This is a genomic window from Pseudoalteromonas sp. SWYJZ19 (assembly GCF_015864375.1).
Taxonomy (GTDB): Bacteria; Pseudomonadota; Gammaproteobacteria; order Enterobacterales; family Alteromonadaceae; genus Pseudoalteromonas; species Pseudoalteromonas arctica.
On record NZ_JADYXI010000019.1, the window covers coordinates 1 to 97,147 of the forward strand.

The following is a 97,147-nucleotide window of genomic DNA, read 5'->3' on the forward strand; positions in this document are numbered from 1 at the left end:
ACCTAAGTAGGTTGGCTGTTAGAACTCAATCTGTACGAGTGCCCACACAGATGATTGCTTTATATTGTTAAAGAACGTTGCGATTATAAAGTTAAACTTTATCTCGCTAGGGCTGCGCATATTACGCTTTCCTATTTTTTTGTCAACACTTAAATTTAAACTTTCTAAAAATATTCTATCTAAGTTTTACTTAACACCCTGAGTTGTTCGTGCCTCGCTATGCGTTGGCGTTTCCCGTCTCAGTGGGGTCGCATTATAGGGAGATCCGAAAACAGATCAACCCTTTTTTGAAGAAAACTTGAAATAATGTGCTGTTCGCTGAGTATTTGAGCTAAACGCTCAAAAACACAACTAAACTACCATTATTAATAGGTTCATAGAGCTATTTGAGATGAAAGTTGTGGCAACTACTAACGGGTACAGACACATTTCGATCATCGATGCGGAAAAAACAACCAATAGAGCAAGAGTCGTATTCCTATAATCATTTAAATTAATCAAAAGCTGAGAATTAAATTGATCAGCCTATGTTTAATAATAGTTTTACATATTTTAGGAGGAAGTTTACTTAGGCCGTAATGGTTAACTTTACTCTGAGGTTCTTAGTACCGGTATATTTATAAGAGTACGCACGTTATATCTTTTAATCAGCTCTATAAGTAGAAACTTCGTTAGGGATTGCTCTAATTGTAGCTCAATTCGCGGCGGTATTATTAATAGCTGTAAATCACAATATATAGTGGAAATGATCTTTAACTAGAATCTGATAGGCTATTTTGAATGAATGGTAAATAAAGAGTAATTAGATAGAGCTATTAAAGCAGCTGTCAAAACAACTTATCAATTCAGAATATATGAGTCATTGCCCATAATAGAAGGTAATAACTGGTTCATATAGTTTGACAAATTTTAGGCAAGAAAAAGCCGAGCATAGGCTCGGCTTTTAGGTTTCTTTAAGACTTACTCTGCAGACTGTGCGTCTTCTTGAACTGCTTCGCTAGTCGCTGGGCGACCAACTAGTTCAATATAAGCCATTGGTGCATTATCACCAGTACGGAAGCCACACTTAAGAATACGAGTGTAACCACCTGGACGATCCGCGTTACGTGGACCGATTTCACTGAATAATTTACCAACAACTTCATTATCACGCGTGCGAGCAAACGCTAAACGGCGATTTGCTACACTGTCAGTCTTAGCCAGTGTGATTAAAGGTTCAATTACACGACGTAACTCTTTCGCTTTAGGCAAAGTAGTTTTGATGATTTCATGTTTCACCAAAGAACCTGCCATATTGCTAAACATCGCTTTACGATGGCTACTGTTACGGTTTAATTGACGACCACTCTTACGATGGCGCATGACCCTATCCTTCTAACTAAACTAATATAGTGATTTAGATTATTCAGCTAAACTTGCAGGTGGCCAATTTTCTAGGCGCATGCCCAGAGAAAGTCCACGTGAAGCTAGCACGTCTTTAATTTCAGTTAGAGACTTCTTACCTAAATTAGGTGTTTTAAGAAGCTCAACTTCAGTGCGCTGAACTAAATCACCGATATATTGAATTTGCTCGGCTTTCAAACAATTTGCTGAGCGTACTGTTAATTCAAGGTCATCAACTGGACGAAGTAGAATAGGATCGAATTCTGGCTTCTCTTCTTTCTCTTCTGGCTCAGTTACATCACGTAAATCTACGAATGCATCTAATTGCTCAGCTAAGATAGTAGACGCACGGCGGATCGCTTCTTCTGGATCTAAAGTGCCGTTTGTTTCCATATCAATGATTAACTTGTCTAAATCTGTACGTTGCTCAACTCGAGCTGATTCAACCGAGTACGCAATACGTTCAACTGGGCTAAATGATGCATCAAGCAACAATCTACCAATTGGACGCTCATCGTCATCAGAGGATAAACGACTAGATGCCGGCACATAACCACGACCACGTTCAACACGAATACGCATGCTGATCTCGCTGTTATTTGTAGTTAAATTACAAATAACGTGATCTGGATTAGCAATTGTTACATCGCCATCGTGCTGAATATCAGCCGCAGTAACAGGGCCTACACCAGATTTAGTCAGGGTCAGAAAAACTTCATCTTTGCCTTCTAACGTTACTGCTAAACCTTTAAGGTTTAATAGTATTTCAATGATGTCTTCTTGAACGCCTTCTTTCGCGCTGTACTCATGTAATACACCGTCGATTTCAACTTCAGTTACTGCACATCCAGGCATAGATGAAAGTAATATACGGCGTAAAGCATTACCCAGAGTATGGCCAAAGCCACGCTCTAATGGTTCTAAAACTATTTTAGAACGCGTTGGGTTGATAGCGTCGATGTCGACTAACCTTGGTTTTAGAAATTCTGTAACAGAACCCTGCATTTTATCCTCTCTTAACTCTTAACTTTACTTAGAGTAAAGTTCGACGATTAGTTGTTCATTAATGTCCGCAGACAGGTCTGAACGCTCAGGTAGACGCTTAAAGCTGCCTTCCAATTTCTTACCGTCAACTTCAACCCAAGTCGGCTTTTCACGTTGCTCAGCCAACTCTAGAGCAGCGATGATACGTGCTTGTGTCTTAGACTTCTCACGGATTACAACAGTATCTTCTGGAGTAATTACGTATGAAGGAATGTTCACAACACGACCATTAACTAAAATCGCTTTATGGCTTACTAACTGACGTGCTTCTGCACGTGTGCTAGCAAAACCCATGCGATATACAACATTGTCTAAACGTTGCTCTAAAAGCTGTAACAAGTTTTCACCTGTATTACCCTTAAGGCGAGCAGCTTCTTTGTAGTAGTTACGGAATTGCTTTTCTAATACACCGTATATACGACGTACTTTTTGCTTTTCACGTAATTGTAAACCGTAATCAGATAAACGACCTTTACGGGCGCCGTGCTGACCAGGTGCAGTCTCAAGTTTACACTTAGAGTCGATAGCTCTTACGCCGCTCTTAAGGAACAGGTCAGTACCTTCACGACGACTCAGCTTGAGCTTAGGGCCCAAATATCTTGCCATGTTATTTCTCCTAACCTATTGTTAAACGCGACGTTTCTTCGGTGGACGACAACCATTATGTGGTATAGGCGTCACGTCAGTAATGTTGGTAATACGGTAACCAGCAGCATTCAAAGCACGTACAGCAGATTCACGACCTGGACCTGGACCTTTGATGAAAACTTCTAGATTTTTTAAACCGTATTCTTGAGCAGCAGTACCTGCACGCTCTGCAGCAACCTGAGCAGCAAATGGTGTAGATTTACGTGAACCACGGAAACCTGAACCACCGGCAGTAGCCCATGATAGTGCATTACCTTGACGGTCGGTAATCGTTACAATAGTGTTGTTGAAAGACGCATGAACATGAGCCATACCATCAGCAACTTGTTTTTTAACCTTTTTACGACGAATTGGTGTCTTAGCCATAATACTATCCCCTTATCGCTTAATAGGCTTACGAGGACCCTTGCGGGTGCGCGCGTTAGTCTTAGTTCTTTGACCACGTAGTGGTAAAGAGCGACGGTGACGTAGGCCACGATAACAACCAAGGTCCATAAGGCGCTTGATATTTAAAGTAACTTCACGACGAAGATCACCTTCAACAGTGTACTTGCCAACTGCATCACGCAGTACGTCAAGAATTTCGTCTGAAAGTTCACCGATTTTTGTGGTTTCGGCGATACCAGTCGCTACTAAGATAGCCTTAGAGCGAGTCTTACCTATGCCATAAATAGCTGTTAAACCAATAACTGCATGTTTATGATCAGGGACGTTAATGCCAGCAATACGGGCCACTAACACATCTCCTATATTCGAATTTGGTAATCATCTGTTTGAAAAGCCCGTAAGGATACTCAAACGAAGACCAAATTACTACTAAAAACACAGGCCGAGAAAACTCAGCCTGCACGCTGTTTACTTAACCTTGCCTTTGCTTATGCTTAGGCTCACTGCAAATTACGCGTACTACACCAGCACGTTTAATAACTTTACAGTTACGGCATATTTTCTTAACGGAAGCACGTACTTTCATTGCTCAACTCCGTAAACTGACCTTATCGACCGTAGCCTTTAAGGTTCGCTTTTTTCAGCACAGAATCATACTGATGAGACATCAGGTGAGTCTGTACTTGTGCCATAAAGTCCATGATCACTACAACGATAATCAAAACTGATGTACCGCCGAAGTAGAATGGCGTTTGCCACGCCATCGTCATGAATTCAGGCACCAGACAGATAAAGGTTATATACAAAGCACCTGCCAATGTCAGGCGTGTCATCACTTTATCAATGTATTTAGATGTCTGCTCACCTGGACGAATACCTGGGATAAATGCGCCAGATTTCTTAAGGTTATCTGCTGTTTCACGTGGGTTAAAAACCAACGCTGTGTAGAAAAAGCAGAAGAAGATAATAGCCGCAGCTAAAACAAGTGAGTACAACGGTTGACCTGGGGTCAACGTAGTAGCAACAGCTTGTAATACATCAGCGACTGGACCTTCACCTTGGCCGAACCAGCTAGCAATTGTACCAGGGAACAGAATTATACTGCTAGCGAAGATTGGTGGAATAACACCCGCCATATTTACTTTTAGTGGTAAATGCGTGCTTTGAGCAGCAAATACTTGACGACCTTGTTGGCGTTTAGCGTAGTTAACAACAATACGACGTTGTCCACGTTCGAAAAACACTACAAGATAAGTAACAGCGAATACGATTACCGCAACCATCAACAGTACAAAAACATTCAAATCACCTTGGCGCGCCATTTCGACTGTCGAACCAATAGCAGACGGCAAGTTAGCTACAATACCAACAAATATTAGAACAGAGATACCGTTACCGATACCGCGCTCTGTTATTTGTTCACCCAACCACATAAGGAACATAGTACCAGTTACTAAACTCACCACTGCGGTGAAATAGAAACCCATACCAGGGTTAACAACTAACCCCTCCATCATGCCCGGTAAGCTAGAAGCAATACCGATTGATTGAATAGTAGCTAGCACAAGCGTGCCATAGCGTGTGTACTGGCTAATTTTTTTACGCCCTTGCTCACCTTCTTTCTTAAGCTCTATAAACGGAGGATACATATGCGTTAATAGTTGCGTAATAATCGAAGCCGAGATATACGGCATAATACCCAGTGCTAACACTGAAGCTCGCTCAAGTGCACCACCACTGAACATGTTGAACATCTCAACAATGGTGCCCTTTTGTTGCTCGAAGAAATCGGCAAGTACAGCGGCGTCAATCCCAGGGATCGGCACAAATGAACCTAGACGGTAAATTATGATAGCACCCAATACGAAGAGTAATCGGCGCTTCAATTCCGAAAGTCCACCTTGTGCACTTTTTGTATCTTGACCTGGTTTAGCCATTAGTACTTCCTTAGTCTTCTACCTTGCCTCCGGCAGCTTCAATAGCTTCGCGAGCACCTTTAGAGGCTTTAAGGCCTTTAACGGTAACAGCGCGTGAAACTTCGCCAGATTTAACAACTTTAACGAAAAGAACGTTCTTTTTAACTAGACCAGCTGCTTGTAACGCGCTTAGGTCTACCACATCGCCTTCTACTTTAGCGATTTCAAAAAGGTTTATTTCTGCAGATACTAAAGATTTGCGAGAAGTAAAACCAAATTTAGGTAGACGACGTTGCATAGGCATTTGACCGCCTTCAAAACCAACGCGTACTTTGCCGCCAGAACGTGATTTTTGACCTTTGTGACCACGACCACCAGTCTTACCTAGACCAGAACCGATACCACGACCAACACGTTTTGGAGCAGTTTTTGAACCTGCAGCAGGTGAAAGTGTATTCAAATGCATCGAATTAACCCTCTACCTTAACCATGTAAGAAACCTTGTTTATCATACCACGTACACATGCTGTGTCTTCTAACTCAACAGTGTGGTTGATACGACGTAAACCAAGACCGCGTAATGTAGCTTTATGTTTCGGTAAACGACCGATAGAGCTTTTTACTTGTGTTACTTTTACAGTTTGATTTGCCATGGTTACCCCAGTATTTCGTCTACGCGAAGGCCACGTTTTGCAGCGATTGACTGTGGAGAATTCATATTCTCAAGAGCCGAAATCGTTGCACGTACCACGTTGATTGGGTTAGTAGAACCGTAACATTTAGAAAGTACGTTCTGCACACCAGTCACTTCAAGTACTGCACGCATAGCACCACCTGCAATGATACCAGTACCTTCAGATGCTGGTTTCATGAACACTAGTGAGCCAGCATGACGTCCCTTAACAGGATGCTGTAATGTGTTGCCATTTAGGTCTACGTTGATCATGTTACGACGTGCTTTTTCCATTGCTTTTTGAATAGCAGCTGGAACTTCACGTGCTTTACCATAACCGAAACCTACTTTACCTGCGCCATCACCAACTACAGTTAGTGCAGTAAAGCTAAAGATACGACCACCTTTAACTACTTTAGACACACGGTTCACCGCGATTAGCTTTTCAGCTAGATCAGGCTGTTGTTGCTTTGCTTCTACGTTAGCCATAGTCTACTCCTAGAATTGCAAACCGGCTTCACGCGCAGCATCAGCTAGCGCCTTCACACGGCCGTGATATTTAAAGCCACTGCGATCAAAAGCAATCTTTTCGATGCCTTTGTCAGCCGCACGTTCAGCAACCGCTTTGCCAACTGCTTGCGCAGCTTCAACGTTACCGGTGCCTTTAACTGTTTCGCTAATAGCCTTTTCAACAGTAGAAGCAGCAGCCAGTACATTACCCTCAGCATTTACAACTTGAGCGTAGATGTGACGTGGCGTGCGGTGGATAACAAGACGCGTTGTGCCTTGTTCAATATAATTTCTACGAGTGCGTTTAGCACGACGTAGACGAGCTGTTTTTTTATCCATCGTCTTACCTTACTTCTTCTTAGCCTCTTTACGGCGTACATTCTCATCTGAATAACGAACACCCTTGCCTTTATAAGGCTCAGGTTTACGGTATGCACGAATGTTAGCAGCTGTTTGACCAACTAACTGCTTATCTACGCCCTTAACTAGAACTTCTGTTTGGCTTGGAGTTTCAATCGTAATTCCTTCAGGAACTGCGAAATTAACTGGGTGTGAGAAGCCAAGAGTTAAATCTAATGTTTTACCCTTAGCTGCAGCACGGTAACCCACGCCTACTAACTGAAGTTTCTTCTCGTAACCTTCATGCGTACCAACAACCATGTTGTTGATTAGAGCGCGAGCAGTACCTGCTTGAGCCCATGCATTAGCTACGCCATCACGAGGTAAAGTAGTAATAACGTTGTCATTAACTTGTACTTCAACAGCGTTGTTGATAGTACGAGTAAGTTCACCGTTTTTGCCTTTAACTGTGATTTCCTGGCCTTTTAATGTAACTTCTACACCGGCAGGAACAGTAATTGGTGCCTTTGCTATGCGAGACATAGTTCCCCTCCGATTAAGCTACAAAACCAATGATTTCACCACCAACACCAGCACTACGTGCTGTGCGGTCTGTCATTAGGCCTTTAGAAGTTGATACGATAGCGATACCAAGACCACCCATTACCTTAGGTAATTGGTCACGTTTCTTATAGATACGTAGACCAGGGCGACTTACACGCTGGATATTTTCAATTACAGCTTTGCCTTCGAAGTACTTCAATTCGATAGAAAGCTCAGGTTTAGTTTCACCGTTAACGGCGAAATCTACGATATAACCTTCGTCTTTTAGTACTTTAGCTAATGCTACTTTCAGCTTTGAAGTTGGCATCGTTACAGATACTTTCTTCGCTGATTGACCGTTACGAATTCGTGTGAACAAATCCGCGATAGGATCTTGCAAGCTCATAGTCTTACTCCCATGATTCTATTACCAGCTAGCCTTTTTAAGGCCAGGAATTTCACCGCGCATAGCTGCTTCGCGAACTTTAATACGGCTCATGCCGAATTTGCGAAGGAAACCATGTGGGCGGCCCGTAATGTTACAACGATTACGTTGACGTGCAGGGCTAGAATCACGAGGTAAAGCTTGTAGCTTAAGTACCGCGTCCCAACGATCATCTTCAGATGTATTAACATCACTGATGATAGCTTTTAGTGCCGCGCGCTTTTCAGCGAACTGAGCAACTAGTTTTGTGCGCTTTGCTTCGCGCGCTTTCATAGAATTCTTTGCCATAACCCTACCCTTATTTCTTAAATGGGAAGTTAAACGCTTCTAACAACGCACGGCCTTCCTCATCAGATTTCGCAGAAGTAGTGATAGTAATATCCATACCGCGTACACGGTCTACTTTATCGTAATCGATTTCTGGGAAGATGATTTGTTCACGTACGCCCATGCTGTAGTTGCCACGTCCATCAAAAGACTTAGCACTTACGCCACGGAAGTCACGAATACGTGGGATAGCGATTGATACCAAACGCTCAAAAAAGTCCCACATACGCTCACCGCGTAGGGTTACTTTACAACCAATCGGGTAACCTTCACGCACTTTGAAGCCAGCAACAGATTTGCGTGCTTTAGTGATTAGAGGTTTCTGACCAGAGATTGCTGCTAGATCCGCTACTGCGTTATCTAAAATCTTCTTGTCAGCTAGGGCTTCGCCCACGCCCATATTCAATGTGATCTTTTCGATCTGAGGGACTTGCATGACAGAGCTGAAACCAAACTTCTCTTGAAGTTCAGCAACTACTTTGTCTTTATATACTTCATGCAGTTTCGCCATCATTCTACTCCAACTATTAGATAGTTTTACCAGTAGATTTAAAGATACGTAATTTCTTACCATCTTCAATCTTGAAACCTACACGATCAGCTTTACTCGTTTCCGAGTTGAAGATCGCAACGTTTGATGCATCCATAGATGCTTCTTTCTCAACAATGCCGCCAGCTTGGTTCAATTGTGGAACCGGCTTTTGGTGTTTCTTGATCAAGTTTATGCCTTCGACAAAGATTCGACCAGATTCAGTAACAACTGAAAGCACTTTTCCGCGCTTACCTTTGTCTTTACCTGCTAGTACGATTACTTCGTCATCACGACGTATTTTTGCTGCCATGATTGGCTCCTTACAGTACTTCTGGGGCTAGTGAAACGATTTTCATGAACTTATCATTACGAAGTTCGCGAGTCACAGGGCCGAAAATACGTGTACCAATTGGCTGCAAGTTATCATTTAAGATAACAGCCGCGTTGCTGTCAAAACGGATCAGAGAACCATCTGGACGGCGAACACCTTTTCTGGTACGCACAACTACCGCGTTTTTAACATCACCTTTCTTCACTTTACCGCGAGGAATAGCTTCTTTTACAGAAACTTTAATGATGTCGCCAATCGCTGCGTAGCGACGGTGTGAACCACCAAGGACTTTTATACACTGCACTTTGCGAGCGCCGCTGTTATCAGCAACTTCCAGCTGAGTTTGCATTTGGATCATGTTAATGACCTCCGGTGTAGTAATTACAACGTGTCTAAAATTCGTTTAAAAATCAGACATTTCGATTAAATCCCAATCAAAAAACAAACGAGTTGTCTCTTAAGGGCGGGCAATTGTACCAGCATTGAGGGGGTAGCGATAGGTTATTTTTTAATTAATTTGGAGTGTATGGTTATTAAAGTTGAGTAATTACGGCTATGTAGCTATTTTACAGATGGTTACAAAACAAACAAGGCACTATATAAGTGCCTTGTTTACGTTAGCTGTAGTTGATTAACCAAATAAACCTTTTAATTTATCTTTAATCTTATCTTTTGCTTTGTCTTTGGCTTTTTCTTTAGCCTCATCGACTTTCTGCTTAGCTTCATCTTTGAGCGCATTGCCTATATCAAGCTTTATACCAACATCATGGAAAGGCCCTTTTATACGTAATGGTATTTTAAAGCCACTACTGTCATCAGTAGTTCCCTGTCCTTCGATTGATCCAACTATGCCCGTAACCAAACGGTAGTTAACCATTGTTTGCGGTAAATCGACGTCCCCTTCACCAGATATTCTAATAAGTGGGCTAATAAGTGATAAATCAGTATTTTTGCCAACACCATTAGTAAAGTTGAAGCTTCCCGTTAGTGCAGAGAAATCTGTTTGCTCTGATTCTTCAAACCCAGTATCCAGCCCTTCAGACGCAGCACCAAAGTTTCCTGAAATGAGTTCCTTACCTTTACGAACCATCTCAGCTATATTCGCACCTTTTACGGCTCCATCAGCAAACTCAAATCCAAGTTTTCCGTTAAGCGCACCAATAAACGACTTTTGACTTTGGCCAGTTGTGTTTAGGTTCCAATTTAAAGACCCCTTACCCATTAGCTTGTCAAAACCTGCCGCATCAGTTAATAAAGGCTGTGCATCTATACCAGCTAAGTCAAAGTTAGTTGATATTTTATAAGGTACTTGTTGTGCGTTTACATTGATAACGCCTTTACCTGACCCTTCATAAGCAGAAAAGCTATCTAGGCTTAGTTTTGCAATGCTATTTTTTAAAGCAACAGTAAATTGATTTGCGCCCAACTTAATATCGTTAGCTTTTAATCCACTTGAACGAATAACTACATTCGCATCTAGTGAATTTAACGCACTTAGATCAATTTTAGTGTCATCCCATACTATTGGCTCCGCAGGCTTATCATTTTGCTCTACTGGCTCTTCTTGTTTTGCTACTGCTTCAGGCAGGTACGGGTTTAAATCAAGCATACCTAAATCAATATCAGCATTTACAGCTAAACGCTTACCTAGGTTAAGCTCGCTCTTACCTTTTATTTCCAATGCGTCTAACGTCGCAACTAAATCTTCTAAATTAAATTTCTCACCTGCTAGGTGCATTTTACCGTTTACACTAAATGCGTTAAAAGCATTGTCTTTAGCGTTTAACTCTACACCTTGCCATTTTGCAATACTTTTAACAGACTCACCGCTTAGTGATAACTGACCTTTAATATCTTGTCCTTGCCCAGCGATGCTCCCTTCGAACGTTAGATCAACTAAACGAGAATCTAAGGTTTGTTTAACATTAAAAGTAGCACCTTCAATTGCTTTAGCAGGAGTATCTAATTTTATATCAAGCTCAAAACGCTCCTGCATATAAGTAATACCCCCTTTTACTTCTAATGTTTTACGAAGTGATGGAAGTAAAATAGCGAGTTCTAAATCACTAATTTGTTGCTTAGCACCTGTTAGACCATCTAAATAAGTAAATGTGCCGCCATAAATAGCGACCTCGCCTAACTCAATATCAAAGTTATCTGGAAGCTTTATCGCTTCACCTGATTGGCTTTGCTCTTTAGGTTGCTCTGCAACTGCATCAAACAACTGCCAATTAGCTTTACCATTTTTGTCAGTTTCTAATAGGATATTTGGTTCATTTATAACAAACTTATCTAATTTAAACTCACCACCAAATAATGAAAACCAAGGTATGTGTACAGCAAGCTGTTTCATACTCGCCATATCGGCGCGCGAACCTGATTCCATATTTGCAAAATGCACGTCGTTAAGTTCTAACTTTAATGCAGGGAATACGCTAAGTGTTTTATCACCTTTAATAGTAAGAGTGCGCCCAGTTGTTTGTTCTACCTGCTGCGACACTTTATTAAAAATAGTATCAGTAGGAATTAAAAACGGTGCGGCAACAATTAGTGCTATACATAGTAAAAGTATTACACCTACAATTTTAAGTAAGGTTTTCATGATCGTCCTTTCAAACGTGCAAATAATGTTCTTATCATAGCGAGTGTTAGCCTTAAAATCATTGTAGTTGATGTAAAAAAGCCACTAAAACCATTTTACCTGTTCTATATGAATCTTTCCTGAAACATTTTGATACCTTTAGGTTACAAATAAATACTGACCCGGTGATACCCAGAGGTTACAAAATATCAAATACTATTACAGGATAAATATTATGAAACAACAGGATATTAAAACTGAAGAAAAGTTTATGAGTCAAAATATATGGCTTAGTATAAGCACAGGCATGGTTTGTTTACTTCTCAGTGTTTACTCACTAATAAAGCACGATAACGAAGGGTTATTATTTGTTGGATTGGGCGTTTCTTTTTATATGGTTATAGTGATTATTTACCTCATTAAAGGAGGCTTTCCGTTAAAAATGTATTTTCAATACGCTTGTAAAGATGAGTTTCTAAACACCATTGATACTAATGCCTTTAAACATACAAGTTTTGCATTTGTATTTTGCCTTCTGGGTGTTTTTTATAAAGGCGATGAAATAGCTCGCGAGGTCTCGCATGCAACTATGGCGGTATTCTACCTAGGTATCGTGCTCTTGGTATATGGCGCTTCATTGCTTTGGCAAAGTCGTGATTAGGAGTGGATATGCAAAATAACATAGCAAAGTATCGAAAAGAGGCTGGGCTTTCACAGCAAGAACTTGCTGATGCTATTAACGTGTCGCGCAAAACAATAAGTACCGTAGAAACAAACCGGTTTACGCCTTCGGTAATAATTGCTCTAAAAATAGCCAAGCATTTTAATACCTCAGTTGAAAGCGTCTTTGTACTGGATGAAAATGATTGATACATATTAAAGCGTTAGTCTCATTTTATTAGCAAAAATACCGATTTAGTCACTTCAATTACAACGTATGAAGGACAGCGCTGTTGTTATTAGCGTAATTGCGCTAAAATAGACCAGCAAAAAAATATATATCTAATCCGGAGATTCTACAAGGCATGAAAAAACTGCTAATTTCACCGTCAAAAATGACGCTAGGCGAACAAGAAAACCAAATCTATCAGAACATTCTGAAGCAATCTTCAGAGTTAAGCCTTAACCTTATGGCCGTGAAAGTAGAAAACCACCCTGATGATTTTTTACCTTGGTGTTACGAATTGCTAAATGCTAGCAGAGATCGTATGAACTACGATTTACTAGAGCCACAGCAGTTACCTGTACTTAAAAAGCTACACGATCAGCTTATTTCAGCTATCAGCTTTTTACAGGTTAAAACTTTACGTATTGCTCCGTGGCCTGTTGTAAGTGTATTTGTAGAACAACACAAAGACGTTATTGCACTTGATGAACAACTTCGTTTAGTAGACTACATTAAAAGCATTCGTGAACAGTCTCTTAAAGATATGATCACTGAAGACTTACTTGCGTTTAGCGGTAAGCACATGGCATCACTTGATCCAAGCACATACAACTTTGACGTTGAATGGTTTGCATCTACAAAGAGTGCAAAGAGCTTCCATCAAATGCTTGGTGATTTACCAGGTGCTTTTGACGACGCACTAGTAAATATTCCACTTGAAGGTGATATTACTCAATATGAGTATCAACAATTTGTTGCTGCTTATTCAAAAATATTCACCGACAACAACGAAAAACCAACACTTGCGCCTGCAACTCGTTTGCTTGCAATGCGTCGCCCTGATTTATTTACTCCGATTACAAATAATCGATTAGATGCTTTATGTGGTGCCCTTGGTGTTTCTAAACTTAAAAATAGTGATTTTGAGCGTTACTGGCAAGATATCGTAAAAGGTATTCAAGCTATGTCATGGTACAAAATGGCTAAACCGAGTAATGAGTTAGAAGAACAATTAGTTGCTATTAAAGCGCTAATCCCATGTTTCTTTCACTATGCTGATGCTAAAACACCAGATAACTCTAACTACATTAAACTGCTAAGCAAGCCTAAGCGCACTACAACTACAACAGGTAAAACTCAGCGTAGAGGTAAAGAGTCTGCAGAAATTTTAGTAGACCGTGCTCTTGCTGCTGACGATATTCCTGAACATATTCGCAGTAAACGCGATTCAATTGTTAGTGAAGTTCAAAAAGGTCGCAGTGTAAACGAAACAATTAGCCTTATGCGCACTATTTTTGGCTAAAAAACCTTTCCTAGCTGTACTTTAATAGTACAGCTAGGTTAGTTTATGCACCAGCAGCGTGCGACAGAAAATCAAAAAACTTCCTTCCAAAAACATAATTTCATCATAAGCAATTGTTTTAATAGCATTAGTTTTACTTAAAAATAATTAAAACGAGACTGGCACATACAGTGCTATTACCTTCCCAGTTAAATAATAAAAATGCATCCAGTTAAAAGGTCAAAGCAATACATAATAAAACCTTGGTATGCAAAAGTCATATAGCGGGAGTGAAACATGCTAAAACTACAAAAAACAATACTCTTCGGTGCACTGGCGTTTGCAGGCATAACATCAACAACGACATTTGCAGAGGTAACTGCAAATGCAGCAGCAACCTCCAACCACTTATGGCGTGTCAAGAGCAAACAGGAGGCGACGCTACTATTTCGGGTGGAATTGATTACGCTAACGAGTCCGGCTTTTATGCCGGTACATGGGCATCAAATGCATCGTGGGCAGATGAAATGACCTACGAGCTCGACTTATATGCAGGCTTTAGTGGCGCAATCAATGAAAGCGTTAGCTATGATGTTGGTTATATTTACTATGCCTACCCTGATGCTGCTTCAGAAGCTGACGCAGATTTCTCTGAGGTTTACGGGAGTATCAGTGTAGAAGGTTTCACTTTTGGTGCTTCGGTATTAGCAACTTCAGCTGCTAGTGGTGATGGTTCCGACTTTGGTGATTCACTTTATTTAACAACAGACTATGGATTCGCTATTGGTAGTAATGGAACTGAAATAGCGCTGCATTTGGGGCATTACTCAGGCGGCTTTATTGGTGATGACAACATCATCGATTACGGCGTTTCAATCTCTAAGGATGGCTTTACTTTTGGCTTATCTGATAATGATATCGATGACTCAGATTTAAAAGCTTACGTTGTCGACTCTGCAGACTTTAGCCTATAAAAAAATGTGTTACTTGCTGCAACACTAAGGGCCGCAAGGCCCTTTCTCATATTTAAACCACCTAGAAAATAGTTATTTACAAAAAAAACAATAAGGTAACATTAAAGTTCGAAATCACGATTAAGGATTATTATGAATTTATCAAAAAAAATTACAGTTATTTTAGCGTTTTTTTAATCACAATGAGTACATTTACCTATGCAACAATGACATGCCGTTGCACCTCAGGTAGCATGACGGTTGTTCATGGTGAGGGTGGTACAGTTAGCTATTCGTGCTCTGGTGGTGGTCAAGTTTCTTGTATGATACGGTTGGAATAAGCATCATTTAGAAAGGCGTATGCCTTTCTCTTCTAAGGATAGTAAAATGAAATACATATTTTTAATTGCACTTGTTTTTGTCGCCATTCTTGGTATTGGTATTTTAAACACTGGGCAGCCTTCAGATCCTCCGCTAACCCACATACAACCAACTGATGAAGCCATTCTTAGTAATGAAAAAGCTAAGCCTCCAATTGAGCCAAACACCCTATTAAGTAAAGCCTCTGAACCATCTGTCAAACAGCACAAAGTTGTAGAGCAAAAAGTGGCAGCGATATCTAAATTGCCTATTTCAAGCCCTAACGCTTTCTCTGAAGAATTTGTTTCAACTGAGGGTGGAAAAGAATTTGTTTCAACAAAAGCATTGGACGACGTATTTAAAAATGATACTTCAATATTACTGCAGCGTATGTCTAATATTGAATACTCTGAAATAGCACAAATACGTAAAGATAAGCTAAACGATTTTATTCTAAATGAATTAAAAGACGTCACTATTTTACAGCAAGATCTAGAGTGTGCAGGGAAGGTTTGCGCACTAGAACTTACTTATACACAAAGTAGTAATCAAGCATCTATTGAGGCTCTTTCAAGTTTTTCTAAAAACTATTCTTTTCAGCAATTTACTGAAACCGAAAGTGGTGATAAAAAATTAAAAGCATTATATATTGAAACTGAAGACCCTAGCCTATTAACTCTTTTAAATAACTAATTCACGCTGACAAGTATAATACTTAAAGCTATTTTCAGTCCTATATTAGAGTCTAGTTTTCCTGCTATAAAGCAGTAAAACTAGACCCCATAAGTATATTAAGTCACGAATAACCGGCATCAATCACTGCCCACTTTTAAAAATACCAAAGAATAGCTCACGTCCACTATTTTATGGTATCAAGCTGGGTTCATTTGTTTTATAACAATCTCTGCAGCTTTAAGGCTAAATAATATTTAAGTATGCGCCGTTTGCCATGCTGAGTGAATTCTCATTACAGGGCAAGCGATTAGCTTTTTACAGGCTAAAGCTTTACGTATTGCTCCTTGGCCTGTTGTAAGTGTATTTGTAGAACAACACAAAGACGTTATTGCACTTGATGAACAACTTCGTTTAGTCGACTACATTAAAAGCATTCGTGAGCAATCTCTTAAAGATATGATCCCTGAAGACTTACTTGCGTTTAGCGGTAAGCACATAGCATCACTTGATCCAAGCACATACAACTTTGACGTTGAATGGTTTGCATCTACAAAGAGTGCGAAGAGCTTCCATCAAATGCTTGGAGATTTACCAGGTGCTTTTGACGACGCACTAGCAAATATTCCACTTGAAGGTGATATTACTCAATATGAGTATCAACAATTTGTTGCTGCTTATTCAAAAATATTCACCGACAACAACGAAAAACCAACACTTGCGCCTGCAACACGACTGCTTGCAATGCGTCGCCCTGATTTATTTACTCCGATTACAAATAATCGATTAGATGCATTATGTGGTGCCCTTGGTGTTTCTAAACTTAAAAATAGTGATTTTGAGCGTTACTGGCAAGATATCGTAAAAGGTATTCAAGCTATGTCATGGTATAAAATGGCTAAACCTAGTAACGAGTTAGAAGAACAATTGGTTGCTATTAAAGCATTAATTCCATGTTTCTTTCACTACGCTGATGCTAAAACACCAGATAATTCTAACTACATTAAACTGCTAACCAAGCCTAAACGTACTACAACTACAACAGGTAAAACTCAGCGTAGAGGTAAAGAGTCTGCAGAAATTTTAGTAGACCGTGCTCTTGCTGCTGACGATATTCCTGAACACATTCGCAGTAAACGTGATTCAATTGTGAGTGAAGTACAAAAAGGTCGCAGCGTAAACGAAACAATTAGCCTTATGCGCACTATATTCGGCTAAAACCTTCTAATTTAGCCGTACTTTTATGGTGCGGCTAGGTTAATTTATGCACCAGCAATGTGCGCAACATCTTCCTTCATGTTATATCCCCATCCTATTCATAAAATTCAAGCTCATGTTTTTAATAAATAAAAAATAATTTTTAATAAAAAATAATGAAGCTGGCACATACAGTGCAATTATCCCGTTAGTTAAACAATAAAAAGCCGTCAGCCTAAAGGTTCCGATTACATAATAAAAACCTTGGCGAGCAAAAATCATATAACGGGAAATGGACATGCTAAAACTAAAAAAAACCATCGCTATAAGTGCTATAGCATTAATGGGCGCAACATCTTTAACATCTACAGCTGTGCATGCTGAAGTAACTGCTAATGCAGCGGCAACATCAAACTACTTATGGCGCGGTCAAGAGCAAACTGGGGGCGATGCAGCTATTTCAGGCGGTATTGATTATGCCAATGAATCGGGCTTTTATGCAGGTACTTGGGCTTCAAATGCATCGTGGGCAGATGAAATGACCTATGAGCTTGACTTATATGCAGGCTTTGGTGGCGATATTAACGAAAGTGTTAGCTACGATGTTGGTTATATTTATTACGCTTACCCAGACGCAGCTTCTGAAGCAGACGCAGATTTCTCTGAAATTTACGGTAGCATCAGTGTTGAAGGCTTTACCTTTGGTGCTTCTGTATTAGCAACATCAGCTGCAAGTGGTGATGGTACAGACTTTGGTGATTCACTTTACCTGACAGCTGACTACGGTTTTGCTGTTGGCAGTAACGGCACTGAAATGGCACTTCACTTAGGCCATTACTCTGGTGATTTTATTGGCGATGATAATATCTTAGATTACGGTGTATCAATTTCGAAAGACGGTTTTACTTTTGGTTTGTCTGATACAGATATGGATGATTCAGATATTAAAGCTTACGTTGCTTATTCTGTAGACTTTAATTTATAAGAAAGAATGTGTTACTTGCTGCAACACGAAGGGCCTTTTGGCCCTTTTCTCGTTTTATAGCTGTTTTGCCTTAAATGGTACCTTATTACATTGTACTTCTACTGTTTTAGGGTACCAAGCTGGGCCGATTTGATTCACAACCACCTCAGCTAAACCATTAGTAAACGATTTATACGTATGAGCGCTTTGCCATTCACCTTGTGGGCAATGTGTTGTTAAATCTAACGGCTCTGATCCCTCGTACAACGCAAGTGCAAAATTATGATGCCACTGTGAGCTTTTTAGCGTTTTATTGCTTACTTTGCTTTGTGCTCCGTTATCAAAGTAAATATTTGTACATCCCGTTAAAATAATCAGTGTGCAACCGGCTGCAAGTAGCTTGATACTCATAATGTTTCCCCTATTACTTGCTCTTGGCACCACACTTTAATGGTATGGGGCGAGTATATTCCAAGCGTAATTAAACTCAGCGCTCCATCACTAAACGTTTGTTGTGACTGCATTTGAATAACCGGTGTATTTGAACATATTTGTTTTACGTCTACGCGTTGCTCGCCTACCAATCCCCAAAAGTAAAATGAGCGACTATCTTCGTAATTAGCTTGGCTCGTTATTTTTGCTGTTGCCTGTGGCTGAACGGTTACCGCAGAACAAGCACTCAGGCTTAATGCTATCGCCCCTATAATTAATGGTTTCATACTCTTTCTTATAAACTAAATACCAGTAAGGTAACTTTATAAGAGAACATAAAATATTAGCGTAAAAAGCTGTGGGGAATATGTAGAAACGCTATGAAGTTTTATACAGTTTATTACACATAAAGGCCGCATAAATGCGGCCTTTAAATTAGTCAGTTTAAGTGGTTAGTAGATAGACCTTAAAATTTAGCTAGGTTATTTTTACTGTCCTTGTCGACTAGCTTAATGTAAGGATCAACCCCCGCAAATAGTGGCTTTTCTTTTACTTTAAGCTCAATAGTATTAGTACCTGATACTATTTGGTGCTTTTGAGAGTAAATAACAAAATCTTCAGCTAGTAGGTTTTCAGGGTCATCGCTAAACAATGCAATATCAATTAGCTCATCGAGCGGCTGTTCAGTTTCTTCACCTTGGCCATCCGCACGCTGTTTAACGGCTTCTACGCTAAGTGTTACAGTATAAAATCCTTCGCTATCAACGCTATCTGTAACTGACACATCTTTCATCTCAAGCTCATATAAGGTGATATATTTAAACTGATCGTCAATAAAACTTTGCTCTGCTTGTGTTGCGTCTTGTTTTAAATAGCTAAGTAAATCAAGTGTTGTTGGGTATGGTGTTGATTGGTACTGAAACTCATTTAAAAATGCTTTGAGTGCATCATTTAACCGTTTTTCACCTAAACGATCATAAATCGCCATCATTACCACAGATCCTTTATTGTAATGAAGATATTGTTGAGACTGCGTTTTATATAGTGGCATTTCTTCAAAGGCTTCCCCTGTACGCCCTATTAAGTACCTATCAAGCTCATATTTTAAAAACTTACGTAGCTTCTCTGCGCCAAAGCGTTTTTCAAGCACCATAAGCGCACTGTATTGTGAAAGCGTTTCTGACATAACTGCGCTCCCCTCAACATTTGCTCCCGACACTTGATGCCCCCACCACTGGTGCGCTACTTCATGTGCGGTAACATAGTAAGGGTAGTCAACTTTACTCTCATCTCTTAAGTCTGTAATAAACCCCATGCTTTCTGAGTAAGGGACTGTATTGGCAAAACTTTGTGCAAACGAGCGATACTTAGGAAATTCAATTATACGTAGCTGCTTATGCTGATACGGCCCAAATGCTTGTGTAAAGTAATCTATCGAGTCTTGTACCGACTCAATCATGCGGTCAACATTCCATGCATGATTTTTGTGGTAATACACCTCAATATTTACCCCATTATGCTCAACCTTTTTACTTTCAAGTTCAGCCGAAAGCACCGCATAAAAGTTTAAAATAGGCGCATCCATTTCATAAACAAAAGTACGGCGCCCGTCTTTTACACTTTCACTTTGTAAATACCCTGGGGTAATAGCAAATTGCGACTCGTCGGTTGTTACCGTTGCCTTAAAGTTAATAAACCCATTAGCTGCACCAAAATCACTTTGAGTATAGTACTGACTGTCTTCTAGCTTATGGGCACGTTCAAGTTCTGGTAAATCATGCTTACGGCGTTCAAATTTATCAGCTACCTGTAAACCACGGCTATAACCAAAGCTAGGAAGGAGTTCCAAGTTATTAATAAAAGTGCCATTGGCAACTAATTGTGTATCAGAGCCTTTATCAGTAAAGGCTGTATGATCACGAGTAACCGACAGTTGCCCTTCTCTTATTTCGTTTGGCATAAGCGGCTGCTCAAACTCAAACCATGCTGAATAAAGCGCTGGTAATTTTTCAACTATCTTACCGCCTGCCATAGCTACATCCCAACTTTTAGCGTGTTGAGGTGAGCTTATTAACACTCGCGTAATTGGCTCGTTAGAGGTATTAGTAAATTTAATTTTTGCCACAGCACTTAAAGCACGCTTTTTTGGATAAATATCAACAGTTAAGTCAACATCGGTCACCATAGGTACTGCTAAGTCTTTGTATTGTGCAAACTGCTGTTCATAACTTATTTGCTTGTCTTGAAACTCATCGCTCGTAGTAAACTCATTCAAAACTCGCGTGTTGTTATAAATATTGTAGCCTGCACCAACAAACACTAGTGCACTAATAACCGCAATCGCTTGCCCTTTTAACGACATATTATAACGAAGCATAGACAGGCGTGTGCGCAGCGTTTGTGAAGGACCACGGTGCCATAACGCAAACCCAACAATCGCTAAAACAAGACTTAACGCGCCCCAATATAATGTGTACCAATGCGCAGCTTGTAAGAAATGTCCATAACCATTTATATCAGAATACGGTACGCTACTGCTTTGCGAAAAATGATACATATGATGCTCAAACCCATAAGAACCCATTACTTTTTGCGCTATGTAATACAAAATAAACAAACCCATTCCTACATATTTATTCGGGCTAATAATCTGTAAAAAGAAGGCGAGTACTGTCAGCATAATCAACGGTAAAATCGATAAATAAACAATCCTAAATAAATACTGTCCTAGCTCTAAATTAAATTGACCTTTAAATAACTGAACTGTAATTGTGAGTATCATTCCCACGAGGAACAACCCAGAAACAGCGGCGATTAAAGCCAGTATTTTTGACACCCAAAAAACACTGTTATGTACAGGAAAGCTGTCAATAATATCGCCCATGCCACTTTGTCGCTCTCGCCACACAAGCTCAGCACTATAAAAAGCGATAATAACAAACAAAAATAAACCAGAAATACCGCTAATAATATTGACCATATTCTGAGTTAAAGGCCAGTTAGTAGTGCCATAAGCACCAATAGGCGCAAACAGAGGGATCATAAGCGTTACAATGCTTACACCCGCTAAAATCATAAAAGGAGCACTAAATATAACTTGTTTAAGTTCGAATATACTGCGCATTATTAGCTGAGATTTAGTACTAATCCCCGCTGATTTATAATTTTTAGCACTATTGATAAGTGCAGCTTGTTTATTTTGTACAAAAGCAGAGACTTTAAATTGCTTCTTCTGTTTTTTAGTTACTATGCGGTTGCTTAGCTTTCCAAGGCCAAAAAACATTGCAACACTGATTGCCACCCACAATATACGGTTAACTAAAAGGTCACCTGTGAGCGTTAGCACTTCTGTGTTTTTATCATTTACAGTCCAATAACGTGTTAAATCAATTAACGAACCTGAACCAAATGGGTCGGCGTAAACAACAATATTTCTAAATGCTAAATCATCAAAGTAAACGCCGGCAATTTGATAGGCTATAAAAATCACAACAGCTGCTACATACACCGACATCATGGTTTTAAAATAGACCGCTACACTATTAAAAATAGCCGAAAGCACAAGTAAACTTGGCACTGCTAAATAAAGATAAGGCGCAGCGTAGTACATTAGCTTATTAGGACCAATCAATTCGCCATCGAGCCAGCCAACTAATAAACCAAATTGCGACCCTAAAAACACACCCAATGGCACGCTTAAAAACACAATAAGTACAACTAAGTAAGAACCAAAAAAACGCCCTGCTTGATAAGGCACAGGATTAACAGGCTTACTAAATACCAGCTCATCCATTTTGCTTTCACTGTTGCGAATAGCAGAGCTGGCAACAAAGTTAACCACTAAAAACATAGCGAGTGTACAAAATGTAACGGTTAAAAGCATAATCGAGAACGGCGAGTTCATATGAACATTCGCCCCACCTAGCGGAAACTTACTACTGGAGCTTATAAAAAACGCCATAAAAAAGAAGATTAATGAGGTCACATAAAACGAAGGTTGGCGCATAAAATAGCGCAGCTCAAACGCAAGCATATTAAAAAACATAACGCCTCCTTATGCTACTTCGCTGTTACGATGATTAAGCAGTGTAGAAAAATACACATCTTCTAAATTTGCATTACTTGCTTCAAACCCTTGTGGAGCCTGCTCTGCTATTACATGTAAAATTGTTTTCCCTGCAAATAAGCGCTTAGAAATAACCGGTAATTGCGGCTCAAGTTCTTGCGCTTCTTCTTGGCTCATGGCTTTGCGCCAAATTTGTCCTTGGAGCTTATCGGTAAGCGCTATTGGGTTACCTTCCAGTAAAATCTTACCGCCAGCCAACACCGCCATATTTGGGCAAAGCTCTGCAACATCTTCAACAATATGGGTCGATAATATAACTACTTTTTGCTCGCCTAAGCTTACTAATAAGTTATGGAAACGATTACGCTCTTCAGGATCTAGCCCCGCTGTTGGCTCATCAACGATTAGTAAATCAGGGTCGCCTAGTAAGGCTTGTGCAATACCAAAACGCTGGCGCATACCGCCCGAAAAGCCACTTACCGCTTTTGAGCGATGTTGATATAAATTAGTGTGCGCAAGTAACCCTTCAACCGACTCTTTACGCTCCGCTTTATTATGAATACCCTTTAAAACAGCCATATGGTCCAGTAAGTCGTAAGCACTAACACGCGGGTACACACCAAAATCTTGTGGTAAGTAACCTAAGCGTTGGCGCAGTGCCTGTGGGTCTTTAAATACATCAATGCCATCAAAAGTAATTGAACCTGAATCAGCCGACTGTAGTGTTGCAATGGTACGCATAAGCGATGATTTACCTGCGCCATTTGGCCCAAGCAATCCAAACATCCCTTTACCGATAGATAAATCAACACCTTGTAGTGCATGTACGCCGTTATCGTAGGTTTTAGATAACCCAGTTATTGATAGCATTTTTACTTCCTTGAATATGAGTAATTATTTTTATGATGTTTTATACCACAAGAAAAACAGGAACATAAGTTACTTACTGGTTAAATTTGTAACAACAAATAAACATAATTTAAACTCATAACACTTGCCTAGGCTTTATTCACTCGGTATAAAAACCACATATACTTTTTATAAGAAGCGAAAAGCCATGCAAGATCACCAAAGTCAGCCATTAAACGACTTTATAGAATACCCACACGACGAAATGCTAAATCGCGCTAACGAGTTTTTAATCACTAGCCAACGTCGCCATAGCATTCGCAGCTTTAGCGATCGCCCAGTACCAAAAAATATTATTGAAGCATGTATAAAAGCAGCAGGTACAGCACCCAGTGGAGCGAATCATCAGCCTTGGCATTTTGTTGCTATAAATAGTAGCGATGTAAAAAAGCAAATAAGAGAAGCCGCCGAAAAGCTAGAACGTTCTTTTTATGAAGGGCGAGCAGGTGAAGAATGGTTAGATGCGCTAAAACCGTTAGGTACCGACGCCAATAAACCTTATTTAGAGCATGCACCTTGGCTTATAGCTGTATTTAGTCAAAAAAAGGGCGGCGTAAGCACTGATGATAAAAATACGAATTATTATGTGCATGAGTCTGTTGGCTTAGCTACCGGCTTTTTAATTCAAGCTTTGCACCGTTCAGGTTTGGCAACCCTTACTCATACTCCAAAACCAATGAGCTTTTTAACCGACATATGTGGCCGAGATAGGGATAACGAGCGCCCGTATATGTTACTTATTGCAGGCTACCCAAGTGAAGATGCCACAATACCGGCTCATGCACTGGATAAAAAATCTATCGATGAAATAGCTACGTTTATTTGAGATGATCTTTAACCGCAAACTTATCGCTTGGGTTAAACCTTGCGATAATATGCTGTTATGTATTTGTAGTTTCGTCTAAGCATAGTGGCTGTTTTCGTACGAAATCTATTTAAGTACAAATGCTGCAAAAAATTAATAGCACAAAAACAATACAATAGAGCTGAGGTTATTCTAACCTGCTTTCGCTGCGCTACTCACGCCACTAAAAATCGTTAGTCTTTACAAAATAAGTTATATAGCGTGCCAAGTAATTGCACTGCGTTATCGTCAATTATACGATAATAAATAGTTTGGCTTTCACGGCGAGTGGCAACAACATTCGCTTTTCGTAGTGCAGCTAAATGCTGAGAAAGTGCCGATTGTGCTAAAGGTACGGCTTCATTTAGTTGCGATACACTCATTTCTTTATCTTGCAAAGAGCATAAAATCATTAAGCGATTTTTATTCGCTAAAATTTTTAATAACTGCTCTGCCTGCGCCACATTCCCAGCCATTGCAATAAAGTCGATATTCATAGCATGCTCTTATTATAAAAAGTGATAGGAGTATAAATATATGCATTGTTAATGTCTAACATTAGAATTTACTAATATAGAAAAAACGAATATAGTAAATAAAACACTAAATAAAATTGAATAGCTCATTTTTTAATTGCGGGACTCATAATTGCCGTATTTGTATAGCTGCAATATTTTGATCCTAGATGAATATGGCTTACTGTTTTTATTACACTAAACTCAATTCAATCTGCTATTAGTTGTTTGTATTTGATGATCACACAATTACGCAAACGTAACCTTAAGGAATAAAAAAGCATGCTTACATCAATCCCTGATTTACTTAAAATTATCACACCTAACCAGCGCCGTATTGACGCAGCACAAGCAAAGCTCGAGCTTGAACAAAATAAAGGCTTACTTATTGATGTGCGCGAACCAGCAGAACACGCAACAAATGCAGCTGTTGGAGCAATAAATATTCCGCGCGGGTTACTCGAAATGAAGTTGATGGAAATAGAAAAAGATGCAACACGCCCAATTTACTTACACTGTGCCAGTGGTGCACGTGCAACCCTTGGTGCAGAAGCGCTAACACGTGTTGGTTATGAAAACGTTAGTGTTATTACCTGTGATGCAAGCCAAATATGTAGCGTGTTTTAAGCATCTACTTAAGTGCTTGCAGTTATGCACCTAACAAAGGTAGGTGTTTAACGCTGTGATAAGTCAGTGCTAATTTAATACACGCTTTAAGTGGGTACTCTGGTAATAGCTTTTCACTATTTAACACTATTGCTCTATTTCCTTCAAAAGTGAGATTATGAGAATATAATTCTCTAAATGTAATTACGAGCTTTGATTGGCAATGAAAAAACAAATAACATGATGATCCTTTAAAGCCAATGCGAATGGGGCTGCCATTTATTGTGCTATAGCTTGGCTCTCCCCACTTTATTGACTCCTCCACAGCTCCCAAGTTTTGCTCTTGTGCTACGGTATAAATTAGCTCCCGTAATTTTATAAGCGTACTTTTAGTTATCTGAGGATAATTATTAAATATATTTTCAATATCCGTAGTCACAAAAACATCCTTATAAGCAAGATATTGGCTGTATTTAAAAATAAGTTACTTTTGCTGCCTTTCATCAAGTAAAACAAGTAGCATCTGCTCAATATTTTTAACACTATAAGTAAGTGCTCTCAGTAGCTCTTTCTCACTTTGTTCTGTCGCCTGCTGCGAAGTTTTACCTTGATTAGCCAATACATCTTTTTGCTCAAGTATCGCTTCTCTAAACTCACTCGCATTAACTACACCAAGCAAAGACACTAAAGCCCCATTTCCTGACTGCCCTGCCGTTTCAAAGCTTAAACGATATAACCCAAACAGTCGCATTAACGGCCCTTGGCTTAATCCAACATCAGTTATTTTTTCAAGCGGAATAGATTTTTCTTCTTTAAATAATATGCCACGTTTAACTACCAATTTTTGTGGTAATAAGTCAGCCGACATAGCTGCGAGTATTCGCCCGCCCACCAGCCATACGATAAGTAAAATGATAGGTATAAGCGGTATAGTAACAAGAGCCAACATTGCAAATAGCGAGGTAGTAACCATCCAATATTGTTTTACCTTGTAATCGAATGAAGCACTTTTTAAAATATGTTTTGTCATTGTTTTAATCCTTTATCTATATAACTACAAATACACTCTGTAAACTTCAATAATCTCTACTCAATCTTACAAACTAATAACGACTTTTATAGCAAGGGCAATAAACACAACACCCAGTATTTTATCAAGCCATGGGTTTTGCTTAGTAAAACCAAAGCGATTTTTTGAAACCTCAGTAAGTACTGCAACTAGCAAATACCAACCTGTATCAATTATAAACACGGTTAAGCACATAATAATGCCAATGCTTAAAGTGAGATTTTGCGGGTCTATAAACTGCGAAAACAACGCTAAAAAGAAAATGGCTAATTTAGGGTTTAAAAATGCAATGGCGAATCCATCTTGCAGCGCTTTAACTGCACTTATCTCACTTTTTTGTACTTGCAGTTCGTCATTATTGGGTTTTGCTAATAGTATTTTTAAACCTAAATAGGCTAGATACCCAGCGCCCAAATATACAAGCACTTGGTATACCGTTGGAAATTGAGCCATCAATGTCCCCAAACCAAGTAACGAAGCTGACGCATAAAGCCCAACACCCACGCCATGGCTAAGTGCAGCAAGCATACCGTTTTTCATTCCGCCACTCATTGTATGCTTTAGTACAACTGCAAGGCTTGGGCCTGGCGACATTGCACCCATCATGCATACAAGTACTAAACTAAACCATGCTGCTAATGTCATTTTTGTCCTTATAGTTCATCGTTTTCTATTAATAATATATAGGCCGTTATTTGGCCTTGAAAAGCAGTCGCGGTATTTATACTTATTACTTTCCAACCTTCTTGATTTAAGTGGTATATGCGCTCATTCAAAGCATCTACATCAATGCCGTTACTAAAAAACCACGCCTTTTAAATTCTACTATTTTTTGCATTGTTTGTTATCCATTTTATAAGCGGTAGTCAAAGTCGTAATAGTGAATGCCCTGCTCAATGCGTATTTTCATACTGCCAGTTAACCCTTTTAGCTCATAGGTGCCTGAATCAGGAATAACATTTAAAATAAGACTGTCTTGTCCTTTATCCATAGTGCCAAAGTGTTGCAGTACAAAACTGCCCTGCTTACCTTCAAGCTCACCTATCACTTGCTCTATTGCCACGTAACCCGCACTGCCTTGGGTTGGTGTCATTGCGCTAAGCATCTCGCCTTGGCTTGTAGCATTTAAGTCACCTTTAAATGTTTTATCAATCGACATACGTCCCAAGTTAATACCTTGCTGCCCTTTGGCGTAACCTTCAATTGGCGCTAAAGACACTATAAATTCACCACTTATTATTTTTGTTGTCATAACAATTCCTTATTGATGATATTTAATACTATTGATTTTTAATCCGATGATGCCATATCTATACCTTAACCTTTAAAAAGAATCCACTATGTCAAAAAACACCTCTGCATCCGAAAAAGCTGCTTTTAGCAGCTTATTACCTGTTTTTGCTTTTATAAAACCTTACAAATGGATGGTAGTAGCTGCGCTAGCCGCGCTATTGATCACTGCGGGTGTTAACTTATCACTAGGTCAGGGGGTTAAGTTTGTTATTGATCATGGGTTTATTGCAGGCTCCAAAGATCAATTGCAACAAGCTGTGCTGGTACTCATTGGTTTAATCAGCTTATTAGCGATAGGTACTTTTAGCCGTTTTTATTTAATGTCGTGGATTGGCGAGCGGGTAAGTAACGATATTAGAAAAGCAGTGTTTAATCGCATTGTAACGCTACACCCTAGCTACTTTGAAGAAAACCGCAGTGGCGAACTTATGTCGCGTTTAACCACCGACACCACATTACTGCAATCAATTATCGGCTCATCATTTTCTATGGCGCTGCGCAGTGTACTTATGTTGATTGGTGGCTTAGCTATGCTGCTATTTACTAATTTAAAACTTACTTTAGTGGTTGTAGCCTGTGTACCGCTGGTACTTGTTCCTATGATGATATTTGGTCGCAAGGTACGCAAACTAGCAAGCTCTAGCCAAGATGCCATTGCCGACATAAGTACCTATGCCGGAGAAATCATACAAAATATTAAAGTAGTGCAAAGTTATAGCCATGAAGAACAAGAACAACATGCCTTTGCGCTTGAGACCGAAAAAGCCTTTAACGTTGCTAAAAAACGTATTAAGCAACGTTCATTTTTAATAGCCGTGGTGATTTTTTTAACCTTTAGTGCTATTAGCGCTATGTTATGGGTAGGTGGTAACGACGTACTTGCAGGCACCATGAGCGGCGGCGAGTTAGGTGCATTTGTATTTTACGCTATTATGGTGGCAATGTCGGTGGCAACCGTTGCTGAAGTATATGGCGAACTACAACGTGCAGCTGGTGCTGCGGCAAGGTTACTTGAGTTACTTGCTGTTAAAAGTGAGATAGAAAACCCGCTAGATCCACAAGACGATAGCTTACTGCAAAACATTAACAGCCCTGCTATTACACTTGAAAATATAAGCTTTAACTATCCTTCTCGTCCAGACGTGAGTGCGCTTAATAAAATAAGCCTAAATATAAATCAAGGCCAAACCGTGGCAATTGTTGGCCCTTCTGGCGCAGGTAAAACAACGTTATTTGAATTACTACAACGCTTTTACGATCCGGCTAGCGGAGCTATTAAGTTTAAAGATGTAAACATTAAAGATTTATCGCTTAATACTCTGCGTAATAAAATGGGCATGGTAGCGCAAAACCCTATTTTATTTAGCTCCGACGTAATGCATAACATCCGCTACGGCAACCCAAGTGCAACCGATGAGCAAGTATATGCCGCAGCAAAGTATGCGCATGCCGATGAATTTATCAAACAGTTACCGCAAGGTTATAACAGCTTTTTAGGTGAGCAGGGTGTGAGGTTATCGGGTGGGCAAAAGCAGCGTATTGTGCTTGCACGTGCCATATTAAAAGACCCTGAAATACTTCTTCTGGATGAAGCCACCAGCGCGCTGGATGCGCAAAGCGAACACCATGTACAAGCTGCACTTGAGCATTTAATGCAAAACAGAACAACGTTAATTATTGCCCATAGGCTGGCAACGGTAAAACATGCAGATGTAATTGTAGTAATGGAAAATGGGGAAATCATAGCAACGGGTACTCACCAAGAGTTGTTAGCAAGTAACCCGTTGTATCAAAAACTGTGTGAATTACAGTTTAATAAGGATTAGGGTCTGTTGACCTTTCAAGGTTAAATTTGCAAGGTTCAAGAACCCTAACCTTCGGTATTTGGCACTATCTGAATTTCTACGCGACGGTTTTGAGCGCGGCCATTTGCACTATCATTAGTTGCAATTGGGCGTGTTTCGCCATAGCCCATAGTGCTAATACGTGTAGCCATAATTTGTTGGTTCACTAAGTAGTCTTTCACACTTTGTGCGCGTTCACGCGATAGATTCATGTTGAAGCTATCTTTACCCGTACTGTCGGTATGACCTTCTACACTTAAGTAGGTTTTTTCGTACTTGTTCATTACTTTAGCAATTGCATCTAACGTATCGTTAAAGCCTGATGAAATATAAGACTGAGCAGTCGCAAATGTAATATTTGATGGCATTACTAAACGTAAGTTATCACCTTCACGCACTACTTCAACACCTGAACCCGCTAACTCATCACGAAAAGCCGCTTCTTGTTTATCCATGTAGTCGCCAACAGCAGCTCCCGCAAGTGCCCCTATAGCTGCACCAATAAAAAAGCGTTTATCTTTATGGTTACTCGTAGCTTTACCTAATACGCCACCTGCGGCAGCGCCAATTGCTGCGCCTTTACCTGCATTATTCATTTCACAACCAGAAAGTAATACGGCTAGTACGGTTACGCTTAAAAGTGATTTAGTTAAAGTCATGGTGATACCCTATTCATTAAGAATTTAGCAAGAGTATGCAAATACATGTATGAACAAACTATGAAGAGGGTGTTAAAACCAACGCATCTTGCTTGATTGTTAAACAGACACCAAACTAATGTGTCATTTTAATAAAAATGTCATACTACACAGTGACAATTTAACGAATTTTATAAAGGATAATGGCGCAATGTTAATTGCTATTTTTAGACAGTTTTTTTTACTAGGGTGTATGAGCTTTGGTGGCCCCGCTGCGCATTTAGGTTACTTTAAACGCCACTTTGTAGACTCGTTAAATTGGTTAACTAACACCCGTTATGCACAACTTATTAGTTTAAGCCAAGCACTGCCTGGGCCTGGCTCTAGCCAAGTAAGTTTTGCTATTGGTGTTGAGCGTGCTGGAGTACTGGGTGGTATAGCTGCCTTTGTAGGTTTTACGCTGCCTTCGTTTTTAATAATGGTGCTGCTTGCGGTTAGTGCTCATCAGTTTGACGCTGTTTACTTTGCTATTATTGCAGGCTTAAAGTTATTTGCTGTTGCTATAGTCGCTGATGCCACGCTCAGCATGGCTAAAAGCTTTTGTACAAGTGCTGCGCTTAAGTTACTTGCGGTAATGAGTACACTTGCTTTGGTGTTATTTCCAATGATGGGAACTCAAATCGCTATTTTAATAACCGCTGCAACTGTAGGTGCTATATGGCCTTTATTAAAACTGGGTACAGCCACAGAAGATGCTAGCAGCAAAAAAAGTAATATTAATTGGATTGCACTTGGGTTATTTGCGCTTTTACTGTGTGTTAGCTTTATTCCACTAGGACGTGAGTTTGCTTTGTTTGCCCCTTTTTACCAAGCAGGTGCAATGGTGTTTGGTGGCGGACACGTAGTACTGCCGGTACTTCAAGCAGGCGTACCAGCATTGAGTGACGATCAGTTTTTGAGTGCTTACGCAAGTGCACAAGCAGTGCCTGGGCCCATGTTTACTATCGCGACTTACTTAGGCGCACAACTTACTACAGAATTTCCTTTAGTAGGTGCTCTTATAGCTACACTACTTATATTTATGCCTGGTTTTTTACTTATACTGGCGTTTCAAAAGAGTTGGATTAACTTGGCAAGTAAGCCACGCTTTGCAAGCTCAATAGCGGCACTTAATGCTGCTGTAGTGGGTTTTTTAGCGGCTGCACTGTATTCGCCAATTTGGACATCAGCGGTGCATAACCTTTGGCAAGTTGCATTAGTAATAGTTGCGTTTGCATGGCTGCGATTTAAAAAGCCACCTATTTGGTGGCTCTTAGCTTTATTTATTGCTGTGGGTCTTTTACAACACTATTTGCCATTACTCTAAACGTTGGCTTATCTGTTTGTTGCTCACTCGGTGGGCTTAATTGCCCACTAACACTTTGATACGCCCTAAGCCCAAACACCGGCAACACGGCAAGTAAATGATCCATTATTTCGGCTTGTAAATGCTCGTACGAAATCCAGCGTTTGTCTTCACTAAAGCAATAAAACTCAATAGGTAAACCATGGTTTAGTGGTTGTAGCTCTCGTACCATTAACGTAAGCGACGTATTAATTTTACTGTGCTGTTTTAAATAGCCTTCAGCATAGCGACGAAATAGCCCTAAGTTAGAAACCTGAGCAGGTAACGTCGTTACTCGAATATAGTCATGCAGCGGAATAGCCGCATCAATTTGCTTTCTAAACTCATCACCCACTAAACAAATACTGTGCATATCAATATTGAGTGAACGTTTAATACGCCTACCGCCCGACTCTTGCATGCCGCGCCAGTTTTTAAATGAACCCGCTACCAGCATATAAGTTGGAATAGTTGTTATGGTGTTATCCCAGTTACGTACCTTTACAGTATTTAAGCCCAAATCAATTACTTCTCCATCGGCGCCGTAGTTTTCTACTTGGATCCAATCACCATAGGTTACTAGGCGATTTGCTGCTATTTGAATACTGGCTACAAAGCCTAAAATAGTGTCTTTAAATACTAACAACGTAACAGCGGCAATGGCACCAAAGCCAGAGAGAATATAAGTAGGTGATTTTTCGAGAAAAATGCTCACAATTAAAATTGCACACACAATAAAGGTTATTAGCTTAACAACCTGAATTAAGCCCTGAATAGGGACTTCGCGTGCAAACTCTAACTGGTTATAAATAGTACCCGCAATGCTCACAATACTACTAAAAATAAAACCAGCATAAATAATAAGCAAAGCTTGTCCTATCGTTTTTAGTATTTCAGCGGCCAACTCATTAACAGGGTAAACACTGTCAAACGTAGCTAAAAACAATACACAACACAACATTCCGGCAATACGTTTATTTAGCTTATTAAGCATAGGAGAAAGCGCACCAATTCGCTCAGGCGAAAGCTTCGTCACTATTTTTTGAATGCCAGGTAACATTAACCTACGAGTAAATAAGTAAACAATTAATAAAGAGAATATCCCTATTGAGACTGCGGTAATTGAGCTAAGAAAATCCGCGTCGGGTACTTTTTCAAACCAAGGAGCAATTAATTCCTGAAGATGGGTGTTGGTCATAGTGTTTCAATTTCCTTACTGATTTGTGGTTCAGGTAAATCTTGTTGAGCATAAATGTCGGCAAGCTGCTGATCTTTAGCAACCCATAGCTCATTCACATAATGTTGAAAATTAGCTTTAAATACGTCATCGCTTTGATAGCTGCCCTGCATATTGTCATTAATGGGCGTTACGTCTATTGAAACATAAATAGAATCTAGCTCACCTTTTAACAAGTTACGACAAACGTGATCTGTCTTACCGCTATATACTAAACTTGTATTAAGCATGGCATCAAATTGATCGGCTAATACTTCAAGCGCAAAAGCAATGCCGCCCGCTTTGGGCTTTAATAAATGTTTAAAAGGACTTTGTTGCAGATTATGTTTGGCTGGCGTATAGCGTGTACCTTCAACAAAATTAATGATGGTAGTAGGATGATGACGAAAATTACGACAACTACGCTTCGTGCGCTCTACATCCAACCCTTTCAACTTTGGATTTTTAGCTAATTGCGCTTTGCTTACCCGTTTCATAAACGGCATACCCATAGCCCACGCACCAGTGCCAATAAAAGGCATGTATTTTAACCCGTCTTTTAAAAAGAACTTAGGGGCAGGCAATGCATGTAATGAGCTAAGTACAGTTATATCTAACCAACTCGCGTGGTTACAAATAAGTAAATACCAACTTTTTGAGTTTAAGTCGCCACTTATATCAACCACAATGTTAGGGCAACCTAACCAAAGCCCTAAACGGTTGCCGTTACACCAACCTCGGTAAGCGCTGTGTAATATAGAGTTAACCACAGGCAAAGGCAGTAATAACTTAATAAGGCCCAGTACAAATACTAGCGAGCCAAAAAGTATCATGTTAGAAAACAATACGCAGCCTACAATTAAGCCGTTAAGCCAATTTGGTAACCACTTTTTTAGCATAACTGTAAGCTCATATTTTTACCTTTTACTTATGGTTTTTTTTTCGAGCGATTGTAGTGTTTGCTCTTTGTTTTCCCATAAGCGGTTTAACTCGCTTTGAAAGCGAACTCTAAATTCAGAATCACCTGTGTAGTCACCAATAAGCTCTTCGCTTACCGGCCTTACTTCCACGTGTACGTTGATATTTTTTACCTTACCACCAGCAAAATCCATAAAAGTAGGAATACCATCTGGGTAATGAATGGTGACGTTAACCACTTTAGTAATTTGCTCGCCCATTGCTTGCATTACAAAAGCAATACCGCCCGCTTTTGGTTTTAATAAATGTGGAAACGGGCTATTTTGGCGCGCGTGCTTTTGCGTAGTAAAACGAGTGCCTTCTACAAAGTTAACCACACTTACTGGCATCTCTTTAAATTTTTCGCAGGCTTTGCGCGTGGTTTCTAAATCTTTGCCACGCAGCTTTGGATTCTTTTTTAATTGGCTTTTACTCGTGCGAGTCATAAACGGAAAATCAAGCGCCCACCAACACAAACCTAAAATAGGCACGTAAATAAGCTCTTTTTTCAAAAAGAAGTTTAAAAATGGAATTTTACGATTAAACACGCGCTGTAATACTAAAATATCGACCCAGCTTTGGTGATTTGCAATTACTAGGTACCAATCTTTTAGTTTAAGGTCTTCAAGGCCAGTTACATTAAGTTTAGTGGGTGTAAATAACTTTTGATTTAGGCTATTAAAGGTAACCCAAATTGTTGCAAATTGCTTTGCAGCCCAACTCATAAGCTTTTGTAGCGGCTTAATAGGAATAAGCTTTATAAGCCCACAAACAAAAATAGGCACAAACCAAAAAAGTGTGTTTATTGTGTAAAAAATAATACTAAATACACTGCGAATAACTGACATTACTTCCATTCCTTTAAACATGGCGCAGCAACCTTGTTACTGCACTTTTTATACTTAGTGATGTAATTATACCAATTCCAATAAATAGCTGATCTATTTTACTTGCTAAAACAACCCATTTCTTTGTTGTAAATTTCGCAAAGGGAACAACCATTTACATCAATTTACGCCTAGAACTGAATTATTTTTTCGGCGTAAAATTTAGATCACATACTTAATGGAATTGGTATTAACCTAAATTATTAATCTTCAAAATAGGTATAGCCTTCAAGGCCTGCATTAAGCTCAGCCAAATAACCTTCTTTACACTGCGCTGATACATCAAGTTTATTAACTTGGTACGCAAAGTTGTCAGCTAAAATGGCGCTATCATAGTCAACAAACTTTAATACATCCTTAACGCTATCACCTTTTATGGCATTGGTTAACACATAGCCATCGTCGTTAAGCTCTACATGCACCGAATCGGTATCGCCAAATAGGTTATGTAAATCACCTAAAATTTCTTGATACGCGCCCACCATAAACATAGCAATATGATATTGCTCGCCATGTTTATATTCAGGGATGGGTAAGCTCGTTTCAATGCCTGCACCTTCAACGTATTCACGAATTTGCCCATCAGAGTCACAAGTAATATCTTGAATAATCGCACGCTGAGTTAATGGTTGAGTTAAGTTTTCGATTGGCATAACCGGAAACAACTGCTGAATACCCCATACATCAGGCAATGACTGAAACAATGAAAAGTTAACAAACAGTTTATCGGCAAGCTTTTCGTTTAAATCGTCGAGTACTTCACGGTGCGCGCGCGCATTATTACTAAGTGATGCACGTACGCGGTGTAAAATAGTAAAGTAAAGCTGCTCTATTTTTGCCCACTCTAGCATGCTTACTAAGCCATGCACGTACTGATCGTGCGCTTCGCTAAATAAGTGCATAGCGTCGTGATAAATCTCAAGTGCCATACGCGGGTTTAAACGCTGCAAACACTGCCACATTTCATCAAGCACTAATGCGCTATTTTCAAGCGGTGGCTCTGGATTTAAATGATTTGGCGCTTTTTCTACGTCTATTACATCAGTAATTAATACCGCATGATGAGCCGTTAAAGCACGCCCAGATTCGGTGATAATAGCCGGATGAGTAAGGTTATGTTGGTCACACACTTCTGCAAATGCATTCACTACATTACGTGCATACTCTTCTACTGTGTAGTTCATTGAACACGCGCTACGCGAGCCAGAGCCCTCGTAATCAACGCCTAAGCCGCCGCCCACATCTACTGTATTTAGCGGTACGTTTAATTGTGTAAGCTCAGCAAAGTGGCGTGCGCATTCACGCAAAGCACGGTGAATATCACGAATGTTGGCAATTTGAGAACCAATATGAAAGTGCACCATTTGCATTAAGTGCAGCTTATTATGCTTTTTAAGCACTTCAACAGCACTTAGTACTTGGCCTGCTGTTAAACCAAACTTGCCTTTTTCGCCGCCCGTGTTTTGCCACTTGCCTTTGCCTACTGAATTTAGGCGAATACGAATACCAATAGCTGGCTCAATGCCTAGGTTGTCTATTTCATCTAATAATGTGGTCAGTTCTGAAAGTTTTTCTACCACAATTTTTACGCTGTGGCCCATGGCTTGACCAATACATGCTAAGCGTAAAAACTCGCTGTCTTTATAGCCGTTACACACTATTGTGATTGGCTCTTTTGCTACGCCCAAAATGGCCATAAGCTCTGGTTTTGAACCTGCTTCTAGGCCAACAAGCCCGCTTGGATGGGCTAATAGCTTACTTACTACTGAGCGTTGCTGATTTACTTTAATAGGGTAAACACAGGTATATTTACCGTTATATTCACGATTTGCTCGCGCTTGCGTAAACGCGTTAGTAAGTGTGTCTACACGATTTTTTAAAATATCGGTAAAGCGCACTAAAACCGGCAACGTTAAACCTTGCTGTTTAAACTGCTCTGTTAATTGCGTTAAAGAAATGGCCGGTTTTGTTTGGTCGCCATCTGGGTAAGCCACCAGTTCGCCTTGTGCGTTAATATCAAAATAACCATCACTCCAATGAGCAACGTTATAAGTGGCGCGTGCTGTTTCTAAACCCCAGGTCATGGCAACTCTTCTTTAGTCAATTAGGTATAAAGGCGCATTTTAATACGTCACTATCCACTAGGCTAACAAAAATTGAACTTTCACTCACTCCTAACTAACTTTATTCGTTAAATCAGTTAAAATGTCATTGAGCAAAACGCCAAGCACTGGCAGAATTGCCCCTTTTTCATACTCAACCTAAAAAGTGTAATAGTAACTATGGCAAATTTAGATCAAAGTAAGTGGTTTACTGAAATTAGCGACCGTGATGGCAGCGCATTTTCATTACGTATTAATAAAAAGTTAGATGAAAAACAGTCTCCTTTTCAAAAGGTAGAAATGTTTGAAACCACAGACTTTGGTAATTTAATGATCATCGACGGGTGTACCATGGTAACAACCCGCGAAAACTTCTTTTATCATGAGATGATCAGCCACCCTGCACTTTTAGCGCATCCAAACCCTAAAAACGTCGTTATTATTGGCGGCGGCGACTGCGGTACTTTACGCGAAGTATTAAAACACCCAGGCGTAGAAACTGTAACGCAAATAGATATCGACGAAGTAGTAACGCAAATGTCGTTAAAATACTTCCCAGAGCTTTGTGAATCTAATAACGACGCCCGTGCAACGGTTATGTTTGACGACGGTATTAAATACATGCGCGAAGCCGCTGGCGAATCTATTGATGTGGTTATTGTTGATGGCACAGATCCGGTAGGTCCAGGTGAAGGTTTATTTAATCATGCGTTTTACACAAGCTGTTTAGATGCACTGCGCCCAGGTGGTATTTTAGTGCAGCAAAGTGAATCGCCACTTATGCATATGCCATTACTAGTTGAAATGCGCGAAGCAATGTTGAGCGTAGGCTTTAACGATTTACAAACACTGCCATTCCCACAACCAATTTACCCAAGTGGTTTATGGTCGGTAACACTTGCACGTAAATCAGAGGCATTTAACGGTTTCAGAGAAGACGGCGCAGCACAAATAGCTGAGCAAAGTGAATACTACAATAGCGGTATTCATCATGGTGCACTCGCTACACCTAACTACATGAAACGCGCATTCGATAAAAAATAATACCAATCTGCTTATATATGGGGTCTATTTAACGTTAAGAAAATTACGCTAGAACTAGGCAAAAATTTTTGTATCTAGTTGTTCTAAATAAAAAATTTTTAACGACGTTATAGTGCAATTTAATTCGTTAGATTGATCAAAGATTTATGCAGGTTGGTATAATCTATACCAATTTTATTAAACTAAAAAGGGAGCATGTAAATGCTCCCTTTTTTATACTTTTAAAAACGCCACTGCGCATTTAGCATTACTTGCTGCTGTGAGATCCGTTCATTAAATCCAATTGGCTCTCTATTTTTTGCAACACTTTTAAGTGCAGAACCTTCAACCCCTATTTGTAGTTTATTAGTGAGCTGGTAGCGCCATGTTGCTGTTAAGCCTTCCCCATTGCTGGCATTAGGGTCAAACGCAGTTGTGTCGTTGTCAGTAACTTTAAAATAATCATAACGTACTGAAACTCGATGTTTGCCTTCTTTATGGCTCAGCATTAAATAATGGCTATAAAAAGCATTATCAATTAATGCGTTACTGCCCATTTCAGTTTTACCATTAAGTACCTGTGCTATTAAACGTGTTTTACTATTAAACTTATAAAGCCAAGCGGCGCTTGTAAAGCGAGTATCCCAAGCATACTGCCCTGTACTAATATTAAGTGTGGTTGGGTCGCCATTATTGTTGTAATAATAAATTCGAAATTGTGATTTTTTTAAGTAATCCCAATGTACGCCAGCGTAATAGCCAAAACGACCGTCTACTTCTTCAAACGGTAAAACCTGATTAGCCTGCCAACGTAATTCGTATGCATTTAATGCCGCTATAGGCGCAAATTTAATACTTTCGTTAAATGTAGTTTGTCTATCGTGTAATGCAAAACCACGCCACGCAAGTAAAGTCCCTGCAGGGTCGTTGCCTTTAAATGTCGCACCTACAAAGCTAAAGCTATGCCTGCTGTTAAAACGTTTTGCTGGGCGCTTAATAGTTACTTCAGCACCAACAGTACGCACTTCCTCACCTATCCAGCTATTAATAGCTGAGTTTGTATAGTTATAAGGAGAAGTCCAGCCTATGTCAGGGTTTTCAAGCGACATAAGTGGATAAAATCCCCCTACGCGCACATGCCATTTATAGTTACTGTTAGATAGCGGCTGATACTTTATATAAGCCTGCGTAAAACCTAAGCCAACGTCAGGATCCTGATTCGCATTTAGCACTCCATGAGCCGACCAACTAGATGCCAAATCAATATTAAAGTCTAAAATACCTTGGGATAAAATAAGTTCATCGCTTTTAGTATCATGCCGATAAAGCCCAATACCGCCTTCTTGAAAGCTAAGCGTATCGTCGCCTTGCACTATTCTGACCTGTATTAAGCCTTTTACTTGTGCGTACAATACATTACTAAAACATAATGCACCGGCTACAAACGCCAGCTTCATTAAGCGATTAATAGTCATCAAATTCATCCGTAGCAAAATCAATTTGCTCCGCAATTTCCTGCTTTACTTTATAATTGATAGGGTTAGTAGCCACAGTAACAATTTGAGATTCAACCTTACTAATATCACTAAACCCAGAATGCCAAACACTTAACGTGTATTCGCCTGTATTAGCGCTTAAATCAACATTCCCGTTTTCATCAGTAATAGCAAAAATAGTGCTGTCTACCACCACAATATAACCTAGCATCCAGTCGTGAATGTTACAGCCAAGCTCAACCACACCCGTTTGGTCAAAAGTAATGGGGGCTTTAGGATGCTCTTTATATAGCTTCAATTCGAACGTTTTGGCTTTAGAAAATGAATAAACATGGTGCATGATAGAGTCCGCATTCGGAAACTCTACTTTTGCATTTTTTGGTACAACTAAAATACGTGGCTTAAATTCTCGATTTTGCTGGCTCATAGCATAAGGTGCTTCAGGAGGAATAACACTAGAAGAGTCTCCTGCAGTTAGCCATACAACAGCGTTGGGTAACGGGTCATTATTAGCATTTTTAATTGTAATGTTTGCTGCAAAAACTCCAGTACTAACACTTAGTAAAAATACACAAAGTAATCTTTTTATCATTTTCCTGACCGCTATTATCAATTTGTTTACATTATAGACCGATTAAGCCACCAAATTCTTTCTATTTTTTAAAACATTGAATACGTATGTAAGCAGTCGTATTAATCACCAACAGTCATTATCCTTAAACGTCACCACCGACTCATCCAAGGACACACCATGAGAATACCAGCACTTGTGCTTTTAGCCTTTGCTAGTAATAGCTACGGACAAACCGTAGAGCTAAAATCGCCAGACACACAAATAACAGTAAGCATCTCTGACGAAAACAACACGCCAAACTACGCAATAAAATTTAAAAACAAAGCGGTTATAAACAAATCTTTACTGGGGTTTGAATTTAAAACACAAGCAGCCTTTAGCAATGGCTTTAAAATAAAAAGCATTGAGCAAAATAGCGTTAATACACAATGGCAACAACCCTGGGGCGAACGCCAAAACGTTGTTGACGAATATAACGAATTAGCCGTTACCTTTACAAAAAATGAGCCAAATAAAGGCACCTATACCATTCGATTTAAAGCATTTGATAGTGGTGTAGGTTTTCGATACGAAGTACCACAACAAGCCGGGTTCGAACATACAGAAATAACCAAAGAGTTGACTGAATTTGCAATAAACAATAGCCATGATGCAACAGCATGGTGGATACCTGCTCGTGGCTGGAACCGCTACGAATATGTTTACAACACTACTCCACTTAACGAAGCTCCACTAGCTCACACACCATTTACGTTTAAAACAAGTGACGGTACTCATATTAGTATTCATGAAGCCGCACTTGTTGATTACGCAGGCATGGTGCTTAATCAACGCCGCTCTGGTACCTTCACTGCCGATTTAACACCGTGGTCAGATGGTGTTGCAGTTAAAAAACAAGGTGCTTTTAAAACACCATGGCGCACCATTCAAATAGCCGACAGCGCTGTTGGCCTAGTTAATTCAGATATAATACTAAACCTAAACGAGCCTAATAAACTCGGTGACGTGTCGTGGGTTAAGCCTGGCAAATACGTGGGTATTTGGTGGGGTATGCATATAAACACGCAAACATGGGGTAGCGGTAAAAAACACGGCGCCACTACGCAAACCACAAAATACTATATGGATTTTGCAGCGCAGTATGGTTTTGATGGCGTACTCGTTGAAGGCTGGAATATTGGTTGGGATGGCGATTGGTATTTTAATGGCGATGTATTTAACTTTACCAAACCGTACGACGACTTTGATATAGCAGCACTGACTCAATACGGCAAAGAAAAAGGCGTACAGCTCATTGGCCACCATGAAACATCAGGCAATGTAAGCAACTACCGTGACCAAATGGAAGATGCTTTTGCCCTTTACGAAAAATCAAACGTAAGCCAAGTAAAAACAGGTTATGTAGCCGATGGCGGAAATATAAAACGTATAGACAAAAACGGTATTGCTCGCCACGAATGGCATGACGGCCAGTTTATGGTTAACGAATACCTTTATAACGTAAAACTTGCGGCTAAACATAAAATTAGCATTAATACTCACGAGCCAATTAAAGATACAGGCCTGCGCCGTACTTATCCAAACTGGATTGCGCGCGAAGGCGCACGCGGACAAGAGTATAATGCATGGGGTTCACCACCTAACCCACCAGAGCATGTACCAATGCTTGCTTTTACCCGCATGCTTGCAGGACCAATGGACTTTACACCCGGTATTTTTAATATGAGCTTTAATGGTTTAGGAGGCGATACAAACCGCCCACAAACCACACTCGCTAAACAACTCGCTCTTTATGTTGTTTTATACAGCCCTATTCAAATGGCTGCTGATTTGCCTAAAAATTACTTAGCGAAGCCCGACGCATTTCAATTCATTCAAGACGTACCAACAGATTGGCAGCAAAGTATTGCTATTGATGGTGAAGTAGGCGACTTTATTGTATTTGCCCGTAAAGAACGTAAAAGTACTAAATACTCAGGAAATGATTGGTACCTAGGTGCTGTTACTGACGAAAAGGCTCGTACTATTGAGGTAAAACTCGACTTTTTAGAGCAAGGCAAAAAGTTTGAAGCACAAATTTATAAAGATGGTAAAAGCGCAGAGTGGAAAAACAATCCGTACGATCTAGCTATCGAAAAACGTATTGTAACTACAAACGATAAACTAACGCTTAAGCTGGCCACCAGTGGCGGCACCGCTATTCGTTTTAAAGCACTTTAAGATTTCATTAAATAATTCGTCTGTGCTTTTATTGTACAGGCGAAACTACTTTTATTTTTAGAGAACTTATATTTTAGCATTATTCTTTTTCATCCTTATTTTGCTAACTTGAATAACGCAATTCAATATATTTTGCTAGCAATAATACTCGCTTTTCCCTTTAAGGTATTCTTGATAAACTTGCCCCCAACTCCTTAATATACTTTAAAAAACACTAACCTTACTAAGTATGCTTTATTGCTATAAGATAAACTTGAAATATACCTGGTGTATTGACTCAACTTTGGTATTATGATTACAGTAATAAATACAAATATTTAGGTCGTTTTTCCAAAAATGCTTTCTGAGAATCCAAATAAAATAGCTGGTACTTACATCGACCTTTTTTCTGGGTGCGGTGGCTTTTCGCTAGGCCTGGGCAATGCGGGCTGGGAAGGTGTTTTTGCTGTTGAAAAAGATTCTATGGCATTTGAAACATTCAAACATAATTTGATCGACGGTAAATATGGCCATTTCAATTGGCCTGAATGGCTCCCTAAAAAAGAAACAACTATTCAAATATTACTAAAAGACCACAAAGAACAGTTAGCTGAGTTGAAAGGCAAAGTCGATTTAATTGCAGGAGGCCCACCTTGTCAGGGGTTTTCTTTAGCTGGACGACGTAACGCTAAAGATCCCCGCAACAAGCTTTCTAATGAATACGCTAAAATGGTTAAAATTATTAGCCCTAAATATCTCGTTTTAGAAAATGTTAGAGGCTTTAACGCGATCTTTAGAGATTCAGAAGGTAACAAAGCTAAAAAACCCTACTCGATGGTATTGAAGGGAAGACTTGAAAGGTTAGGGTATAAGATTTTTACTAATTACGTTCACAGTGAAGACTATGGTGTGCCACAAAAACGCACTCGATTTATCATGGTCGGTATTCGTAAAGATATATATCAAAAAACAATCTCTCCTTTTGAATTACTTGAATCCATTAGGCCTGATTTTTTAAAGAACAAAAAACTCCCTTTAACACCTATTGGTGTAAAAATGGCGATTAGTGATTTAGAAATAACTAAGTCTCAACTAGTTCACCATTCAGGCTCTGAAAAAAGTGGTTTTAAAAAAATTGATTATATACCACCTACCAAACTCAATGCTTATCAAAAAGCGATGCGAAAAGGGCTAAGTGGTTCTAAACCAAACGGTTTGAGAATTGCTCGTCACAAGGCAACTACCGTTGAAAAATTCAAATATATTCAAGAAATATGTCGACCTGGATTAGGGTTAACCTCCGAACAAAAAGAGTTGATAGGTACAAAAAAACAAGTGATAAGTGTATTAGATCCTGACCAACCTTCAAGAACATTAACGACATTACCTGATGATTTATTGCATTATTCAGAGCCCAGAATATTGACTGTGCGTGAAAATGCTCGTATACAGTCATTTCCTGATGACTTTAATTTCCAGGGAAAGTATACAACGGGCGGTATGAGAAGAACGCAAGAATGCCCAAGGTATACTCAAGTAGGTAACGCTGTGCCGCCATTTTTGGGGGAAGTTCTGGGGCAAATGCTTCATAAAATAAATGATATGACTGAGTAATTAAATGGATTTGAAAGCAGAGATAAAATTAGAACAACAGCTCATAACCAGTATATCCAATGGAGATATTGGAGAGACTAAACTTGAAACTGACGATAAAGTTCTTGCTAGAGTAACTGATGGTATTTATCGACAACCCGGCTCGGCTTTGAGGGAATTAATTTCCAATGCGTACGATGCGGATGCAGATAATGTATATGTAGAAACAGATGCACCAAGATTTGACACTATGACCATAAGAGATGATGGTAATGGCATGTCGATTAGTACTCTAGTTAATATGTTAAGGCATATTGGTGGAAGTGCAAAGCGAACGGATAAAGGCAAGGATCTAAAAGTTACAGATGACACTGATAATTCATTAAGCTTAAATAAAAAACGAAAATTAATTGGAAAGATTGGTATAGGCCTTTTCAGTGTGGCTCAATTAACTAGAGATTTTGAAATAGTTACGAAACAAGCTGGAAGCGATTTCTATTTAAAAGCGAAAGTTCAATTATTTAACTTTTCTGATGAAGGAGTAAAATCTAGCGATAATGAAAATAGCGAACGCGGTAAAAGCTTTCAAACTGGTAATGTAAAAATATGGAAAGAATCAACAAATAACATAGATGCACATGGCACTGATATTTTACTGTTTAATATAAAGCAAAGTGCAAAAGAACAGCTAAAAAGTGGCGATGTTTGGGGACAAACAGAAAACGAATCAGATGTCGAAAATATATCAGAAGAAAATGACTTTCTAGATTCATCAAAAGCTATATTGCCTGACTTCCATATAGGATACCTTACTAATAATAAAGGTATTCAAGAGTATAATAGTGACTTTGCGAGATTACCCTCCCTCCCTTGGAGTCCTGAAGATAAACCTGAGGATAAATTTTTAAAACTTTACGATGCCATTTTAGATAAAACTAAAAATGCAGTCAGCCCAAAGTTAAACTTTATATTGGATAATTATCTCCAAATGATATGGACCTTAGGACTTTCGATCCCTTTGGATTATATTGAAAAACACCCTTTTAGTTTAAATACAGGTGATTTGTCTGATGTTTATACTTTGAGCAATAAAAAAAAGGGACAAGCAGAAAAACTACCTGAAAGCTTGGAGCCATTTGGAGAAACATTAGGCTTTAGTTCACAGAAGATACAACATAATTTTAATGTCTGTGTTGATGGCATTAAGTTATTCAGGCCTTTGAAATATACAAATCTTCCTCAATCAAAGGCACTTATAAAAAAACCAATTCTATTTTTAGGAAAATATCACCCTAATTTATCTGGAGTAGACATCAGGGACAGTGGTGGAGAGTTAAGTTTTGAGGCGTATTTCTTATGGGCTCCCAAAGTAAGCCCTAAGGATCATAATGGTAGTTTAATTAGAATACATGATGCATCAGGTATTTTATTTGATGAAACATTTATGAAATATCAAGTGGCTGAATATACTATTAAAAGTCAATTAACGGCTGAAATATTTGTCACTAAGGGATTAGATTCAGCTCTCAATATTGATCGTGAATCATTCAATACTGGTCACCCCCATTACCAAATTGTAATGCGCTGGGTCCATAGTGCAATTAGGCAGATTGTAAATAGATATAAAATCATTAGAAAAGAAGCTAGAAATCAATCAATCACTGAAGAAAGTGATAATTTTTCACAAAAAATAAGTGAAATTGTTTCTTCTTCGATTAAGTCCAACTTTAGAGATCCTTTAGAGCTAGCAAAATTAGTAGTACGAGATGAAAGTGTTGATAATACAACTGAACAAGATAGTACGCATGCTGAAAATTACATCATATCTAAGAAAAACTTTGATGAAATTATTCCTACCAGAACACAACAAACACCTAAAAATCTAAAGCTGATAAAGAAGTCGGAAGCAATTCTTCAAGTACTTGATGGCTATGGAGTGCTTGATAATATGACTGTTAATTCACAAGAAGAATTATTACTAGATATTGTTCGAATTCTAAGTTTGGAGGATTGATCTTATGGCTGATATCTTTTCTTCAGATGACGATTTATTTGACTTAGCCGAAGTCACAGGCAAAGTAGATGATGTTAATGAAAATTCGTTTAAGCCTTGGCACAAGCCAAGAAAGCAATTTATTAGAGAAAATCAATGGTTTAATCCATTAAAGCGTATCGCAAAAAGTACTAAATATAATACTATTAATACTCTTAATTATTTTGGCCTCCCAGGGGGAGATCTGTTAGATGTAACTTATATCAGTCAAAAATTACTAGCGCATAATGAACTAAGCAACAAGAATTTTCTTATTCATGGCTTTATCAATGATGAATCTGAATTTAAAAAGGCACAATCAGGATTATCTAAGTTACTCGATAGAGAAAATGTATGCAAGAATTCAAAAATTGAAAATTTTGACTTTGAAGCTTTAAGTACTGAAAATTCAGAGGCATGGAAAAGAGTAAACAATGTAGGACATTATCACTTCATTAATTTAGATTTCTGTAATTGCATTTTGAATGTGAGAACATTGCCCGCTATATATAGGTTATTAGACTATCAGACCAAAAGAGTCATTGGTGCTCCGTGGATGCTATGTATTACAACTCGTTTGAATAAAACAGGTGTAACACCTTCCTTACTGGAAAAATTTGATACCGTCTTGCAAGAAATCAAATCTAATGGAGATATAGTTGAGGCAATTGATAATGCTTTTAGTCGCTCATTATTAGCAGTTGAAAAACTGACTGAATTGGAAGATGCTCAAAAAGAATTATTGAATGAATTGCTTCAAGTGTGTTTGATTTTTTGGTTAGTAAATGAAGCAATTAAGAAAGGTTGCACTATTGAATTGAAAAGCAGTTATAAATACTCGGTTGACTTGCATGATCGAGAGCATGATATGCACTCATTTGTTTTCGCACTTGAAAAGAAAGATAGAGTAGAGGCGGATACGTTAGGTTTAGTTTCTCAAAGTAGTGAGGAAGTGCTTACAGAAGAAAAAATAGCACAATTAAAAAATAAGGCTTTTGAAAAGTTAGGGCGTAGTCTTGATTTAGATGCACATTTAGAAAGAGATAGTGAATTGTTAAATCAATTTGCGGACAACATGATGGATCTTCTGGGTAAATGTGGTTATGACGTTTCTACGTATAAACAGGTTATGACAGAGCAGTTTGGATATGAATTTTAGTTAAGATGACGCTAATTATAAATTTATAGGCACCGATAAGTTTGGGATATAGTAAAGATGGATAGAAAGCCGATATTGATGGTGTCTTCTACGGTCTATGGGCACGAAGAAGAGTTAGAAGTAATTTATACTCTATTAACTCACTTTAAATATGAAGTATGGATGTCTCATAAAGGCACTATTCCTGTTTTCTCAAATAGCTCGGCATACCAAAACTGCTTGGAAGCCGTTAAAAAATGTGACTTATTTCTAGGAATCATTACACCTGAATATGGAAGTGGAATTGAACCAGGTGAGTTATCCATTACGCATAGAGAAATGAAAGAGGCGATTAAATTAGATAAACCTAGATGGTTTCTTGCCCATGACAAAGTAGTGTTTGCACGAGCATTTTTGAATGACTTAGGTTACAAGACATTTGAACAACGCAAAGGTTTAGCCTTAAAACCTAAATCAAAAACAATTAGTGATCTTCGAGTTATACAAATGTATGAAGACGCGACAATTCAATCAGCAGGTGAAGAAGAAAGGCAAGGGAATTGGGTTCAAAAATACAACTCGGCGGCTGATATGAATTTATTTGTGCATTCACAGTTTTCAAAGTATGAAGATATGTTACTGCGACTTGATGAATATTTTAAAAACATTGGACAAGTTAAGAAAAAATTAAACGATCAAGAGGGTTCTTGATATGTCATCTGTAAATTATATTGAATTACTTTCATTAGATGCCTCGCAAGACATCGAAATATTAAATGATTGTGTGCCTGATAATATAGGTGCAGTCATTTCTGCTTTTTTAAACTCTGTTGGTGGGTTTATTGTTGTTAAATTATCATCTATATCAGAATCTATTGAAGAGGATAAGGATCAATTAGAAGCTTCATTACAACGTTCTATTTCTCCGAATGCAATTTTTTCAGTTGAAACTAATGTTATCCAGAACGAACAATTAATCATCATAGAAGTTCCTGCAGGGAAAGATATTCCTTACTCCTTCAACAATGAAATTTATGTTAGAGAGTCAGGGCGTGCTGTTAAAGCTTCGATGGAAGTCCTTAAAGATATGATTTTATCGGCCCAGATTGAACCTTTACGCTGGGAAAGAAGGCTTTCTGAATTTGATTCAGAAGAGGAATTATCAGTAAGTGAATTGAATAAATTACTTTCGGCTAAAAAAACCCCAATTGAAGTAAAAAACAATTCAGAAGATGAGTTATATAAACTACAGCTAATGTCACTGGCTAAACATAATCGTTTAACGAATGCTGGTGATATTCTTTTTACAAAAAATCCTGCTAGAAGACATCCTCAAACTAGAGTTAGAGCTGTTGCTTACGATAAAAAATCAGATGATAGTTATAATGACTTTAAACATTTTGAAGGGCCACTAATTGAAGTTTTAGAAAGTGTTTTACAATTTGTACAGGTTAATACTCCAACCAAAATTTATTTCTCTGAACAAGATCACCAAAGGAAAGAAAAATCATTATTTCCTATGAAAGCAATTAAAGAAGGTTTAGTTAATGCTTTAGCCCATAGGGATTATTCAAATCCATCTGGTGGTGTTTTAGTAGAAATAATGAAAGGCAAAGTAAAAATTTGGAATTCTGGATCTTTCCCTGAAGGGATTGATGTAGATAAAATTCAGAAGGGCCATATATCTATTCTGAGAAACCCCGATATCGCTCATGTTTTTTATATTAGAAATTATATGGAAAAGTTAGGAAGGGGAAGCTCTGTTATACAGAATGAATGCGAAAAATATAATCTACTAAAGCCAGAATGGACATCTGATCCTGACCTTGGAGTTACTCTAACTATTTCAGTCCCTGTTGATTATGAAGACTCAGAAAAAGAATCAAATATTGAAAATACCGAGCTTATAGTCGAGAACATTCTTGATGACCTTAGTATTATTGCTAGAGATAATGTTATTGAACTGCTTAGTGTTTTGAAAGGTAAAATGTCTCGTGCGGAAATTCAGCAAGCATTACGTTGGAAAGATACAGACACCCTAAGGAAATATTTACGAATAGCTATCAAAAAGCATTGCGTGTTAAGAACGTTACCCGATAAGCCTTCCAGTAGGTATCAAAAGTACTACTTATCTGAAAAAGGTACTAAAATAGCAAACAGTAAATAGGTACCAAATAATAAGCCCAAATCACCAGGTGTTTTAGAGTATCCAACTGGTGTTCTAGGTATCCACCTGGTGTTTTAAGGTATCCACCTGGTGTTTTAAGGTATCCACCTGGTATTTTAGGGTGTCCACCTGGTGTTTTAGGATATCCACCTGGTGTTTTTAGGGTATCCACCTGGTGTTTTAGGGTATCCACCTGGTGTTTTAGGGTATCCACCTGGTGTTTTAGGGTATCCACCTGGTGTTTTAGGGTATCCACCTGGTGTTTTAGGGTATCCACCTGGTGTTTTAGGGTATCCACCTGGTGTTTTAGGGTATCCACCTGGTGTTTTAGGGTATCCACCTGGTGTTTTAGGATATCCACCTGGTATTTTAGGGTATCCACCTGGTGTTTTAGGGTATCCACCTGGTGTTTTAGGATATCCACCTGGTATTTTAGGGTATCCACCTGGTATTTTAGGGTATCCACCTGGTCTTTTAGGGTATCCACCTGGTCTTTTAGGGTATCCACCTGGTCTTTTAGGGTATCCACCTGGTGTTTTAGGGTATCCAACTGGTGTTTTAAATTTTCCATTAATCGCGCAAGAAAGTGGTACTAATATAATTAAATAAGTCCTCAAGAGTTTTACTTTGCTAAATCGGCTATTTTTATTGGCAAATATACTTGTGCACTTAAACCGCCTTCGGGGCGGTTTTCTAATTTCACTTTACCGTCGTGCATATCAACAATGCGCTTAATAATAGCAAGGCCTAAGCCGCTACCTTCACTGCCACGCGCTGCATCGCCTTGTTTAAATGGCTCAAACACAGACTCTAATTCATTTTCAGGAATGCCGGGGCCACTGTCGTTTACAGCAATAACCACGTATTTTTTGTTTGAATTAAAATAGCTAAATACTTCAATATCGCCCTCAGAATAACGCAGCGCATTACCAATCATGTTGGTAATTACACGCTTAATAGCCACAGAACTTAACGGTATATTGCCTATATTTGGATTACTTTTAAACGTAATAGTACGTTGATGCTGAAGCTCAGAATTAACAACTTCGGCAACTAAAGCATTTATATCTTCGCAGCTTAGCTCATCTGTTTTATGGTGGCGTAAATACTCAATAAACTGATCGATAATCCCGTTCATGTCTTCTATATCGTAAATAATACCTTCACGAAGATAGTCGTCTTCATCAACCATCATTTCGGTAGCTAAACGTATGCGAGTAAGCGGCGTACGTAAATCATGAGACACACCGGCCATTAGTAAACGGCGGTCGTTTTCAAGTGCGGCAATTCCGCGCGACATTTGGTTAAACGCGCGCGTTACTTCTATAACTTCTGTAGAGCCCTCTTCTTCTAACTTGGTAGAAAAGTCGCCTTTGCCTACTTTTACTGCGGCTTGTTGCAAAGCTTTTAAAGGCCTATTAAGGTGTCTTGCAAACAGCCATCCACCCAGCACACTTAAAAACCCAATACTTGATAAGTAAAAAGTCAAAAACTCTAAGTTATTCTCTTTAAAACCTTTAAGCGGTACTTTTACCCAATAACCTGGCGCTTGCGGTGCTTCAACCCAATAGATTAACGGATCTGTTTGACTAATACGTACACGAGAATAACCACCAAGTTGCTCAGTCATGCTACGCGATAGCATGGAGTACTCGCGGCTTTGCCCAAGCCCTTGACGCATTGCTTCGCGCTGCGTCATTACTTCAATGCCAGTGATTTCAAAAAACTTTGCAGATACTTCGTCGTTTATTTCAACGCCGTCTTCCCAATCAATAAATACCGTTTTAATTTGTTTAGCGAGCATCAAGTTAACTTGCTCAATGGTTGGTTTTACAACGTAAAAACTAACCGTAACATACGACACTATTTGATTGATCAGCAGCAAAGCTGCCACTAAAAATACAGTTTGCCCAAACGCACTACGCGGAAAAAAACCCATATAAATTACTTTTCACCGTCGGGAACAAACACATAACCCAAACCCCAAACGGTTTGAATATAACGCGGGTTGGCTGCATCTACTTCAATCATGCGGCGAAGTCGCGACACTTGCACGTCAATACTTCGTTCAAGCGCACTGTAATCACGACCACGCGCTAAGTTCATTAGCTTATCGCGGCTAAGTGGCTCACGCGGATGCGAAACCAGCGCTTTAAGTACTGCAAACTCACCACTGGTAAGTGATATTGTTTTATCCCCTTCACTCATTTCTCGCGTTGCTAAATTAAGCGTAAATTTACCAAAAGCGATTAAGTTTTCTTCAGCAGCGGGAGCACCAGGCACTTCTTTTGCGCGGCGACGTAAAATTGCTTTAATACGCGCAAGCAATTCTCGAGGATTAAAAGGTTTCGGAATGTAGTCATCAGCGCCAAGCTCAAGACCAATAATACGGTCTACTTCGTCGCCTTTAGCGGTAAGCATTACAATAGGGATTTCGTTTTCTTTTTGACGTAAACGGCGGCAAATAGATAAGCCATCCTCGCCTGGGAGCATTAAATCAAGAACCATTAAGTGAAAGTTTTCACGCTCTAGGAGTCTATCCATTTGCTCCGAATTACCTGCGGTTCTAACAATAAAACCTTGCTCTACTAAGTAACGTTCAAGCAAACTGCGTAAGCGCATATCGTCATCTACAACTAATACTTTTGTGGTTTCGTGTCCCATTATCTCTTTCTTATTTTTATATCCAATTACTAGTTAATATAAATGAAAAACCTAATAATCAAAAATTAATTACCTGCTTAGATTGTTACTGAACATTTCAAAGCTTATTTGCGCATACTTTATTAAATTTTACACTCGACAAGTTTTGGCAAATTTAATAACGTGCACACCATTAGAATTAATAAAGTATTCACCATGAAAACAAATTTAGTTACCCGCGAAGGTTACTTGCAATTACAACAAGAACACGACCACTTGTGGAATGTTAAGCGCCCTGAAGTCACCAAAATAGTGAGCTGGGCAGCCAGCCTCGGAGACCGTTCTGAAAACGCTGACTATCAGTATAATAAGCGCTTATTACGCCAAATCGACCGCCGGGTACGGTACTTGCGAAAGCGTATTCCTGATTTAAAAATCATCGACTACTCTCCCGTGCAAGATGGGAAAGTATTTTTTGGCGCATGGGTAGAAATAGAAAACGATGAAGGTGATATAAAAAGATTTAAAATTGTAGGCCCAGATGAAATTTATGAGCGCAAAGACTATATATCAATAGATTCGCCGATGGCGCGCGCGCTGATTAAAAAACAAGTAGATGACGATTTTGAAGTACTTACCCCTCAAGGTAAAAAGCAGTGGTATATAAATACTATTGAATATCAAAAATAATTCCTATATCAGTACCTACAAATAAAAACATTGATTCAGATCACATTAACTTTTCATTGTGTAATCTATTTGAGTAGGATATAAGATAGTTAAGCAGGTTATTTTTAACTTGAAATTTTTAAGGTCGTGGTTATGTCAAACGTAGTACAGCGCATATTAAGTAATGCCGTATTGTTTGCACTTTTAATGAGTGTGAGCTTGACGCTGCACGCCCATACCACGCAGGTAAACCTTGATAACGCTAAAATATCTAACCACTTTATTGCTTGCGATACTCCTGACCAAGCGAATCTCGACTTTGACGTCGACTCTCACGCTAATACGATTACCCTTGGGGCGCTTCAACCACTCCCTAATGCCGTACACTCTTTTTACAAGAGCACTAATTTAAACAGACCTTTTAGCACTGCGTACCAACGTGGACCACCTAGCTATTTAATTTAATTCATTATTTTACAATTTAATTAAATTTTATAACTAATAAGGTGACTATTATGTCTAACTTTAAAGAATTACGTACTCAAAATGTATCTCACGGCGTTATTGCAAGCACATTTGCAGATGATCAACCATTAATTGATTTAGCATCTCCTGCATTAAAAATGGTAAACAACTTTACGCAAACAACACCTATTCGTGCTCAGCACGAAACAACAATAACTGAAGCACTTAAACAAGTAAGCGCAAAACAATCAGACTTTGTTTTAGTAACAGATGAAAATCAAAAATTGATTGGTCTTGTTTCTAGTGCTGATTTGCAAAGCTCTAAAATAACTATTATTGCCGAGCGCTTAAATACGCCAAGAGGCGAAGTAAGCTTGCGCGATATTATGACACCTATTAGTAAAATAATGGGTGTGAGCATGCAAAGCTTGAGCTACGCATGCATTGGCGATGCGCTACAAACAATGGAGCATCAGGGTACAATGTTCTTATTAGTAACAACGGCAAGCAACGAAATTTGCGGTTTAATTTCAGCACGTCAAATAGCTAAAACATTGCATATCCCTGTAAATATTTCGCCTATTGCTCACTCTTTCAGTGAAGTATTAGAAAACATAGAGCACCCTCACTAGGGCGCTCTTTTAGCTGAATTAATTTACTCCCTGCCCAACCATCTTAAAGCAAGTAAAATAGCTTGCTTTAAGAGCTTTTCATTACTACCTCCTGTGATATTATTCAAGCAATTAACTACGCCAGAAACACACTTCTGGTCTTATTTTATTGTATAAAAAGGTTTTTGCATGAGCGATATCTCTGCACGTTTAGCCATAGAACTAAACGCACAGCAGCAACAGGTTGTTGCTGCAACAAAGTTACTTGATGAAGGCGCAACTGTTCCTTTTATTGCCCGCTATCGAAAAGAAGTTACAGGTGGCCTAGACGACACTCAATTACGCCTTTTAGAACAGCGCTTATCTTACTTACGAGAGCTTGAAGAACGCCGTAGTTTTATTTTATCGACTATCGAATCTCAGAAAAAGTTAACTGCTGAACTAAGTGCCGATATTGCCAATGCACAAAGTAAAACTGAACTCGAAGATTTATACCTACCTTATAAAGCTAAACGCCGCACTAAAGGCCAAATAGCAATTGAAGCAGGTTTAGAGCCACTGGCAGATGCACTATTTAAAGATGCGAATCTTGACCCAGAGCAACAAGCAGCTCAATTTGTAGATGCCGAAAAAGGCTTTGCAGATGTAAAGGCGGTACTTGAAGGCGCTAAATTTATTTTAATGGAGCGCTTTGCAGAAGACGCTAAATTACTCGCTAAATTTAGAAGTCATATTAGCCAAAATGGTGCTATTGAAAGTACAGTGATTAAAGGCCAAGAACAAACAGGTGCAAAATATCGCGATTACTTTGAGCATCAAGAGCTTCTTAAAAAAGTCCCTTCTCACCGTGCACTTGCAATGCTTAGAGCCCGAAATGAAGGCGTACTTCAGTTAAATGTTAACCCTGAGCCAAGCTCTGAAAACTCAGCGCAACTGTGTGCTCAAATGATTGCCGATCATTATCGTTTAGATATTAAATATAAAGCGGCAAGCCCTTGGTTATTAAATGTTGTGCAATGGGCGTGGAAAATTAAATTAGGCCTGCACCTAGAGAATGAATTTTTTGCAGCAATGCGCGAAAAAGCAGAAACTGGCGCCATTGATGTATTTGCTAAAAACTTAAAAGATTTATTAATGGCAGCACCTGCTGGCCCTCGTACTACACTTGGCCTCGATCCTGGTTTACGTACAGGCTGTAAAATTGCCGTTGTTGATAGCACAGGCAAATTGCTAGCTACACAAACTATTTTCCCTCATGCACCACAAAACCACTGGGATAAATCGTTGCGTACATTAGAGCAACTTTGTCGCCAGCATAAAGTAGAGCTTATTGCGATTGGTAACGGTACAGCATCTCGCGAATCTGATAAGTTAGTTGCTGAACTTATGAAAGCCAATACCGAGCTAAAACTTAATAAAATAATGGTGAGCGAAGCGGGCGCATCAGTTTACTCAGCGTCTGAATTTGCCGCGAATGAATTTCCTGATTTAGATGTTTCTATTCGTGGTGCTGTATCTATTGCACGCCGCCTTCAAGATCCACTTGCTGAACTAGTTAAAATTGAGCCGAAATCAATTGGTGTAGGCCAATATCAACACGATGTATCGCAAAGCCAGTTAGGCCAAAGTCTTATTTCAGTCGTTGAAGACTGTGTAAACTCAGTTGGCGTCGATTTGAACATGGCATCAGTACCGCTACTTACCCGCGTGTCTGGTTTAAACAAAACATTAGCGCAAAATATCGTTAATTACCGCGATACTAATGGCGTATTTACCAAGCGTAGTGAGCTTAAAAAGGTTGAGCGTTTAGGACCAAAAGCATTTGAACAAGCGGCTGGTTTTTTACGTATCAACAATGGTAGCGATCCACTAGATAACTCATCAGTTCACCCTGAGGCTTACCCTATTGTTAAACGTATTTGTGAGCGTAACAGCGTAGATGTAAGCAGCTTAATTGGTAACAGTGACTTTTTAACTAAACTTGCTGCTAACGATTATATTGACGATAAATTTGGCTTACCAACCGTTACCGACATTATTACTGAGCTTGATAAGCCGGGTCGCGATCCGCGTCCTGAATTTAAAACTGCTGAGTTTAAAGCAGGTGTTGAAAAAATTAGCGACTTAAAACCAGGTATGATTTTAGAAGGCGTGGTGTCTAACGTTGCTAACTTTGGTGCATTTGTTGATGTAGGTGTTCACCAAGATGGCTTAGTGCATATTTCAGCAATCACTAATAAATTTATATCAGATCCGCGTGAAGTAGTAAAAGCGGGCGATATTGTAAAAGTGAAAGTAGTTGAAGTAGACGCTGCACGTAAACGCATAAGCTTTACTATGCGTTTAGATGACGATATTGATACAAGTAATAAGTCAGCAGCCCCTGCGACGCAAAAAGCACAAACACGTACTAATAACTCACAATCTCGCGCTTCAAAGCCTAAACGTGACAACGGTAATGCGTTAATGGGTAATGCATTTGCCGATGCGTTCGCTAACGCTAAAACGAAAAAATAAACTTTAATCAAAACTAAAAAAACCGCGTAAGCGGTTTTTTTGTGTTCATTTTACGGAGTTATTAGCCATACGCCGAAAAGCCACTTTCGCTTTGTGGTGAACTCGTCATTTGATAAAAATTAGCAATGCGCCCAGCTCGAGCATCCACATCGGCATCGCGAGATTGCTCTGTATTGGTATCGCTTTGTGATTCTGCAGTGCTGGTTTCGTTGGCTGAAAGCTTATTACTTTGCTCATCTTCTTCGCTTTGCTCTTCTTCTGGCATCGCAAGTTCAGCTTGGGCAGCAGCCATTTTTTGTGTTGCATCAGCTGCTATTGATCTATCAGCTCCCGATGGCTCTGCTGGCGCTAATGCGGCAGCACGTACGGTTTGCATTTTATCGATAGTGGCTTGCGGATCATTGGGGACTTCAGATACATCAATTTGTACCTCACCACTTACAGCATAGTTGGTGCCATCTGGACCACGTTCATAACCATAGCTCGGCGATCCTGCATGTTGCCCGCCAACAGCAGCATGAGCTTGTTCGTGCACACGCACTTCCGTATCGCGGGCTTTAAGTTCTTTAATTTGCTGTTGTTCTTGTTCGAGCTGTTGCTCTTCTTGCTCAGTTTCTTGTTGAGACGCTTCTTGGTCGGACTCTTGGTCGGCACTCTCTGAATTTTCTGAACTGCCTTCACGCTGCTCAACTGCTTTATCGTCAGCTAGTTTACCGCTGGCATCATAAGTCGATACATCACTATTATTGCCTGGAAGTTTAGCTTTTTCAGCATCGCTTTGCGCTTTGGTTTCAGTATTGCTCGCATTGCTTGAAGCAGGAGCAGGAATAACTTCTCGTAGCTGGTTGTCACGCCGTGCGGTTTCCGTATAAACATTTGCTGTGTTTATATTGATAGACGGAAATGGCGTGACAATATTCATTATTACTAAACTTTAATATCGATTAACGTGCCAAGTACATCATCAGCCGTTTGAATTGATTGCGTGTTTGCCTTAGCGTTAAATTCTTCAACTTTTAAGTTAACAAGCGCTTCATCAACACGAGCTGGTTGTGCTACAGGTGCAGTAATGGCTTCTTCTTGGCGTGCTGCGCTAAGCTGACGTTGCTGCGCTAATTGCGCGTCATCTTGCTGTTCTATACTGGCACGGTTAATCTCTGCGCTGGCTTTTTCAATACCTTGGCTGGCACGATTAAACCCTTCAACACCGTTATTAAATACAGATCCGATTGGCATATTAAAGCCTCCACCAAATAAACATTGTTTAATTATCGCTCAGGTTATGCACAAAATAAAGCTTTAAACCGAGCAATTCTTACCTCAATTTTAAAACATTGATTTAACGACAGATAAAAACTCACTTTTATGAGAAATAAATGGCGCATGTGACGCTTTATCAAGTATTACGTACTCAAACTCAGCATTTAGTGCTGCCATTTCTGTAATTGCTTTATATGGCACCAAGGCATCTAAACGACCAAATACAGCTTTAATAGAGACCGGACAACTTGCAAATAAATCACGTAAATCGTCGTTTTTTAAAATATCTAAACCAGCACTCAGGGCGTCGCTTTGTGGTGCGCTGTACTGATTTAGTAATTGTTTAAGCAGCTTTATATCATCACGTGCCGACTCGCTACCCATTGCTTGAATAGCTAAAAAGCGATCTATGGTTTTTTCTCTGTGATTAACTAATTGCTCTTTAAACTGCGCCAATACATTCGCTTTTATTCCGGGCCAATTATCTGCCTCCGCAAAAAAAGGAGTCGATGCTATTAAAATAACTTTAGATACTTTTTCAGGCCAATGCTTAGCAATATAAAGTGCAAATAAACCACCTAACGACCATCCCATTAAAATAGACTGAGGCTTTAGCTGCTCACTTAAAATTACTGCTGCATCATGCAAAGTATAAGGGCTTGGGCAAACAAGGCTATTACCAAATCCCGGTAGGTCAAGGCTACGTACATTTCCTGAATATAAAGACTCAAGTTCTGGCTGTACTAACTGCCATACACCCTGATTCATTCCCCAACCATGTAATAACACTAACTCATTTTGCATATTTGCCTAACCTTTACCAAACTTAGGCTTATCATAACGTTTAAATAGGTGGTTGTAATGCACGGAGTGAATCAATGAAACAAGCCGTTTTAAATTGGTTATTTCCCTCTTATTGCGTGCAATGTCAAAGCCCGATTACGGCCAATTTAGGGTTATGTGATTATTGCCTTGAAGATTTACCGTTATTTGACTTTAGTAAGCATAATAATTTACTGCATCGGCCCGATATTGTTGAGATGTTTCCTAATTGCGAGTTTGATAAATTATTTGCCTGTGCTTTTTATCAACCGCCCTTTGATCATTGGCTTAAAAGGCTAAAATTTAATAATCAAATTCATTATAAAAAGGCACTGCAGCAAGTTATACAAAAACAATTAACGCAGTTTTTTGAGCAAAGCCCTACTTTGCCAGATACCTTTATTATTTTACCTCTTCATAAAAGCCGGTTCGTAACACGCGGTTTTAATCAGGTAAGCCAAGTATGGCAGCCTCTTTTGTCTCAATTCGCACCTTTAAATAGTAGTCTTATACGCAATAAAAAAACCCAAGCGCAATCTGCACTTTCAAAAGCCAAACGAGTCAAAAATTTAAAAAATGCCTTTATTTGTACAGAGGATATGAGCGGAAAAACCGTCGCTATTATTGATGATGTTATGACGACAGGGGCAACATTGAACGCAGCTACTAGTGCACTAAAACAAGCAGGCGCTAAACAAGTGTGGGCTTTTACAACTTGCTTAACGCCTATTTAATTATTAAAAAGTATTATACCAATCCGCAATAATACTTAATCATTTTACGGGGCTAAACGTGTCGCTACCTGAGTTAAAAAATTCTCATTTACGACTGCATGGATGCAGAAGGTAGAGCAATGCAGGAGCAATTGCCGAGAACAACTAAATAGCGAATTTTTTGCCTAGCTATCAACACGTTTTTCCATCCTCAAAATAGATCACTTAATTTAAGCGAATTAGTATTATTCGCCATTTGCACGAAACGTATGGCCAAAAAATAAAGCGTTGCTTAGTAGTCGACTAGTCCCATACCAGTAACCTCTAAATACAGGGTCATCGGTCATGCCTATTACTGTACCTCGTCCGTATGAGTGAGCAATTAAGCCTGCGCCGCCAGCAACTTGCTCAACATTAACGGCATCGGTAAAGCCTGCCAATAATGGATTTTTAGTGTAGGTAAGTACATTTACGAACGGAGCATCGGAAGCTTCTAGCAACCAAGTACTGTTTTTGAATACGGGCAATGTATTACGCTTAAGTGAAAATGTAAGCGGATGAGTTAAATCTACATTAGTATTAAAAATAGCACCTGCAATGCGTTGACGTCCTGCTAAATGATCTTTATCGCCATAACTTAAATCTGTCGTTTTAAATGCACTTGCTACATCTTGTCGTGATAGATAGCTTGCTTTGAGTAATTGCTGATCAGCTAAAAATTTAGCGCCGCCTTTGTGACCCCAAATAACGCCGCCTTTTCTTACCCAGCTTTTAATAGCCACTTTGTCGGCATCAGATAAGCTATTGTAATTGCCATGAGCAAGCACAATATGACTGTAGTCACTTAACTCGAGTGAACTAAAGCGATTCATTTCAACAATTGTTGGTGCAACACCTACAAAGCGATCTAGGTAATACCACACTTCGCCGACTTCGTACTGGCTTGCGCCTTGCCCGCCAATAAGCAGTGCTTTTGGAGCACTAACAACCGCCATTGATCGCGACCCTAAATCGGCTCCTTTGCTTGTTAAACCTGATGTAATAGGTTTGATTGCAATACCAAACTCATTTTGTGCTTTATTTAGCAAGGTAATCCAATCTGTATTTGTTTGTAGTCCAGCCGGTATAATAATACTTCCAGGTTTAAAATTAATTTCTCCTGATGTTGATTTAGCCGTTAATGCTTTTAGCGCTACACGTGCTTTTATACCTTGCTGTAATAAGCTATTTAACATTTTAGGTGCTAAATAATCATCCCACGAAAAACCAAATGCGTAACCTTCGGTGAGTGAAGAAAATGATGGGGTTGCTACTTTTTCCCATGCTTTATCAGCAACCTTTAATCCCCAACTACTTTTAACTTTAGAAAATGGCAAATTAAACGCATGCGCTAATGTCCAGCCAGATACATCGTAAAAAGTATTATCGGCAAAGTTTTTTTGCTCACTAAAAATCGCTTTTACCAAACGATATTGTGGTTGTGCTAATGGTACAAAATAGCTATGTGTACTGAAATTCTTACCATCTGCTTTTAATGATTTAGTAAGTGGGTAAGCGTTAATTTGATGCTGCTTTAACAATTCTAAAAAGTGCATAATACGGGTGTTGTCGCTTGCACCTTCAACAACATAACCTTCAAAGCTTTCATCGCTGGCTAAATCAGTAGCTTGATTGTAAAACTTAGCCTGGTAATCAAGTAATGCTTGGCGGTTATCAACTGCTGCCTTAAAGGTAGATAAACTCGTTAACAGTTGATTTTTAATAGTGAAAGGAAAGCTCAAAGGTCCATTTATGGTGTCTTGAATATGTCCGCGAGAACTTGCTTGTTCAAATAAAATGCCTATGCCACCATTTACATCAGGATAAGTTGAACCTTTACCGTAATAAAAGTCGTCAAAACTTTCTTCGGTAAAATAAAGGGCGTTGTTTTCATCTAAGGTTTTTGCATGATAGTTGGCAATTGTCTTTGTTAAGGTAACATTTTCATCAGGTGTTATAGGGTGCTTACGACTTGGAATACCTGGTTGAAAAAAGTAACTGCTGTTTGGACCCATCTCATGAAAGTCAGTTAAAATATTTGGTTTCCACTGATGAAATTTAGCAATACGTGCACGCGATTCAGGATGCTGTAGCAGTAGCCAATCGCGATTTAAATCAAACCAATAGTGGTTAGTACGGCTGCTAGGCCAGTTTTCAACATGCTCACGGGTTTTAGGGTCACTTGATAAATTCATGCCTCGGTTACTGTTGGCCCAATTAGCAAAACGAGCAAGCCCGTCAGGATTAAGTGAAGGGTCGAGTAAAATAACCGTGTTATTTAATAGCTCATCTATTTCAGTACCTTGTGCAGCAGCTAAATAATAAGCCACCAGCAATGATGAGTTACTACCTGATGACTCATTACCATGAACGCTATAACCCATCCATACAACGGCAGGATCGTCTTGTGCTTTACTACTGTTATTACTTAAGTGTGCTAAGTGAGCTTGGCGTGTCTGCTCTATGCTTGATAACTTATCAGCAGCAGTAATTGTTAGCATTACTAACGGGCGTTGTTCATGCGTGCGGCCAATCACCTCAAAATTTATACGGTCGCTTTTATCAGCAAGTATTTCCATATAACGTACGAGCTGATCGTGTCTCACGTGCCACTCTCCTACTTCATAACCGAGTACTTGCTCAGGAGTAGGAATTGAAGGGTCAAATTTTACATCTTGTTCAAAATAATACGAAAGTGGCTTAGCTACACTTGAAAAGCTAAGCAACACCACCATTAATGTTAATACCAAACGCATATAAATCACTCAAAAAATGTTCGTTGTTTGCACGCTACCATTGCTTAAAATAGATGCCAACTTTTTACGCTCAACACTAGCCGCAACACGATGAGCGGAGTATGATACGCAGTATCCGAGTAATTTAGTCAAGTATAGATGGTTTTATGATTTCTATTTCCGAAACAGCGCAAGCGCATTTTGCTAAACTATTAGCAGATCAATCACAACAAACCAATATTCGTGTGTTTGTTGTAAACCCTGGTTCATCACAAGCGGAATGTGGTGTGTCTTATTGTCCAGAAGACGCTGTAGAAGCGAGCGATATTCGCCTAAACTTTAACGGTTTTGATGCCGTTGTAGATGCTGAAAGTGCTCCATTTTTAGAAGAAGCTGAAATCGATTTTGTTACCGACAAAATGGGTACTCAGTTAACGCTAAAAGCACCAAATGCAAAGGCGCGTAAAATAGGTAACGATGCATCGTTAAACGAACGTGTACAGCACATGCTAGAAACCGAAGTAAATCCACAACTTGCTAACCACGGTGGCCAAGTAAGCCTTGTTGAAATTACAGCTGCAGGTATTGCTATACTTCAGTTTGGTGGTGGTTGTAACGGTTGTTCTATGATCGATGTAACGCTAAAAGAAGGCATTGAAAAAGAAATGATAGCTAAGTTTGAAGAAATCACCGGTGTTGCTGATATAACAGAGCACGAAGCGGGCGATCACTCTTACTATTAGGCCTTCTAAATGCTAAAGCAGCTTATTTATCGCTTAGGGAGCAACCCTAAGCTGAGCTTAAAGCGCTTTTTTCGCGGCTTAGCACTGTTTGTGCTAGCCGTGATATTCATATCTATTGGGTATTACACTCACTACAGCTTACAAATAATTGGCGTTATAATTTTACTCCCCGCATTATTTTTTGCCGGTTGGGGCTACTGCGGTATTTTTGCTAATCGTTTTTCACAAGTTTTAAAAGATATGGGCCCTAAACACCACGACCCCGATCTCTGGAAATAAACCATTTATTTATACCAACCTCCATATATATTTGGGCAATTTATCGAATTAAATCACTCTATAACGTTGTTAAAAATTTTTTATTTAGAACAACTAGATACAAAAATTTTTGCCTAGTTCTAGCGCAATTTCCTTATCGTTAAATAGACCCCATATATAAGCAGATTAGTATTAGTTTAATCCAGTAGCTGATTATTTATTTTTAAGTGGTGATATTTAATTATTAATGTAACCCCGCGCATTAACATAAAACAGCTCATAGCCAGCCATAACCCGTTATTTTGCAAGTCTATAAACACCCAAAACACACCAAAAAAGCCAACTCCAGCTGAAAGTATCATACTGTTACGCATGTTCTTTGCTCGCGTAAGCCCTACAAAAACACCATCAAACAAAAAGCAACTCATGGCCAAAATAGGCAACACTATTAGCCATGGTAAATAGTGTGTTGCCTCTTGAATAACCTCTGGCACATTGGTTAAAAGCTTGATTATACCGCTGCCGAATAATGCAAAAAAAGCGCTATATAAGACGCCAAAAAGCATGCCCCAAAATACACTTATTTTAACCCAAAGCTCTATATTTTTAACGCTTCCTTGGCCTTTAGCTTGCCCTACTTTTGCCTCAGACGCGTAAGCAACGCCATCAAGAGCAAAACTCACCAACATTAGAAAGTTAAGTAAAACAGCATTAGCAGCTAATGTGGTTTCGCCTATACGCGCTGCGTAAAACGTCATAAAACTAAAGCATAATTGCAGTATTAAAGAGCGAATAAATATATCTCTATTCAAACTCAATAATTCAGCCATTTTGCTAATACTCAACCAATTCGGTACATTTAGATCAATGTCTTGTTTTTTAGCTAGTTTAACCACTAAAAACAGTGCAAATACTAAAGCCGTATAATCAGCAATAAGTGAAGCCCACGCAGCGCCTGCAACTGCCCAATCTAAATAAACAACAAAATAAATATCGAGTACTATATTAACGATATTAGTGACGAGTAATAAATAAAATGGGCCTCGACCATAATGCACACCAAGCATCCAACCCAGTAACACTAAATTACACAATGCTGCTGGAGCACTAAAAATACGAATGCTAAAATACTGATACGCTTGGATAAGTACATCGCTATTGGCGGCGGAGAGGTAAGCAATAGCGTGCTTTATTAATGGGGATAACACAATTAATAGCACAGCCACTGCGCTTGCAAGCAATAAGCTTCGTTTAAGTAGAGCGGCAAGTTGGGTTAAATCGTTTTTTCCATATGCTTGTGCCACGAGCCCCGTGGTGCTCATTCTTAAAAAACCAGCCAGCCAAAATAAAATAGATATAACTGCAGAGCCAAGGGCAATACCCGCTAAGTAATGAGCGCTTCCTAAGTGCCCAATTACAGCGGTATCAACAATTCCTAACAACGGCACTGTGATATTTGATAGTATCATCGGACCCGCTAACAACAGCAAGCTTTTATGGTGTGCCTTATTATGTATAAGAAATTGTTTCATTTAGTATTATTTATCCTCATTAGTGTATCTGTGCGGGCTCAAGCAGCCGTTATTTTACAGTATCATCATGTTAGTGAAACCCTACCCGCTGTAACGAGCGTTAGCGCCAATACATTCACTAAACATTTGAGCTATTTAAAAGAGCACAACTTTAACGTTATTCCTCTTAATGAGTTAATAAGCGCACTTCAGCAAGGTGAAACCTTACCTGATAAAACTGTCGCCATCACCTTTGATGATGGTTATAACAATAACTATGAACAAGCCGCGCCTATTTTAGAAAAGTTTGGCTACCCGTACACTATCTTTGTAAATCCTAAATTAATAGACGAGAGCATGAGCTACGTAATGGGGTGGGATAAGCTCAAAGAATTATCTAAAAAAGGGGCATTAATAGCCAATCATAGCGGACAACATGATTACTTACACCTTAAGCTTGAAAACGAAACCGATGCACAATGGCAATCACGTATTAAGCAAGATATTATTAGCTCTCAAAAGCGTATAAAAGAAGAAATAGGCCACGACTATAAATACTTAGCATACCCGTATGGTGAGTTTAATAACGAGCTGCAAGCACTTGTGACAGAGCTTGGTTTTGTGGGTATTGGTCAGCACTCCGGCGCTGTAAATAAAGACTCTAATTTTAGCCGCTTACCGCGTTTTCCTGCATCAGGCTTTTACAGCAAACTAGAAACTCTTATTACTAAGCTTAACTCACGCGCATTTAATATCACCAATTTAACTTATCAAGATAGCGTTACACAACAAAATCCACCCACGCTCACAATTGAATTTAAAATGGGTGACTTTCATAAAAGCCAATTTGCCTGTTACGTATCAAGCGTAGGCCAAGCAGATTTAAAATGGGTAAATAAAAATACAGTCGAAATAACCTCACCAAAGGTGCTTAATAAAGGGCGATCTCGTTTTAATTGTACGGCCCCTTCTATTTCTAGCCCTGGTGATTATTTTTGGTTTTCGCAGCCTTGGGTAATTGAAGCGCCTAAACCTTAACTGCCTGATGTAATAGTCGCTGGGTTATTTTATCCAGCGCAACTATCTCGTCCGTTGCATTTAACTCAGCGGCAGCCTTAGGCATACCCCATACCACCGATGAGTACTCATCTTGAGCCAAGGTATACGCACCGTTTTGTTTTAGTGCAAGTAATCCTTTTGCGCCATCACTCCCCATCCCTGTTAGTATGGCTGCAACTACGTTTTTAGCTCCTGTCTCAACTAATGAGTTAAACAGCACATCTACCGCAGGTTTATGTCTGTTAACCGGCTCGCCATCATCAAGCTGGCAATACAAGCTAACACCTCGCTTTTTAATACTTAAATGAAAACCACCTGGTGCTATATAAGCCCAGCCAGTGCTAAGCTTATCGCCATGTTCAGCCTCTTTCACATTTATCGTGCATGTACGATTCATTCGCTCAGCAAATGAGGCGCTAAACACAGGAGGAATATGCTGAGTAATTACAATGGGCGGGCAATTTTGTGGCATTTTAATAAGTACTTCTTTGATAGCCTCAGTACCACCCGTTGAAGCACCTATCGCAATTACTTTATTAAGTAAAAATTGAGAATGGGTATTAATAGGCTCATTTGTGACGACCGTTTTTTTATAGCTTCTTACTCTTGCTCCAGCAGCTATTCGCACCTTTTGTTGAACAAGTGATGCATATTGGCTCAATTGCTCTCTTACGTTATTAGTAGGCTTAGCTATAAAATCAACAGCCCCTAATTCGAGTGCCTCGAGTGTAATAGGAGAGCCTTTTTGGGTCAGTGTTGAAATCATCACTACTGGCATTGGTCTTAATCGCATTAAGTTTTTTAAAAAACTAATGCCATCCATTTTTGGCATTTCTACGTCGAGCGTTAATACATCAGGATTTAACTTTTTTATCATTTCGCGAGCTTCGTAGGGATCCTCAGCGCTCCCCACTACCGTAATATCTTTAGCTTGCTGTAATATTTCAGTGAGTAAACGCCTAATTAAGGGGGAGTCGTCAATTATTAATACTTTAATCATGCATACTCCTAAAACAGCTCTATATCAGTTACTACTTCTTGCTTTTTAAGGTTTTGTAAGTAACGGACTTCGCGTTTTTCAATCGTATTATTATGTAGGTTTTTAAGTTTTTTCATATGAACTTTACCGGTGTTCGGATGAAAAAATATTTTTCGTGGCCATGGTCCACCCATATCGTGGGCAACTAGATTTAATGCCTCTTCTTTAATATACGCCGCTGCAAAACTAATATTACCCAGCCCTATATCAGTCATCGCACTAATAATTTTACCCCCACCAAAAAGTTTTACTTTTAGGTTACGGCGAGATGCACCATTTTTTAAAACTTCGTTTATAAGATACTCCATAGCCCAATTGCCATACCGACAACTTAAACTATGCGCATTCTTAAGTTCTACTCCCTTTTGAATTGGTAACATAAAGTGATTCATGCCCCCAATCCCTAGTACTTCATCGTAAACACAAGCCGCAATACACGAACCCAGAACTGTAGAGATCAGCTCATTATTTTTAGAAACATAAAACTCACCCGGAAGCACTTTAGCAACAACGCTACCTCGGCCCGAGTCCCAATATCGTTTAATATGTTCAAAGTTAGGTAATACCGGCCTAAACTCTGCGTGCATTTTGTCCCTTTTGGTACATAGTTTTCCCTAAATTTTTAAATTGCGTATGCTCTTTTCCCATACTTTCTGAGTGACCTAAAAACAAATAACCTTGTTCATTTAATATATTGGCGTAACGCTTAAAAAGCTGATCTTTTGTTTCTTTATCAAAGTAAATAACAACATTACGACATAAAATAAGATCAAATGATCCTTTCATTGGCCAATCTTGCAATAAGTTTAAACGCTTGAATGAAATAGACTCTTTTAGCCTATCTTTAACTTTATAGTTTTCACCGTCTTTACTTTTTAAAAACCAACGCTTAAGTTGCACGTCATCTAAGCCGTTAACATTCGCTGCGGTGTAAATACCCTTTTGTGCTTTTGCCAATACATTAGAATCTAAATCGGTTGCTAGTATTTTTACATCCCAATTGCTCGGAAATGCATTATTTAAAGTCATCGCCAAACTGTAGGGCTCTTCTCCTGTTGAGCAACCTGCAGACCAGATTCTTACTCGCTTACTATTTTTATTTGCCTTTAAGAGAGCAGGTACAAGCTCAGATTCTATAAATTCAAAGTGGTGTATTTCACGAAAAAAAGACGTTAAGTTAGTTGTTATTGCATTAATAAAGGCATCAAACTCCTGATCTTTATGGCTATTTAAATACTCTAAATAGGCTTTAAAGTCAGTTAGTTTTCGCTCTCTAATACGTCTTGCTAAGCGTGAATAAACCATCTCTCGCTTATGCTCACCTAATACAATTCCACATGCGCTATAAACTAAACTGGCAATTTCTTTAAAGTCGCGGTCGGTACACAAAAACTCTTTCATTGTTCGCTCTCAATTTAGCCTGCCAAATAATACCTCGCTGTGATTATGTATTCAGCGAGGTATATAAGAAGATTGGTTGTTAAAATTCTTCCCATTCATCAGCAGAGTCTACAAAGTTATCGCCTTTGGGTTTATTACTTACAAAACTGCTTTGCGACTTATGAGATAATTTAGGTGTGCGCATAGTCGGCGAAATCATCGCCATCTCTTGCTGACCTATTGAGAAAAAGTTGAGTAGTTGGCGCATCTCATTAGCTTGCTCAGCCATAGACTCGCCAGCGGCAGAGGCTTGCTCTACTAAGGCGGCATTTTGTTGCGTCATTTCGTCCATCTGTGAGATGGCGGTATTAACTTGTTCAATACCCGCACTTTGTTCCTCAGATGCCTCTGTAATATCAGAAATCATTTGCGTCACTCTTTGTACCGATACAACAATCTCTTTAAGTGTAGCGCCCGACTCATTAACTAATTGAGAGCCATCAGCTACTTTGCCTACACTATCTCTTATTAACTCTTTAATTTCTTTCGCTGCGCCTGCAGAGCGCTGTGCTAAATTACGAACTTCACCTGCAACAACCGCAAAGCCTCGACCTTGTTCACCAGCCCTTGCAGCCTCTACTGCAGCATTAAGCGCTAATAAGTTAGTTTGAAATGCTATTTCGTCAATGACACCAATAATATCTGCAATTTTCTTGCTCGACTCATTAATTGCCGACATGCTCGTAACTGCTCTATTTACAACCTCACCACCTTGAATCGCCTTTTCGCATGTTTCTTCTGCTAAATCGTTTGCCACTTTTGCGTTATCAGCATTTTGGCGAACGGTGCTAGTCATCTCTTCCATGCTCGACGCTGTTTCTTCAAGTGACGAGGCTTGCTCTTCTGTACGTTGGCTTAAATCAGCATTACCTTGAGAGATTTCCTCTGCACCACTGGCTACAAGCGTTGCCGATGAATTAATGCGATTAATCACTTCCGTTAACTTATCTGCCGTAGCATTAGCATCGCGTTTGAGTTTATCAAATGAGCCTTTATATTCTTTTTCAACTCGTTTTGATAAATCACCATTTGCCATCGCATCGAGCATACTGCCCGTGTCAGCAACTGCATCATCAACTATTTTAACTAAGCTATTTAGCCCTTGAGCCAAACGTAAAAAGAATCCTTCCTTGCCTTCTTCCGCGACTCTTGTATCTAATTCGCCATTACCTGCAGCGCTAATAAGTTCGGCTATTTCTTTTTCAAGCGCAACCTCATTGGTCCTATCTTCCCACTCAACAATGGTGCCTAAATGCTTTCCATCTTGGCTAATCCAAGGTGAAGCAATCAAGGTGAAAGTGACACCCGCTAAAAGTAATTCGGCTTTATGAGGCTTATCGAGATTTTTTAATAAATCGCGCTGATGATTAGGGTGCTTATGAAAATCATCAACACAGGTGCCAATTAAATTATCAACAGAAAAGCTTGGTAATACAGTTTGTAATTCTTTTTCGCGGACTTTTAGCATTTGCTGAACACGATCGTTCACAAATACTATATTAAGGTCTTCATCAGCAATCATTACGTTCGCTTGGCAAACTTTAAGCGCATTTGCTAAATCGGCTGCTTTGCGAGATGCTTTTTCAAGCTCTTTTTGTTCAGTAATATCAGATGCGTATTTAATCACTTTAAACGGCTTGCCGTTCATATCATAAATTGGGTTATAAGATGCTTGAATCCAAACCTCCTGACCCTGCTTCCCTATTCTTAAATATTCCCCTGAATCAAATTCACCACGACCTAGTTTGGCCCAAAATTCTTTATATTCGATACTATTTGCATGTTCGGGTTCAATAAAAAGCCTATGGTGCTGACCTTTAATCTCGCTAAGTTGATAACCAAGTGCATTTAAAAAGTTATCATTGGCATCAATAATAGTGCCATCTAAATTAAACTCGATAACCGCTTGAGATTTACTTATAGCACTAATTTGCCCTGAGGCTTCTGCTGCTATTAACTTTTGCTCGGTCACGTCGGTGGCAAATTTAACTACTTTTAATACTTGCCCTTGCTCATCAACAATTGGGTTATAAGTTGCTTGGATCCATACCTCAGCTCCACCTTTTGCATTACGCTTAAACTCATCTGAGATAAACTCGCCATTACGCAGGCGTTGCCAAAAGTTCTTATAATCGTTGCCCTGAGCTTCATCTGGGTCAACAAACATAGAGTGATGCTGGCCTTGAACCTCTTCAAGGCGATAGCCCATCGCGTTTAGAAAATTCATATTTGCAGTAATTATTTTTCCGTTAGGTTCAAACTCAATCACCGCTAATGATTTATTCAATGCGTCTACAATTAAATCATTACTTGATTTTGACTGCTTTGGATTACTAAACCATCCCATGCTCATCACCACCTTTAAGTTTATTATTCATTTAGTTTCTATTTGCTAAATATTCATTGTTTTTTGCAGGTCAATTAGCGCTACCATTTTTTCACCAACATTCACCAACCCAGCTACATATTCACAATTATTCGACTCAGATAAACTAGGAACAGCTTTCGCATCTTGCTCCGCAATACTGTAAACATCAGAAACGGCATCAACAGCAACACCTATAATTTTACTACCTAGTTCAAATTCTATTTTGACAACGATAACCACCGTTAATGGCCCATAGTCGACACTTGGTAATCCAAAGCGCAACCGTAAATCAATAATTGGCACTATTGTTCCACGTAAATTAATAACGCCTTTTACAAATTCAGGCGCATTGGGCAGTACTGTAATTTCTTCCCAACTGCGAATTTCTTGTACTGTTAAAATATCAACGCCGTATTCTTCATCAGCCATAATAAAAGTTAAAAACTGTTTTACACCTTGCTGTTGCTGAAGATTTAATTGATTACTTAACTGGCTTTGCTCTGAGCTCATAACGCCTCCAAAGTGGCTTGCGTTTCAATCGTTAATTCTTGGCTACCTGGTTTTTTTAAACCTGAGAGCTTTATTAAGCCGCTAATGTCCACAATCAGCGATACACGCCCATCGCCTAAAATAGTGGCTCCCGATACGCCATCAACTTTATGATAGTTAGCCTCTAAACTTTTAATAACAACCTGTTGTTGAGACAGTAAATCATCAACTAATAAACCCACCTTTTGGTTATCTGTTTCTACAACAACAAGCAGCGTTTTATCGAGTGATTCAATGGCATTTTTATGATTAAAAATATCGTAGAGCCTTAAAATAGGAATGTATTCGTCCCGAAGCCTCAATACATCAAGGTTTTTACCCACTCGACTCACTTTAGCAATATCAATTTGCAGAGATTCCACAATAGAAATGAGCGGGATAATATAAGTATGCTGAGCCACCTTAACTAATTGCCCATCTAAAATAGCGAGAGTAAGTGGTAATCTAATAGTAAACGTAGAACCAACACCGGGCGCTGAGGTTACCTCTACTGAGCCATTTAATGATTGAATATTTCGCTTAACTACATCCATCCCAACTCCACGACCAGATAAGTCACTTACCTCATCCACTGTCGAAAAGCCGGGCATAAAAATAAGCTCATTTATTTCATCGTCACTGAGATGGTTATCAGCTGAGATTAATTCGTTAGCGATGGCTTTTTCTTTTATTTTTTTTGTATTTAACCCCTGCCCATCATCCATTATTTCAATAACAATGTTTCCACCCTGATGAAACGCATTTAAGGTTACTGTGCCAACGGGATCTTTACCTGCCGCCAGTCTTTGCTCAACAGTCTCTAATCCATGATCAAGTGAGTTCCTCACTAAATGCACCATAGGATCGGATATTTTTTCCATTACTGTTTTATCAAGCTCGGTTTGCTCTCCAATCAACTTTAGCTCAACTTGCTTATTTAGTTTTTGCGCTATATCTCGCACTAATCGAGGAAAACGACTAAATACAAAGTTTATTGGCAGCATACGAATGCGCATCACATTTTCTTGTAAATCACGCGTATTATGGGCAAGTTGCGCTAGACCTTCTTGTAGTAAAGTGATTGTGGCTGGTGTGATTTCTTGTTCGCTAAGCTGATTGAGCATCGCTTGTGTAATAACAAGTTCACCTACCATATTTATTAACGAATCAACTTTATCAATACCAACTCGAATGGAGGTAGATTCTGGTGTACTTGCAGGTTTTTTATCTTTATTAGCAGCGGGTTGCTTTGGCTTACTAGGTAGCTCAGCTACTTTTATTAAATCGGATGTTTCAAGCTCAACAGCTTTAGATATCTCACCTTGATTAGGTTGTATTTGCTCATCATTGCCAAATAAGCCTCCGCATAATTCAATTTTTATGTCGGCATCGTCTTCTACCCATTCAAATACTTCTTTTATGGCTTTTTCATCATGGCTAGTATCTAAAAAAAAGCGCCAATGTAAAAAGCATTCATCACTACTTAAATCGGTGATTTCTGGAACTTCATCGTAAAATACTGTGGTTTCTAACTCACCTAGCTCTTCAAGCTCACTGATCATATACAGTGGCTCGTTTCCTGTTTTAAATAAATGATGATGGGGTTTAAAGTCTATTTGATAGGTGTTACTACTTGTTTGCTCTTCACAGCTTTGAGGTTTATTCTCTTGTGTTTCGTTTTTCATTCCAAGTACATGTTCAAATTGTACTTTTAACAAATCTGCCTCAGTTAAATCTGGCTCTTGCTCACCTTGAAGTGCAGCAAGTAAAGCGCGCAAGCAATCCACAGCTTTGAGTAATAAATTGACATGCTCGGTACTAAGCTCTCGTTCACCTTGGCGAATTTGATCCAGTAGTGTTTCAAGTACATGAGTAAAGTCAGCAACGGAGCTAAAGCCAAAAGTGCCACTGCCTCCTTTTATTGAGTGAGCAGCTCTAAAAATAGTGTTGATAGTTTCTAAATCTTCCTCACCTGGCACTAAGTTTAATAGCTCAGCCTCCATGGTATCTAGGCCTTCAAAACTCTCTTCAAAGAAAACTTCAAAAAATTGACTTAAATCTATACTCACACTGCGCTCCTTAGCGAATAACTTTTTTAATTACCGCTAGTAGCTGATCGGGATTAAATGGTTTTACAATCCAACCTGTTGCACCAGCAGCTTTACCCTCTATCTTTTTTTCTAAGCCCGACTCTGTAGTAAGCATCAGTAGTGGTGTAAATTTATAACTCGGTAAAGTACGCAGCTCTCGTATTAATGTAATTCCATCCATTATTGGCATGTTTACATCTGAGATCACGGCATCAAAGTCTTGTTGCTTGGCAATAGCGAGAGCTTCACTGCCATCCTTAGCTTCGGTTACATCAAACCCGGCAGTTTTTAATGTAAAGCTCACCATTTGACGCATCGATGCTGAATCATCAACCGCTAAAATTCTTTTCATATATACCCCTAACTTTTACTTTCGGTTGTTAAGTATTGGCTTAAGCCAAGTTTATTAATTGTATGCGTTAAGGCCTCGCTACTGCCTACCCATATTATTTTGTGCTGTATAGTAAGTAGGTGTTTTTGTAAGGCGCATAAAAGTTGAATTGAGGCAGTATCAGCAGAAATCACATCGTTAATATCAAGACAGATATCATCGTTGCTATTGAGTTCGTGTAGTAAGTCTTGATGTAGTGTTTCAACTTGCGTAATAGCAAGTTCGCTCGGAAGTTTTAGCATTTAGTAAGTGCATTCCCTGTCAATTCAATTCATAACAAAAGCTTAGCCCTAGTTATTAAAATTGCCATAAAATGCTTAATTAAATTTAACCTGTCGTTAAAATACAAAAAAAGGAGCCTAAAGCTCCTTTAAAATTGGTAAAAAGTAAAAAACTAGTTTTTATAGTAATCAGCTATTTTTTTAAACTCTTGCGTTAAAGTCGTCGCATTAATTAATGGCACACTACCTTGTTTAAATTCTGGTTTAAAAATAGCTCTAACGGCTCCATTTTGATCAACCATAGCGACCGAGGCACTATGATCAACAGCATATTCTGATTCACTACTATCGCTAATGGCGTAAATTAAACCAAGCTCTCGAACAACAGGAAAAAGGTGTTTATGTTCCCCTGATACAGCTAAAAAGTCTGGGTTAAAGTAATCTATATATTGCTTTCGTTTAGCTGGTGTATCGCGTTTTGGATCAACCGATAAAAACCAAATTTGCAGCGGATAATCTGCTTGTAAGTTTTTATAAACAGCATTTAACTTAGCAAGTGTTAATGGACAAATATCTGGACAGCTTGTATAGCCTAAAAATACTAAATTCCACTGTCCTACAAATTGTTGCTTAGTCACTAATTCACCGCGCTGATCGTTTAGCGTAAAATCAGACAGTGGCTTTGCATTTTCGTAAACTAATGCATCGACATCTGGCGGACTATTTTCGTTTGAACATGCCGATAAAAACAAAACTAAAACAACGATTAATCCAAGCCATAACTGCTTCATAAAGGGAGCCATTTATCTATAAATAAGATTACGAAGAGTACCATTAAATGAATAATCGAAAAACGAAATAAGTCCATTGCAGTCTCATCATTTCCAGCAATTTTTAATTTGACGGCTTTATATATAAACACTGCATTTAATACACATGCACCTATCAAATAGATTAATCCAGACATACCAATTAAATAAGGCAATACGCAAACTACAGCGAGTAAAACAGAGTAAGCAACGACGCACGTTTTACAAAAGTCGATTCCATGGGTTACTGGTAACATAGGGATTTTAGCGCGTTCGTAATCACTTTTTCGTGCTATAGCCAGCGCCCAAAAGTGTGGCGGAGTCCAGGTAAATATTATCATTACAAGTAACCAAGGGGCTGCTGCCATTTGGTTTGTTTCTGACACCCAACCTAATAATGGAGGCATTGCGCCAGCCAACCCACCTATAACAATATTTTGCGGTGTAGCACGCTTTAAAAATGATGTATAAACAAATGCATAACCTACCAATGCAAATAACGTTAATATAGCGGTTAAGGTATTAGCCCACACCATTAGCATAATAAAACCAGCAACCCCAATAACAGCTGCAAAACTAAGCGCATGTGTTTTACTTAAACGCCCTTTAGCCACAGGGCGATGACGAGTCCGTGCCATTTTTGAGTCTATCTCGCTATCAACTACATGATTAATAACCGCTGCAGCAGCAGAAAGTAGCCCTATACCTAACAAGCTAATAAACTGTACGACCATACCGCGCCCTACATCGGGAGCCAGCGCTAAACCAACCCAAGCTGTTAGCACCAACATAGCTACCACTTTAAATTTACTAATTGCTAAGTAGTCTTGCAGCAAACTATGAGTACGCGAAATTAGCGATTGAGTATTAACGGGTAGCAGTATTTTTTTATCTATTATAAGTGCCATCATATTTCCCCTTTATGTGCGTGATTTTAGGTAATAACACAACCTAACTATGCTTAATAACAGTATGGCTGCCATCAAGTTATGCGCCAGTGCAACTCCCAACGGGATATGCCAATGTACTAAAATAAGCCCTAAGCTAATTTGGCAAAGCAAAACAAGTAATACACTCACAACGCAATTTTTAATTTTTTTAGAGTGCGCTTGGCTGTATATTTTCCACATAATTAACGCCAGAACAATGCAAGTAACGAGTGCCCAAATGCGATGTAATAAATGAATAGACATACGCGCTTGCTGCGATAACACACCAAACTCATAATTACTGTGCTCAAGTGGTAATTGAAATACGCTACTCAATGAAAACGGTTGTGCGTAATTACACAATGGCAAACCACTACAATGTGGAGCGGCGTAATTTGCAGCCAGCCAACCACCAAGTGCAATTTGGATAATTAATACACTGAGCGCTACTAAACTTAAACCGAAATAGCGTTTTGCGCCGCTATCGCCACCCATAATAGGTTTTGCGGTTAGCCGTAAATATAAAAGCGTTATAAGTGACAAAATACTAAAGCCACCTAATAAGTGGCCCATTACAATAAGCGGCTGAAGGTTCATGGTTACTGTCCACATACCAAGAGCAGCCTGAAACACCACTAGTAGAAGTAAAGCCAAAGGCAATTTAACTGGCGTAGTTGGATATTGGCGTTTTAAAAAAGCCAACACAAATAAACCTAAAATAAGTAAGCCTAAAGCACCTGCAAAGTAGCGATGAATCATTTCTTTCCACGCTTTTGCGGTTTCGAACATCATATCGGGGTAGCTTTGAGTTGCTAAGGCTATGTCAGCCTCATGCTTAGGTACCGTTAAAAAACCATAACAACCAGGCCAATCGGGGCACCCTAAACCTGCATCACTTAAGCGGGTGTACGCACCTAAAGCAACTACAATCAAAGCGAGTAATCCTGTTATTAATACTAAGTTTTTATAATTTTTATACATCAGATACTCCAACTTAAGCTCAACTTAGTTAGCTAGAACGAGAATAGTTAAGTAATTTTTTTAGATCTTTTAATAACCCTTTTTGTACTAAACGGTTTTCTTGTGGCTCGACCTTAAAGGGATATTCAAGTACCACTAACCCCATATGATCAATCAAATACAAACTTGCAGGATTTAAACTCTGTTGCTCGGTAATAATTTTCCATGGTAGGTTTTTATTGTAGGGACTTCCCATTACAGCCATATCAACCTTGCCTTGGTTTTTACCAAGTGCCACATATAAATTATTAAGTGCATTGAGTTGTTCGCTGCATGGGGTGTTACATTCGTTTGAATAATTAAGTGCGATAGTCCATTGCTTGGGATTATTTTGCGGCCAATTTTTAAGTTTTATTTCTTGCCTTAAAAACTCGCCATTATTAGTAATTGCAGTAGGCAACCAATCAAACTTTAATGCGCCATATGCCAAAATTAATGGGATAGCGCAGCAGCCCACAAACAACACAAGGGGGTTATTTTTCATTATGTGTCCTTTTTTTACTCGCAAAAATAGCCACAACAGCACATGCAATAGCAATTAAAAACCATTGCACAGCGTAGGCATTATGCTTTTGAGGGCTCATAACAACTGCCTCATAATGAGGTGTTGCAATCTCATCACCAGTACCTTGTCTGTAAGCCATAAAATTAATTAATGATTGCTGGCTTTGAGTGTTCAGCATATTCAAGTCGATAGATTGGATTCTTGTAGGCAAGTCGTTATTTATAGTTTTATCTTCAAGCGTAAAGCTACTTAGGTTATTTTCTTTTATTTGCGCTTTAAGAATAAAAACACCTGTAGGCAGAGTAACCTTTGGCAGTGTATCTCTAGATATAGGAGCTTTTACCCATCCTAAATTAACTAAAATCACTTTTTCTTCGCTGGCTGGCTTTAGTAAAGCAAGTAGGTCGTACCCTACTTGTCCGTTATAAACTTGATTATCTAAAAGCCAATATTGGTTTTGTACAAACCGCCCTTTTAACTCAACCAATACACCTGTTTTGTTCCAGCTATCAGGCAGGTTATGTAATTGAGACCAACTCATCACACCACGAGTATGTTGCTTAGCAATAGCGGTTAGTTGCTGCTGTTTTTGCTCACCCCGCTCCAACTGCCAAAATCCTAGTCGCACACACACAAGTACAACAACCACAACCATACAAAGTGTGATTAGTGAACTAAGCTTTTGTTTGTACCATAAAACTAACTGCATAAAGGGTCAACTCAGTGATTATTAAAATTATTATCGTACTGTTGTTAATATTTATACTTTTTAACTTATTTAGAGCATTGTTTATTATGGTGTCAGGGAAAACTGGGGGACGACCTATGTCTCACTTTTTAGGTCGTCGCGTATTGTTTTCGGTCGTTGTTTTAGTTGTTGTTATTGCAGCGCTTAAACTTGGTTTTATTAAAGCAAATAATTCGCCAATAAACGCTACAGCACATATACAAATACAAACAAACACAGCCACACCACATCAACAAAGTGCCAATACCAAGCAGCTGCTTGAAAAGCAAAATGCTTATCTTTAGTAAAGTGCCCTTTTAATATCCGTAAAAATATTACAAATAAAAGTACGGTTCCTAACGTTACATGCATGCCATGAAAACCAGTCAATAAAAAGAACGTATTACCGTAAATGCCCGCATCTAGCGTTAGGTTAAGGTCATTATATGCATGCATGTACTCCTCAACTTGCAGCCCTAAAAAGCAAACGCCCAATAAAATAGTAGCGCCTAAAAAAACTTTAAGTGGAGTGCGTTTATTGTTTTCCATCGCTACGTGGGCAAAATGTAAAGTAACTGAGGAAGTAAGCAGTATTAAGGTATTTATAAGCGGTAAGCCTTGCCAGCCCATAGCTTGAGTAGTTTCACCAGCAGGTGTTGAAACTAGCGGCCAAACAGCTTCGAAAGTTGGCCATAAAACCTCGTTAGTCATTGCATTATTGCCTGCGCCTCCAAGCCAAGGTACCGACAATACGCGTGCATAAAAAAGCGCACCAAAAAAGGCCATAAAAAACATAACTTCAGAAAAAATAAACCAGCTCATACCTTGTCTAAAAGAGCGATCCATTTGTGCTGAGTACAAACCTTGGTCCGATTCATTAATTACATTTTTAAACCAGCTAAACAACATATACACAAGTACAGCAATACCGGCATAAAGCAGATAAACCCCGCTACCACCTTCTTTACCTACACTCATAACAGTCAAGCCTGCCCCTACTGCAATAAAAAACAATGCAACAGCACCTACAATAGGCCATGGGCTTTGCTCAGGTACGTAATAATGCTCATATTCTTGATTCATTTTATTTACTCCTAGTTTCACACTAGTTTAAAAAGCTAGTTGTTACTTGCCACCAGCTGTTCACTAATATCAAATACGGTATAAGATAAAGTTAATTCTTCAATATCGCTCGGCAGTGCGGTATCAACATAAAAAAGTAATTTAAATTCAAGTTCTTCCCCTGCTTTTAGAGGTTGCTGATCAAAGCAAAAACAGGCTATTTTGTGTAAATACTTTGCCGCTTTACCTGGCGAGACTGATGGTACAGCCTGCATTACTTTATCTAGGTTGCTGTTATTTTTAGCACTAAACATTACTTCACGCATTGCACCGGGTTTTACCACTACACTGTATTCTTTTGATTTAACTTCAAACGGTGCACCACTTTGTGCGTGAGTAGTAAAGCTAACGCCGACTTCTCGGTTTTGTACTATTTGTGTACTTTGCTCTGCTTGCTCAAGCGAAGGTTTTCCATTAAGCCCTGTTACATCACAAAACACGTCATACAAAGGTACTAAAGCAAAGGCAAAGGCAAACATGCCTATGCAAATAAGTACCAAACGTTTGAGTAGCGGTGCGTGTGTCATTACTTAATTACCGGCGGCGTAGAAAAAGTATGATATGGCGCTGGAGAGTCAACTTCCCACTCAAGCCCTTCTGCCCCTTCCCATACTTTTGCAGGCACTTTATCACCGCCACGCGCGCATTTAATTACCACAGCTACAAACAACAATTGCGATAAACCAAAGGCAAATCCACCAATACTTATGATTGCGTTAAAGTCGGCAAATTGAAGTGCATAATCGGGAATTCGACGCGGCATACCGGCAAGCCCTACAAAATGCATAGGAAAAAACAATACGTTCACACTCACCAGCGATAGCCAAAAATGCCATTTAGCTAGCGTGATATTAAACATATTGCCCGTCCACTTGGGCAGCCAGTAATAGGCCCCCGCCATTATCGAAAATACAGCCCCTGTTACTAATACATAATGAAAATGCGCCACTACAAAATAAGTATCGTGGTACTGAAAGTCAGCAGGTGTAATTGCCAGCATCAAACCCGAAAAGCCACCTAAGGTAAACAGCACAATAAACGCAATACTAAAAAGCATTGGCACTTCAAAAGTTATTGAGCCTTTCCACATTGTGGCAACCCAATTAAATACTTTTACTCCTGTAGGTACCGATATAAGCATGGTCGCATACATAAAAAACAACTCGCCAGCGACCGGCATCCCAGTGGTAAACATATGATGAGCCCATACAATAAAGCTCAATAGTGCTATGGAGGATGTGGCGTATACCATTGAGGCATAGCCAAAAAGTTTTTTACGAGAAAAGGTAGGTACTATTGTAGATATAATGCCAAAGGCAGGAAGAATCATTATGTATACTTCGGGATGACCAAAAAACCAAAAAATGTGTTGGAACATCACCGGGTCGCCACCGCCTGCGGCATCAAAAAAGCTGGTCGCAAAATACTTATCGGTAAGTACCATAGTGACAGCCCCTGCAAGCACTGGCATTACCGCTATTAATAAAAAGGCAGTAATTAACCACGTCCATACAAATAAGGGCAACTTCATCCATGTCATGCCTGGGGCACGTAAGTTCACTATGGTTACAATCACATTGATTGCGCCCATTATTGAACTAATCCCCATAATATGTACGGCAAATACAAACAATGCAGTATTATCATTACTGTATGTTGTAGACAGTGGTGCATAAAAAGTCCAACCAAATGCAGGACCCCCACCAGGCATAAATAACGATGCCAATAGGATTAAAAACGCAAACGGTAAAATCCAAAAGCTCCAGTTATTCATTCTTGGCAATGCCATATCTGGCGCGCCAATCATGAGTGGTATCATCCAGTTAGCAAGGCCAGTAAAGGCCGGCATAACCGCACCAAACACCATAATTAAACCATGCACGGTGGTCATTTGATTAAAAAAGTGAGGATCGACCAACTGTAAACCTGGTTGAAATAATTCAGCTCTGATCACCATGGCCATTCCACCACCAATTAAGAACATGGTCAGCGAAAAAATTAAATATAAACTACCTATATCTTTATGATTAGTTGTGTAAAGCCAGCGTTTAAAACCCTTAGCTGGGTGATGAGCATGATGAGCTTCATTGGCGTTAGGTTGTTCTACTATGCTACTCATTAGTTCGCCTCCACTTTGGCATCAAGTGCTGCCTGTATTTGACTCGGTTGAATAACATCACCCGTATCATTACCCCACGCATTACGTTTATAAGTAATAACCGCTGCTAATTGCTTTATAGATAACTGTTTGGCAAATGCTTGCATTGCCGTACCAGGTCGTCCATGGATAACTACATCAATGTGATCTTTTATATCGCCAAGCACTATAGGACTGCCTTTAAGTGCAGGAAATACACCCGGTAACCCCATGCCAGTAGGCTGATGACATGCAGCACAATTGGCCATATATACTTGTTCGCCTAAAGTCATTAATTCTTCTTTTGGGAGGGTTTTATCAAGTAATGCGGCATCTGCTAATGCTGCTTTTTGTTTAGCCTGCTTTGCATCTGCAAGCCATGTTTTAAAATCAGCCTCAGATTTAGCGACCACCACAACGGGCATAAAGCCATGATCTTTACCACACAACTCAGCACATTGGCCTCGGTAAGTACCTTCTTCGTTTATGTTCGTCCATGTTTCGTTTATAAAGCCGGGATTCGCATCTTTTTTAACTGCAAAATCAGGTACCCACCAAGAGTGAATAACATCGTCAGAAGTCATTAAAAATCGTACTTTTTGATTTATTGGCAGTACGAGAGGCTTATCAACCTCAAGTAAGTAGTTAGGATTTTTATCTGCAAGATTCGCGATTTCATCTTGCGGGGTAGATAAAATAGAGTAAAACTCTACATCTTCACCCATATATTCATAATGCCATTTCCATTGCGAGCCTGTAATTTTAATAGTGAGATCAGCTTTGCTGGCATCTTCCATTGCAATTAGGGTTTTAGTGGCTGGTACTGCCATAGCAATTAAAATAACAAACGGGATTGCAGTCCAAAGTATTTCTACTTTAGTGCTTTCGTGAAATTGGGCAGGTACAGCCCCTTTAGATTTACGGTGATGAATAAGTGCCCAAAACATAATTGCGAACACTATCACCCCAATCACACAACATATTATAAATATGGTCATGTGCAGCTGATATACATTATTGCTTATATCGGTTACGCCTTTGCGCATATTGTATTGGCTGTTAGCCAAAACTGGGTGCGAAAAAACACATAATATAAGCCACAAGGTAGAGGTCAGTTTACCCATGTGACGGCTCCTTTGATGCTATTGCGAATGCAAAGCGAAGAGGCATACGGCTTAAACGCCAATTCGTTATTTTTATTTTTTTAGTCAATCTCATTTAATATTGATTGGTTTTGCTGCGCCAACAACGGGTTTGTGTATATTGTGTGTTCTCAAAACTAAAAAGCTGTGAGTTATTATTAGCTCAGCACATTAATAATTAGCTAAAAAATGAACAACAAGCAAGTTTTAGTATAAAAAACAATCAGGTGATATTGAGTAATTAATAAAAAATCAGTAACCAACTAGGTAACAGGAAGTTCAAAAGATGAGCAAAACAAAGGGGTTTAACGCATTCGGAGGGGGAAAATATAAGTGCAAAAAAGTTTACAGCTTAAATTGTCAGTGAGCTATTTATGCCCTATTTTTAGTGCGAATTTAAAACAGAAAATGCGTACTAATTAGTACGCATTTATAAAACTGCTTGTTTAAAAGCTATTTTTAAAGTCACATCCAATCAGCGTTTCTTATAACGCCAACGGCTAAGCCTTCAATATTAAAAGACTCATTCTCAAGATCTACTTCAATAGATTCAAAATCGTCGTTTTCAGCATGAAGTAATACTTTACGACCCGCTTTCTCAAGACGTTTTACAGTTACGTCTTCGTCTAGGCGGGCAACAACAACTTGCCCGTTTTCAGCGGTTTGAGTACGATGTACAGCAAGTAAATCACCATCCATAATACCAATATCTTTCATGCTCATACCGTTAACGCGTAGTAAAAAATCTGCAGCCGGTTTAAACATTAATGGATCGATTTTGCAGTGACTTTCAACGTGCTCTTGCGCCAAAATAGGTGAACCAGCAGCAACACGCCCTATAAGCGGTAAACCTAATTGTTCTGGCTCTTCTTCTTCAATTAACTGAATACCACGGCTTGCACCTGGTTTCATTTTAATTGCGCCTTTTTTAGCAAGTGCTTTTAAATGTTCTTCAGCAGCATTGGCACTTTTAAAACCTAATGTTTGCGCTATTTCAGCACGTGTAGGAGGCATACCAGTGTCTTTAATAAAAACTTTAATTAGTTCGAGTATTTGAGCTTGGCGGTTCGTTAATGGTCGCATACAACTGGTTTTCCATACAGTACATTTAACTGTGAGTATATACAGTTAAATAAAAATCGCAAATTTAAATTAAGCCTTAAAATAGCCAAAGTAATTTCACTTGTGTACATTTTAGGGATATAACTAACGCTAGGTTTATAAATGATTAAAAAAGCAAAGGAGTCATTATGAGTATTTGGTACCAGCCCATCACTTTAGAGCTGTGCAAGCAGTTAGAACAAGGCATTGATGGCCAAGGAACATTAATGAAAACCATGGGAATAGAAGTCACTGAAATTGGTGATGATTACTTAGTAGCCACTATGCCGGCAATTCCTGAGCATCATAACCCAATGGGAATGGTTCACGGCGGTGCTAACGTTGTACTTGCCGAAACAGTTGCCAGCTATGCAGCTAACTTTGTTGTCGATTTTACAAAATTTTACTGCGTGGGGCAGGAAATTAGCGCAAGTCATTTAAAAGCATCTCGCAACGGCACTTTAACAGCAACGGCAAGAGCGTTTCATATTGGCAAACGTAGTTCAGTGTGGGAAATAAAAATTACAAATAGCCGCAATGAGCTGTGCTGCGTATCAAAAATGACCGCAGCAGTCGTAGAGCGAAGATAGTTACTTTTCGATTGGGTAAATTGTAATTTCCATACCCGCACCAATCGCAGATATACGTAGTAATGTATCTGCATCTAAGGCTTGATTAAAGCACTTAGGGGAAGTGCCTGATTCAAAACCAATATCAAACGTTCTACGTGAACAGCTTAACCATTGCTTTAGCGCGTTACGCGAACACGATTCAATAAGCTCACATATATGGTTTATTGCTTTGTCAGGCGTGTTTACTATACCTGTTGCTTCAATACGCGCTAATTGACGGTATTCGTCTTTGTCATAATGTAAAATCGTCGCGACTTTTTTCAAGTCTGCCACTAGCAAACTAATATCTTGCTTTGATTCAAGCTCAAGATCTACATTTAAAAATTGAATTTCCGACATCGTTTCGTATTTATCCTCTAATAATTTCATTGCAAACTTTAACGCAGTTTTACCGTTATACCAAATCAACTATGCTCTATTAACCACTTTATATAGATATTTCGCAGCTTTTAAGTATTTTTTAGCGTTTAAAGCTAGCTGGATATCAAACACTCAGCTCAATTAAACAAATAAGTCATGTTAGCAATTTAAGTGTAATCTTTTTTATTTTTAAATGATTACAGTAAGCTATAGTTTAAACTGCGACAAAATGTCGCAGTAACTAATCCCATTAATGTAATAAACTAGCCTCTAAAAATAATAAGACTAAAACATGAATAAAAAAATATTTAAGTATGCTCGCAAGTTACATAAATGGCTCGGTTATTTGCTCACATTACAAATTTTAGCTTGGCTATTAGGCGGTTTAGTCATGAGCGCTATTCCTCTTGATAAAGTTCATGGGGAGCATCTTGCAACACGTACTCTTAATAACCCATTTACGCAGGCTGATTATATTGCCTCCCTTAACGATATTGCACCTCAGGTGGTTAATCCAACACAAATAATTTTTGAGAACTTTTTAACCACACCTATAATTACAGTAATAAATAAAGATGAACAGCAAAGCTTTAACGGTATAACAGGCCGGCCCTTTGAGCCGCCAACTAAAATACAAATTACCGCAAATGCTAAAGCACACTTACTTATTGATGCTCAAGTGACAAGCGCTGTACTGCTAAAGCAAGGTATGCGAGAAGTTGGATATAAAACCAATGTTTGGCAGGTACAATTTGACGACACATTTAACACAACACTGTATTTGTCAGAAAATAACGGCAAAGTTATCACCGTTCGCAGCACACTATGGCGAATTTTCGACTTTTTTTGGATGTTACATATTATGGATTACGATGAGCGAGAGGATTTTAATAATCCGCTGCTTATTAGTTTTGCAGCAACCAGCGTACTTTTTTGCCTAAGTGGAATATTACTACTTATGCAAAACATACGACTAAAACGATTTATCCGAATTAAAAGTAAGAATAAATCAAAGTAGTCATATTGGTTTTTAAGAACTAGCGCACTCTCACCAAAGAGTAAATAAGCCCTAGGAAATACCCAAGGGCAGATTTTATTCCAAGTGTTTAAATCGACTCAAATGTCGCTTTAACATTTCGTTTTCGAAAATCAACTCATCACGCTCATCCAGCAATTGTAAAACTAAAGCTATTGCCGACCAATCTAACGAAAAGTCATGTTGAATACGGGCCGCTTTTTTAACTAAGGTCACTGCAGATACCGTAAATTGCCACTGCGTAACGTGCTCCCCCTCAATTGGAACCGCAATATTGTGCTCAACTAGCTCATATAAAATTGCTTCGCTAATATCACTACTCAAACATAGCTCTTTGCTAGTAAGTAAATCATCTTTTTGTGTCACGATAATTTGCATTATGGCTTGCTCCAGTTATTACGGGGATCAAAGTGAGCTTTTTCCGCTAATTCTTCCCAAAGTTTTTTACTGGTATCATCAACAGATGTTGGATTAACAATTTTAAGCACAGCAAATAAATCACCTTTGGCTTTTTTACTCATTAATCCCTTACCTTTAATACGCAAGCGTTGACCAGACTGACTATTAGATGGAATAGTTAATTGGATTTTGCCTGCCAACGTAGGTAAATTTATTTTTGTACCAAGAGCCGCTTCCCATGGTGCAAGAGGGACGACTATATTTAGGTTATGACCTTCAACATCAAATAATGGGTGGGGCACTAAACTAATTTGTAAGTACAAATCGCCATTTTGCCCGTTCGCTGACCCTAATCCGCCTTGCCCTTTTAGTCGAATTCGTTCGCCATTTACTGAGCCTGCGGGAATTTTCACTTTAAGTGATTTTTTAATTTCAGAGACACGACCACTACTATCTCGCTGCGGTAACATAAACTCAACAGGCTTAACGGTATCAACTAAAGTCTCTTCAAGAAAAATCGGGAACTCTATTTCCACATCTTGTCCTTTTTGCGCGCGAGCGGCGTTACTTCTGCTCTGCCCGGAACGATTGAATCCACCGGCGCCGCCAAACATTGAATTAACAAAATCAGAAAACTCTTGATCGGTTTGAGGATCGCTTTGCTGATAATTACTTTGCGATGAGGCATTGTTACCACCATAATTACCTTGCTGTTGACGAGCACGATTTTGTTGATGACGACGTAACTCGTCGTATTTAGTGCGTTCTTCTTTGTTATGAATGACTTCGTAAGCTTCTGCTATTTCTTTAAACTTATCTTCTGCTTGAGGCTCTTTGCTTACATCTGGGTGATATTTTCTGGCTAACTTTTTATAAGCTACTTTAACCGCTTTATCGTCTGCATCAGGCGATATTCCAAGCACTGCATAATAATCAACAAATTTCATTTGCAATCCAAATCCCCATATTGAGTAAGCTTTAAGCATACTCCTTAACGTATAATCTTGTGTGGTTAAAATACGATAAATAGTAAGAAATAAATGAATAGTGAAAATAACTTTGAATAAAAAATTAATCGGACACTTTTTAGTAATATAAGTGCAGGCCTTAAGTTAACTTTATCTTTTATCTTCAAGGCTTTAAACTGCCTGTTCCTGTAGTTCACATTTGTGATGGATATGACTCGATTTATTCTGGCCTTACTGGCTTGTTGTGTGTGCGTTTCGGTATCAGCCGAACAATTTACCCGTTTTTCAACAGCTAAAAGACATTTAATTAAAACCCTCCCTGACAACGCCAAAAGTATTTACTGCGGTTGTGATATTAAAAAAGAAGGCAAAAAACTCGTTCCTGATCCTTCTAACTGTGGTTACATTCCTCGAAATACACTTACCCGCTCAGGCAAAGTAAATGTGCGAGCACTACGCATTGAGTGGGAACATATTGTTCCGGCGTGGGAATTTGGTCATCAGCTACAATGTTGGCAAGATGGCGGACGTAAAAACTGCCGTAAAGTAAGTGCTAAATTTAGAAAAATGGAAGCTGATATAAATAACTTAGCGCCAGCTATTGGCGAAATTAATGCCGATCGCTCTAATTATCGTTTTGGCATGCTTAGCGAAAACGCCACACAGTATGGTCGCTGCGAAGTAAAAGTAAACTTTAAGCAACGTGTAGTTGAACCGCCTGTCTATGCACGTAAACGTATAGCCGACACTTACGCTTACATGCAGAAAACATACGGTTTAAAAATCTCTGATAAACAGCAAAAGTTATTTAATGCGTGGAAAAAGCAAGCATTTGCAGATACAAGTAGTGCGAGCAAGCTCTAAGCTTTAACACTCATTTACATAAATCAAAGTTATAAATGTTGAATAAACGAGCGAGTGTTGTAATATTTTAAACAACTTATTTACAGAAAGTCCTTAACTATGTTTAAAAATAATAAAACCTCGCTTGCCATTTTTGCAGCACTTTCGGGCTTTGCTTTAACGGGTTGTGGCGGCGGAGGCGGTATCGACTCTGCTCCTGTAGTTACAACACCTGTTAGTAGCAGCCCAACATGGACAGCGGCGGTATTTGAGCCCTCTAACGATTTAAAAAACTTTTGCGAAACCCCTCGTACGGGTAACGATCCCTTTAATAACAACAACCCCTACCCAGATCAAGCGGGTTCTGCCCTTTATGAAAAGCTCTGGCTTCGCTCTTGGAGCGACGAAACCTACCTTTGGTATGATGAGATTGCCGATAACGACCCTGAAAGCTTTACAACAGTAGCCGATTACTTCGCTCAATTAAAAACAGAGCAGCTTACCGACTCAGGGGCAAAAAAAGATAACTTTCATTTTTCAGAACCTACTGAAGATTACTTTCAAGAAGCGCAATCGGGCGTTACTTCTGGTTACGGTATAAATTGGGCGTTTATTGGCGATACAGCCGACCGTATTTTACGCGTCGCTTATCTTGAAGATGATTCACCTGCAAGCCAAATAGGCTTTCAACGTGGTGATACTGTACTTTCAGTTGACGGTGTTAGCATTAATACCAATACAGAGTCGGGTGTAGATACGCTTAACGAAGGTTTATTTAGTCCTACTAACGGCGACTCACATACTATTGTTGTACGCAGTAACGATGGCGCCGAAAAAACATTTAATGTAACCGCTGGTAATATTGAACAAACACCTGTTCAAAATGTTAAAACGATTACAACCGCAAATGGTTCAAGCGTGGGTTACATGCAATTTAATAGCCATATAAGCATTGCCCAAGAAGGACTTATTGATGCGGTAAATAAGTTTAAAACCGATGGTATTGATGAGCTTGTAATCGACTTTAGATATAACGGTGGTGGTTTATTAGCACTGTCGGCACAATTAGCTTATATGGTTGCCGGTAATGCCAACGTTAACAACCGCTTTTATTATCAAACTCAACAAAACGATAAACAACCTGTTGATTCGCCTTTTCCATTTATTGATGAAGAAATAGATTACTCTACTTTTTTTAGCACAGGTGAAAACCTACCTGATTTAAACCTATCAAAGGTTTATGTATTAAGCACATCAGGCACCTGTTCGGCATCAGAAGCTTTTATTAATGGTTTAAAAGGTATAGACGCAGAAGTTATTTTAATTGGCGACACAACCTGCGGTAAGCCCTATGGCTTTACCCCAACTCATAACTGCGCAACAACCTATTACACTATTCAGTTTAGTGGCGTAAATAGCAAAGGATTTGGCGAATACGCTGCGGGTTTTACACCAACCCCTACTCCACAATTTGATGCTGATGTTCAAGGTTGTGAAATTGAGGACGACTTTGATCATCAGTTAGGCGACAGTGACGAGGCCGTTTTAGCCACCGCATTATTTCATGTTGAAAATGGCAGTTGTCCAGTTAGAACGGCTGCTGCAAAAGCAGAACCAGCTAATTTTTCAAGCTCTCGTGAATCTCTCATTCCTTTAAATATGCCGGTACAATTTACCCAGCGTAATATGGACTTAACTTGGCCAACGCTGGGTGAGGAAAGGTAATGGCTAAATTATTACTCCCATTAGCCACCTTGCTCGCTTTAGGCGGATGCCAAAGTGTAGATAATGAGCCTGCTAAACCCGCTATATTAACGAGCGTTAATCCCAGCGTTATTACAACACTACAACAGGCAATTCAACAAGCTAAGGGAGGCACATTAGTAACACTTGCCGATTCGGTATTTACTAAACGTAGCGAACTGCTAATTGATCATGCAATGAGTAAAGGGTCTGATGGCAGAGTAATTATGGGCGCGCATAATATAAAATCTGAGAAGTTTATTTTGCAACTACGTAATAACCAATGCGAGCTTTACTATCCTAAAAAAGAGCTTACTACAGTACTTGAAGGTGTTACCTGTAAAGAGTTATAAGGCACTTTATTAATGTTTATAAATTAATAAAAAAGGCGCGCAGCATATCGCTGCGCGCCTTTTTCTATTTTAAAGCGTTATTACAAGTCTTGATGCGGACCAAACACTTCATAATGAATCTGCTCGTTTTTAACACCTAATTCAAGTAACTGGTTTTTTATAAATGCCATAAAACCGGCAGGACCACATAAGTAAAAGTCACCATTACTCAATGGTAGCTGTGCTTGTACTGCGTTTAGGTTCATTAACCCAGTAAAGTCAGCGCCCTCTGTCGCTTGGTTAAACCACGTCATTGTTTGTAAACGGTTATAAACTGCATTTAACTCATTTAAATATTTTGAAAACGAATGCTGCTGAGTATTTTCGCAGGCATGTAAATACATAATCTCTTGATTAGAGTTGTCACTTAATAACGTTTCAAGCATAGCCAGCATTGGCGTTTGCCCAACACCTGCTGAAATGAGTACCGCTGGGTTTGTGTTATTGCGTAAAAAGAAGTCTCCTGCCGGCGGGTATAACTCAACAATAGTGCCTTGCTCTAATGAGTGTAAATAATTAGACACCATGCCAGGCTTTGGCTGTAGCTCTTTTTTAACACTAATACGGTAGTTTTTAGCGTTACTTTTTTGCGAAATAGAATACTGGCGAATTTCTTCATATTCAGCGCCCTCTGGCTTAACTTTAATACCTAAATACTGCCCTGGTTTATGTGTAATAACAGCTTCGCCATCAACTGGCGTAAGTGTAAAGCTCGTTACTAGTTCTGATTCAGCCTGTTTGTTGGTTATTTCAAATTGGCGAGTTCCCGCCCAACCACCGTGTTTATTTTTACTGTGCTCATACAAAGCAGCTTCTTCGGTTATACAAATATCAGCAAGTACGCCGTAAGCTTCGCGCCAAGCGTATTCAACATCGGGAGTAAATTGCTCAGGAATAAGCTCTTTTAAAGTACCAATTAAATGCGCACCTACAATAGGATAATGCTCAGGTAAAATATTCAAGCTTGTATGCTTATGATTAATACGTGTTAGCGCTTCTTTTAATACGGCTAAATTATCAATATTTTGTGCATACGCAGCCAATGCATTAAAAAGTGCAAATTGCTGACGACCTGTATCTTGATTCGCCATATTAAAAATATTTTTAAGCTCAGGATTATGGCTAAATAAACGCTTATAAAAATGATCGGTAACAACCGTACCCGCCTGCGCTAATAACGGAACTGTGCTTTTTACAATCTCAATGGTTTTATCAGATAACATATGTGTTTCCTATGGATGAACTAACCACGACGCCCATCAACACGACGCCGCGTTAATATAGGTGTGCAGTGAATTAAAAATAATGAAAAAGCCACTAACCACAGCAAAGCACTTATTTGCCAAGCAAGGTGAGGCCCAATAATAAAAGGGAGTAATGAACGAGTAATAGCGGCCACAAGCAAAAACGCAAAAGCAACAGCCATGTAATGAGGAATAGCGAGTGTCCGCCCTGTATGACCATGTGATACACGCGTCATCATTGCTAAAATCATCGTACCTATTGTGCCAATAGTGATTAAGTGCAGCGCATCTTTAAATTGTATTGCACTGCTATAAAAGCTAAATGCAACCATCATTAACCCTACGCCTAACGCTAAGTAGGATAAATGTAAAGACCATAACAACGGCACTCTCAATACCTTGCTATCCCACCAAAAACCTGCCCTGACCAGGTGAAGCGCAGCAACAGTTGCAACAACTAACGCAGGATTAATCGTGTTCAAAAACAACTTGTTGATGAAAAATAAAGTGATAGCCAAAATAGATAAATACATAACAGCTTTATCTATTTTAGGAGTGCGAACTTGTGCGGTTAAACCTAGACCTTTAGCGGTAAAAAATGGTAAAACGCGACCCGCAACAATGCCAACTAGTAAAGTAATGACCAGTACTGCGGTATCAACCACACCAAGTGCAAGCTGCATGTTTTTCTGTAAAATGAGTATTAAATACAATACATTGAGCCCACAAAGCACAGCCAAAATAGCTAAAAACGGATAGTTACTTTTGCTATTGGCTTTTAATAACATATTAGCCAACGCGGCTATGGCGCCTAACCACCAAATAACTTGTAATGTAAGTGCAGCATATAAATTAAAATGAGTAATATCAGGCAATATCACAAAAAAAGCTAAGCGCGCTGCAAGCCATATAAACGTAAGCCACATAAGGGCTTTGCCACTTATGCTCGGCATGCCTGTCCATGTTTGTGCAGCGGTAAGTAAAAAGCCAACAGCTACAACTCCTGCAAAGCCAAACAGCATTTCGTGCGCGTGCCATAATGTCGCAGGTATCGATAAGTGCCAACTTGCATGGCCTGTTAAAATAAGTAGCCAATACCCCACCGACAAAAATGCCAATAAGCCACCGCCTAAAAAGAAAGGTCTAAAAGCGAGCATCCATAATGGCCATTGAGATACTTGATGAATAGCAACGCGTGCTGGCATTGGCTCAGTTAAGTTTATAGGGCGCATTATCGTACCTCCTGCCCTAAACCATGTTGTGCAACACAGCGCAGTACGTAACTTACTTTTAAAATAGCAGCAATAACAATAGTGCCAATATGAGCTGATACTTGCACCGCCATGGAAAAGTACTCAGCAAACGGGTAGCTAATTAAAGTACTTGCCGTAATACACACTAAACTCACAGCCAATGCAGTATTGGCAGCAAATAATACTGTTTCGTATAGTGAACTAAACTGTGTTTGATTATTTAAATTATTCAGCATTAGTGTGTTCATAGCGATCTCTGTAACTAACTACGTTACTTAGCTATTACACATACTGTGCCAACAAATTTAATTAATTAAATTCAATAAGTTAAATTAAACCACTTTACAGTATGAGTCTTTATGACCTACTATAAATTAACTCATAAGAACACAAACAGGTCATTTTGACATGAACCAGCAATTCAACCTTACCCAAGTTGCTCTAGAGCTTGCTCAAAGTACACTACACGAGCATAGCTTTGATCAATTACTAGCAACGGTTGAGCGGGTGATTCCTAGTGATGCAAGTGCGTTATTAGTGCTTCAGGGTGAGCAATTAAAACCACTGGCAATTAAAGGATTAATGTCCGACAGTCTTGGCAGGCGATTTAAGATAGTAGAACACCCTCGTCTAGAAGCTATTTGCAAAAGCACACTCGCGCTACAATTTGCGCACGACTGCCCACTACCCGATCCATACGACGGATTGCTATTAGCTAAAACCGGCGACATACCGGTACATGCATGTTTAGGTTTACCTCTTTATGATAAAAACGCGCTACTTGGCGTACTTACGTTTGATAGCCTTAACGCCAATGCATTTAACAGCATAAGCGCTGATACACTCAATACTTTACAAACACTGTGTAGTGCGCACTTTAAAACAGCTTTAGAGCTTGCCCATTACAAACAGCATGCACAGCACTCAAGTGCATTAGTGCAAGAACTAAATCGTGAAGCGTTAACACGAGATGGCGGTGAAATTATTGGTCAAAGTCCGCTAATGCAAACACTTAAAAACGAAATTAAACTCGTTGCAGCATCTAACTTTAGCGTGCTTATATTAGGTGAAACAGGAGTAGGGAAAGAGCTTGTAGCGCGTAATATTCACTTAAATTCAGCTCGAAAAGATCAACCGCTTATTCACTTAAATTGTGCATCGCTTCCTGAGAACCTTGCTGAAAGTGAATTTTTTGGTCATGCGAAAGGGGCTTTTACAGGCGCACAAAATTCGCGCCAAGGTAAATTTCAATTAGCTGATGGCGGCACGTTATTTTTAGATGAAATAGGCGAACTGCCCCTGACCATGCAAAGTAAACTATTACGAGTGCTACAAAGTGGCGAAATACAAACGGTAGGAGAAGACACGCCAAAGTACGTAGATGTACGCGTAGTTGCCGCAACCAACAGAAATTTAAAAGAAGAAGTAGCTCAAGGTCGCTTTAGAGCCGATTTATACCATCGCCTCAGTGTCTACCCTATTACTGTGCCACCACTTAGTAAACGCGAGCACGACATAACACTCTTAGCTGGTTATTTTATTGAGCAAACAGCCCGTAAATTAGGGATAAAACAATTAAAACTAAGCCCTGAAGCGCAAGTACTGCTTAATCAGTACAACTGGCCAGGTAACGTTCGCGAGCTTGAACATGTTATTAGTCGCAGCGCCCTAAAAGCAAAACAAAGCCAATGGCAAAATCCAATAATAACCATTACAAGCGAGCACTGTGATTTAACCCCAAGTGCGCCACAAAACTCTCTAGTAGCAAGCCAAAGTACAACCAACACCTTAATCAACCAACCTTTAAAGCAAGCTGTAGAATCGTTGCAATACAACGTAATTACCGAGCAATTAAAGAAGCATAACTACAACTGGTCAGCAGCAGCAAGAGTACTTGAATTAGATAGAGCTAACTTAGTACGCTTGGCTAAACGCCTAGGCATAGAAGTAAAAAAAACACTATAATCATTTAAAACACAGCTAAAATGCTGCTAAAACTATTGATTAGCAGCTAACTTACTAAAGTGTGTTTTTAACAACCCTGCAAAAGCTTGTACTTTAGCAGTGCGATGTACTAGGTGATGCGTGACTAACCATACATCGGTAGGCCAGCTTAACTCACTGTGTAATATAGGTACTAAATCAGAATATTGCGCCGCTACGTCATGCTGTAATCCGCCAATGCCTAGCCCTTTAATTATTGCACGAGTCGCTTCTGCGGTTTCAGATACTCGCAGCTTAATTTGCGATGCAGGAATATGTTCATCAGCCCATGCAAAATAAGGCACGCGGGCATTAAAACCCGCCACACCCGATACAAAATTATGTTGTTGTAAATCACTTAATAATTTAGGCATCCCGTACTTATTAATGTAACGTTTATTAGCGTATAAACCCGATGATAACTGCGCTAAATGCTGAGCAATATAATCGCCTTCATCAGGCCTTGGGCCTGCACGAACTGCAATATGTGCTTGTCCGTGATCGAGCCTTAACCTTTTTTGTTCTAAAATAACTTCTAACTGCACTTGCGGATGTAATGCCTGAAATTGCTCACATACATCACCAAGTACATCCATAAAGCCACTTACCGTCGTTAGCAATAAACTCCCTCTAAGGGTGCTATCGGCTGCTGCTATATCGTTATGTATCTGCTCTAAGGAGCTATGGATAGTTTGTGCTGTTTCAAATAACTTGGTGCCAATTTCAGTAACCTTGTAACCACGAGCATGGCGATGAAAAAGGCGTGCATTTAAGTTTTTTTCAAGATTATTAATTCGCCTAAGTACTGTGCTGTGGTGCACATTAAGCTCTTCTGCTGCCGCCGTTAACGTGCCTAATCGTGCTACTTCAAACGCTACTTTAACGTCTTGCCAATCTTCAAATTTTATCGCCATTCTGCTTACCTTATACTTATGTGCATTTACGCACACAAGTGTTGCGTTTATTGGGGTTTTCTACAAGCAAAATTTTGCTACATTAGCGTTGTAAGTTTAAACACTAAAAGGTCACTAGCATGTCAGCACCAAAAATTATCGCCCTAGCAGGAAGTCTTCGACAAGAAAGCTTTAATCAAAAAATTATTAATGAGGCAGCACGTTTTGCTCTACAAACAGGTGCTGAAGTAGAAGTAATAAAACTAAACGAATTAAACATCCCACTATTTAACGAAGATATTGAAGCGCAAGGTACCCCAAGCGATGTACAGCTTTTAAAAGACAAACTACGTGCAGCTGACGGTATTTTACTAGCAAGCCCAGAGTACAACGGATCTATAACTGCAGCACTTAAAAATGCGATTGATTGGGCATCGCGCACGGAACAAGGTGCTGTTCCTGCTTTTCGCAATAAAGTAGTGGCGCTGTTTTCAGCATCACCAGGTGGACTTGGTGGGTTACGCGGTTTAAATCATGTACGTGATATATTAAGTGGTATTGGATCGTTAGTGCTTGCCGATCAACTTGCAGTACCCGCTGTACAGACATTGTTTGATGAAAATGGGCAAATTAATGAACCTGTTACTACAGAGCGAGTATCGGCGCTTGCTCATCAGTTAGTAAGCGTTGCAAGTAAGTTAAGGTAACTTGCACGCCTAAATAACTAATTACTTTGTCGCCGCGAGTTTTGCGGCGATAAAATCGGTATGCGTTACATATAAAAGCCCTGCTACTTTACGTATTACGTAGTCTTCTTGGGGATCTATTTCTCCATCGGCATACGCTAAGCGCCATAATAACTCTATTATTTCAATTCGCTGCGCCGCGCTGCAATGCTCATTAATCTGTTTTGAAAACTGAAAGTAATCTATCGAATCATCTAAGCTGCTTGCCGCGTTATTAGTAAGCTCATTAACCTCAATATCTGTTAAATTAAAATACTTTTTTAAGGTTACAGTCAGGGTTCGTTGTTCATCATGTTCAAGCTTGGTATCTGCACGCATAACTTCAATTAATAATGCAGCAACAGCTGTTTTTAAATCGTGCTCTTGCATACTTGGCTGCTGTTCATCGAATACAGCAAAAAGTTGTTTTATTTGTTTGAACATCACACTTTCCCTTTTTGGGTGTTAGACTAATACGTAAAGAAATCGACCTTATTACTCTTATTAATGGGTATAAAGTTCGCAAATTAAAGGATACATTTTATGAAAGGAATAAACGCACCACGCTTATTTATAGGCGCTACACTGGTGGCCCTTTCAAGTGCAAATACTGCACTTGCTGAAAAAGCCGAAACAGAGAAGCTCTACGACTTTGACAACAAAGTGCATTACTACCAAACAAAAATTGGCGAAGACAACTATAAAATAGAAATCCAGTCAGACGATTACAAACACTTTACCAATCAAAGTGTATTTTTATTACGCCATGCGGACCGTCTATGCCGCGGCAATACCTTTATGTTGAAAATACTTGAAGGCGTGCAAGAGTACGAGCGCTTTCCAACAAAACCACGTGCTTACCAACCAGATTTAAGTGTTTTACTACAATGCGAAACTAAAGAAGATACAAACAAGGGTAAGTAGCCTTAGTCTTTATAACCCCAAGGTGCTGATGGTGGAGTAATCGGTTTAGTTAAATCAAAATCCACCTTAAACTCACGTCCTTGGCGAATTAATCGATAAGTAAATACTTCTGGGTAAATATACATTTGCCATGTATTACCTACAGACTGTGCAATGCCTTCTTTCACGAATAACTCTTTAGAGTATTGGTCTGCTGGAAACGACTGCATTTGCGCGAACCCTGCATCAAGCGTATGGCCACCATACATAGTTGATGTGTCGTCTGTTCCGTCTTTATGACGATGATCGTGCTTTAAACTCAAGCCACTACCCGTTTTAGTTATGATCCACGTACGTGATGCATCGTCTCCTACATGAAACGGCACTTGTAACTCAGTCTCGCTACATTTACGTACATGCATAACCAGCTTTTTATCTGTAAATGAGCTTGGCCCTTTCGCGTTATCTACCGCTACTTCACCTTCAAAAGCTTTACCGCAATGCGCTGCAATACTATTAAAAAAGGCATTATGAGTAGGAATAGACACTAACGGTGCAGGGCGTGCAAAAGCTGTCGATGAAGCAACTATTAAGGTTGCTGCAGTTAATAATTTCATATGTTTCTCGTTATAGTTATTTTAAAACACCTGTAATAGTACAGTTTTCTTAAGTACTTTATTAGAAGTATCTATATAAAATTTAGAACAAGACAACTAGGTAAAACTACTAAATAGCGATTAACGACTAAATATCTCAGCCTTCATTAACAATCCTACTTTTATAAATATTAATTACACACCTCAACTAGCCACTGGCCAATTATTTAATCACCATTTGTGATGCCTGCTTAATTGGCCCGAACGTTCAGCTTTTAGCTGTGTCACATGCTACTAATCCAGCAAAAAGGCTTAGTAAGAAAACTTTGCAGCGCCTATCGCGTTAGCCAATAACGCATGGGTTGGCACAGGTGTAATTATTTTAGAGGGTGTGAGTATTGGTGAAAACAGTATTGTGGGTGCGGGTGCTGTCGTTACTAAAAATGTAATGCCTAATACCGCAGTAGCGGATAATCCAGATCGTGAAATAAGAACACTGTAGTTATTCTCGATGTGATTTTAACGTTGGGAGTCGCTTCGCTCGCCCGACCTACGTGATGGGTATTGGATGAGAGTGCATTAATTGCACGTATTTTACTTTTCTGC

At 39.2% G+C, this 97,147-nt stretch carries 102 protein-coding genes and 3 pseudogenes; 36 read left to right on the forward strand and 69 right to left on the reverse strand.

Annotated elements, in window-relative coordinates; translation table 11 throughout:
- Positions 1–960: 960 nt before the first annotated feature.
- The 18 genes from rplQ to I6F45_RS16515 all read right to left on the reverse strand — a co-directional run bounded on the left by rplQ (position 961) and on the right by I6F45_RS16515 (position 11,680).
- Positions 961–1,362 (reverse strand): 50S ribosomal protein L17, encoded by a 402-nt coding sequence (gene rplQ, locus I6F45_RS16430; RefSeq protein ID WP_002959450.1) that lies wholly within the window; start codon positions 1,360–1,362, stop codon positions 961–963.
- A 39-nt stretch (positions 1,363–1,401) separates the two neighbouring features.
- Complete coding sequence (locus I6F45_RS16435) at positions 1,402–2,388, reverse strand: DNA-directed RNA polymerase subunit alpha (protein ID WP_002959452.1); 987 nt, start codon at positions 2,386–2,388, stop codon at positions 1,402–1,404.
- Between the two features lie 24 nt (positions 2,389–2,412).
- Entirely contained in the window at positions 2,413–3,033 is a 621-nt protein-coding gene (gene rpsD / locus I6F45_RS16440) for a 30S ribosomal protein S4 (RefSeq protein WP_002959461.1), read from the reverse strand.
- A 21-nt stretch (positions 3,034–3,054) separates the two neighbouring features.
- The gene (rpsK, locus tag I6F45_RS16445) at positions 3,055–3,441 is read right to left on the reverse strand and encodes a 30S ribosomal protein S11 (RefSeq protein WP_002959471.1); all 387 of its coding nucleotides are present in this window, start codon (positions 3,439–3,441) and stop codon (positions 3,055–3,057) included.
- A gap of 12 nt (positions 3,442–3,453) precedes the next feature.
- On the reverse strand, positions 3,454–3,810 hold the full coding sequence (gene rpsM / locus I6F45_RS16450) for a 30S ribosomal protein S13 (RefSeq protein WP_007584664.1): 357 nt from the start codon (positions 3,808–3,810) through the stop codon (positions 3,454–3,456).
- A 124-nt stretch (positions 3,811–3,934) separates the two neighbouring features.
- Positions 3,935–4,048, reverse strand: a complete 114-nt coding sequence (gene rpmJ, locus I6F45_RS16455) for a 50S ribosomal protein L36 (protein ID WP_002959476.1) — start codon at positions 4,046–4,048, stop codon at positions 3,935–3,937.
- A 22-nt stretch (positions 4,049–4,070) separates the two neighbouring features.
- The gene (gene secY / locus I6F45_RS16460) at positions 4,071–5,399 is read right to left on the reverse strand and encodes a preprotein translocase subunit SecY (RefSeq protein WP_007584663.1); all 1,329 of its coding nucleotides are present in this window, start codon (positions 5,397–5,399) and stop codon (positions 4,071–4,073) included.
- A gap of 10 nt (positions 5,400–5,409) precedes the next feature.
- A complete protein-coding gene (rplO, locus tag I6F45_RS16465) occupies positions 5,410–5,844 on the reverse strand; it encodes a 50S ribosomal protein L15 (RefSeq protein ID WP_002959480.1) in 435 nt (144 codons plus the stop codon).
- Between the two features lie 4 nt (positions 5,845–5,848).
- Positions 5,849–6,031: a 50S ribosomal protein L30 gene (rpmD, locus tag I6F45_RS16470; protein ID WP_002959482.1), complete on the reverse strand. Its 183-nt coding sequence runs from the start codon at positions 6,029–6,031 to the stop codon at positions 5,849–5,851.
- Between the two features lie 2 nt (positions 6,032–6,033).
- The gene (gene rpsE / locus I6F45_RS16475; protein ID WP_002959485.1) at positions 6,034–6,540 is read right to left on the reverse strand and encodes a 30S ribosomal protein S5; all 507 of its coding nucleotides are present in this window, start codon (positions 6,538–6,540) and stop codon (positions 6,034–6,036) included.
- A 9-nt stretch (positions 6,541–6,549) separates the two neighbouring features.
- Positions 6,550–6,900, reverse strand: coding sequence for a 50S ribosomal protein L18 (rplR, locus tag I6F45_RS16480; protein WP_002959486.1), 351 nt, complete (start codon positions 6,898–6,900; stop codon positions 6,550–6,552).
- A 9-nt stretch (positions 6,901–6,909) separates the two neighbouring features.
- The gene (gene rplF / locus I6F45_RS16485) at positions 6,910–7,443 is read right to left on the reverse strand and encodes a 50S ribosomal protein L6 (RefSeq protein WP_002959488.1); all 534 of its coding nucleotides are present in this window, start codon (positions 7,441–7,443) and stop codon (positions 6,910–6,912) included.
- Between the two features lie 13 nt (positions 7,444–7,456).
- Complete coding sequence (gene rpsH / locus I6F45_RS16490; protein ID WP_007584660.1) at positions 7,457–7,849, reverse strand: 30S ribosomal protein S8; 393 nt, start codon at positions 7,847–7,849, stop codon at positions 7,457–7,459.
- Between the two features lie 21 nt (positions 7,850–7,870).
- The gene (gene rpsN / locus I6F45_RS16495) at positions 7,871–8,176 is read right to left on the reverse strand and encodes a 30S ribosomal protein S14 (RefSeq protein ID WP_010554914.1); all 306 of its coding nucleotides are present in this window, start codon (positions 8,174–8,176) and stop codon (positions 7,871–7,873) included.
- Between the two features lie 10 nt (positions 8,177–8,186).
- A complete protein-coding gene (gene rplE, locus I6F45_RS16500; RefSeq protein ID WP_010554915.1) occupies positions 8,187–8,726 on the reverse strand; it encodes a 50S ribosomal protein L5 in 540 nt (179 codons plus the stop codon).
- A 16-nt stretch (positions 8,727–8,742) separates the two neighbouring features.
- Positions 8,743–9,057 (reverse strand): 50S ribosomal protein L24, encoded by a 315-nt coding sequence (gene rplX / locus I6F45_RS16505; RefSeq protein ID WP_002959496.1) that lies wholly within the window; start codon positions 9,055–9,057, stop codon positions 8,743–8,745.
- Between the two features lie 10 nt (positions 9,058–9,067).
- A complete protein-coding gene (rplN, locus tag I6F45_RS16510; RefSeq protein WP_002959498.1) occupies positions 9,068–9,436 on the reverse strand; it encodes a 50S ribosomal protein L14 in 369 nt (122 codons plus the stop codon).
- Between the two features lie 273 nt (positions 9,437–9,709).
- Complete coding sequence (locus tag I6F45_RS16515; RefSeq protein ID WP_197161176.1) at positions 9,710–11,680, reverse strand: AsmA family protein; 1,971 nt, start codon at positions 11,678–11,680, stop codon at positions 9,710–9,712.
- A 214-nt stretch (positions 11,681–11,894) separates the two neighbouring features.
- Between I6F45_RS16515 and I6F45_RS16520 the strand changes: the two genes are divergently transcribed.
- The 7 genes and pseudogenes from I6F45_RS16520 (at position 11,895) to I6F45_RS16550 (ending at position 17,994) form a co-directional block, all read left to right on the forward strand.
- Positions 11,895–12,320 carry a hypothetical protein gene (locus I6F45_RS16520; RefSeq protein WP_197161178.1) on the forward strand — a complete coding sequence of 142 codons (426 nt, stop codon included), beginning with the start codon at positions 11,895–11,897 and terminating at the stop codon, positions 12,318–12,320.
- An 8-nt stretch (positions 12,321–12,328) separates the two neighbouring features.
- Complete coding sequence (locus I6F45_RS16525) at positions 12,329–12,529, forward strand: helix-turn-helix transcriptional regulator (RefSeq protein WP_197161180.1); 201 nt, start codon at positions 12,329–12,331, stop codon at positions 12,527–12,529.
- 155 nt (positions 12,530–12,684) lie between these two features.
- The gene (locus tag I6F45_RS16530) at positions 12,685–13,848 is read left to right on the forward strand and encodes a hypothetical protein (protein ID WP_197161183.1); all 1,164 of its coding nucleotides are present in this window, start codon (positions 12,685–12,687) and stop codon (positions 13,846–13,848) included.
- 276 nt (positions 13,849–14,124) lie between these two features.
- A pseudogene (locus I6F45_RS16535) lies at positions 14,125–14,801 on the forward strand (TorF family putative porin).
- A gap of 366 nt (positions 14,802–15,167) precedes the next feature.
- Positions 15,168–15,833, forward strand: a complete 666-nt coding sequence (locus I6F45_RS16540) for a hypothetical protein (protein ID WP_165729095.1) — start codon at positions 15,168–15,170, stop codon at positions 15,831–15,833.
- A 285-nt stretch (positions 15,834–16,118) separates the two neighbouring features.
- A pseudogene (locus tag I6F45_RS16545) lies at positions 16,119–17,030 on the forward strand (hypothetical protein); the annotation flags it as partial.
- A gap of 277 nt (positions 17,031–17,307) precedes the next feature.
- On the forward strand, positions 17,308–17,994 hold the full coding sequence (locus I6F45_RS16550; protein WP_024591363.1) for a TorF family putative porin: 687 nt from the start codon (positions 17,308–17,310) through the stop codon (positions 17,992–17,994).
- Between the two features lie 54 nt (positions 17,995–18,048).
- Here the strand turns inward: I6F45_RS16550 and I6F45_RS16555 are convergent, their stop codons facing one another.
- The 4 genes from I6F45_RS16555 to I6F45_RS16570 form a co-directional block, all read right to left on the reverse strand.
- Positions 18,049–18,384, reverse strand: coding sequence for a Bor/Iss family lipoprotein (locus I6F45_RS16555; RefSeq protein ID WP_165729094.1), 336 nt, complete (start codon positions 18,382–18,384; stop codon positions 18,049–18,051).
- The gene (locus tag I6F45_RS16560) at positions 18,381–18,692 is read right to left on the reverse strand and encodes a Bor family protein (RefSeq protein WP_197161185.1); all 312 of its coding nucleotides are present in this window, start codon (positions 18,690–18,692) and stop codon (positions 18,381–18,383) included. Before I6F45_RS16560 ends, I6F45_RS16555 begins: the two co-directional genes overlap by 4 nt.
- Positions 18,693–18,871: 179 nt before the next feature.
- On the reverse strand, positions 18,872–22,450 hold the full coding sequence (locus I6F45_RS16565) for an ABC transporter permease/M1 family aminopeptidase (protein WP_197161187.1): 3,579 nt from the start codon (positions 22,448–22,450) through the stop codon (positions 18,872–18,874).
- Between the two features lie 9 nt (positions 22,451–22,459).
- On the reverse strand, positions 22,460–23,341 hold the full coding sequence (locus I6F45_RS16570) for an ABC transporter ATP-binding protein (RefSeq protein WP_165729091.1): 882 nt from the start codon (positions 23,339–23,341) through the stop codon (positions 22,460–22,462).
- 187 nt (positions 23,342–23,528) lie between these two features.
- On the opposite strand from I6F45_RS16570, the gene I6F45_RS16575 reads away from it, so the two are divergent.
- On the forward strand, positions 23,529–24,206 hold the full coding sequence (locus I6F45_RS16575; RefSeq protein WP_165729090.1) for a nitroreductase family protein: 678 nt from the start codon (positions 23,529–23,531) through the stop codon (positions 24,204–24,206).
- 212 nt (positions 24,207–24,418) lie between these two features.
- Here I6F45_RS16575 and I6F45_RS16580 read toward each other — a convergent pair whose 3' ends face one another.
- Entirely contained in the window at positions 24,419–24,721 is a 303-nt protein-coding gene (locus tag I6F45_RS16580) for an ArsR/SmtB family transcription factor (RefSeq protein ID WP_165729089.1), read from the reverse strand.
- 300 nt (positions 24,722–25,021) lie between these two features.
- Between I6F45_RS16580 and I6F45_RS16585 the strand changes: the two genes are divergently transcribed.
- Complete coding sequence (locus tag I6F45_RS16585; RefSeq protein ID WP_165729088.1) at positions 25,022–25,366, forward strand: rhodanese-like domain-containing protein; 345 nt, start codon at positions 25,022–25,024, stop codon at positions 25,364–25,366.
- Positions 25,367–25,388: 22 nt separating this feature from the next.
- Here I6F45_RS16585 and I6F45_RS16590 read toward each other — a convergent pair whose 3' ends face one another.
- The 4 genes from I6F45_RS16590 to I6F45_RS16605 form a co-directional block, all read right to left on the reverse strand.
- Entirely contained in the window at positions 25,389–25,784 is a 396-nt protein-coding gene (locus tag I6F45_RS16590; protein WP_197161189.1) for a DUF1801 domain-containing protein, read from the reverse strand.
- Positions 25,785–25,829: 45 nt separating this feature from the next.
- A complete protein-coding gene (locus tag I6F45_RS16595; protein WP_165729086.1) occupies positions 25,830–26,375 on the reverse strand; it encodes a PH domain-containing protein in 546 nt (181 codons plus the stop codon).
- Between the two features lie 66 nt (positions 26,376–26,441).
- Complete coding sequence (locus tag I6F45_RS16600; protein ID WP_197161194.1) at positions 26,442–27,059, reverse strand: LysE family translocator; 618 nt, start codon at positions 27,057–27,059, stop codon at positions 26,442–26,444.
- Between the two features lie 208 nt (positions 27,060–27,267).
- The gene (locus I6F45_RS16605) at positions 27,268–27,666 is read right to left on the reverse strand and encodes a DUF3224 domain-containing protein (protein ID WP_197161198.1); all 399 of its coding nucleotides are present in this window, start codon (positions 27,664–27,666) and stop codon (positions 27,268–27,270) included.
- Positions 27,667–27,754: 88 nt separating this feature from the next.
- Here I6F45_RS16605 and I6F45_RS16610 point away from each other — a divergent pair, with 88 nt between their 5' ends.
- Positions 27,755–29,533: an ABC transporter transmembrane domain-containing protein gene (locus I6F45_RS16610; RefSeq protein WP_197161201.1), complete on the forward strand. Its 1,779-nt coding sequence runs from the start codon at positions 27,755–27,757 to the stop codon at positions 29,531–29,533.
- 44 nt (positions 29,534–29,577) lie between these two features.
- Here I6F45_RS16610 and I6F45_RS16615 read toward each other — a convergent pair whose 3' ends face one another.
- A complete protein-coding gene (locus tag I6F45_RS16615) occupies positions 29,578–30,210 on the reverse strand; it encodes an OmpA family protein (protein WP_165739391.1) in 633 nt (210 codons plus the stop codon).
- A 190-nt stretch (positions 30,211–30,400) separates the two neighbouring features.
- Between I6F45_RS16615 and chrA the strand changes: the two genes are divergently transcribed.
- On the forward strand, positions 30,401–31,555 hold the full coding sequence (gene chrA / locus I6F45_RS16620) for a chromate efflux transporter (RefSeq protein WP_197161204.1): 1,155 nt from the start codon (positions 30,401–30,403) through the stop codon (positions 31,553–31,555).
- On the opposite strand, the gene I6F45_RS16625 is transcribed toward chrA, so the two are convergent.
- From I6F45_RS16625 to speA, 4 genes are all read right to left on the reverse strand, one after another.
- Complete coding sequence (locus I6F45_RS16625) at positions 31,512–32,771, reverse strand: mechanosensitive ion channel family protein (RefSeq protein WP_166420610.1); 1,260 nt, start codon at positions 32,769–32,771, stop codon at positions 31,512–31,514. The genes chrA and I6F45_RS16625 overlap by 44 nt on opposite strands.
- Entirely contained in the window at positions 32,768–33,688 is a 921-nt protein-coding gene (locus I6F45_RS16630) for an acetyltransferase (protein WP_024608076.1), read from the reverse strand. Before I6F45_RS16630 ends, I6F45_RS16625 begins: the two co-directional genes overlap by 4 nt.
- Positions 33,689–33,706: 18 nt before the next feature.
- A complete protein-coding gene (locus I6F45_RS16635) occupies positions 33,707–34,594 on the reverse strand; it encodes an acyltransferase (RefSeq protein ID WP_197161258.1) in 888 nt (295 codons plus the stop codon).
- A gap of 242 nt (positions 34,595–34,836) precedes the next feature.
- The gene (speA, locus tag I6F45_RS16640; protein WP_197161207.1) at positions 34,837–36,717 is read right to left on the reverse strand and encodes a biosynthetic arginine decarboxylase; all 1,881 of its coding nucleotides are present in this window, start codon (positions 36,715–36,717) and stop codon (positions 34,837–34,839) included.
- A gap of 198 nt (positions 36,718–36,915) precedes the next feature.
- Between speA and speE the strand changes: the two genes are divergently transcribed.
- Positions 36,916–37,779 carry a polyamine aminopropyltransferase gene (speE, locus tag I6F45_RS16645; RefSeq protein WP_197161209.1) on the forward strand — a complete coding sequence of 288 codons (864 nt, stop codon included), beginning with the start codon at positions 36,916–36,918 and terminating at the stop codon, positions 37,777–37,779.
- Between the two features lie 221 nt (positions 37,780–38,000).
- Here the strand turns inward: speE and I6F45_RS16650 are convergent, their stop codons facing one another.
- A complete protein-coding gene (locus tag I6F45_RS16650; protein ID WP_197161211.1) occupies positions 38,001–39,233 on the reverse strand; it encodes a hypothetical protein in 1,233 nt (410 codons plus the stop codon).
- Positions 39,223–39,846, reverse strand: a complete 624-nt coding sequence (locus tag I6F45_RS16655; protein ID WP_197161213.1) for a methylamine utilization protein — start codon at positions 39,844–39,846, stop codon at positions 39,223–39,225. The genes I6F45_RS16650 and I6F45_RS16655 overlap by 11 nt, the downstream gene beginning before the upstream one ends.
- Positions 39,847–40,005: 159 nt before the next feature.
- On the opposite strand from I6F45_RS16655, the gene I6F45_RS16660 reads away from it, so the two are divergent.
- From I6F45_RS16660 to I6F45_RS16685, 6 genes are all read left to right on the forward strand, one after another.
- The gene (locus I6F45_RS16660) at positions 40,006–42,048 is read left to right on the forward strand and encodes a glycoside hydrolase family 97 protein (RefSeq protein ID WP_197161214.1); all 2,043 of its coding nucleotides are present in this window, start codon (positions 40,006–40,008) and stop codon (positions 42,046–42,048) included.
- A gap of 336 nt (positions 42,049–42,384) precedes the next feature.
- Positions 42,385–43,641 (forward strand): DNA cytosine methyltransferase, encoded by a 1,257-nt coding sequence (locus tag I6F45_RS16665; RefSeq protein WP_197161216.1) that lies wholly within the window; start codon positions 42,385–42,387, stop codon positions 43,639–43,641.
- A 4-nt stretch (positions 43,642–43,645) separates the two neighbouring features.
- Entirely contained in the window at positions 43,646–45,634 is a 1,989-nt protein-coding gene (locus I6F45_RS16670; protein ID WP_197161218.1) for an ATP-binding protein, read from the forward strand.
- Between the two features lie 4 nt (positions 45,635–45,638).
- Positions 45,639–46,811 (forward strand): PP_RS20740 family protein, encoded by a 1,173-nt coding sequence (locus tag I6F45_RS16675; RefSeq protein WP_197161220.1) that lies wholly within the window; start codon positions 45,639–45,641, stop codon positions 46,809–46,811.
- 57 nt (positions 46,812–46,868) lie between these two features.
- On the forward strand, positions 46,869–47,501 hold the full coding sequence (locus I6F45_RS16680; RefSeq protein ID WP_197161223.1) for a DUF4062 domain-containing protein: 633 nt from the start codon (positions 46,869–46,871) through the stop codon (positions 47,499–47,501).
- 1 nt (position 47,502) lies between these two features.
- Complete coding sequence (locus tag I6F45_RS16685) at positions 47,503–48,957, forward strand: ATP-binding protein (RefSeq protein ID WP_197161225.1); 1,455 nt, start codon at positions 47,503–47,505, stop codon at positions 48,955–48,957.
- 137 nt (positions 48,958–49,094) lie between these two features.
- Here I6F45_RS16685 and I6F45_RS16690 read toward each other — a convergent pair whose 3' ends face one another.
- Genes I6F45_RS16690 through ompR form a run of 3 tightly spaced genes read right to left on the reverse strand, consistent with a single transcriptional unit; the run spans position 49,095 to position 51,621 of the window.
- A complete protein-coding gene (locus I6F45_RS16690) occupies positions 49,095–49,574 on the reverse strand; it encodes a hypothetical protein (protein ID WP_197161228.1) in 480 nt (159 codons plus the stop codon).
- A gap of 5 nt (positions 49,575–49,579) precedes the next feature.
- Entirely contained in the window at positions 49,580–50,896 is a 1,317-nt protein-coding gene (envZ, locus tag I6F45_RS16695; protein ID WP_197161231.1) for a two-component system sensor histidine kinase EnvZ, read from the reverse strand.
- Positions 50,897–50,901: 5 nt separating this feature from the next.
- Positions 50,902–51,621, reverse strand: a complete 720-nt coding sequence (gene ompR / locus I6F45_RS16700; RefSeq protein WP_002959552.1) for an osmolarity response regulator transcription factor OmpR — start codon at positions 51,619–51,621, stop codon at positions 50,902–50,904.
- Between the two features lie 195 nt (positions 51,622–51,816).
- On the opposite strand from ompR, the gene greB reads away from it, so the two are divergent.
- The 4 genes from greB (at position 51,817) to I6F45_RS16720 (ending at position 55,862) form a co-directional block, all read left to right on the forward strand.
- Complete coding sequence (gene greB / locus I6F45_RS16705) at positions 51,817–52,290, forward strand: transcription elongation factor GreB (RefSeq protein ID WP_197161235.1); 474 nt, start codon at positions 51,817–51,819, stop codon at positions 52,288–52,290.
- A 132-nt stretch (positions 52,291–52,422) separates the two neighbouring features.
- Positions 52,423–52,734 (forward strand): hypothetical protein, encoded by a 312-nt coding sequence (locus tag I6F45_RS16710; protein WP_166420602.1) that lies wholly within the window; start codon positions 52,423–52,425, stop codon positions 52,732–52,734.
- A 50-nt stretch (positions 52,735–52,784) separates the two neighbouring features.
- The gene (locus I6F45_RS16715; RefSeq protein ID WP_197161238.1) at positions 52,785–53,366 is read left to right on the forward strand and encodes a CBS domain-containing protein; all 582 of its coding nucleotides are present in this window, start codon (positions 52,785–52,787) and stop codon (positions 53,364–53,366) included.
- A gap of 168 nt (positions 53,367–53,534) precedes the next feature.
- Positions 53,535–55,862, forward strand: coding sequence for a Tex family protein (locus I6F45_RS16720; RefSeq protein WP_197161241.1), 2,328 nt, complete (start codon positions 53,535–53,537; stop codon positions 55,860–55,862).
- Between the two features lie 61 nt (positions 55,863–55,923).
- Here I6F45_RS16720 and I6F45_RS16725 read toward each other — a convergent pair whose 3' ends face one another.
- The 3 genes from I6F45_RS16725 to bioH form a co-directional block, all read right to left on the reverse strand.
- Positions 55,924–56,784: a putative metalloprotease CJM1_0395 family protein gene (locus I6F45_RS16725; RefSeq protein ID WP_197161243.1), complete on the reverse strand. Its 861-nt coding sequence runs from the start codon at positions 56,782–56,784 to the stop codon at positions 55,924–55,926.
- A gap of 5 nt (positions 56,785–56,789) precedes the next feature.
- Positions 56,790–57,098 carry a hypothetical protein gene (locus tag I6F45_RS16730; RefSeq protein ID WP_197161245.1) on the reverse strand — a complete coding sequence of 103 codons (309 nt, stop codon included), beginning with the start codon at positions 57,096–57,098 and terminating at the stop codon, positions 56,790–56,792.
- A 90-nt stretch (positions 57,099–57,188) separates the two neighbouring features.
- Positions 57,189–57,926 carry a pimeloyl-ACP methyl ester esterase BioH gene (gene bioH / locus I6F45_RS16735; protein WP_197161247.1) on the reverse strand — a complete coding sequence of 246 codons (738 nt, stop codon included), beginning with the start codon at positions 57,924–57,926 and terminating at the stop codon, positions 57,189–57,191.
- Positions 57,927–58,000: 74 nt separating this feature from the next.
- On the opposite strand from bioH, the gene I6F45_RS16740 reads away from it, so the two are divergent.
- Positions 58,001–58,678: a ComF family protein gene (locus I6F45_RS16740; protein WP_197161249.1), complete on the forward strand. Its 678-nt coding sequence runs from the start codon at positions 58,001–58,003 to the stop codon at positions 58,676–58,678.
- Positions 58,679–58,902: 224 nt separating this feature from the next.
- Here I6F45_RS16740 and I6F45_RS16745 read toward each other — a convergent pair whose 3' ends face one another.
- On the reverse strand, positions 58,903–61,452 hold the full coding sequence (locus tag I6F45_RS16745) for a M14 family zinc carboxypeptidase (protein ID WP_165739369.1): 2,550 nt from the start codon (positions 61,450–61,452) through the stop codon (positions 58,903–58,905).
- Positions 61,453–61,598: 146 nt separating this feature from the next.
- On the opposite strand from I6F45_RS16745, the gene nfuA reads away from it, so the two are divergent.
- Together nfuA and I6F45_RS16755 are read left to right on the forward strand one after the other, a co-directional pair.
- A complete protein-coding gene (nfuA, locus tag I6F45_RS16750) occupies positions 61,599–62,174 on the forward strand; it encodes a Fe-S biogenesis protein NfuA (protein ID WP_007584966.1) in 576 nt (191 codons plus the stop codon).
- Positions 62,175–62,183: 9 nt separating this feature from the next.
- Positions 62,184–62,453, forward strand: a complete 270-nt coding sequence (locus I6F45_RS16755; protein WP_002959572.1) for a hypothetical protein — start codon at positions 62,184–62,186, stop codon at positions 62,451–62,453.
- A 176-nt stretch (positions 62,454–62,629) separates the two neighbouring features.
- Here I6F45_RS16755 and I6F45_RS16760 read toward each other — a convergent pair whose 3' ends face one another.
- Positions 62,630–63,901 (reverse strand): MATE family efflux transporter, encoded by a 1,272-nt coding sequence (locus tag I6F45_RS16760; protein ID WP_024591683.1) that lies wholly within the window; start codon positions 63,899–63,901, stop codon positions 62,630–62,632.
- Between the two features lie 42 nt (positions 63,902–63,943).
- Between I6F45_RS16760 and I6F45_RS16765 the strand changes: the two genes are divergently transcribed.
- Positions 63,944–64,981 (forward strand): polysaccharide deacetylase family protein, encoded by a 1,038-nt coding sequence (locus tag I6F45_RS16765; RefSeq protein WP_165729074.1) that lies wholly within the window; start codon positions 63,944–63,946, stop codon positions 64,979–64,981.
- On the opposite strand, the gene I6F45_RS16770 is transcribed toward I6F45_RS16765, so the two are convergent.
- From I6F45_RS16770 to I6F45_RS16830, 13 genes are all read right to left on the reverse strand, one after another.
- On the reverse strand, positions 64,971–66,002 hold the full coding sequence (locus tag I6F45_RS16770; protein ID WP_165740891.1) for a protein-glutamate methylesterase/protein-glutamine glutaminase: 1,032 nt from the start codon (positions 66,000–66,002) through the stop codon (positions 64,971–64,973). The two genes, I6F45_RS16765 and I6F45_RS16770, sit on opposite strands and share 11 nt — an antisense overlap.
- 8 nt (positions 66,003–66,010) lie before the next feature.
- Positions 66,011–66,628, reverse strand: a complete 618-nt coding sequence (gene cheD, locus I6F45_RS16775; protein WP_007584962.1) for a chemoreceptor glutamine deamidase CheD — start codon at positions 66,626–66,628, stop codon at positions 66,011–66,013.
- Positions 66,612–67,442, reverse strand: coding sequence for a CheR family methyltransferase (locus tag I6F45_RS16780; RefSeq protein WP_165740890.1), 831 nt, complete (start codon positions 67,440–67,442; stop codon positions 66,612–66,614). The genes cheD and I6F45_RS16780 overlap by 17 nt, the downstream gene beginning before the upstream one ends.
- Before the next feature lie 79 nt (positions 67,443–67,521).
- Positions 67,522–69,828, reverse strand: a complete 2,307-nt coding sequence (locus I6F45_RS16785; protein WP_197119882.1) for a methyl-accepting chemotaxis protein — start codon at positions 69,826–69,828, stop codon at positions 67,522–67,524.
- 45 nt (positions 69,829–69,873) lie between these two features.
- Positions 69,874–70,359: a chemotaxis protein CheW gene (locus tag I6F45_RS16790; RefSeq protein ID WP_007584959.1), complete on the reverse strand. Its 486-nt coding sequence runs from the start codon at positions 70,357–70,359 to the stop codon at positions 69,874–69,876.
- The gene (locus I6F45_RS16795) at positions 70,356–72,446 is read right to left on the reverse strand and encodes a chemotaxis protein CheA (protein ID WP_007584958.1); all 2,091 of its coding nucleotides are present in this window, start codon (positions 72,444–72,446) and stop codon (positions 70,356–70,358) included. The genes I6F45_RS16790 and I6F45_RS16795 overlap by 4 nt, the downstream gene beginning before the upstream one ends.
- Before the next feature lie 10 nt (positions 72,447–72,456).
- The gene (locus I6F45_RS16800; RefSeq protein ID WP_007584956.1) at positions 72,457–72,819 is read right to left on the reverse strand and encodes a response regulator; all 363 of its coding nucleotides are present in this window, start codon (positions 72,817–72,819) and stop codon (positions 72,457–72,459) included.
- Between the two features lie 8 nt (positions 72,820–72,827).
- Positions 72,828–73,100 (reverse strand): STAS domain-containing protein, encoded by a 273-nt coding sequence (locus I6F45_RS16805; RefSeq protein ID WP_002959595.1) that lies wholly within the window; start codon positions 73,098–73,100, stop codon positions 72,828–72,830.
- A 152-nt stretch (positions 73,101–73,252) separates the two neighbouring features.
- Positions 73,253–73,870 (reverse strand): SCO family protein, encoded by a 618-nt coding sequence (locus I6F45_RS16810; RefSeq protein WP_197161252.1) that lies wholly within the window; start codon positions 73,868–73,870, stop codon positions 73,253–73,255.
- A complete protein-coding gene (gene cyoE, locus I6F45_RS16815; RefSeq protein ID WP_024594295.1) occupies positions 73,867–74,796 on the reverse strand; it encodes a heme o synthase in 930 nt (309 codons plus the stop codon). Before cyoE ends, I6F45_RS16810 begins: the two co-directional genes overlap by 4 nt.
- 12 nt (positions 74,797–74,808) lie before the next feature.
- Positions 74,809–75,798: a COX15/CtaA family protein gene (locus I6F45_RS16820; protein WP_197119880.1), complete on the reverse strand. Its 990-nt coding sequence runs from the start codon at positions 75,796–75,798 to the stop codon at positions 74,809–74,811.
- Positions 75,799–75,826: 28 nt separating this feature from the next.
- Complete coding sequence (locus I6F45_RS16825; RefSeq protein WP_197161254.1) at positions 75,827–76,321, reverse strand: transmembrane cytochrome oxidase associated protein; 495 nt, start codon at positions 76,319–76,321, stop codon at positions 75,827–75,829.
- A complete protein-coding gene (locus tag I6F45_RS16830; protein ID WP_197119879.1) occupies positions 76,311–77,051 on the reverse strand; it encodes an SURF1 family protein in 741 nt (246 codons plus the stop codon). Before I6F45_RS16830 ends, I6F45_RS16825 begins: the two co-directional genes overlap by 11 nt.
- A gap of 14 nt (positions 77,052–77,065) precedes the next feature.
- Between I6F45_RS16830 and I6F45_RS21580 the strand changes: the two genes are divergently transcribed.
- Positions 77,066–77,374: a DUF2909 family protein gene (locus I6F45_RS21580; protein ID WP_076916441.1), complete on the forward strand. Its 309-nt coding sequence runs from the start codon at positions 77,066–77,068 to the stop codon at positions 77,372–77,374.
- Here I6F45_RS21580 and I6F45_RS16840 read toward each other — a convergent pair.
- From I6F45_RS16840 to lexA, 5 genes are all read right to left on the reverse strand, one after another.
- Positions 77,277–78,152 (reverse strand): cytochrome c oxidase subunit 3, encoded by an 876-nt coding sequence (locus tag I6F45_RS16840; RefSeq protein ID WP_024594298.1) that lies wholly within the window; start codon positions 78,150–78,152, stop codon positions 77,277–77,279. The genes I6F45_RS21580 and I6F45_RS16840 overlap by 98 nt on opposite strands.
- 35 nt (positions 78,153–78,187) lie before the next feature.
- On the reverse strand, positions 78,188–78,718 hold the full coding sequence (locus I6F45_RS16845) for a cytochrome c oxidase assembly protein (protein ID WP_002959612.1): 531 nt from the start codon (positions 78,716–78,718) through the stop codon (positions 78,188–78,190).
- Positions 78,718–80,310 carry a cytochrome c oxidase subunit I gene (gene ctaD / locus I6F45_RS16850; protein WP_007584944.1) on the reverse strand — a complete coding sequence of 531 codons (1,593 nt, stop codon included), beginning with the start codon at positions 80,308–80,310 and terminating at the stop codon, positions 78,718–78,720. Before ctaD ends, I6F45_RS16845 begins: the two co-directional genes overlap by 1 nt.
- Entirely contained in the window at positions 80,310–81,452 is a 1,143-nt protein-coding gene (gene coxB, locus I6F45_RS16855; protein ID WP_024594300.1) for a cytochrome c oxidase subunit II, read from the reverse strand. The genes ctaD and coxB overlap by 1 nt, the downstream gene beginning before the upstream one ends.
- A 483-nt stretch (positions 81,453–81,935) precedes the next feature.
- Entirely contained in the window at positions 81,936–82,553 is a 618-nt protein-coding gene (lexA, locus tag I6F45_RS16860) for a transcriptional repressor LexA (RefSeq protein ID WP_007584941.1), read from the reverse strand.
- Between the two features lie 167 nt (positions 82,554–82,720).
- Between lexA and I6F45_RS16865 the strand changes: the two genes are divergently transcribed.
- Positions 82,721–83,161, forward strand: a complete 441-nt coding sequence (locus tag I6F45_RS16865; RefSeq protein ID WP_007584940.1) for a PaaI family thioesterase — start codon at positions 82,721–82,723, stop codon at positions 83,159–83,161.
- On the opposite strand, the gene I6F45_RS16870 is transcribed toward I6F45_RS16865, so the two are convergent.
- Entirely contained in the window at positions 83,162–83,542 is a 381-nt protein-coding gene (locus I6F45_RS16870; RefSeq protein WP_197161261.1) for a hypothetical protein, read from the reverse strand.
- Positions 83,543–83,855: 313 nt separating this feature from the next.
- Between I6F45_RS16870 and I6F45_RS16875 the strand changes: the two genes are divergently transcribed.
- Positions 83,856–84,581 carry a hypothetical protein gene (locus tag I6F45_RS16875; protein ID WP_197119877.1) on the forward strand — a complete coding sequence of 242 codons (726 nt, stop codon included), beginning with the start codon at positions 83,856–83,858 and terminating at the stop codon, positions 84,579–84,581.
- 75 nt (positions 84,582–84,656) lie between these two features.
- Here the strand turns inward: I6F45_RS16875 and I6F45_RS16880 are convergent, their stop codons facing one another.
- On the reverse strand, positions 84,657–84,977 hold the full coding sequence (locus tag I6F45_RS16880) for a chaperone modulator CbpM (RefSeq protein ID WP_002959626.1): 321 nt from the start codon (positions 84,975–84,977) through the stop codon (positions 84,657–84,659).
- Positions 84,977–85,945, reverse strand: coding sequence for a DnaJ C-terminal domain-containing protein (locus tag I6F45_RS16885; RefSeq protein WP_007584935.1), 969 nt, complete (start codon positions 85,943–85,945; stop codon positions 84,977–84,979). Before I6F45_RS16885 ends, I6F45_RS16880 begins: the two co-directional genes overlap by 1 nt.
- A 231-nt stretch (positions 85,946–86,176) precedes the next feature.
- Here I6F45_RS16885 and I6F45_RS16890 point away from each other — a divergent pair, with 231 nt between their 5' ends.
- The 3 genes from I6F45_RS16890 (at position 86,177) to I6F45_RS16900 (ending at position 88,905) form a co-directional block, all read left to right on the forward strand.
- Positions 86,177–86,830, forward strand: coding sequence for an endonuclease (locus I6F45_RS16890; protein WP_197119876.1), 654 nt, complete (start codon positions 86,177–86,179; stop codon positions 86,828–86,830).
- A gap of 99 nt (positions 86,831–86,929) precedes the next feature.
- Positions 86,930–88,534, forward strand: a complete 1,605-nt coding sequence (locus tag I6F45_RS16895) for a S41 family peptidase (RefSeq protein ID WP_197119875.1) — start codon at positions 86,930–86,932, stop codon at positions 88,532–88,534.
- On the forward strand, positions 88,534–88,905 hold the full coding sequence (locus I6F45_RS16900) for a hypothetical protein (RefSeq protein ID WP_197119874.1): 372 nt from the start codon (positions 88,534–88,536) through the stop codon (positions 88,903–88,905). The genes I6F45_RS16895 and I6F45_RS16900 overlap by 1 nt, the downstream gene beginning before the upstream one ends.
- An 80-nt stretch (positions 88,906–88,985) precedes the next feature.
- Here I6F45_RS16900 and hmpA read toward each other — a convergent pair whose 3' ends face one another.
- Genes hmpA through I6F45_RS16915 form a run of 3 tightly spaced genes read right to left on the reverse strand, consistent with a single transcriptional unit; the run spans position 88,986 to position 91,689 of the window.
- Entirely contained in the window at positions 88,986–90,167 is a 1,182-nt protein-coding gene (gene hmpA / locus I6F45_RS16905; RefSeq protein WP_165729063.1) for an NO-inducible flavohemoprotein, read from the reverse strand.
- Between the two features lie 20 nt (positions 90,168–90,187).
- Positions 90,188–91,420 carry an NnrS family protein gene (locus I6F45_RS16910; RefSeq protein ID WP_197119873.1) on the reverse strand — a complete coding sequence of 411 codons (1,233 nt, stop codon included), beginning with the start codon at positions 91,418–91,420 and terminating at the stop codon, positions 90,188–90,190.
- Entirely contained in the window at positions 91,420–91,689 is a 270-nt protein-coding gene (locus I6F45_RS16915) for a hypothetical protein (RefSeq protein WP_165729061.1), read from the reverse strand. The genes I6F45_RS16910 and I6F45_RS16915 overlap by 1 nt, the downstream gene beginning before the upstream one ends.
- Before the next feature lie 160 nt (positions 91,690–91,849).
- Here I6F45_RS16915 and norR point away from each other — a divergent pair, with 160 nt between their 5' ends.
- A complete protein-coding gene (gene norR, locus I6F45_RS16920) occupies positions 91,850–93,406 on the forward strand; it encodes a nitric oxide reductase transcriptional regulator NorR (RefSeq protein WP_165729060.1) in 1,557 nt (518 codons plus the stop codon).
- A 32-nt stretch (positions 93,407–93,438) separates the two neighbouring features.
- Here norR and I6F45_RS16925 read toward each other — a convergent pair whose 3' ends face one another.
- Complete coding sequence (locus tag I6F45_RS16925; RefSeq protein WP_197161256.1) at positions 93,439–94,338, reverse strand: LysR family transcriptional regulator; 900 nt, start codon at positions 94,336–94,338, stop codon at positions 93,439–93,441.
- A 119-nt stretch (positions 94,339–94,457) separates the two neighbouring features.
- Here I6F45_RS16925 and I6F45_RS16930 point away from each other — a divergent pair, with 119 nt between their 5' ends.
- Positions 94,458–95,024 carry an NADPH-dependent FMN reductase gene (locus I6F45_RS16930; protein WP_165729059.1) on the forward strand — a complete coding sequence of 189 codons (567 nt, stop codon included), beginning with the start codon at positions 94,458–94,460 and terminating at the stop codon, positions 95,022–95,024.
- Positions 95,025–95,045: 21 nt separating this feature from the next.
- Here I6F45_RS16930 and I6F45_RS16935 read toward each other — a convergent pair whose 3' ends face one another.
- Complete coding sequence (locus I6F45_RS16935; RefSeq protein ID WP_007584919.1) at positions 95,046–95,486, reverse strand: tellurite resistance TerB family protein; 441 nt, start codon at positions 95,484–95,486, stop codon at positions 95,046–95,048.
- A gap of 99 nt (positions 95,487–95,585) precedes the next feature.
- Between I6F45_RS16935 and I6F45_RS16940 the strand changes: the two genes are divergently transcribed.
- Positions 95,586–95,966, forward strand: a complete 381-nt coding sequence (locus tag I6F45_RS16940; protein ID WP_024591701.1) for a hypothetical protein — start codon at positions 95,586–95,588, stop codon at positions 95,964–95,966.
- Positions 95,967–95,968: 2 nt separating this feature from the next.
- Here I6F45_RS16940 and I6F45_RS16945 read toward each other — a convergent pair whose 3' ends face one another.
- Positions 95,969–96,562 carry a hypothetical protein gene (locus tag I6F45_RS16945; protein WP_165729058.1) on the reverse strand — a complete coding sequence of 198 codons (594 nt, stop codon included), beginning with the start codon at positions 96,560–96,562 and terminating at the stop codon, positions 95,969–95,971.
- A 145-nt stretch (positions 96,563–96,707) separates the two neighbouring features.
- Here I6F45_RS16945 and I6F45_RS16950 point away from each other — a divergent pair.
- A pseudogene (locus tag I6F45_RS16950) lies at positions 96,708–97,043 on the forward strand (sugar O-acetyltransferase); the annotation flags it as partial.
- Positions 97,044–97,147: the final 104 nt, after the last annotated feature.

Bases quoted from the DNA above. Each gene is read 5' to 3' on its own strand.
- I6F45_RS16665 (WP_197161216.1), top strand. From the start codon at position 42,385: ATGCTTTCTGAGAATCCAAATAAAATAGCTGGTACTTACATCGACCTT.
- rplX (WP_002959496.1), bottom strand. From the start codon at position 9,057: ATGGCAGCAAAAATACGTCGTGATGACGAAGTAATCGTACTAGCAGGT.
- I6F45_RS16680 (WP_197161223.1), top strand. From the start codon at position 46,869: ATGGATAGAAAGCCGATATTGATGGTGTCTTCTACGGTCTATGGGCAC.
- I6F45_RS16595 (WP_165729086.1), bottom strand. From the start codon at position 26,375: ATGACAAAACATATTTTAAAAAGTGCTTCATTCGATTACAAGGTAAAA.
- I6F45_RS16820 (WP_197119880.1), bottom strand. From the start codon at position 75,798: ATGTATAAAAATTATAAAAACTTAGTATTAATAACAGGATTACTCGCT.
- coxB (WP_024594300.1), bottom strand. From the start codon at position 81,452: ATGGGTAAACTGACCTCTACCTTGTGGCTTATATTATGTGTTTTTTCG.
- rpsK (WP_002959471.1), bottom strand. From the start codon at position 3,441: ATGGCTAAGACACCAATTCGTCGTAAAAAGGTTAAAAAACAAGTTGCT.
- I6F45_RS16630 (WP_024608076.1), bottom strand. From the start codon at position 33,688: ATGCTAAAAAAGTGGTTACCAAATTGGCTTAACGGCTTAATTGTAGGC.
- I6F45_RS16625 (WP_166420610.1), bottom strand. From the start codon at position 32,771: ATGACCAACACCCATCTTCAGGAATTAATTGCTCCTTGGTTTGAAAAA.
- rpmD (WP_002959482.1), bottom strand. From the start codon at position 6,031: ATGGCAAATCAAACTGTAAAAGTAACACAAGTAAAAAGCTCTATCGGT.
- rplE (WP_010554915.1), bottom strand. From the start codon at position 8,726: ATGGCGAAACTGCATGAAGTATATAAAGACAAAGTAGTTGCTGAACTT.
- I6F45_RS16805 (WP_002959595.1), bottom strand. From the start codon at position 73,100: ATGCTAAAACTTCCGAGCGAACTTGCTATTACGCAAGTTGAAACACTA.
- I6F45_RS16895 (WP_197119875.1), top strand. From the start codon at position 86,930: ATGTTTAAAAATAATAAAACCTCGCTTGCCATTTTTGCAGCACTTTCG.
- lexA (WP_007584941.1), bottom strand. From the start codon at position 82,553: ATGCGACCATTAACGAACCGCCAAGCTCAAATACTCGAACTAATTAAA.
- I6F45_RS16660 (WP_197161214.1), top strand. From the start codon at position 40,006: ATGAGAATACCAGCACTTGTGCTTTTAGCCTTTGCTAGTAATAGCTAC.
- I6F45_RS16915 (WP_165729061.1), bottom strand. From the start codon at position 91,689: ATGAACACACTAATGCTGAATAATTTAAATAATCAAACACAGTTTAGT.
- I6F45_RS16785 (WP_197119882.1), bottom strand. From the start codon at position 69,828: ATGGGATGGTTTAGTAATCCAAAGCAGTCAAAATCAAGTAATGATTTA.
- I6F45_RS16670 (WP_197161218.1), top strand. From the start codon at position 43,646: ATGGATTTGAAAGCAGAGATAAAATTAGAACAACAGCTCATAACCAGT.
- I6F45_RS16675 (WP_197161220.1), top strand. From the start codon at position 45,639: ATGGCTGATATCTTTTCTTCAGATGACGATTTATTTGACTTAGCCGAA.
- envZ (WP_197161231.1), bottom strand. From the start codon at position 50,896: ATGGGTTTTTTTCCGCGTAGTGCGTTTGGGCAAACTGTATTTTTAGTG.
- I6F45_RS16760 (WP_024591683.1), bottom strand. From the start codon at position 63,901: ATGATACTATCAAATATCACAGTGCCGTTGTTAGGAATTGTTGATACC.
- rpsN (WP_010554914.1), bottom strand. From the start codon at position 8,176: ATGGCAAAGAATTCTATGAAAGCGCGCGAAGCAAAGCGCACAAAACTA.
- bioH (WP_197161247.1), bottom strand. From the start codon at position 57,926: ATGCAAAATGAGTTAGTGTTATTACATGGTTGGGGAATGAATCAGGGT.
- I6F45_RS16530 (WP_197161183.1), top strand. From the start codon at position 12,685: ATGAAAAAACTGCTAATTTCACCGTCAAAAATGACGCTAGGCGAACAA.
- I6F45_RS16865 (WP_007584940.1), top strand. From the start codon at position 82,721: ATGAGTATTTGGTACCAGCCCATCACTTTAGAGCTGTGCAAGCAGTTA.
- I6F45_RS16525 (WP_197161180.1), top strand. From the start codon at position 12,329: ATGCAAAATAACATAGCAAAGTATCGAAAAGAGGCTGGGCTTTCACAG.
- rplQ (WP_002959450.1), bottom strand. From the start codon at position 1,362: ATGCGCCATCGTAAGAGTGGTCGTCAATTAAACCGTAACAGTAGCCAT.
- secY (WP_007584663.1), bottom strand. From the start codon at position 5,399: ATGGCTAAACCAGGTCAAGATACAAAAAGTGCACAAGGTGGACTTTCG.
- I6F45_RS16755 (WP_002959572.1), top strand. From the start codon at position 62,184: ATGCTAAAGCAGCTTATTTATCGCTTAGGGAGCAACCCTAAGCTGAGC.
- I6F45_RS16435 (WP_002959452.1), bottom strand. From the start codon at position 2,388: ATGCAGGGTTCTGTTACAGAATTTCTAAAACCAAGGTTAGTCGACATC.
- ompR (WP_002959552.1), bottom strand. From the start codon at position 51,621: ATGGGACACGAAACCACAAAAGTATTAGTTGTAGATGACGATATGCGC.
- rpmJ (WP_002959476.1), bottom strand. From the start codon at position 4,048: ATGAAAGTACGTGCTTCCGTTAAGAAAATATGCCGTAACTGTAAAGTT.
- rpsH (WP_007584660.1), bottom strand. From the start codon at position 7,849: ATGAGCTTGCAAGATCCTATCGCGGATTTGTTCACACGAATTCGTAAC.
- speA (WP_197161207.1), bottom strand. From the start codon at position 36,717: ATGACCTGGGGTTTAGAAACAGCACGCGCCACTTATAACGTTGCTCAT.
- cheD (WP_007584962.1), bottom strand. From the start codon at position 66,628: ATGCACGCAGAGTTTAGGCCGGTATTACCTAACTTTGAACATATTAAA.
- rplO (WP_002959480.1), bottom strand. From the start codon at position 5,844: ATGCATTTGAATACACTTTCACCTGCTGCAGGTTCAAAAACTGCTCCA.
- speE (WP_197161209.1), top strand. From the start codon at position 36,916: ATGGCAAATTTAGATCAAAGTAAGTGGTTTACTGAAATTAGCGACCGT.
- I6F45_RS16655 (WP_197161213.1), bottom strand. From the start codon at position 39,846: ATGATAAAAAGATTACTTTGTGTATTTTTACTAAGTGTTAGTACTGGA.
- I6F45_RS16810 (WP_197161252.1), bottom strand. From the start codon at position 73,870: ATGAAGCAGTTATGGCTTGGATTAATCGTTGTTTTAGTTTTGTTTTTA.
- I6F45_RS16565 (WP_197161187.1), bottom strand. From the start codon at position 22,450: ATGTTTTTTAATATGCTTGCGTTTGAGCTGCGCTATTTTATGCGCCAA.
- I6F45_RS16875 (WP_197119877.1), top strand. From the start codon at position 83,856: ATGAATAAAAAAATATTTAAGTATGCTCGCAAGTTACATAAATGGCTC.
- I6F45_RS16715 (WP_197161238.1), top strand. From the start codon at position 52,785: ATGTCTAACTTTAAAGAATTACGTACTCAAAATGTATCTCACGGCGTT.
- I6F45_RS16555 (WP_165729094.1), bottom strand. From the start codon at position 18,384: ATGAGTATCAAGCTACTTGCAGCCGGTTGCACACTGATTATTTTAACG.
- I6F45_RS16945 (WP_165729058.1), bottom strand. From the start codon at position 96,562: ATGAAATTATTAACTGCAGCAACCTTAATAGTTGCTTCATCGACAGCT.
- I6F45_RS16940 (WP_024591701.1), top strand. From the start codon at position 95,586: ATGAAAGGAATAAACGCACCACGCTTATTTATAGGCGCTACACTGGTG.
- I6F45_RS16935 (WP_007584919.1), bottom strand. From the start codon at position 95,486: ATGTTCAAACAAATAAAACAACTTTTTGCTGTATTCGATGAACAGCAG.
- I6F45_RS16685 (WP_197161225.1), top strand. From the start codon at position 47,503: ATGTCATCTGTAAATTATATTGAATTACTTTCATTAGATGCCTCGCAA.
- I6F45_RS16580 (WP_165729089.1), bottom strand. From the start codon at position 24,721: ATGAATATCGACTTTATTGCAATGGCTGGGAATGTGGCGCAGGCAGAG.
- I6F45_RS16720 (WP_197161241.1), top strand. From the start codon at position 53,535: ATGAGCGATATCTCTGCACGTTTAGCCATAGAACTAAACGCACAGCAG.
- I6F45_RS16550 (WP_024591363.1), top strand. From the start codon at position 17,308: ATGCTAAAACTAAAAAAAACCATCGCTATAAGTGCTATAGCATTAATG.
- rpsD (WP_002959461.1), bottom strand. From the start codon at position 3,033: ATGGCAAGATATTTGGGCCCTAAGCTCAAGCTGAGTCGTCGTGAAGGT.
- rpsE (WP_002959485.1), bottom strand. From the start codon at position 6,540: ATGGCTAACGTAGAAGCAAAGCAACAACAGCCTGATCTAGCTGAAAAG.
- I6F45_RS16560 (WP_197161185.1), bottom strand. From the start codon at position 18,692: ATGAAACCATTAATTATAGGGGCGATAGCATTAAGCCTGAGTGCTTGT.
- I6F45_RS16605 (WP_197161198.1), bottom strand. From the start codon at position 27,666: ATGACAACAAAAATAATAAGTGGTGAATTTATAGTGTCTTTAGCGCCA.
- I6F45_RS16745 (WP_165739369.1), bottom strand. From the start codon at position 61,452: ATGCGTTTGGTATTAACATTAATGGTGGTGTTGCTTAGCTTTTCAAGT.
- greB (WP_197161235.1), top strand. From the start codon at position 51,817: ATGAAAACAAATTTAGTTACCCGCGAAGGTTACTTGCAATTACAACAA.
- I6F45_RS16725 (WP_197161243.1), bottom strand. From the start codon at position 56,784: ATGAATATTGTCACGCCATTTCCGTCTATCAATATAAACACAGCAAAT.
- I6F45_RS16845 (WP_002959612.1), bottom strand. From the start codon at position 78,718: ATGACACACGCACCGCTACTCAAACGTTTGGTACTTATTTGCATAGGC.
- I6F45_RS16570 (WP_165729091.1), bottom strand. From the start codon at position 23,341: ATGCTATCAATAACTGGGTTATCTAAAACCTACGATAACGGCGTACAT.
- I6F45_RS16600 (WP_197161194.1), bottom strand. From the start codon at position 27,059: ATGACATTAGCAGCATGGTTTAGTTTAGTACTTGTATGCATGATGGGT.
- I6F45_RS16575 (WP_165729090.1), top strand. From the start codon at position 23,529: ATGCAAGATCACCAAAGTCAGCCATTAAACGACTTTATAGAATACCCA.
- I6F45_RS16885 (WP_007584935.1), bottom strand. From the start codon at position 85,945: ATGAAATTTGTTGATTATTATGCAGTGCTTGGAATATCGCCTGATGCA.
- nfuA (WP_007584966.1), top strand. From the start codon at position 61,599: ATGATTTCTATTTCCGAAACAGCGCAAGCGCATTTTGCTAAACTATTA.
- hmpA (WP_165729063.1), bottom strand. From the start codon at position 90,167: ATGTTATCTGATAAAACCATTGAGATTGTAAAAAGCACAGTTCCGTTA.
- ctaD (WP_007584944.1), bottom strand. From the start codon at position 80,310: ATGAGTAGCATAGTAGAACAACCTAACGCCAATGAAGCTCATCATGCT.
- rplR (WP_002959486.1), bottom strand. From the start codon at position 6,900: ATGGATAAAAAAACAGCTCGTCTACGTCGTGCTAAACGCACTCGTAGA.
- I6F45_RS16890 (WP_197119876.1), top strand. From the start codon at position 86,177: ATGACTCGATTTATTCTGGCCTTACTGGCTTGTTGTGTGTGCGTTTCG.
- I6F45_RS16615 (WP_165739391.1), bottom strand. From the start codon at position 30,210: ATGACTTTAACTAAATCACTTTTAAGCGTAACCGTACTAGCCGTATTA.
- I6F45_RS16740 (WP_197161249.1), top strand. From the start codon at position 58,001: ATGAAACAAGCCGTTTTAAATTGGTTATTTCCCTCTTATTGCGTGCAA.
- I6F45_RS16610 (WP_197161201.1), top strand. From the start codon at position 27,755: ATGTCAAAAAACACCTCTGCATCCGAAAAAGCTGCTTTTAGCAGCTTA.
- I6F45_RS16880 (WP_002959626.1), bottom strand. From the start codon at position 84,977: ATGCAAATTATCGTGACACAAAAAGATGATTTACTTACTAGCAAAGAG.
- rplF (WP_002959488.1), bottom strand. From the start codon at position 7,443: ATGTCTCGCATAGCAAAGGCACCAATTACTGTTCCTGCCGGTGTAGAA.
- chrA (WP_197161204.1), top strand. From the start codon at position 30,401: ATGTTAATTGCTATTTTTAGACAGTTTTTTTTACTAGGGTGTATGAGC.
- I6F45_RS16825 (WP_197161254.1), bottom strand. From the start codon at position 76,321: ATGAAAAATAACCCCCTTGTGTTGTTTGTGGGCTGCTGCGCTATCCCA.
- I6F45_RS16870 (WP_197161261.1), bottom strand. From the start codon at position 83,542: ATGTCGGAAATTCAATTTTTAAATGTAGATCTTGAGCTTGAATCAAAG.
- I6F45_RS16800 (WP_007584956.1), bottom strand. From the start codon at position 72,819: ATGAAAAGAATTTTAGCGGTTGATGATTCAGCATCGATGCGTCAAATG.
- I6F45_RS16900 (WP_197119874.1), top strand. From the start codon at position 88,534: ATGGCTAAATTATTACTCCCATTAGCCACCTTGCTCGCTTTAGGCGGA.
- I6F45_RS16925 (WP_197161256.1), bottom strand. From the start codon at position 94,338: ATGGCGATAAAATTTGAAGATTGGCAAGACGTTAAAGTAGCGTTTGAA.
- rplN (WP_002959498.1), bottom strand. From the start codon at position 9,436: ATGATCCAAATGCAAACTCAGCTGGAAGTTGCTGATAACAGCGGCGCT.
- I6F45_RS16710 (WP_166420602.1), top strand. From the start codon at position 52,423: ATGTCAAACGTAGTACAGCGCATATTAAGTAATGCCGTATTGTTTGCA.
- I6F45_RS16730 (WP_197161245.1), bottom strand. From the start codon at position 57,098: ATGCCAATCGGATCTGTATTTAATAACGGTGTTGAAGGGTTTAATCGT.
- I6F45_RS16585 (WP_165729088.1), top strand. From the start codon at position 25,022: ATGCTTACATCAATCCCTGATTTACTTAAAATTATCACACCTAACCAG.
- I6F45_RS16770 (WP_165740891.1), bottom strand. From the start codon at position 66,002: ATGATTAAAGTATTAATAATTGACGACTCCCCCTTAATTAGGCGTTTA.
- I6F45_RS16930 (WP_165729059.1), top strand. From the start codon at position 94,458: ATGTCAGCACCAAAAATTATCGCCCTAGCAGGAAGTCTTCGACAAGAA.
- I6F45_RS16830 (WP_197119879.1), bottom strand. From the start codon at position 77,051: ATGCAGTTAGTTTTATGGTACAAACAAAAGCTTAGTTCACTAATCACA.
- I6F45_RS16520 (WP_197161178.1), top strand. From the start codon at position 11,895: ATGAAACAACAGGATATTAAAACTGAAGAAAAGTTTATGAGTCAAAAT.
- I6F45_RS16910 (WP_197119873.1), bottom strand. From the start codon at position 91,420: ATGCGCCCTATAAACTTAACTGAGCCAATGCCAGCACGCGTTGCTATT.
- I6F45_RS16540 (WP_165729095.1), top strand. From the start codon at position 15,168: ATGAAATACATATTTTTAATTGCACTTGTTTTTGTCGCCATTCTTGGT.
- I6F45_RS16780 (WP_165740890.1), bottom strand. From the start codon at position 67,442: ATGAAAGAGTTTTTGTGTACCGACCGCGACTTTAAAGAAATTGCCAGT.
- cyoE (WP_024594295.1), bottom strand. From the start codon at position 74,796: ATGGCACTTATAATAGATAAAAAAATACTGCTACCCGTTAATACTCAA.
- I6F45_RS16650 (WP_197161211.1), bottom strand. From the start codon at position 39,233: ATGACTATTAATCGCTTAATGAAGCTGGCGTTTGTAGCCGGTGCATTA.
- I6F45_RS16635 (WP_197161258.1), bottom strand. From the start codon at position 34,594: ATGTCAGTTATTCGCAGTGTATTTAGTATTATTTTTTACACAATAAAC.
- I6F45_RS16765 (WP_165729074.1), top strand. From the start codon at position 63,944: ATGTATAAGAAATTGTTTCATTTAGTATTATTTATCCTCATTAGTGTA.
- I6F45_RS16840 (WP_024594298.1), bottom strand. From the start codon at position 78,152: ATGAATCAAGAATATGAGCATTATTACGTACCTGAGCAAAGCCCATGG.
- norR (WP_165729060.1), top strand. From the start codon at position 91,850: ATGAACCAGCAATTCAACCTTACCCAAGTTGCTCTAGAGCTTGCTCAA.
- I6F45_RS16790 (WP_007584959.1), bottom strand. From the start codon at position 70,359: ATGAGCTCAGAGCAAAGCCAGTTAAGTAATCAATTAAATCTTCAGCAA.
- I6F45_RS16515 (WP_197161176.1), bottom strand. From the start codon at position 11,680: ATGAAAACCTTACTTAAAATTGTAGGTGTAATACTTTTACTATGTATA.